Source organism: Gibbsiella greigii (assembly GCF_039540155.1).
Taxonomy (GTDB): Bacteria; Pseudomonadota; Gammaproteobacteria; order Enterobacterales; family Enterobacteriaceae; genus Gibbsiella; species Gibbsiella quercinecans.
In genome coordinates this window covers 57,150-172,492 of the sequence record NZ_BAABEM010000020.1, presented here as the reverse complement: position 1 = coordinate 172,492, position 115,343 = coordinate 57,150, and the positions used below count along the sequence as shown (strand labels likewise).

94 protein-coding genes, 6 tRNA genes and 2 pseudogenes are annotated in these 115,343 nt (G+C 58.5%); 73 read left to right on the top strand and 29 right to left on the bottom strand.

Annotated features, from left to right (window positions below; translation table 11 throughout):
* The first annotated feature begins 79 nt into the window (after positions 1 to 79).
* Positions 80 to 1,024, top strand: coding sequence for a DNA-binding transcriptional regulator DsdC (gene dsdC, locus AC559G_RS13780; RefSeq protein WP_498912896.1), 945 nt, complete (start codon positions 80 to 82; stop codon positions 1,022 to 1,024).
* Between the two features lie 6 nt (positions 1,025 to 1,030).
* Here dsdC and argE read toward each other — a convergent pair whose 3' ends face one another.
* The 3 genes from argE to AC559G_RS13765 are packed head-to-tail and all read right to left on the bottom strand — an operon-like array spanning position 1,031 to position 3,283.
* Positions 1,031 to 2,194: an acetylornithine deacetylase gene (gene argE, locus AC559G_RS13775; protein ID WP_498912895.1), complete on the bottom strand. Its 1,164-nt coding sequence runs from the start codon at positions 2,192 to 2,194 to the stop codon at positions 1,031 to 1,033.
* Positions 2,187 to 2,861 carry a DUF1028 domain-containing protein gene (locus AC559G_RS13770; RefSeq protein WP_498912894.1) on the bottom strand — a complete coding sequence of 225 codons (675 nt, stop codon included), beginning with the start codon at positions 2,859 to 2,861 and terminating at the stop codon, positions 2,187 to 2,189. Before AC559G_RS13770 ends, argE begins: the two co-directional genes overlap by 8 nt.
* Complete coding sequence (locus tag AC559G_RS13765; protein WP_095846419.1) at positions 2,858 to 3,283, bottom strand: RidA family protein; 426 nt, start codon at positions 3,281 to 3,283, stop codon at positions 2,858 to 2,860. The genes AC559G_RS13770 and AC559G_RS13765 overlap by 4 nt, the downstream gene beginning before the upstream one ends.
* Positions 3,284 to 3,768: 485 nt before the next feature.
* Between AC559G_RS13765 and AC559G_RS13760 the strand changes: the two genes are divergently transcribed.
* The 6 genes from AC559G_RS13760 to AC559G_RS13735 all read left to right on the top strand — a co-directional run bounded on the left by AC559G_RS13760 (position 3,769) and on the right by AC559G_RS13735 (position 9,924).
* Positions 3,769 to 5,289, top strand: a complete 1,521-nt coding sequence (locus AC559G_RS13760; protein WP_498912893.1) for an amino acid ABC transporter permease/ATP-binding protein — start codon at positions 3,769 to 3,771, stop codon at positions 5,287 to 5,289.
* A gap of 56 nt (positions 5,290 to 5,345) precedes the next feature.
* A complete protein-coding gene (locus tag AC559G_RS13755; RefSeq protein WP_498912892.1) occupies positions 5,346 to 6,212 on the top strand; it encodes a phytanoyl-CoA dioxygenase family protein in 867 nt (288 codons plus the stop codon).
* An 89-nt stretch (positions 6,213 to 6,301) separates the two neighbouring features.
* Positions 6,302 to 7,135 carry an ABC transporter substrate-binding protein gene (locus tag AC559G_RS13750; protein WP_498912969.1) on the top strand — a complete coding sequence of 278 codons (834 nt, stop codon included), beginning with the start codon at positions 6,302 to 6,304 and terminating at the stop codon, positions 7,133 to 7,135.
* Positions 7,136 to 7,239: 104 nt separating this feature from the next.
* Positions 7,240 to 7,971, top strand: coding sequence for a class II aldolase and adducin N-terminal domain-containing protein (locus AC559G_RS13745; RefSeq protein ID WP_498912891.1), 732 nt, complete (start codon positions 7,240 to 7,242; stop codon positions 7,969 to 7,971).
* Between the two features lie 147 nt (positions 7,972 to 8,118).
* Positions 8,119 to 8,355, top strand: coding sequence for a DUF4282 domain-containing protein (locus AC559G_RS13740; protein ID WP_095846415.1), 237 nt, complete (start codon positions 8,119 to 8,121; stop codon positions 8,353 to 8,355).
* A 120-nt stretch (positions 8,356 to 8,475) separates the two neighbouring features.
* A complete protein-coding gene (locus AC559G_RS13735) occupies positions 8,476 to 9,924 on the top strand; it encodes an alpha/beta hydrolase (RefSeq protein WP_498912890.1) in 1,449 nt (482 codons plus the stop codon).
* Positions 9,925 to 9,931: 7 nt separating this feature from the next.
* Here AC559G_RS13735 and AC559G_RS13730 read toward each other — a convergent pair whose 3' ends face one another.
* Positions 9,932 to 10,681, bottom strand: a complete 750-nt coding sequence (locus AC559G_RS13730; RefSeq protein WP_498912889.1) for an NAD-dependent epimerase/dehydratase family protein — start codon at positions 10,679 to 10,681, stop codon at positions 9,932 to 9,934.
* A 616-nt stretch (positions 10,682 to 11,297) separates the two neighbouring features.
* Here AC559G_RS13730 and bglF point away from each other — a divergent pair.
* The 3 genes from bglF to AC559G_RS13715 all read left to right on the top strand — a co-directional run bounded on the left by bglF (position 11,298) and on the right by AC559G_RS13715 (position 16,142).
* On the top strand, positions 11,298 to 13,178 hold the full coding sequence (gene bglF / locus AC559G_RS13725; protein ID WP_498912888.1) for a PTS sugar transporter subunit IIABC family protein: 1,881 nt from the start codon (positions 11,298 to 11,300) through the stop codon (positions 13,176 to 13,178).
* A 12-nt stretch (positions 13,179 to 13,190) separates the two neighbouring features.
* Positions 13,191 to 14,594 carry a glycoside hydrolase family 1 protein gene (locus AC559G_RS13720; RefSeq protein ID WP_498912887.1) on the top strand — a complete coding sequence of 468 codons (1,404 nt, stop codon included), beginning with the start codon at positions 13,191 to 13,193 and terminating at the stop codon, positions 14,592 to 14,594.
* A 162-nt stretch (positions 14,595 to 14,756) separates the two neighbouring features.
* Positions 14,757 to 16,142: a carbohydrate porin gene (locus AC559G_RS13715; protein WP_498912886.1), complete on the top strand. Its 1,386-nt coding sequence runs from the start codon at positions 14,757 to 14,759 to the stop codon at positions 16,140 to 16,142.
* Positions 16,143 to 16,145: 3 nt separating this feature from the next.
* Here the strand turns inward: AC559G_RS13715 and AC559G_RS13710 are convergent, their stop codons facing one another.
* A complete protein-coding gene (locus tag AC559G_RS13710; protein WP_498912885.1) occupies positions 16,146 to 16,745 on the bottom strand; it encodes an HD domain-containing protein in 600 nt (199 codons plus the stop codon).
* Between the two features lie 114 nt (positions 16,746 to 16,859).
* On the opposite strand from AC559G_RS13710, the gene AC559G_RS13705 reads away from it, so the two are divergent.
* From AC559G_RS13705 to dppF, 14 genes are all read left to right on the top strand, one after another.
* The gene (locus AC559G_RS13705) at positions 16,860 to 17,324 is read left to right on the top strand and encodes a MarR family winged helix-turn-helix transcriptional regulator (protein ID WP_498912968.1); all 465 of its coding nucleotides are present in this window, start codon (positions 16,860 to 16,862) and stop codon (positions 17,322 to 17,324) included.
* 141 nt (positions 17,325 to 17,465) lie between these two features.
* On the top strand, positions 17,466 to 17,891 hold the full coding sequence (locus AC559G_RS13700) for an organic hydroperoxide resistance protein (protein WP_095846407.1): 426 nt from the start codon (positions 17,466 to 17,468) through the stop codon (positions 17,889 to 17,891).
* Between the two features lie 346 nt (positions 17,892 to 18,237).
* Complete coding sequence (eptB, locus tag AC559G_RS13695; protein WP_498912884.1) at positions 18,238 to 19,929, top strand: lipid A phosphoethanolamine transferase; 1,692 nt, start codon at positions 18,238 to 18,240, stop codon at positions 19,927 to 19,929.
* Positions 19,930 to 20,047: 118 nt separating this feature from the next.
* The gene (gene uhpA, locus AC559G_RS13690; protein ID WP_498912883.1) at positions 20,048 to 20,638 is read left to right on the top strand and encodes a response regulator transcription factor UhpA; all 591 of its coding nucleotides are present in this window, start codon (positions 20,048 to 20,050) and stop codon (positions 20,636 to 20,638) included.
* Entirely contained in the window at positions 20,638 to 22,179 is a 1,542-nt protein-coding gene (gene uhpB, locus AC559G_RS13685; RefSeq protein ID WP_498912967.1) for a signal transduction histidine-protein kinase/phosphatase UhpB, read from the top strand. Before uhpA ends, uhpB begins: the two co-directional genes overlap by 1 nt.
* A 93-nt stretch (positions 22,180 to 22,272) precedes the next feature.
* Complete coding sequence (locus tag AC559G_RS13680) at positions 22,273 to 23,601, top strand: MFS transporter (protein WP_462614867.1); 1,329 nt, start codon at positions 22,273 to 22,275, stop codon at positions 23,599 to 23,601.
* A gap of 131 nt (positions 23,602 to 23,732) precedes the next feature.
* Positions 23,733 to 23,809 (top strand) — tRNA-Pro (locus tag AC559G_RS13675).
* Between the two features lie 51 nt (positions 23,810 to 23,860).
* Positions 23,861 to 23,937 (top strand) — tRNA-Pro (locus AC559G_RS13670).
* A gap of 462 nt (positions 23,938 to 24,399) precedes the next feature.
* The gene (locus AC559G_RS13665) at positions 24,400 to 24,975 is read left to right on the top strand and encodes a YagU family protein (protein WP_498912966.1); all 576 of its coding nucleotides are present in this window, start codon (positions 24,400 to 24,402) and stop codon (positions 24,973 to 24,975) included.
* A gap of 1,147 nt (positions 24,976 to 26,122) precedes the next feature.
* Positions 26,123 to 27,730, top strand: a complete 1,608-nt coding sequence (gene dppA / locus AC559G_RS13660; RefSeq protein ID WP_462614879.1) for a dipeptide ABC transporter periplasmic-binding protein DppA — start codon at positions 26,123 to 26,125, stop codon at positions 27,728 to 27,730.
* Between the two features lie 129 nt (positions 27,731 to 27,859).
* On the top strand, positions 27,860 to 28,879 hold the full coding sequence (dppB, locus tag AC559G_RS13655) for a dipeptide ABC transporter permease DppB (protein WP_462614880.1): 1,020 nt from the start codon (positions 27,860 to 27,862) through the stop codon (positions 28,877 to 28,879).
* 11 nt (positions 28,880 to 28,890) lie between these two features.
* Positions 28,891 to 29,793, top strand: coding sequence for a dipeptide ABC transporter permease DppC (gene dppC / locus AC559G_RS13650; RefSeq protein ID WP_095846401.1), 903 nt, complete (start codon positions 28,891 to 28,893; stop codon positions 29,791 to 29,793).
* Positions 29,794 to 29,807: 14 nt separating this feature from the next.
* Positions 29,808 to 30,788: a dipeptide ABC transporter ATP-binding protein gene (gene dppD, locus AC559G_RS13645; RefSeq protein ID WP_438598279.1), complete on the top strand. Its 981-nt coding sequence runs from the start codon at positions 29,808 to 29,810 to the stop codon at positions 30,786 to 30,788.
* Positions 30,785 to 31,780, top strand: a complete 996-nt coding sequence (gene dppF, locus AC559G_RS13640; protein ID WP_498912882.1) for a peptide ABC transporter ATP-binding protein — start codon at positions 30,785 to 30,787, stop codon at positions 31,778 to 31,780. The genes dppD and dppF overlap by 4 nt, the downstream gene beginning before the upstream one ends.
* A gap of 102 nt (positions 31,781 to 31,882) precedes the next feature.
* Here dppF and bcsG read toward each other — a convergent pair whose 3' ends face one another.
* The 3 genes and pseudogenes from bcsG to bcsE all read right to left on the bottom strand — a co-directional run.
* Positions 31,883 to 33,532, bottom strand: coding sequence for a cellulose biosynthesis protein BcsG (gene bcsG / locus AC559G_RS13635; protein ID WP_498912881.1), 1,650 nt, complete (start codon positions 33,530 to 33,532; stop codon positions 31,883 to 31,885).
* Between the two features lie 3 nt (positions 33,533 to 33,535).
* Positions 33,536 to 33,718 (bottom strand): cellulose biosynthesis protein BcsF, encoded by a 183-nt coding sequence (bcsF, locus tag AC559G_RS13630; RefSeq protein ID WP_498912965.1) that lies wholly within the window; start codon positions 33,716 to 33,718, stop codon positions 33,536 to 33,538.
* Between the two features lie 25 nt (positions 33,719 to 33,743).
* Positions 33,744 to 35,189, bottom strand: a pseudogene (gene bcsE / locus AC559G_RS13625) (cellulose biosynthesis protein BcsE); the annotation flags it as partial.
* Between the two features lie 268 nt (positions 35,190 to 35,457).
* Between bcsE and bcsR the strand changes: the two are divergent.
* From bcsR to AC559G_RS13585, 8 genes are all read left to right on the top strand, one after another.
* Positions 35,458 to 35,646: a cellulose biosynthesis protein BcsR gene (gene bcsR / locus AC559G_RS13620; protein ID WP_121525458.1), complete on the top strand. Its 189-nt coding sequence runs from the start codon at positions 35,458 to 35,460 to the stop codon at positions 35,644 to 35,646.
* A gap of 3 nt (positions 35,647 to 35,649) precedes the next feature.
* Positions 35,650 to 36,381 (top strand): cellulose synthase operon protein YhjQ/BcsQ, encoded by a 732-nt coding sequence (bcsQ, locus tag AC559G_RS13615; RefSeq protein ID WP_498912880.1) that lies wholly within the window; start codon positions 35,650 to 35,652, stop codon positions 36,379 to 36,381.
* Positions 36,378 to 38,975: a UDP-forming cellulose synthase catalytic subunit gene (bcsA, locus tag AC559G_RS13610; RefSeq protein WP_498912879.1), complete on the top strand. Its 2,598-nt coding sequence runs from the start codon at positions 36,378 to 36,380 to the stop codon at positions 38,973 to 38,975. The genes bcsQ and bcsA overlap by 4 nt, the downstream gene beginning before the upstream one ends.
* Before the next feature lie 118 nt (positions 38,976 to 39,093).
* Positions 39,094 to 41,391, top strand: coding sequence for a cellulose biosynthesis cyclic di-GMP-binding regulatory protein BcsB (gene bcsB / locus AC559G_RS13605; RefSeq protein ID WP_498912878.1), 2,298 nt, complete (start codon positions 39,094 to 39,096; stop codon positions 41,389 to 41,391).
* A 5-nt stretch (positions 41,392 to 41,396) separates the two neighbouring features.
* Positions 41,397 to 44,867 (top strand): cellulose biosynthesis protein BcsC, encoded by a 3,471-nt coding sequence (bcsC, locus tag AC559G_RS13600; protein WP_498912877.1) that lies wholly within the window; start codon positions 41,397 to 41,399, stop codon positions 44,865 to 44,867.
* Between the two features lie 361 nt (positions 44,868 to 45,228).
* Positions 45,229 to 47,238 carry a sensor domain-containing phosphodiesterase gene (hmsP, locus tag AC559G_RS13595; RefSeq protein ID WP_498912876.1) on the top strand — a complete coding sequence of 670 codons (2,010 nt, stop codon included), beginning with the start codon at positions 45,229 to 45,231 and terminating at the stop codon, positions 47,236 to 47,238.
* Positions 47,239 to 47,491: 253 nt separating this feature from the next.
* Entirely contained in the window at positions 47,492 to 48,796 is a 1,305-nt protein-coding gene (locus AC559G_RS13590; protein ID WP_438598270.1) for a dicarboxylate/amino acid:cation symporter, read from the top strand.
* Between the two features lie 670 nt (positions 48,797 to 49,466).
* On the top strand, positions 49,467 to 50,945 hold the full coding sequence (locus tag AC559G_RS13585) for a M16 family metallopeptidase (RefSeq protein ID WP_498912875.1): 1,479 nt from the start codon (positions 49,467 to 49,469) through the stop codon (positions 50,943 to 50,945).
* Between the two features lie 36 nt (positions 50,946 to 50,981).
* Here AC559G_RS13585 and ppiC read toward each other — a convergent pair whose 3' ends face one another.
* On the bottom strand, positions 50,982 to 51,263 hold the full coding sequence (gene ppiC, locus AC559G_RS13580; RefSeq protein ID WP_438598268.1) for a peptidylprolyl isomerase PpiC: 282 nt from the start codon (positions 51,261 to 51,263) through the stop codon (positions 50,982 to 50,984).
* Between the two features lie 141 nt (positions 51,264 to 51,404).
* On the opposite strand from ppiC, the gene rep reads away from it, so the two are divergent.
* Positions 51,405 to 53,429: a DNA helicase Rep gene (gene rep / locus AC559G_RS13575; protein ID WP_498912874.1), complete on the top strand. Its 2,025-nt coding sequence runs from the start codon at positions 51,405 to 51,407 to the stop codon at positions 53,427 to 53,429.
* 124 nt (positions 53,430 to 53,553) lie between these two features.
* Here rep and ppx read toward each other — a convergent pair whose 3' ends face one another.
* Both ppx and rhlB read right to left on the bottom strand, forming a co-directional pair.
* Positions 53,554 to 55,050, bottom strand: coding sequence for an exopolyphosphatase (gene ppx, locus AC559G_RS13570; RefSeq protein ID WP_438597877.1), 1,497 nt, complete (start codon positions 55,048 to 55,050; stop codon positions 53,554 to 53,556).
* A gap of 6 nt (positions 55,051 to 55,056) precedes the next feature.
* On the bottom strand, positions 55,057 to 56,343 hold the full coding sequence (rhlB, locus tag AC559G_RS13565) for an ATP-dependent RNA helicase RhlB (RefSeq protein WP_498912873.1): 1,287 nt from the start codon (positions 56,341 to 56,343) through the stop codon (positions 55,057 to 55,059).
* 117 nt (positions 56,344 to 56,460) lie between these two features.
* Here rhlB and trxA point away from each other — a divergent pair, with 117 nt between their 5' ends.
* The 17 genes from trxA to AC559G_RS13480 all read left to right on the top strand — a co-directional run bounded on the left by trxA (position 56,461) and on the right by AC559G_RS13480 (position 72,241).
* Entirely contained in the window at positions 56,461 to 56,787 is a 327-nt protein-coding gene (gene trxA, locus AC559G_RS13560) for a thioredoxin TrxA (protein ID WP_095846384.1), read from the top strand.
* Between the two features lie 393 nt (positions 56,788 to 57,180).
* Complete coding sequence (gene rho / locus AC559G_RS13555) at positions 57,181 to 58,440, top strand: transcription termination factor Rho (RefSeq protein WP_095846383.1); 1,260 nt, start codon at positions 57,181 to 57,183, stop codon at positions 58,438 to 58,440.
* A 417-nt stretch (positions 58,441 to 58,857) separates the two neighbouring features.
* Positions 58,858 to 59,937 (top strand): UDP-N-acetylglucosamine--undecaprenyl-phosphate N-acetylglucosaminephosphotransferase, encoded by a 1,080-nt coding sequence (gene wecA / locus AC559G_RS13550; RefSeq protein ID WP_095846381.1) that lies wholly within the window; start codon positions 58,858 to 58,860, stop codon positions 59,935 to 59,937.
* Positions 59,938 to 59,949: 12 nt separating this feature from the next.
* Positions 59,950 to 61,002 (top strand): ECA polysaccharide chain length modulation protein, encoded by a 1,053-nt coding sequence (wzzE, locus tag AC559G_RS13545; RefSeq protein ID WP_498912872.1) that lies wholly within the window; start codon positions 59,950 to 59,952, stop codon positions 61,000 to 61,002.
* Positions 61,003 to 61,086: 84 nt separating this feature from the next.
* Entirely contained in the window at positions 61,087 to 62,217 is a 1,131-nt protein-coding gene (gene wecB / locus AC559G_RS13540) for a non-hydrolyzing UDP-N-acetylglucosamine 2-epimerase (protein WP_498912871.1), read from the top strand.
* Positions 62,214 to 63,476, top strand: a complete 1,263-nt coding sequence (gene wecC, locus AC559G_RS13535; protein WP_498912870.1) for a nucleotide sugar dehydrogenase — start codon at positions 62,214 to 62,216, stop codon at positions 63,474 to 63,476. The genes wecB and wecC overlap by 4 nt, the downstream gene beginning before the upstream one ends.
* A 25-nt stretch (positions 63,477 to 63,501) precedes the next feature.
* Positions 63,502 to 64,224: a dTDP-4-amino-4,6-dideoxy-D-galactose acyltransferase gene (rffC, locus tag AC559G_RS13530; protein ID WP_498912869.1), complete on the top strand. Its 723-nt coding sequence runs from the start codon at positions 63,502 to 63,504 to the stop codon at positions 64,222 to 64,224.
* Positions 64,211 to 65,341 (top strand): dTDP-4-amino-4,6-dideoxygalactose transaminase, encoded by a 1,131-nt coding sequence (gene rffA / locus AC559G_RS13525; RefSeq protein ID WP_462614893.1) that lies wholly within the window; start codon positions 64,211 to 64,213, stop codon positions 65,339 to 65,341. Before rffC ends, rffA begins: the two co-directional genes overlap by 14 nt.
* Position 65,342: 1 nt before the next feature.
* Positions 65,343 to 66,593, top strand: a complete 1,251-nt coding sequence (wzxE, locus tag AC559G_RS13520) for an O-antigen translocase (RefSeq protein WP_498912868.1) — start codon at positions 65,343 to 65,345, stop codon at positions 66,591 to 66,593.
* Positions 66,590 to 67,675 carry a TDP-N-acetylfucosamine:lipid II N-acetylfucosaminyltransferase gene (locus AC559G_RS13515; protein WP_498912867.1) on the top strand — a complete coding sequence of 362 codons (1,086 nt, stop codon included), beginning with the start codon at positions 66,590 to 66,592 and terminating at the stop codon, positions 67,673 to 67,675. The genes wzxE and AC559G_RS13515 overlap by 4 nt, the downstream gene beginning before the upstream one ends.
* Positions 67,672 to 69,030, top strand: coding sequence for a common antigen polymerase (gene wzyE / locus AC559G_RS13510; protein WP_498912866.1), 1,359 nt, complete (start codon positions 67,672 to 67,674; stop codon positions 69,028 to 69,030). Before AC559G_RS13515 ends, wzyE begins: the two co-directional genes overlap by 4 nt.
* Before the next feature lie 15 nt (positions 69,031 to 69,045).
* A complete protein-coding gene (gene wecG / locus AC559G_RS13505) occupies positions 69,046 to 69,786 on the top strand; it encodes a glycosyltransferase (RefSeq protein WP_498912865.1) in 741 nt (246 codons plus the stop codon).
* A 423-nt stretch (positions 69,787 to 70,209) separates the two neighbouring features.
* Positions 70,210 to 71,613 carry an amino acid permease gene (thrP, locus tag AC559G_RS13500; RefSeq protein WP_498912864.1) on the top strand — a complete coding sequence of 468 codons (1,404 nt, stop codon included), beginning with the start codon at positions 70,210 to 70,212 and terminating at the stop codon, positions 71,611 to 71,613.
* A gap of 135 nt (positions 71,614 to 71,748) precedes the next feature.
* Positions 71,749 to 71,825 (top strand) — tRNA-Arg (locus AC559G_RS13495).
* A gap of 59 nt (positions 71,826 to 71,884) precedes the next feature.
* Positions 71,885 to 71,960: transfer RNA gene (locus AC559G_RS13490), tRNA-His, on the top strand.
* 43 nt (positions 71,961 to 72,003) lie between these two features.
* Positions 72,004 to 72,090: transfer RNA gene (locus AC559G_RS13485), tRNA-Leu, on the top strand.
* A 74-nt stretch (positions 72,091 to 72,164) separates the two neighbouring features.
* Positions 72,165 to 72,241 (top strand) — tRNA-Pro (locus AC559G_RS13480).
* Between the two features lie 703 nt (positions 72,242 to 72,944).
* Here the strand turns inward: AC559G_RS13480 and hemY are convergent.
* Genes hemY through hemC form a run of 4 tightly spaced genes read right to left on the bottom strand, consistent with a single transcriptional unit; the run spans position 72,945 to position 76,995 of the window.
* Positions 72,945 to 74,165 (bottom strand): protoheme IX biogenesis protein HemY, encoded by a 1,221-nt coding sequence (gene hemY / locus AC559G_RS13475; RefSeq protein ID WP_438597597.1) that lies wholly within the window; start codon positions 74,163 to 74,165, stop codon positions 72,945 to 72,947.
* A gap of 3 nt (positions 74,166 to 74,168) precedes the next feature.
* Positions 74,169 to 75,293, bottom strand: coding sequence for a uroporphyrinogen-III C-methyltransferase (gene hemX / locus AC559G_RS13470; RefSeq protein ID WP_498912863.1), 1,125 nt, complete (start codon positions 75,291 to 75,293; stop codon positions 74,169 to 74,171).
* Between the two features lie 23 nt (positions 75,294 to 75,316).
* Positions 75,317 to 76,057, bottom strand: a complete 741-nt coding sequence (gene hemD, locus AC559G_RS13465) for a uroporphyrinogen-III synthase (protein ID WP_498912862.1) — start codon at positions 76,055 to 76,057, stop codon at positions 75,317 to 75,319.
* On the bottom strand, positions 76,054 to 76,995 hold the full coding sequence (hemC, locus tag AC559G_RS13460; RefSeq protein ID WP_498912861.1) for a hydroxymethylbilane synthase: 942 nt from the start codon (positions 76,993 to 76,995) through the stop codon (positions 76,054 to 76,056). Before hemC ends, hemD begins: the two co-directional genes overlap by 4 nt.
* A gap of 304 nt (positions 76,996 to 77,299) precedes the next feature.
* On the opposite strand from hemC, the gene AC559G_RS13455 reads away from it, so the two are divergent.
* Positions 77,300 to 79,858: a class I adenylate cyclase gene (locus AC559G_RS13455; protein ID WP_279028136.1), complete on the top strand. Its 2,559-nt coding sequence runs from the start codon at positions 77,300 to 77,302 to the stop codon at positions 79,856 to 79,858.
* 10 nt (positions 79,859 to 79,868) lie between these two features.
* On the opposite strand, the gene cyaY is transcribed toward AC559G_RS13455, so the two are convergent.
* On the bottom strand, positions 79,869 to 80,189 hold the full coding sequence (cyaY, locus tag AC559G_RS13450) for an iron donor protein CyaY (RefSeq protein WP_498912860.1): 321 nt from the start codon (positions 80,187 to 80,189) through the stop codon (positions 79,869 to 79,871).
* A gap of 78 nt (positions 80,190 to 80,267) precedes the next feature.
* On the opposite strand from cyaY, the gene lptM reads away from it, so the two are divergent.
* The 6 genes from lptM (at position 80,268) to uvrD (ending at position 85,972) form a co-directional block, all read left to right on the top strand.
* On the top strand, positions 80,268 to 80,465 hold the full coding sequence (gene lptM / locus AC559G_RS13445; protein ID WP_423783684.1) for an LPS translocon maturation chaperone LptM: 198 nt from the start codon (positions 80,268 to 80,270) through the stop codon (positions 80,463 to 80,465).
* Positions 80,466 to 80,582: 117 nt separating this feature from the next.
* Positions 80,583 to 81,407, top strand: coding sequence for a diaminopimelate epimerase (gene dapF, locus AC559G_RS13440; protein WP_095846363.1), 825 nt, complete (start codon positions 80,583 to 80,585; stop codon positions 81,405 to 81,407).
* Positions 81,404 to 82,108 (top strand): DUF484 domain-containing protein, encoded by a 705-nt coding sequence (locus tag AC559G_RS13435; protein ID WP_498912859.1) that lies wholly within the window; start codon positions 81,404 to 81,406, stop codon positions 82,106 to 82,108. The genes dapF and AC559G_RS13435 overlap by 4 nt, the downstream gene beginning before the upstream one ends.
* The gene (gene xerC, locus AC559G_RS13430) at positions 82,105 to 83,016 is read left to right on the top strand and encodes a tyrosine recombinase XerC (RefSeq protein ID WP_438597591.1); all 912 of its coding nucleotides are present in this window, start codon (positions 82,105 to 82,107) and stop codon (positions 83,014 to 83,016) included. The genes AC559G_RS13435 and xerC overlap by 4 nt, the downstream gene beginning before the upstream one ends.
* The gene (gene yigB, locus AC559G_RS13425; protein WP_498912858.1) at positions 83,016 to 83,732 is read left to right on the top strand and encodes an HAD family hydrolase; all 717 of its coding nucleotides are present in this window, start codon (positions 83,016 to 83,018) and stop codon (positions 83,730 to 83,732) included. The genes xerC and yigB overlap by 1 nt, the downstream gene beginning before the upstream one ends.
* A gap of 77 nt (positions 83,733 to 83,809) precedes the next feature.
* The gene (gene uvrD, locus AC559G_RS13420; RefSeq protein ID WP_438597589.1) at positions 83,810 to 85,972 is read left to right on the top strand and encodes a DNA helicase II; all 2,163 of its coding nucleotides are present in this window, start codon (positions 83,810 to 83,812) and stop codon (positions 85,970 to 85,972) included.
* Positions 85,973 to 86,001: 29 nt separating this feature from the next.
* On the opposite strand, the gene AC559G_RS13415 is transcribed toward uvrD, so the two are convergent.
* Entirely contained in the window at positions 86,002 to 86,475 is a 474-nt protein-coding gene (locus AC559G_RS13415; protein ID WP_438597588.1) for a WbuC family cupin fold metalloprotein, read from the bottom strand.
* 594 nt (positions 86,476 to 87,069) lie between these two features.
* Between AC559G_RS13415 and corA the strand changes: the two genes are divergently transcribed.
* On the top strand, positions 87,070 to 88,020 hold the full coding sequence (gene corA, locus AC559G_RS13410) for a magnesium/cobalt transporter CorA (protein WP_121552792.1): 951 nt from the start codon (positions 87,070 to 87,072) through the stop codon (positions 88,018 to 88,020).
* Between the two features lie 95 nt (positions 88,021 to 88,115).
* On the top strand, positions 88,116 to 89,195 hold the full coding sequence (locus tag AC559G_RS13405; RefSeq protein WP_498912857.1) for an AbrB family transcriptional regulator: 1,080 nt from the start codon (positions 88,116 to 88,118) through the stop codon (positions 89,193 to 89,195).
* Positions 89,196 to 89,245: 50 nt separating this feature from the next.
* On the opposite strand, the gene rarD is transcribed toward AC559G_RS13405, so the two are convergent.
* Together rarD and AC559G_RS13395 are read right to left on the bottom strand one after the other, a co-directional pair.
* Positions 89,246 to 90,130: an EamA family transporter RarD gene (rarD, locus tag AC559G_RS13400; RefSeq protein WP_438598642.1), complete on the bottom strand. Its 885-nt coding sequence runs from the start codon at positions 90,128 to 90,130 to the stop codon at positions 89,246 to 89,248.
* 83 nt (positions 90,131 to 90,213) lie between these two features.
* Positions 90,214 to 90,693, bottom strand: a complete 480-nt coding sequence (locus AC559G_RS13395; RefSeq protein WP_498912856.1) for a thioesterase family protein — start codon at positions 90,691 to 90,693, stop codon at positions 90,214 to 90,216.
* A gap of 187 nt (positions 90,694 to 90,880) precedes the next feature.
* On the opposite strand from AC559G_RS13395, the gene pldA reads away from it, so the two are divergent.
* The 3 genes from pldA (at position 90,881) to rhtC (ending at position 94,313) form a co-directional block, all read left to right on the top strand.
* Positions 90,881 to 91,756, top strand: coding sequence for a phospholipase A (pldA, locus tag AC559G_RS13390; RefSeq protein ID WP_438598640.1), 876 nt, complete (start codon positions 90,881 to 90,883; stop codon positions 91,754 to 91,756).
* An 85-nt stretch (positions 91,757 to 91,841) separates the two neighbouring features.
* Complete coding sequence (gene recQ, locus AC559G_RS13385; protein ID WP_498912855.1) at positions 91,842 to 93,671, top strand: ATP-dependent DNA helicase RecQ; 1,830 nt, start codon at positions 91,842 to 91,844, stop codon at positions 93,669 to 93,671.
* A gap of 12 nt (positions 93,672 to 93,683) precedes the next feature.
* A complete protein-coding gene (rhtC, locus tag AC559G_RS13380; protein WP_498912854.1) occupies positions 93,684 to 94,313 on the top strand; it encodes a threonine export protein RhtC in 630 nt (209 codons plus the stop codon).
* Positions 94,314 to 94,355: 42 nt separating this feature from the next.
* On the opposite strand, the gene rhtB is transcribed toward rhtC, so the two are convergent.
* Positions 94,356 to 94,976: a homoserine/homoserine lactone efflux protein gene (rhtB, locus tag AC559G_RS13375; RefSeq protein ID WP_095846351.1), complete on the bottom strand. Its 621-nt coding sequence runs from the start codon at positions 94,974 to 94,976 to the stop codon at positions 94,356 to 94,358.
* A 331-nt stretch (positions 94,977 to 95,307) separates the two neighbouring features.
* Between rhtB and pldB the strand changes: the two genes are divergently transcribed.
* A complete protein-coding gene (pldB, locus tag AC559G_RS13370; protein WP_498912853.1) occupies positions 95,308 to 96,348 on the top strand; it encodes a lysophospholipase L2 in 1,041 nt (346 codons plus the stop codon).
* A gap of 11 nt (positions 96,349 to 96,359) precedes the next feature.
* Positions 96,360 to 97,160, top strand: coding sequence for a sugar/pyridoxal phosphate phosphatase YigL (yigL, locus tag AC559G_RS13365; protein WP_438598636.1), 801 nt, complete (start codon positions 96,360 to 96,362; stop codon positions 97,158 to 97,160).
* Positions 97,161 to 97,237: 77 nt separating this feature from the next.
* Here the strand turns inward: yigL and glpQ are convergent, their stop codons facing one another.
* Together glpQ and glpT are read right to left on the bottom strand one after the other, a co-directional pair.
* Positions 97,238 to 98,338: a glycerophosphoryl diester phosphodiesterase gene (glpQ, locus tag AC559G_RS13360; protein WP_498912852.1), complete on the bottom strand. Its 1,101-nt coding sequence runs from the start codon at positions 98,336 to 98,338 to the stop codon at positions 97,238 to 97,240.
* 75 nt (positions 98,339 to 98,413) lie between these two features.
* The gene (gene glpT / locus AC559G_RS13355; RefSeq protein WP_121525842.1) at positions 98,414 to 99,766 is read right to left on the bottom strand and encodes a glycerol-3-phosphate transporter; all 1,353 of its coding nucleotides are present in this window, start codon (positions 99,764 to 99,766) and stop codon (positions 98,414 to 98,416) included.
* Positions 99,767 to 100,115: 349 nt separating this feature from the next.
* Between glpT and glpA the strand changes: the two genes are divergently transcribed.
* Genes glpA through glpC form a run of 3 tightly spaced genes read left to right on the top strand, consistent with a single transcriptional unit; the run spans position 100,116 to position 104,216 of the window.
* On the top strand, positions 100,116 to 101,759 hold the full coding sequence (gene glpA, locus AC559G_RS13350; protein ID WP_498912851.1) for an anaerobic glycerol-3-phosphate dehydrogenase subunit A: 1,644 nt from the start codon (positions 100,116 to 100,118) through the stop codon (positions 101,757 to 101,759).
* A complete protein-coding gene (glpB, locus tag AC559G_RS13345; RefSeq protein ID WP_498912850.1) occupies positions 101,749 to 103,020 on the top strand; it encodes an anaerobic glycerol-3-phosphate dehydrogenase subunit B in 1,272 nt (423 codons plus the stop codon). The genes glpA and glpB overlap by 11 nt, the downstream gene beginning before the upstream one ends.
* Positions 103,017 to 104,216, top strand: coding sequence for an anaerobic glycerol-3-phosphate dehydrogenase subunit GlpC (glpC, locus tag AC559G_RS13340; protein ID WP_498912849.1), 1,200 nt, complete (start codon positions 103,017 to 103,019; stop codon positions 104,214 to 104,216). Before glpB ends, glpC begins: the two co-directional genes overlap by 4 nt.
* 43 nt (positions 104,217 to 104,259) lie before the next feature.
* On the opposite strand, the gene AC559G_RS13335 is transcribed toward glpC, so the two are convergent.
* From AC559G_RS13335 to AC559G_RS13325, 3 genes and pseudogenes are all read right to left on the bottom strand, one after another.
* On the bottom strand, positions 104,260 to 104,850 hold the full coding sequence (locus AC559G_RS13335) for a DcrB family protein (RefSeq protein WP_498912848.1): 591 nt from the start codon (positions 104,848 to 104,850) through the stop codon (positions 104,260 to 104,262).
* A 78-nt stretch (positions 104,851 to 104,928) separates the two neighbouring features.
* Positions 104,929 to 105,015: pseudogene (locus AC559G_RS13330) on the bottom strand (GNAT family N-acetyltransferase); the annotation flags it as partial.
* Positions 105,016 to 105,065: 50 nt separating this feature from the next.
* Positions 105,066 to 105,731: a 7-cyano-7-deazaguanine/7-aminomethyl-7-deazaguanine transporter gene (locus tag AC559G_RS13325; RefSeq protein ID WP_121552781.1), complete on the bottom strand. Its 666-nt coding sequence runs from the start codon at positions 105,729 to 105,731 to the stop codon at positions 105,066 to 105,068.
* Positions 105,732 to 105,947: 216 nt separating this feature from the next.
* On the opposite strand from AC559G_RS13325, the gene tusA reads away from it, so the two are divergent.
* Positions 105,948 to 106,193 (top strand): sulfurtransferase TusA, encoded by a 246-nt coding sequence (tusA, locus tag AC559G_RS13320; RefSeq protein ID WP_095846334.1) that lies wholly within the window; start codon positions 105,948 to 105,950, stop codon positions 106,191 to 106,193.
* Positions 106,194 to 106,234: 41 nt separating this feature from the next.
* On the opposite strand, the gene AC559G_RS13315 is transcribed toward tusA, so the two are convergent.
* Positions 106,235 to 108,532, bottom strand: a complete 2,298-nt coding sequence (locus tag AC559G_RS13315) for a heavy metal translocating P-type ATPase (protein WP_498912847.1) — start codon at positions 108,530 to 108,532, stop codon at positions 106,235 to 106,237.
* A gap of 176 nt (positions 108,533 to 108,708) precedes the next feature.
* Positions 108,709 to 109,335: a lysoplasmalogenase gene (locus AC559G_RS13310; protein WP_438599426.1), complete on the bottom strand. Its 627-nt coding sequence runs from the start codon at positions 109,333 to 109,335 to the stop codon at positions 108,709 to 108,711.
* A gap of 145 nt (positions 109,336 to 109,480) precedes the next feature.
* On the opposite strand from AC559G_RS13310, the gene AC559G_RS13305 reads away from it, so the two are divergent.
* Positions 109,481 to 109,840 carry a DUF2500 domain-containing protein gene (locus AC559G_RS13305; protein ID WP_498912846.1) on the top strand — a complete coding sequence of 120 codons (360 nt, stop codon included), beginning with the start codon at positions 109,481 to 109,483 and terminating at the stop codon, positions 109,838 to 109,840.
* A gap of 8 nt (positions 109,841 to 109,848) precedes the next feature.
* Here the strand turns inward: AC559G_RS13305 and AC559G_RS13300 are convergent, their stop codons facing one another.
* Complete coding sequence (locus AC559G_RS13300) at positions 109,849 to 110,121, bottom strand: DUF1145 family protein (RefSeq protein ID WP_438599425.1); 273 nt, start codon at positions 110,119 to 110,121, stop codon at positions 109,849 to 109,851.
* Positions 110,111 to 110,734 carry an RsmD family RNA methyltransferase gene (gene rsmD, locus AC559G_RS13295; RefSeq protein ID WP_498912845.1) on the bottom strand — a complete coding sequence of 208 codons (624 nt, stop codon included), beginning with the start codon at positions 110,732 to 110,734 and terminating at the stop codon, positions 110,111 to 110,113. Before rsmD ends, AC559G_RS13300 begins: the two co-directional genes overlap by 11 nt.
* 204 nt (positions 110,735 to 110,938) lie before the next feature.
* On the opposite strand from rsmD, the gene ftsY reads away from it, so the two are divergent.
* The 4 genes from ftsY (at position 110,939) to rpoH (ending at position 115,194) form a co-directional block, all read left to right on the top strand.
* Entirely contained in the window at positions 110,939 to 112,381 is a 1,443-nt protein-coding gene (gene ftsY, locus AC559G_RS13290) for a signal recognition particle-docking protein FtsY (RefSeq protein WP_498912844.1), read from the top strand.
* Positions 112,382 to 112,386: 5 nt separating this feature from the next.
* Positions 112,387 to 113,058, top strand: a complete 672-nt coding sequence (gene ftsE, locus AC559G_RS13285; RefSeq protein WP_095846328.1) for a cell division ATP-binding protein FtsE — start codon at positions 112,387 to 112,389, stop codon at positions 113,056 to 113,058.
* Positions 113,048 to 114,025, top strand: a complete 978-nt coding sequence (ftsX, locus tag AC559G_RS13280) for an ABC transporter permease (protein WP_498912843.1) — start codon at positions 113,048 to 113,050, stop codon at positions 114,023 to 114,025. The genes ftsE and ftsX overlap by 11 nt, the downstream gene beginning before the upstream one ends.
* 311 nt (positions 114,026 to 114,336) lie before the next feature.
* Positions 114,337 to 115,194: an RNA polymerase sigma factor RpoH gene (rpoH, locus tag AC559G_RS13275; protein ID WP_095846326.1), complete on the top strand. Its 858-nt coding sequence runs from the start codon at positions 114,337 to 114,339 to the stop codon at positions 115,192 to 115,194.
* The last annotated feature ends 149 nt before the right edge of the window (positions 115,195 to 115,343 follow it).

Genomic DNA, 115,343 nt, shown 5'->3' with positions numbered 1-115,343 from the left:
GATATAAAATTCCTTGCCCCGGGCGGTTGCTGGCCACCGGGGCGTGCCGCATTGTAGAGCCGCCTGGAGCAAGGGAATCATGACTAACGCACCGCACCGTTTATTGCCGCCGAAAACGCCGCTGACCAGCCACCAGCTTTCACGGCTGCACACCTTTGAGGCGGCCGCGCGCCTGGGCTCGTTTGCGCAGGCCGCTGATGAGCTGGCCATTACCCCCAGTGCGGTCAGCCACCGCATCAACCAGTTGGAGGCGGCGCTGGGCTTTCGGTTGTTCCAGCGCTTTCACCGCCGCATCGCTTTAACATTGGAAGGCGAACGGATGTTCTGGCGCCTGAGGGCCTCGCTCGACAATATCAACCAGGAAATTCTCGACATTAAAAGCCAAGCGCTTTCCGGTATGTTGACCGTTTATTCCCGCCCGTCGATTGCCCAGTGCTGGCTGGTGCCCAGGCTGGCCGATTTCGCCCGCCGTTATCCGGCCATCAGCCTGAATATTGTGACCGGCAACGAGCGGGTAAACTTTAGCGGCGCGGGGGTCGATCTGGCCATCTACTTTGACGACCAACCGCCGGAAAATCTGGCCTGTGTGCCGCTGATGACGGAGTCCGTCCTGCCGGTTTGCAGCCCCGACTATGCCCGGCGCTTTGGCCTGACTGGCCGGCCGGAAAAGCTGGCCGGTGCCGCTTTGCTGCACGATCGCCAAGCATGGAGCGATGATTCGGGCAGCGGCGAATGGCACGCCTGGGCGGCGCATTTCGGCCTGGTGCTGGATAGCGCCCAGCCGGGAATGGGGTTTGATCGTTCGGATCTGGCGGTGATCGCCGCGATCAATCACGGCGGCGTTGCCATGGGGCGGCAGCGGCTGGTCAGCGCATGGCTTGCCAGCGGCGAACTGGTGGCGCCGTTTCCGGGCATGGCGATGCCGTGCGCCCAGCGCTACTACATCGCCACCCCATCGGAGCGCCGGTGGCCGAAAATCGCGGCTTTCAGCGATTGGTTGAAGGCGGTCGCCGACAATGGCTGATGCAGTTTAGCCGCTGGGCGCGGCCTGCAGCCAGTGGCACAGGCGCAGCATAAAAGCATCGCAAGCCTGCAACTGCTCAAGGGTGATAAATTCGTCTGGCTTATGGCCTTGATCCATCGCGCCGGGGCCGCACACCAGCGTCGGCACGCCATGCTGTTGGAAAAGGCCGCCCTCGGTGCCGAATGCGACGGTTTGCAGCGCGGCGGGTGGGGGCAGCATGGCCAGGATAGCGTCGAGCGCGGCGGCAGGCTGGGTTTCCAGCGCCGGATAACGGCTGAGCGTGCTGAAGATGATGTCGCACTCTGGCGCCACCGCCCGCATCTCAGGCAGCAGGCTGCGCTGCGCCCAGCCGGCGATGTCGTCCACCAGCCGTTGGGCGTCCACGCCCGGCAGCGTGCGGATTTCAAAATCAAACTGGCAGTGCGCCGGGACGATGTTCAGCGCCTTGCCGCCGGCAATCACGCCGGTTTGCAGGGTAGAAAACGGCGGATCGAACGCCAGGTTTTGCTGCTGATGCAGCGTCTGCGCCAGAGCCATCAACTGCTGCATGATCCGCACCGCGTACTCAATGGCGTTAACCCCGGCGGGCGTATAGGCCGAATGGCAGGCAAACCCGGTCACTTCACAGCGCATGGCGATTTTGCCTTTATGGCCAAGCACAGGCCTCATCGACGTAGGTTCGCCAACGATGCAGGCGGCGGGCCGGCTCGGCAGGTGCTCAAGCCCCGCCAGCAGGCTATGCACCCCTTTGCAGCCCACCTCTTCGTCATAGCTGAACGCCAGCCATACCGGCAGGCGCAGCGGTGCGGCACACAGGCGCGGCACCAGCGCCAGCACTGCCGCCAGCCAGCTTTTCATATCGGCGGTGCCGCGCCCATACAGCTTGCCGTCGCGTTCCGTCAGGGCAAAAGGGTCGCTTTGCCAGCGTTGCCCATCCACCGGTACCACGTCCGTGTGGCCGGAGAGCATAATTCCCGGCCGATCCTGCGGCCCAATCACCGCCAGCAAATTGGCTTTCTCGCCGCCGGCATCGTGAAACAGCCGGCTGTTGATGCCATAGCCGGCCAGATAGCGGCGTACGTAGTCGATCAGCGCCAGGTTGCTGTTGCGGCTGACAGTGTCGAAGGCGATCAGATCGGCCAGAATGGCGCGGGTGCTGGGGTTACTCATCGCCCGGCACGCCGTAGCTGGGCGCCTCCAGCGGGTTAACCGCCCGCACCAGATAATCTTCGCTCTGTGGCTGCCAGCGCTGCCACAGGTCAGCCAGTTGATTGATGGCGTCTTCATGCCAGTCAACGCGTAGATCGGTCAACGGCCAGCTCTGATTGCTGACGATTTTCATGCCGGCGGAGTAGATCGGCCCGGCTTCACCGCCAGCGTGTAAACCGGCCTGCAATGCGGCGATCAGCCGATCGCCCAGCGCCAGGTGGGGCGCGCGGGTAAAGGCGGCGATCATGGCGTCAATCACGCCGGGGTTGGCCAGCATATTGCCCGCCGCCACGCAGTGTTCGCCGATGGCGGTGTGGTGCACGCCCAGCGTGTGCGCGCCTTCAAACACCGCGCGGTTGCCGCGGTTATCCAGCACGGTGACCTGGCGGTAATCGGCATAGGGCTCTTGCGCCATGGCGGTATCCAGCGCCTGTTGCGCCGTGTGCCCCTGGGCCAGCAGCGCCAGGATTTGCGGGCCGAGCGCGGGCAGGGTGACGTTCTGGCTGGATACCGCGCCCACGCCGCTCATCAGCCACGGGCAGCGCGCCGCCACCGCCATGCTGGACGAACTGAGCGCAATGCCGTACTGCCCGCTGCGCGGGCAAAATCCGCTTACCGAAAAGGTCATGCTTCCTCCTCGGGGATCACCGCGATCACATCGATTTCCACCAGCCACTGCGGCTGCGCCAGCCCGGAAACCACCAGCCCGGTCGAAATGGGGAATACGCCTTTCAGCCATTTTCCCACTTCCTGATAAACCGGTTCGCGGTAGCGCGGGTCGGTAATATAGGTGGTGGTCTTGACGATATGGCGCAGATCGCTGCCCGCCTCTTCCAGCAGCTGTTTGATGTTTTTCATCGCCTGCTCGGCCTGTTTGCCCGCATCGCCCAACCCGATCAGATTGCCCGCGAAATCGGTGCCGACCTGTCCGCGCACATAAACGGTGTTGCCGGCCCGCACGGCCTGGCAGAGATCGTTATTCAGCGTTTGGTTAGGGTAGGTGTCCTTGGTGTTGAACATGCGAATGCGGGTATGGGTAGGTTGACTCATGATTAACTCCTTAATAGGCCGGCCGGCTGGTGATCATCGTGGCGCCGTATTACCCGGGGCGCCCTCGTTGCATAACCGCCATTCTTCATGCAGGCGCGGCGGAAAATAAATAATGATTTTTCTTCGGGGACGCTAAAGAAAAACTGGCCTGGTTAAATTCGCGTTATTTCACCTTAACGCAGAGAAAAATACGCACATAGCCCGTTTGCGCGGCGGCGTTCTGCCGCCAAGGCCAGTTTTTGACTATAGCCTGCGTCGGAAAATATGAATTTAACTCCCGGCCGCGCCGTGAAAGAAATAGGGAAACCAATAAAAACCATCGTGGGCCTGCACCGGAGAAGCCAGACATGCATTCATACCTGCCAATTTGCATCCCTGCGGCACACGGCCTGGCGGCCGCGCCGCAGCATAACGACACCCGGACGGCTATTCCCGCCGCTGCTGTTTATCTGCTGGTAACGCCATAAACCTGCGGGAGTACCGTTATGACCTTTGACTGGAGCTACATGCTTGGCCTGCTGAGCGACGTAGACTTCTGGCTGGCCACCTGGACGGTGATCAAGCTAAGCCTGCTGACCTGGGCCATCAGTATCGTGCTGGGGTTTATTCTGGCGCTGGGTAAACAGGCGCGGCACCCCTTGCTGAATCTGTCGGCCAGGGGCTATATCTGGCTGTTTCGCAGCATGCCGCTGCTGGTGCTGCTGATCTTTGTCTATAACCTGCCGCAGGCGTTGCCGGCGTCTTCGGTGCTGCTGGGCGATCCTTTCTATGCCGGCCTGATTGCGCTGGTGTTGAGTGAAGCCGCCTACATCGCTGAAATCCACCGCGGCGGCCTGCTGTCGATCCCGAAAGGGCAGAGCGAGGCGGCGCGGGCATTGGGGCTGCGTTTCACCGGCATCCAGTGGCGGGTGATCATTCCGCAGGCGCTGCGGGTGGCGCTGCCGGCGCTGGCCAACGAATACATCTCCATCGTGAAGCTCAGCTCGCTGGTTTCGGTGATCTCGCTGACGGAGATCCTGATGGTAGGCCAGCGGCTCTATTCGCAAAACTTCCTGGTGATGGAAACCATGACTGCCGTCGCGTTCTATTACGTGCTGATCGTCACGGTGTTTGATTTCCTGCTCAAACGTCTGGAACTGTACCTGGATGTTACCCAGCGTAAAAGCGCGCGTAGCGTCGAGCCGGCGTTGTTTGACCTGGCCGCGCAGCCTGCCGCCGGCGTGTTGCGCCCGGCGCCGACCAACGGCAGCCCGGCCCTGCAGGCTACGCGGCTGCATAAAGCCTACAACAATGTTGAAGTGCTCGGTGCCGTCAGCCTGCAGATTCAACCCGGTGAAGTGGTGTCTGTCATCGGCCCTTCCGGCTCGGGGAAAACCACGCTGATTCGCCTGCTGAACGGCCTGGAGCAGATCGACAACGGCGAAATTATGATCAACGGCCAGCCGTTTATTCACCTGAATCAGCAAGGGCAGCAGAAGCCGCGTTTTGTCGAACACCCTGAACATCGTTTGAATATCGGCATGGTTTTTCAAAGCTTTAACCTGTTCCCGCATCTGACGGTAATGAACAACCTGCTGCTGGCGCCGCGCTACCACCGGCTGGCAGATGAAAGTGAACTGCAACGCCAGGCCTGCGCGCTGCTGCAAAAAGTGGGCATGCTCGAGCATGCCTATAAATACCCGCATCAGCTTTCCGGCGGCCAGCAACAGCGCGTGGCGATCGCCCGGGCGTTGATGATGCGCCCGCAAATCATGCTGTTCGACGAACCCACCTCGGCGCTTGATCCTGAAAAGGTCAATGAAGTGTTGCAGGTGATTGAAACATTGGCCAAAGAAGGGATCACCATGGTGATTGTCACCCATGAGATGAACTTCGCCTTCAAGGTTTCCGACCGGATTGTGTTTATGGAGAAAGGGCGGGTGGTATGTGACGAGGCGCCGCAGGCGCTGCGTGACGGCCGCCACCCGCGGGTTGAAGCATTTCTGAAGGACGTTTCGTTGGCTTAGGCATGCATGCCGGCCTCGCCTGGGGCTTTGTTTAACGTTATTTCATCGGGGGAATCATGATTACGCAAGCACAGATCGACAGGTTTCACCAGGATGGCTATTTGGTGGTCGAGGACGTTTTAACGCCACAACAGATTAGCGCCCTACAGGGCGATTTTGACCGCTGGGTGGCGCAAAGCCGCGAGCACAGTGCTGCCTATGGCCGTACCCAGGACGGCCGCGCGCGCTTTGATCTGGAAGGCGACCACCGGCCGGATCATCCTTCGCTGCGCCGGGTCAGTTCGCCCACCGAGATCTCGCCGGCCTATTACCAGGCGGCGTTTCAGTCACGCATGGCGGAGATTGCTGCGCAACTGATCGATGGCAGCGGCACGCGTTTTCACCACAGCAAGGTCAATTCCAAACTGCCGCACACCGCCACGCAGGTGAAGTGGCACCAGGACTTTCTTTTCACCCCGCACAGCAACGACGACATCATCACCGCCCTGCTGATGGTGAGCGACGTTACGCCGGAAAACGGCCCGCTGAACGTGGTGCCTGGCAGCCATAAAGGGCCGCTGTACTCGCATTGGCAGCACGAACGGTTCAGCGGCGCGGTGAGCGATGAGGTTGTTGAACAGCACTGCCAACGGCCGGTGGCCTGTTTCGGCCCGGCCGGTTCCGTGTGCTTTATGCATACTCGCCTGCTGCATGCTTCCAGCCCGAATGAAACCGAGCTGCCGCGCACGTTGTTTATCTGCGTCTATGCGGCAGAAGACGCACTGCCGTTCGGCGATAACCCGTTGCCCAGCGAACACGGCGGCCAGATGGTACAAGGCACGGAAAGCGGCTTGGTGCGTTGCACGCCGAACCAGGTGCGCCTGCCGCAAAAACCGCGCGGCGCGTCGTTCTTTGTACAGCAGGCTGGCCAGGAAGCCAATTGAGGCGAGCCGCCTTGTCGTTATAACCCTGGGGATACGCAAGTGGCTTATCCCTGACAATCCTTGATCGCTGTGGAGGTTGTATGAAACTGATGACGTGTTTTCGGGCGGCTCAACGGGCCGCCGGCGTGTTAACCGCAGGGGCCTTACTGCTCGCTTCCCACGGGGCCGGTGCGGCGTTCCTGCAGCCGGGGAAAATCATTGCCGGCTCGGATTTGACCTTTTTCCCTTATGAATACATGGAGAAGAACAAACCGGCGGGCTTCGACATCGAGTTTCTCGATGGGTTGGCCGAGGTGATGGGCCGCCAGGCCGAGAATATCGACACCCGCTTCCCTAACCTGATCACCGGCCTGCAAGGCGGGCGGTTCGATATCATTAACTCGTCGATGTACATCACGGCGGAGCGCATGAAGGTGATCGATATGATCCCCTACCTGAAAAGCGGCGAGGCGATCCTGTCGCTGAAAGGCAGCGACTACCAGCCCAAACGCCCGGAAGATTTTTGCGGCCACAAAATCGGTTCAATGGGTGCCACTTCCTGGCTACAGCAATTGCATAAACTCTCGGCGGAGTACTGTGTGAAAAACGGCCTGCAGCCGATCGCCATCAGCGAATATACCACCGATCCGCAGACCACCCAGGCGCTGCTGTCGCGCGCAGTTGAAGCGCAGATCACTGATGCGGCGGTGGCGCGCGGCGCGGTGGAGAAGCTGAGCAACCGTATTGTGATTTCCTCCGACACGCTGATCTACCCGGTGCTGAATGGCTTTGGCGTGAAAAAGGGCAATGACGAAGTGAAACAGGCGCTGATTGAGGGTCTGGAGAAATTCAGCAAGACGGAAAAATACGCCGCCCTGCTGCAAAAATACCGCTTCCAGGCACCGACGGCGGAAGACATCAAAACGTTGATGCCAACGCCGTAGAATCATCCGCGGCTCGCCGCCGGCCACTACGGCCGCGGCTTGAACAGGGTGTGGGCAACATTGGCCACACGCCGGCAGGTTAACGATGCACAGCAGGCACAAATATGGCACTCACTTTTGAAGAGCAAACGCGTATCGATCTGGCGGCGGCGTTTCGCATCATCGCTAAGCTGCGGATGCATGAAGCGGTGGCTAACCACTTCAGCGCCGCAATTTCCGCCGATGGCAAACAGTTTTTACTCAACCCGAAATGGATGCACTTTTCACGCATCCGCGCCAGCGATCTGCTGCTATTGCACGCCGACGATGAAAGCGCCGGGCAGCGTAGCGACGTCGACGCTACCGCCTGGGCGATCCACGGGCAAATCCACCAGTTGCTGCCGCAAGTGCGAGTGGTGATGCACTTGCATCCGGTTTACGCCACCACCATCGCCTGCCTGGAAAACGCGACCATTCCGCCAATCGATCAAAATACCGCGCGCTATTTCAACCGGGTGGCGCTCGACAGCCTGTATGGCGGCATGGCTGATACGCGAGAGGAGGGGGCGCGGCTGGCCGCGTTGCTGCAGGGGCATAGCCGCCTGCTGATGGGCAACCACGGTGTGATGGTGACGGCCCCTACGGTGGGCGAAGCCTTCGATGATATCTGGACGCTGGAGCGCGCCTGCCAAATTCTGGTGAACGCCTACGCCACCGGGCAACCTTTGCGCATTCTGGATGCGGCGGTGGCGGAGAAGACCGCACGTGACTGGGAGAAGATCCGTGATTTTTCCCAGCGGCATTTTGCCGAGATGAAGCTGTTGCTGCAGCGCGAAGATCCGTCGTTTGCTGACTGATACCTCACTGGCCACCAGGCCGGATGGTTGAAATAACCTGAGGTTTATTCTTGATATTCCGGGGTAAAACTTCCTACTATTCAGTGCTGCCTGGCAGCAGATGGGCGCTCGCGCCTCTGGGATGGTTAATGATATGGAAGGATTACAATGAGGAATATTTTCTTTTTCGACGCAATGCTCACCCCGAAAATCATCACCGCCGTGTATTGGTTGTGCCTGCTGAGCATTGTTTTCGGCGGCGTCGGCGCGATGTTTTACGGTGAGTTTTTTCGCGGCTTGTTTGCGATCATCATCGGCGGTATTTTTACCCGCGTCTGTTTTGAAATGATCATTATTGCGTTTAAAAATAATGAATACCTGCGGAAAATCGCCGAAAAACCGTGATTTCCCCAGTTAGCGCCGGGCTTGTCCCGGTGTTGCCGGCCCTAACTATCTTCAACACCCCTTTCCCGCGTATTCCGCGCGCTATAATCACGGTGAATTTTGCGTTAATCAGGAGCAGGCATGCTTTCCAGGGTAATGATCAGGTGGACCAAACGGCTGGTGGTGGTGATAGCCACCGTATTGCTGACGTTGTTTGCGGTGCGCGTTTACGATAGCCAGCGTGGGCCTGCGCTGGAGCCGTGGCACACTTTTGTGCCACATGAAATGAGCAGCGCTGAGCTGGACAAAGCCTCCTGGGCCGATTACCTGGCCGCCGAGCAGCGGGTGTTTGATGAGGTAAAAAACCAGGTTACTGACAAGCTTGATCCCAGTGAACGCATTCCGATTAACCGCTATTTTGCCGGTAGCCCGATTTATCCGGGGCATTTCGCCCAGGACTGGAACCGTTCCTATGAGCTGATGCCGCAGGGGGAGCCGCGCGGCGCGGTGGTGCTGTTGCACGGCCTGACGGATTCACCCTATAGCCTGCGCCATATTGCCGAGAATTACCGCCAGCACGGCTATGTTGCCGTGGGCATTCGTCTGCCGGCGCATGGCTCCGTGCCCGGTGCGCTGACCGATATTGAATGGCGTGATTGGCTGGCCGCCACCCGGCTGGCGGTGCGCGAGGCGCATAGCCGGATAGGCGCCGACAAGCCGCTGCACATCGTCGGCTTTTCCAACGGCGGCGCGCTGGCGATGAAATACGCGCTGGACGCGCTGAACGATCCGCACCTGGTTGCCCCGCAGCGGCTGATTTTGATTTCACCGATGATCGGCGTCACCAGCTTTGCCCGCTTTGCCGGGATCGCCGGCTGGCCGGCCGTGTTCCCGGCGTTCGCCAAAGCCGCCTGGCTTGGCGTGCTGCCGGAGTTTAACCCGTTTAAATACAATTCATTCCCGGTCAACGGCGCGCGCCAGTCCTACCTGCTTAGCCGTTCGCTGCAGCAGGAGATCGCCCGGGCGGCGCGTGAAGGGCGCCTGGATAAGCTGCCGCCGGTGTTGACGTTCCAGTCGGTGATGGATTCCACCGTCAGCACCCGCGCGGTGATCCGCGCGCTGTATAACGAACTGCCGGCCAACGGCAGCGAACTGGTGCTGTTTGACGTAAACCGCACGGTGAACTTCGGCCCGCTGCTGCGGCCCAATGCCGCCGCGGCGGTCAATCAACTGCTGCCCGCGCCGCCACGCCGCTACCAGACCACGGTGATCGCCAACGCATCGCCGGAGAGCAGCGAAGCGATAGCCCGTATTACGCCGGCGGGCGAGGCGGCGGAGAGCGCGCAGCCGCTGGGGCTGAACTATCCACCGGATATTTATTCGCTTTCTCACGTTGCCCTGCCGTTCCCGGTCAGCGACTCGCTGTATGGCCGCTACCCGCAGCAGCGCGATGAGTTTGGCATCAGCCTGGGGACCATTGCCGCACGGGGCGAGCGCTCGGTGCTGGTGGTGGATCTCGATACGCTGATGCGTATCGCGTCCAACCCGTTCTACCCGTATCTGCTGCAGCGCATCGACAATAAGCTGTAGCGGCCGCCTAGAGGAAACCGAGGATGCTGAAGGCGTCGTCCTGCGGAACGTAGCCGAGCAGGCGGGTGGTTTCCTCCAGCGACAGGCGTTTGTAGCGGTTGTTGGAGATGCCGTGCACCACGGCATGCTGCACGTTTTTCACCCGCAGGCAGCGATCGAGCAGATCGGCGGCGTCGCGGTGGCTGAGGTAAGCGCTCATATCGCGGGCGCTCGGGCGTTTATCGGCAGCCAGGGTGGTGAAATTGGCAAAACGCACGGCGACGGCGGACAGTTGTTGTTGATGCGCATAATAGGCGGCGATGCTTTCGCCCAGCGCTTTGCTGAGCCCGTAGAAGTTTTTCGGTCTGGGGGTATCTTCCGGCCGCACCTGGTAATCCAGCGGGTAGCCTTCAACCGCCTGGGCGCTGCTGGCGAACACCACGCGCCGGCAGCCCGCTTCTTTGGCTGCGCGGAAAATATTGGCCGTGCCCAGAATGTTGTTGTTCATCAGCGAGGGATAAAAACCGGCGCTGGGCGAAGTATCGGCCGCCAGATGCAAGACGGTGTCGATATTGGCGCAGGCCCGGCGGCAAGCGGCGATATCGGTAATATCGCAGGCGATGGCCTGATTGTTAGCACCGACGTCCGTCAGCATTGCGGTATCCCGTTCCGCTAACCGCAGCGGGTAGCGATCGCCGATGGCCTTGCGGAATACCGTTGCCACACGCCCTGCGGCGCCCGTGATCAGCACCCGCCCCATCTCGTTGCGCAATGTCATGGCTGCATTTTTCCTTAAAAGCAAATCCCGTTCCTTCCCGCACAGTAATAATCCCGGCCGCGTATTTTGTCTATACATCAATAAAATAAGTTAATGTATTTGGTGTGATATACATCAATGAAATAGCGAATTTGGCGACGGGATATGCCGTTTAATCCAGGCGCAGGCGCTGCGGGTTTGATTGGAGAGATTTGTTTGTATCGCTAATTATTGATGAGGTTATGGGTTTTTTACGTATTTTTCGCGCAATGAATCCAGCTGGGTTGCTGCCGGCAATGATGGGGTGATTTGAAATTCATTAATTCAATAACATAAGAATTAATTATATTCGCACGCCACCAGGGCGGCGGCAGCAATCTGTACGCCAGATCACACTTTGCAAATTTCGTCGCACAAGCACTTGCCCAGAGAAAAACGGCAGTGTTACCGTCATGGCTCAGCCATTTTAGGGTTGTCACTGTTCTCACAGGCAAAACCTAAACCTCGTGCTTCTGTACCTCTCATTGGGGCCAGAGGCGGTGAGGTTTAGGTTTTTTTTTGCGCCGAATTTGGCCCACGGCGGGTTGGCCACCGCGGTTGGCGCCAGACGGCAAGGGACGTAGCTAAGGATGACAAAATGAAATATGAACAATTAGCCAGTGAGATTTTGGCCGGCGTCGGTGGCCGCGACAATATAAAAAGCCTGGTGCACTGTGCCACCCGGCTGCGTTTCAAACTGCGTGACAACCAGCAGGCAGACGCCGAAGCGCTGAAGAAAAACGCCGGCGTGATCATGGTGGTAGAGAGCGGCGGGCAGTTCCAGGTGGTGATTGGCAACCACGTCGGCGATGTTTATGCCGCGATTAATCAGGCGGCCGGGTTGGCGGAAGCCGCATCGGGCGCGCAGGATGACGGCGGCAAGAAAGACAACCTGTTCAGCCGTTTTATCGATATCGTCTCCGGGATTTTTACCCCGCTGCTGGGCGTGATGGCGGCTTCGGGGATCCTGAAAGGGGCGCTGTCGCTGGCGTTGGCCTGCGGTTGGCTGCAGGCCGAGAGCGGAACCTACCGTATCTGGTTTGCTGCCAGCGACGCGCTGTTCTACTTCCTGCCGATCATGCTGGGTTACACCGCCGGGAAAAAGTTTGGCGGCAACCCATTTGTCACCATGACTATCGGCGCCGCGCTGACCCATCCGCTGATGATCGCGGCATTCGACGCCGCGCAGCAGCCGGGCGCGGCGACGGAATACTTCCTTGGCATGCCGGTCACGTTCATCAACTATGCCTCGTCGGTTATCCCGATTATTTTTGCCGCCTGGCTCTCCTGCAAGCTGGAACCGCTGTTTAACCGCATGCTACACAGCGCACTGCGCAATTTCTTCAGCCCGCTGCTGTGTCTGGCGATTGTCGTACCGCTGACGTTCCTGCTGATCGGCCCGGCAGCCACCTGGCTCAGCCACCTGCTGGCCAACGGCTACCAGGCGATCCACGCGTTTAACCCGATCGTCGCCGGGGCGCTGATCGGCGCGTTGTGGCAGGTGTGCGTGATCTTCGGCCTGCATTGGGGGCTGGTGCCGCTGATGATTAACAACCTGAGCGTGCTGGGCCGTGACACCATGGTGCCGTTGCTGCTGCCGGCGGTGATGGGGCAGGTGGGGGCCACGCTTGGGGTGATGTTGCGCACCCGCGACGCCAAACTGCGCGTGATGGCCGGTTCCGCCGTGACCGCCGGGATTTTCGGCATCACTGAACCAGCGGTCTATGGTGTTACCCTGCCGAACAAACGGCCGTTTATCTTCGGCTGCATCGGCGGCGCGCTGGGCGGGGCGGTGATCGGCTATTTCCACAGTGCGGTTTACTCATTCGGCCTGGCCAGCGTGTTTTCCTTCGCGCAAATTATTCCGCCTACCGGCTTTGACGCCACCGTGCTGGGCGCGATTGCCGGTACGCTGCTGTCGTTCTTCTTCGCCGCCATCACCAGCTATCTTTTCGGCCTGGCGCCGCAGCCGGCGGCAGAAGCAGAGGCCCCGGTGGCCGCACCTTCCGCCGCTCCGCTGAACCGCAAGACGTTGATTGCCAGCCCGATCGCCGGCGACGTGCTGCCACTGGATCAGATGGCAGACCCGACCTTCGCCAGCGGCTTGCTGGGCAAAGGCGCCGCCATCGTGCCACAGCAGGGGCGGGCGGTTTCGCCGGTGAACGGTACGGTGGCTTCACTGTTCAAAACCCGCCATGCCATCGGCATTGAGTCTGATGACGGCGCACAGGTGCTGATCCATATCGGCATCGACACCGTCAAGCTGGACGGCCAGCACTTTATCGCCCACGTTGCCGAAGGCGATCGGGTTCAGCAAGGCGATCTACTGATTGAATTTGACCTGGCGGCCATCCGCGCCGCGGGTTTCGACACCACAACGCCAATCATCATCAGCAACACTGAAGACTACATTGACGTTTTGGCCACCGATCTCGGCCCGGTGCAGGAACAGGCACCGCTGCTGACTTTATTACGTTAAGAGGAGATAACGATGACCAGCAAGTTTCCAGACAATTTCCTGTGGGGCGGCGCCGTGGCGGCAAACCAGGTGGAAGGGGCTTACCAGCAGGATGGCAAAGGGCTGTCGACCTCCGATTTGCAGCCTGCCGGGGTGTTCGGCCCGGTAACGCCGCGCGCCCCTGGCGACAGCGGCATCAAGGATGTGGCGATCGATTTCTATCATCGTTACCCGGAAGACATCGCGTTGTTTGCGGAAATGGGCTTTAAATGCCTGCGTACCTCCATCGCCTGGACGCGTATTTTCCCGCAGGGCGATGAAGAAACCCCGAACGAAGCCGGGTTGGCGTTTTACGATCGGCTGTTTGATGAAATGGCCAAATACGGCATCACGCCGCTGATTACGCTGTCGCATTATGAAATGCCCTACGGGCTGGTGAAACAATACGGCGGCTGGAGCAGCCGACAGGTGATCGGCTTCTTTGAACGTTATGCGCGCACCGTGTTTGAGCGTTACAAACACAAGGTGAAGCATTGGCTGACGTTCAATGAGATCAACATGTCGCTGCACGCGCCGTTCACCGGCGTCGGCCTGCCGGAAGGCAGCAGCAAGAGTGACGTCTACCAGGCCATTCATCATCAATTGGTGGCCAGCGCCAGGGCGGTGAAAGCCTGCCATGAGTTGGTGCCGGGCGGGAAAATCGGCAATATGCTGCTTGGCGGCATTTTGTACCCGCTGAGCTGCCGGCCGGAAGACGTGCTGGAAACCCAACGCCAGAACCGCGGCTGGCAGTTCTTTGGCGATGTGCAGGCGCGCGGCTACTACCCGGCCTATATGCAGCGCTTCTTCCGCGAAAACGGTATTGACGTTGATATCAGCGAAGAAGACAAACAGGCGCTGCGTGAAACCGTCGATTTTATTTCTTTCAGCTACTACATGAGCGGCTGTGTCACCGCCGACGAAGCGCTGAACCACACGGCGCGCGCCAATATTCTCAACATGGTGCCGAACCCGCATTTGCAAAGCTCCGAATGGGGCTGGCAGATTGATCCTATCGGCCTGCGCTTCCTGCTCAACGAACTGTATGACCGTTACCAGAAGCCGTTGTTTATCGTGGAGAACGGGCTGGGCGCTAAGGATCGCGTTGAGGCGGATGGCAGCATCAATGATGACTATCGTATTGATTATATTAACGATCACCTGGTACAGGTGCGCGAGGCGATTGACGATGGCGTTGAAGTGATGGGCTATACCAGCTGGGGGCCGATCGATCTGGTCAGCGCGTCCAAAGCGGAAATGTCCAAGCGTTACGGCTTTATTTACGTCGATCGCGACGATGCCGGCAACGGCAGCTTGGCGCGTAGCCGTAAGAAAAGCTTCTATTGGTATCGCGATGTGATCCAAAGCAACGGCGGCAGCCTGAAAGTTAAGGGCTAAACGCCACGCTATTTGCCCAGGCGCAACGCCTGGGCATTGTCTGGGCCGATCAACGGCCGCCGCTTGAAAAATAACTTTTACCAACAATGGGTATTACCGCCCAGGGATTGCTGTGGCCTACAGAAAGTGATGCGCATATTTGCGTCGATAAGGAGAATAAAAATGAAATATCGGTTATCCGGCGCGGCGGCCTTTACCGCCGCCCTGCTGGTTTGCACAAGCGCAGAGGCGCAAGCAGCGCAAGCCGAACGCGCTGAAACACCCGAATGGCAAGGGGTTGCATTGGGTTTTGAGCCGCCGAAAGCGGGGCTGTTGGGGGATATGTTGGGGATCAGGCCGATCCTGGAAGATCACGGCTTCCACTATACGTTGGGCTACCTGAGCCAGATCTCCTATAACGCCGGCGGCGGGTACAACCATGATAAACAGGCGTCTTATATTGATCAGTTCGCACTTACCTTCAGCCAGGACCTGGAAGCATTAACGGGCATCCCGGATGCGGCGATCGAGGGGAATATCGTTAACCGTAACCATGACAACAGCCTGACGCGCGATCGGTTGCAGGATCAACGGGTCAATATCACCGATTTGTCGCAGGAAAGCTACGGCGGCCAGTCGATTACCCGATTGGGTTGGCTGACATTCAGCCGCAGCTTTGACGATCGCCGCCTGCATTGGCGCATTGGCCTGATGAATAAAGTGCAGGATTTCGATCAGATTATCCCGTGTGATTTCCAAACCCTGAACCTGTGCGGCGGCAAATCAGCCAGTTCGCTCACCTGGTACAACTGGAATGTGCACTACTGGGGCACTACCCTGCAGTACAAGCTCACCGATGGCCTGACCCTGAAGACCGGGGTGCTGGAACAAAACCCGCAGGCGACCAGCCGCAGCCATGCCTGGAGTTGGTCCACTAAGGGCAGCAAGGGCATTCTGCTGCCGGTGGAGCTGGAGCTGAAAACCAATTACTTTAATCAGTTGCCCGGGATTTATAACCTGGGCGTGCTGTTTACCAACGCGGAGCAGCAGGATCTGTATCGTGGCGTCTCCGGCGGGCCGGGCGCGACCGATCCAGACGGTTACCGCACCCATGACCGCACCTGGTTCCTGTATACCGGCTTTAATCAGCAGGTGACGCGCCATGCGGACGATGCCAACCGCGGCCTGAGCGTGTCTTATAGCCTGGGCGTGGGCGATAAGCGCTCCAACTATATCCACTACACCACCTCTGCCAGCGTTCGCTATCGCGGTATGTTTGACGCGCGGCCAAACGACTGGCTGGGGTTGGGTGTTTCCGTGGTGAAAGTGAGCGACAGCTATAAAGATAACCTGCGTTACCTGAACCAAATTAATAACGCCAGCAGCGCTAGCGATCCAAACTACTACCCGATACCGGGCCATTCGGTCACGGCGGAACTGTATTATCGCGTTGAAGTTACGCCGTGGCTGCAGTTGCAGCCGGGCCTGCAGTACTGGCATCACCCTGGTGGGGTGAGTGACACGCAGGATGCCTGGGTAACGGCACTGAAAACGGTGGTGACGTTCTAACGGTTAGGCGGCGTCGTTTTTCTGGTAGCGCTGGCGGGCGGCGTCGAACCAACTGGCGGGCACGTTGTGGGGCGGCAGCATTAGCTGCGCCAACCCCTGTTCCACGATCTGGCTGGCCTGGCGCCATAGCGCCGGATCGCCTTCGGTCAGCACTTCTAGCAACAGTTGTTTTTCCAGCAGGTAGGTTTTGGCAAACTGGCTGTCGTGCTCCAGCAGCGAGCGGGTGTTGTCGATCACATCCGCCAGCTTGATGGTTTTGGCCTGCGGAGAGGCGCCGGCGCTGTGCCGGCGATCGCGGCTTTTGCGGATAAAGCGGCTGCCGCTTCCATGGATGCTGACGTTGGTCAACATATCCACCAGTTGCGCCACCTGCGGGCCGAAACGGCTGGTAATGTCGGCAAGCGTGGTCGGGGTATCTTCTACGGTGTCGTGCAGCCAGGCCGCGGCCAGCATCTCTTCGGTATGCGGCACGGTGCGCACCAGTTCCACCACCGCCTGCGGGTGGACGATATAAGGCGCGTTGGTATATTTTCGGCGCTGATCGATGGCCGCATGCGCCTGTGTGGCGTAGCGCCGGGCGCGTTCTTCCAATGTTGCAGTCATATCCTTTCCTTCCTTTCGCCAGCGGATGGGCCTGTTGCCTATAGAGAAAAATAACACATTCACTTCAAAAAGAAATAGCTTGCGATTACATAGTGCACTATATATATTCGAATGATGAAAAATAAAAACCCTGAACAACTCAACGCGGAAAACACGCTGCTGCTCGATCAGCAACTGTGTTTTGCCCTGTATTCCGCCAACCTGGCGTTGCACAAGGTGTATCGCAAACTGCTCAATCAGCTCGATCTGACCTATCCGCAGTATCTGGTGATGCTGGTGCTGTGGGAACGGGACGCGTTGACGGTATCGGCCATCGGTGAACGCCTGTTTCTTGACTCCGCCACGCTGACGCCGCTGCTCAAGCGCATGGAGGCCGCGGGCCTGCTGCTGCGCCGCCGGGCCGCCGAGGATGAGCGGCAGGTGATCGTTGCGCTGACCGATGCCGGGCGTGCGCTGCGTGAAAAAGCCCGCACGGTGCCGGAGGCGGTGATGTGCGCGACCGACTGCAGCGTTAATGAAATGCTGGAGATCAAGCAGCGGCTTGAATCGCTGCGCGGCAGTCTGATCAACCAATTGTGAATCATTGGCACGTGTTTTTACTATAAGATTTAATTAATAAATAGCTAGCGATTAAATCGCAAATAAAGTTATTTTGCCGTGTGCGTTTACCTGATAAATCACGCGTCAAATCCACTAACCTGCAAGCAACAAGAGGTAGTTATGTCTATTGAAAAAGTCGTTTATCAGGCGCATGCCAAAGCCACCGGCGGCCGTGATGGCCGCGCCACGTCCTCTGACGGCGTACTGGATGTAAAACTGGGAGTGCCGAAAGAAATGGGTGGCGCCGGCGGGGCCGTGACTAACCCGGAACAGCTGTTTGCCGCGGGTTATTCCGCTTGTTTCCTCGGCGCTTTGAAATTTGTCGCCGCCAAAGAAAAAGTGAAAATCCCGGCCGACGCCGCGATCGAAGCAACCGTGGGCATTGGTGAAATCCCGAACGGATTCGGCATTGAAGTGCAACTGGATATCACGCTGCCCGGCGTTGAACGTAGCGTGGCGGAAGCGCTGGTGAAAAAGGCACATGAGGTTTGCCCTTACTCCAACGCCACCCGCGGCAATATTGATGTAACGCTGAACGTTAAGTAACCGTTCGCAGGCGCTTATTCGGTAAGGTGGGGGGAGGGCGCCCCGCCTTTTCCGCTGTACTGCCCTGCATACTTCAAATTGCGGATGCGTCGGCTTGGCTCCCAGGGCCGCATCCTGCGCCAGCGCTGTTCAACACGCTTTTGCATTTTATCCTAGGGCTCGAATTATTTTTTTGGATATAGTTTTATCGCCATCACAAAAAACGGTAAAAAAGGCCCCATCTGCTAAGAGTTTTCTTGATTATTACCGGTAAAACAGTGCTTATTGCCGATTGGCTGAACCTGCCAACATAGTGACTGTCTGAATACATCAGTATCTTTTATGTCCTCTGGAGCCACCGCGTTACATGAACAAAGTAAAATCGCTATCACAGCAGAATTTATCGTTATTGTTAGCGATTTATATCGGCATCTTTTTAAACCTTTCTGTTTTTTATCGCCGCTTTGACTCGTTGGCGCATGGCCTGCAAGGAATCAAACTGGTGGCGGCGATCACTGAAGTGATTGCCATCGTCCTGTTTACCTTTTTTATCATGCGGTTGGTTTCACTGGGCGGGCGATTATTCTATCGTATCGTCGCCTCGTTTCTGGTGCTCATCTCGGTGGCAGCAAGCTATTACATGACGTTTTTCAACGTGGTGATCGGCTACGGGATTATTGTCTCTGTGATGACCACCGATATCGATCTCTCCAAAGAGGTGATTGGCCTGCACTTTGTGGTGTGGATGGTGCTGGTTAGCGCCTTGCCGCTGCTGTTGATCTGGAAAAATAACCTGCGCGACACGCTGATCGAACAGTTGAAGCAGCCGGGGCACCGCATCCGCCCGCTGTTGGTGTTGCTGGCGGTGGTGGCGTTGGTATGGCTGCCGCTGCGGATGTTGGATAAGGCGCAAAGCGCGCAGGAAAAAATCACCAATATCGATTTGCCAAGCTACGGCGGGGTGGTGGCCCACTCCTATCTGCCGTCCAACTGGCTCTCTGCGCTGGGGCTGTTTGCTTACACCCGCTATGACGAGAGCCAGGACGCGGCCAATTTGTTCGATCCGTCCAAACATTTCACCTACGTGGCGCCGCCGGGTATTGATGACACTTATGTGGTGTTTATCATCGGTGAAACCACGCGCTGGGATCATATGGGGATACTGGGTTATGGGCGCGATACCACGCCGAAGCTGTCGAAAGAGAAAAACCTGGCGGCATTCCGCGGTGAATCCTGCGATACCTCAACCAAGCTTTCCCTGCGCTGTATGTTCGTGCGCGAAGGCGGCACCGAAGATAACCCGCAGCGCACGCTGAAAGAGCAGAATATTTTCGCGGTGTTGAAAGAACTGGGCTTCACCTCCGAATTGTTCGCCATGCAGAGCGAAGTGTGGTTTTACAATAATACCGACCCAAACAGCTATTCATTCCGCGAGATGATCGCCTCTGAAAAGCGCAACGACGGTAAATCCGTGGATGATATGCTGCTGGTGAATGAAATGAAGGCTTCGCTGGAGCGCTATCCTAAAGGGAAGCATCTGGTGATCCTGCATACCAAAGGCTCGCACTATTTGTATTCGCAGCGTTACCCGCGCAGCTACGCCCGTTACCAGCCGGAATGCATGGGGGTGGATGATTTTTGCTCCAAGGAGCGGTTGATTAACGCCTATGATAACTCGGTGCTGTATACCGACAGCTTTATCGACAACGTGATTGATCAAGTGCGCGATAAAAAGGCCATCGTGTTTTACGCTTCCGATCATGGCGAGTCGATCGGCGAGAACTCGCACCTGCACGGCACCCCGCGCGAAATGGCACCGCCGGAGCAGTTCCGGGTGCCGATGCTGGTGTGGGCATCGGATAAATACCTGGCCGACTCACATAACCGGAAAGCCTTTGAACAACTGCAGGCGCAGCAGCGCATCGGCAAAACGCACCGCCATGTGGAACTGTTCGATACCATCCTCGGCTGCCTTGGCTACAGCTCGCCGGACGGCGGCATCGTGGCGAAAAACAACTGGTGCAGCGCGCCGCCGTTGAAAGCCGCCGCCTCGCGCTAATGTCTATCCCCCTGCCGCCCGGCAGGGGGACGCTTTTCGCTTAGCCTAATACTTACCTTCGATCCCGCGCCAGCATGGGGGTATAATTTGCGCCCTTTACCTGACATCGGAGATATCCATGGCCTTACGCGTGGCGTTTATTGACGATCATGACATTGTCCGTTCTGGATTCGTACAGTTGCTTTCGCTGGAGACGGATATTCAGGTTGTGGGGGAGTTCAGCAGTGGTGCCCAGGCGCGCGCTGGCTTGCCGGGGATCGCGGTGGATGTCTGCATCTGCGATATCTCAATGCCCGACGGCAGCGGGCTGGATTTGTTGGCGGATATTCCTTCCGCCATCCATGTAGTGATGCTGTCGATGCACGATAATCCGGCGCTGGTGGAAATGGCGCTGGCGCGCGGCGCCAGCGGCTTTCTTTCCAAGCGCTGCAAGCCGGAAGATCTGATCACCGCCGTGCGCACCGTGGCCGGCGGTGGGGTTTATCTGATGCCGGAAATCGCACAGCAACTGGCGCGGGTGAAGGTCGATCCGCTCACCCGGCGTGAGCGTGAAGTCGCCCTGCTGCTGGCGCAAGGGCAAGAGGTGCGCCAGATAGCCGCCGTGCTCGGGCTATCGCCCAAAACCGTGCATGCGCATCGCGCCAACCTGTTCGCCAAGCTGGGCATCAACAATAACGTCGAGCTGGCGCAGCGGATGCTCAACCTATGATGCAACGCGCTATCACGCAATTGGCGCTGCTTTTTTTCTATGCCGCCAGCGCATTTTGCCTGTGGGGCATTGGCACGGCGATGATTGATCCGCCCTGGCAGGCCCTGTTGTTGTTCCCGTTTGGCCTGCGCATGGGCATCTTGTTGCAATGCCCATACCGTTTCTGGCCGGGCATTCTGCTGGCGGACGTGATGCTGATGTGGCTGTTGGCCGATCAGTTTGGTTACGGGCCGGCGCTGTGGGCGTCGCTGGCGGTATTGGTGCTGACGACGTTGCTCAGTATGCTGATGTCACCGTGGTTGCTGCGCCGTCAGCAAAGCGGCAGCGAGTGGCGCTGGCCGTTGCAGCAAGGGGCGGTGGTCGCCGCCGCCGCGTTGTTGCAGGCCGCCGTATGGCAGATAGTCAGCGGCGAAGGGGGGCGGGTGCTACTGTTTGGCTTGGCAGGGGGGTTTACCGTGGCGCCGACCTGCCTGCTGCTGTGGCATTACCTGATGCGCCAGATCTGGGTGCCGCTGGAACCCGGGCTTATCCATCAGCCGGTGCGGCTGCGCCTGCTGCCGCTGGGGGGCTATCTGCTGCTGTTTGCCCTGAGCATCTGGCTGCAACAGCAGGTGAATGCGGTGGAGTTGCGCCGTTTCGCGCCGTTTTGCCTGGCGATACCGATCGTCTTTATGGCTTACCGCTACGGCTGGAAGGGGGCATTATTGGCCACCTTGCTCAACGGTGTGGCGCTGGTAGCTAATGAGCCGCCGCGCCAGGACGCTCACCGCGATTTGCTGCTTTCTCTTTTAGCGCAAAGCCTGACCGGGCTGCTGCTTGGCGCGGGTATCCAGCGCCAGCGCGAACTCAACCTGCAACTGCGGCTGCGCCTGAATGAGAACCGCCAACTGGCGCGCGCATTGGTGACGGCCGAAGAGCGCACCCGGCGCGAAGTGGCGCGGGAACTGCATGATGAAGTCGGCCAGACCATCACCGTTATCCGTACTCAGGCCAGCATTGTGAAACGTCTTGCCGCGCAGCCGCCGCTGATCGTCTGTGCCGAGACCATTGAAGCGCAGGCGCTGCGCGTGTACGACGGCGTGCATGACGTGCTGGCTCAGCTATGGCCCGCGGCGCTGAACAACCTGCCGCTGTCGGCAGCGGTGGCGGCAATGCTGCGCGATTTGTTGCCGCAGGACGATTCGCTGGTGAGTGTGGTGCAGTGGCAGGTGCCGGACGCGTTGCTGGATGACACATTGAAAATCACCCTGTATCGGGTATGCCAGGAAGGCATCACCAATGCCTGCCGCCACGCCAACGCCAGCCAGATCGCGCTGGATGCACGCCTGGAGGACGATCGCCTGCGTGGGCGCGTCATCCGGCTGACTATTCGCGATAACGGCCAGGGCATCGATCCGAGCAGCCACCAGCCGGGTTACGGCCTGCGCGGCATGCAAGAGCGCATCAGCGCGCTGGGCGGCAGTTTGCAATTAATGCAGGACCACGGTACTTGCCTGAGTGTGACATTACCCGCAGTTTCGCCGCAAGAACAGGAAAACTAGGAAATAGTCCCGGCCCGATTGGGAAATCGGCGTAAGGCATTTGCGCGCGCGCGCGGCAAGATAGCGCGACTTTTTTATTCTCTGAGGTTTCACATGTGGTTCTTTCTTAAAAGTAGCCCGGATGCGCCGAAAATAACCGATCAAAAACAGATCGATTCGACCTACAAATACTGGCGTATTCAGCTGATGTGGACGATGTACATTGGCTATGCGGCGTTTTACTTCACGCGCAAAAGTTTCAACTTCATCATGCCGGCGATGCTGAGCGATCTTGGCCTGACGATGTCTGACGTCGGCATCCTCGGCACGCTGTTTTATATCACTTACGGCTGCTCGAAATTTATCTCCGGAATGATCAGCGACCGTTCCAACCCGCGTTATTTCATGGGGCTGGGCCTGATCATGACCGGTGTGTTGAACATTTTCTTTGGCTTGAGCTCGTCACTGTTGATGTTGAGCACGCTGTGGATCCTCAACGCGTTCTTCCAGGGCTGGGGCTGGCCACCGTGTTCGAAAATTCTCACTAACTGGTACTCCCGCTCCGAACGCGGCGGTTGGTGGGCGATGTGGAATACCTCGCATAACTTTGGCGGGGCGCTGATTCCGCTGTTGGTCGGCGTTATTTCACTGCATTTCAACTGGCGCTACGGCATGATTATCCCCGGAATTATCGGCGTAATGCTGGGGCTGCTGATGTGCTGGCGCCTGCGCGACAAGCCGGGCAGCATGGGGCTGCCGACCGTAGGGAAATGGCGTAACGATGCCATGGAGCTGGTGCAGGAATCCGAAGGGCAAGGGTTGAGCAGCCGTGAAATCATCAAGCGTTACGTACTGACCAACAAATACATCTGGCTGTTGGCGGTGTCTTATGTGCTGGTGTACATCGTGCGTACGGCGATCAATGACTGGGGCAACCTGTACCTGACGCAGGAGAAAGGCTACTCGCTGATGACCGCCAACTCGGCGATCTCGCTGTTTGAAGTGGGCGGCTTCATCGGCTCGCTAGTCGCCGGCTGGGGTTCTGATAAGCTGTTTCGCGGCAACCGCGGCCCGATGAACCTGATCTTCGCTATAGGTATTTTCCTGTCGGTCGCCGCACTGTGGTTGATGCCGGGTGTAACCTACCTGCTGCAGGCGGCCTGCTTCTTCGCCATTGGCTTCTTTATCTTTGGCCCGCAGATGCTGATTGGCATGGCGGCCGCTGAATGCTCGCATAAAGATGCGGCGGGCGCCGCCACCGGTTTTGTCGGTCTGTTTGCCTACCTGGGCGCGGCGCTGTCCGGCTACCCGATCGCCCGGGTGATGGAAGTGTGGCACTGGAATGGCTTCTTTGTGGTGATTTCCATCGCTGCCTGCCTGTCTGCGCTGTTCCTGCTGCCGTTCTTGCGCGCGCAGTCACCAAAATTGGCGCCGCAGGCATAACGAGAAATGCGCTGCGCCGCGGCCGCGTAGCGCGTTTTTTGGCTAATGCGCTGATTTTGTCGCCAGCTAAAGGGCCGGCGGAAAAAAGTGATTGACGCCTATTATCGCCAGCAGTAAGATGCGCCCCGCATCGGCGAGTAGCGCAGCCTGGTAGCGCAACACGTTCGGGACGTGTGGGTCGGAGGTTCAAATCCTCTCTCGCCGACCAATCCCTTATGTTGGCTACTGCCGATCAAGATTACAACGATTTACCCCGCATCGGCGAGTAGCGCAGCTTGGTAGCGCAACTGGTTTGGGACCAGTGGGTCGGAGGTTCGAATCCTCTCTCGCCGACCACATTCGAGAAACCTGCTTTCATAAGCAGGTTTTTTTTCGTCTGCAGTTTGGGAAAACCGTGCCGCCGAAGGCGGTTTTCATCGGGCGTTGCGGTGGCGTTGTTACATAATAAAATCCGGCACTGTCACTGCTGAAAGGTGAAAGGAAATGTCCGCCGGATGTGAGACACAGGCGAATCAAATACCATAATGACACTATCAAATGTCATCACGGCAAGCCATTTCCCTGTGGCCATCCTCTGGGTGTGAGGCGTTTGGTGAGCTGTTTATGGAAATACAGGACTTCGTCATAGGCGGAAGGCTCGTTTACTCGCATGTTGACAATCGTGCCCATATCCAAAACAAAGCAATATATTGATTTTAAGTAAAATAGTTACTTAAAATGACCGCGTAAAGGCGTTTGTTGTTCCATTGTTCACCAAACTCCTGCATAACTCTTATTAAGGAAGATATCGCTGTGAAAATCTGGAATAAAATCAATATTGGCATACTTGTTTGGGCTACACTCATTGGTGGAGCCATCAGTTCATTGGTGAAATCGGGTACTGAGGTTAATATGCCGCCAAGAGTTACAGGAGAGATATCTCCCCCGGCTCTTAATATAGATGCCTGGCTTGGCGGATTAGGAATTAACTCTCATTCGCTGGACTATATTTATCAGGGCGTAACCATCCCAGGCGCGGTGATGCTTTATCACTGGCTTTTCAGTTTTGGGTTTGCTTTCTTGTATGTCCTCTTTGCAGCAGTTACCCCTAAAATAAGACTCTGGTATGGCGCTGCCTACGGCATTGTTATCACGCTTGTCATGCATGGTCTGCTCATTCCAGCCCTCGGCTTCCGGAATCCTGTATATCTTCACGGTAAAACCGGATGGCTTTGGGACCTCAATGGTTATGAGTTCTGGAGCGAGCTTATCGGTCATATTTGCTGGTCAGTGTCGATTGAAATCTGTCTCATCGCTGTGCTGGCTATTTTTTCGAAACCTCTCAGGGGAGCATGGGCGAATAAACGGCCAGACATGGAGAGCACTGTGCAGTGACAATCGGGCCGTCCTACGCCAGCGTAGTGGGGCGTTGTCTGCGTGAATTGACCTATTCCGGCTGACGTATGCCCTGACGGCCATGCAGAGAGTATAAGCGGCGGATTTTCGCCGGATCATTTTCAGTCCTACCTGTCATTTTCACGACAGTGCTGCAGTGGTTATGCAGCACTGTTGCAAATCCCAGGCTCGTGATAGTCCTTTCTGACATTGGTGCGCCGCATGAATGTATTCAACGGCTGGCACTCCATTCGCGCATCCTTTATGTGGGCGGTACATCGATATTGTTAATACGGCATCAGTTGCCGTGAATTCAATAAGATAAAGTGCTGGCAAATTCCGCGGCTGATGAATAACGATAACGCCCACATACCTACATACAGGTGCACGCAGTGTGTTTTGCAACAACAGTGGTTGCTGTCTATCTCGGGCTTAGAGGGGTTACTTTTCAGCAGGATAGACGCACAATCATCAGGGGAATATGCCTTCGTGGGATCCTCTTTTGTAGCACGTTATAACAGTATAACATGCCGATAACGATCTTTTTACAGTGAAAAGTTTTTTCACGCCGCACAGATTGTTGCGTTTTGTTGTTCAAATAACCATCAATCGTCAAGGCTCTTAACCGGCGATACAGTATTTCATCCTGTTTTTAGCAACTATTGTGAAATTTATCGAGTAAATATTCATCACTTAATCGGTGTATTTTTTTGTTTTTTATCGGTTTCAAATGTGGCGTTTGAATAATTTACCGGATAATAATTCTGATTTATGGCTTATATGCCTTATTTAAGTTCCGATTATGTTAATAATTGGTGTTTTTTATGTTTGTTTGTTGTTTCTCTCAAACCGCGTAAAACCCTACAGGTTATATTGACGCCACCCCAAACAGTTGGCAATTTGGTAGCCTCAGGGGTGAGTTGGGCGCATGCGGTTATGAGTTCCCGATGCGTAAATTTCCTATTGCGATGCGTGCCTGCCGGTGCGCATGTGCGATATCTCCCTTTCTTTGCTTTCAGGCGACCATCGTACTGGCCGTGTAATAAAAAATATAAGGCTGGGCGGTAATTAGCCGTGAGTTTTCACCGCTGCTGCAGTGGATCAGAACTCTCGGCTACACACACATCACACGAATGGGGCACTAACGATGACACGTTCCTTGGGTAAATTGGGAATTTTGAAATTCGGTATCGGGTTGGTTGCGCTGGCCGTTGCCGCCGGCGTGCAGGCAAAAACGTTGGTCTTCTGTTCAGAAGGCTCGCCGGAAGGGTTTAACCCGCAGTTGTTTACCACCAGTACCACCTACGATGCCAGCTCGGTGCCGATCTATAACCGCCTGCTGGAATTCAAGCTGGGCACCACGGAAGTGGAGCCTGGGCTGGCGGAAAGTTGGGAGGTGAGTGAAGACGGGAAAACCTATACTTTCCACCTGCGTAAAGGGGTGAAGTGGCAATCCAACAAAGACTTCAAACCGACCCGCGACTTCAATGCCGACGACGTATTGTATACCTTCGAGCGCCAGCTGGATCCGCAGCACCCTTACCATAAGGTGTCCGGCGGCAACTACGAATACTTCCTCGGCATGGGCATGCAGGATCTGATCGCCAAGATTGAGAAAGTGGATGATTACACCGTGCGCTTTAGCCTGAACCGGACGGAATCACCGTTCCTGGCCGATCTGGGGATGGACTTCGCCTCCGTCCTGTCGGCGGAATATGCCGACAACATGCTGAAAGCCGGCACGCCGGAAAAGGTCGATCTCAACCCAATCGGCACCGGCCCGTTCCAACTGCTGCAGTACCAGAAAGACTCGCGCATCCTCTACAAGGCGTTTGACGGCTACTGGGGCAGCAAACCGAAAATCGATCGCCTGGTGTTCTCTATCACGCCGGATGCCTCCGTGCGCTACGCCAAACTGCAGAAAAACGAATGCCAAGTGATGCCGTTCCCGAACCCGGCCGATCTGGCGCGCATGAAGCAGGATAAATCGATCACCGTGCTGGAAAAACCCGGCCTGAACGTGGGCTACGTGGCGTTCAACGTCGAGAAAAAACCGCTGGATAATGTGAAGGTGCGCCAGGCGCTGACCCTGGCGGTCAACAAGCAGGCGATTATCGAAGCGGTATACCAGGGGGCAGGCCAGCCGGCCAAGAACCTGATCCCGCCGACCATGTGGAGCTATAACAACGCGGTTCAGGATTACACCTACGATCCGGCCAAGGCGAAAGAACTGCTGAAGGAAGCCGGCTTGCCGGATGGCTTCTCCATCGATTTGTGGGCGATGCCGGTGCAGCGGCCGTATAACCCGAACGCCCGCCGCATGGCGGAAATGATCCAGTCCGACTGGGCGAAAATCGGCGTACAAGCCAAAATCGTCTCCTACGAGTGGGGTGAATACCTCAAGCGAGCTAAAGACGGCGAACATCAGACCGTGATGATGGGTTGGACCGGCGACAATGGGGATCCGGATAACTTCTTCGCCACCCTGTTTAGCTGCGCGGCGGCAAAAGACGGCTCCAACTATTCCCGCTGGTGCTACAAACCGTTTGAAGATCTGATTCAACCGGCCCGCGCCGAAGCCAACCATGACAAACGCGTCGCACTGTACCAACAGGCGCAGGTGGTGATGCACGATCAGGCACCGGCGCTGCTTGTCGCCCACTCCACCGTTTACGAGCCTGTGCGTAAAGAAGTGAAGGGCTACGTGGTGGATCCGCTTGGTAAGCATCACTTTGAGAGCGTTTCGTTGGATTAACCGCCAGGTTTGCCACGGCATCCAGCATGCCGGCGGCCTGTTCCCGTGAGAAGCGTTTCAAAGCGTGTGAGCATTAATAAGCCCGGCGGACGATGAGCCGCCGGGCATTTTATACAGAGAACCCGGAATATGCTGCAGTTCATACTCCGACGTTTGGGGTTAGTCATCCCAACGTTTATCGGCATTACGTTGCTGACCTTTGCCTTTGTCCACATGATCCCCGGCGATCCGGTCACCATTATGGCCGGCGAGCGCGGGATATCCGCCGAACGCCACGCCCAGGTGATGGCGGAAATGGGACTGGACAAGCCGCTTTATCAACAATATTTCACCTACGTCTCCCATGTGCTGCAAGGCGATCTGGGCACCTCGCTCAGAAGCCGCATCGCCGTGTGGGAAGAGTTCGTGCCGCGCTTTAAGGCCACGCTGGAGCTGGGCATCTGTGCGATGCTTTTCGCCATCCTGGTTGGCATCCCGGTTGGGGTGTTGGCGGCGGTAAAACGCGGTTCGATCTTCGATCATACCGCGGTCGGTATTTCACTGACCGGCTATTCAATGCCGATCTTCTGGTGGGGTATTATGCTGGTCATGCTGGTGTCGGTGCACCTTAACCTGACGCCGGTGTCGGGGCGCATCAGCGATACCGTGTTCCTGGACGACAGCTACCCGCTCACCGGCTTTATGCTCATCGACACGCTGTTCTGGGGCGAGCCGGGGGATTTTCAGGATGCGGTGATGCACATGATCCTGCCGGCGATAGTGCTGGGTACCATTCCGCTGGCGGTGATCGTGCGGATGACCCGTTCATCCATGCTGGAAGTGCTGGGGGAAGACTATATCCGCACCGCCCGCGCCAAGGGCGTGAGCCGCATGCGGGTGATCGTGGTGCATGCGCTGCGTAATGCTCTGCTGCCGGTGGTCACGGTGATCGGCCTGCAGGTGGGCACGCTGTTAGCGGGCGCCATTCTGACCGAAACCATTTTCTCCTGGCCGGGGTTAGGGCGCTGGCTGATTGATGCGTTGCAGCGCCGCGACTATCCGGTGGTGCAGGGGGGTGTGCTGTTGGTCGCCTGTATGATTATCCTGGTTAACCTGCTGGTAGACGTGCTCTACGGCGTGATTAACCCGCGCATTCGGCACAGAAAATAAGGGGCGCCACGATGACTCAAATCACTGAGCCGGCGGTTAACGCTGCGCCAACGCCGATGACCCCGCTGCAGGAGTTCTGGCACTATTTCAAACGCAATAAAGGGGCCGTGGTCGGCCTGGTCTATATCGTCCTGATGCTGGTGATTGCCATCGGCGCCGGGGTGCTGGCGCCGCATGCGCCGGCGGAGCAGTTCCGCGATGCATTGCTCAAACCGCCGGCCTGGCAGGAAGGCGGTAGCTGGAGCTACATTCTGGGAACGGACGACGTGGGCCGCGACGTGCTTTCGCGGCTGATGTTCGGCGCGCGCCTGTCGCTGTTGGTGGGCTGCCTGGTGGTGGTGCTCTCGCTGATTCTGGGCGTGATCTTCGGCCTGTTGGCGGGTTATTACGGCGGCGTGGTGGATGCCGCGATCATGCGCGTGGTCGATATCATGCTGGCGTTGCCCAGCCTGCTACTGGCGTTGGTGCTGGTGGCGATCTTCGGCCCGTCGATAGTCAATGCGTCGCTGGCGCTGACCTTTGTCGCCCTGCCGCACTATGTGCGTTTGACGCGTTCGGCGGTGCTGGTTGAGGTGAACCGCGACTATGTTACCGCTTCGCGGGTAGCCGGCGCCGGCGCGCTGCGCCAGATGTTTGTCAATATCCTGCCGAACTGCCTGGCGCCGCTGATCGTTCAGGCGTCTCTGGGGTTCTCTAACGCGATTCTGGATATGGCCGCGCTGGGCTTCCTGGGTATGGGCGCCCAGCCGCCGACGCCGGAGTGGGGCACCATGCTTTCCGATGTGCTGCAGTTTGCGCAAAGCGCCTGGTGGGTGGTGACCTTCCCCGGCGTGGCTATTTTGCTGACGGTACTGGCATTTAACCTGATGGGGGACGGCCTGCGCGATGCTCTCGACCCCAAACTCAAGCAGTAACCGAGGAACGGAACATGGCGTTATTGAATATAGACAAGCTATCGGTGCACTTCGGTGATGAAGGCACGCCGTTTCGAGCGGTAGACCGCATCAGCTACAGCGTGGATCGCGGGCAGGTGGTCGGCATCGTCGGTGAATCCGGCTCCGGTAAATCCGTCAGTTCGCTGGCGATCATGGGGCTGATTGATTACCCCGGTAAAGTCATGGCTGACAAGCTGGAGTTTGACGGCCAGGATTTGCGCAAGATCTCTGAAAAAGAGCGGCGCCAGTTGGTGGGCTCAGAAGTGGCGATGATTTTTCAGGACCCGATGACCAGCCTGAATCCGTGCTACACCGTGGGCTACCAGATCATGGAGGCGCTCAAGGTACACCAGGGCGGCAATCGCCGCACCCGGCGTAGCCGCGCGATCGATCTGCTGACCCAGGTCGGCATTCCCGATCCCGCCTCGCGGCTGGATGTGTATCCGCATCAACTTTCCGGCGGTATGAGCCAGCGCGTAATGATCGCCATGGCGATTGCCTGCCGGCCGAAGCTGTTGATCGCGGATGAGCCGACCACGGCGCTCGATGTGACCATCCAGGCGCAAATTATTGAACTGCTGCTGGAGCTGCAACAGCGTGAGAATATGGCGCTGCTGCTGATTACCCACGATTTGGCGCTGGTTTCCGAAGCGGCGCACCACATCATCGTGATGTACGCCGGGCAGGTGGTGGAATCCGGCAGCGCCGCGGATATTTTCAGCGCGCCGCGCCACCCCTACACGCAGGCGCTGTTGCGCGCGTTGCCCGAGTTCGCCGCCGATAAGGCACGCCTGGCCTCGCTGCCGGGCGTGGTGCCGGGCAAATACGACCGGCCAGGCGGGTGTTTGCTCAACCCGCGTTGCCCGTATGCCAACGCGCGCTGCCGCGCTGAAGAACCGGAACTGCGCAGCATTACCGGCCGTCTGGTTAAATGTCACACACCGCTTGATGATGCGGGGAGGCCAACGTTATGAGCCAACATCACCCTTTATTGCAGGCGATAGACCTGAAAAAGCACTATCCGGTGAAGACGGGGCTGTTTGCCCCCGAGCGGCTGGTAAAAGCGCTGGATGGGGTTTCCTTTACCCTGGAACGCGGTAAAACGCTGGCGGTAGTAGGGGAATCCGGCTGCGGCAAATCCACGCTCGGCCGTTTGCTGACCATGATTGAAACCCCAACCGGTGGGGAGCTGTACTATCAGGGGCAGGATTTATTGAAGCCGGACATCACGGCGGAGAAGCTGCGGCGGCAGAAGATCCAGATCGTGTTCCAGAATCCTTATGGATCGCTCAACCCACGCAAGAAAATCGGCCAGATCCTTGAAGAGCCGCTGTTGATCAACACCTCGCAGAGTGCGGCGGCGCGGCGCGAAAAGGCGCTGGCGATGATGGCGAAAGTGGGCCTGAAAACGGAACACTACGACCGCTATCCGCATATGTTTTCCGGCGGCCAGCGCCAGCGTATCGCGATTGCGCGTGGGCTGATGCTGAACCCGGACGTGGTGATCGCCGATGAGCCGGTTTCCGCGCTCGACGTTTCGGTGCGGGCGCAGGTGCTGAACCTGATGATGGATTTGCAGCAGGAGCTGGGGCTGTCTTATGTGTTCATTTCACACGATCTGTCGGTGGTGGAGCACATTGCGGACGAGGTGATGGTGATGTACCTGGGCCGTTGCGTCGAGAAAGGCAGCAAAGAGGCGATTTTCAGCAACCCGCGCCACCCGTATACGCAGGCGTTGCTGTCTGCTACGCCCCGCCTGAACCCGGCGTTACGCCGTGAGCGCATCAAACTGACCGGTGAGCTGCCCAGCCCGCTGAACCCGCCGCCGGGCTGTGCGTTCAATGCCCGCTGCCGCCGGGCTTTTGGCGCCTGTACGCAGCAGCCGCCGCAACTGCGGGCGTATGGCGATCAGCAGGTGGCCTGTTTTGCCGTCGATCAGGATGAAGCGGCTGTACAAGAGGCATAAATCAACGCTTCGCTGAAGGGGCGGCGAAGAAGGCAAGCCGCCCTGTTGGTCTCGCCGCTATCGGCCACCCGTGGCCGATAGCGTTCTGCCGCGACGTGGGGATTACAACGGATACGGCACCCAGTCGCCGCCCTTCAGGCGAATATAATTTTTATCTTGATACTGCATCATGATCGCGTTTTCGTTTTCAGACACCACCGCGGTTTGCGGCAGCCCCTGCGTCAGGGTTTGCCAGTCAACGCTCGGTGCGGAAAAGATCTTGCCGTCCACCAATCGTGAAACCAGCTCCGACAGCGCCAGGAAACTGCTCTGCGTCTTCACATGCCACGGGCTGCCGGTATGCGCGGCCTGCGAGCCGATAACCTTGATGCCCACCGGAATGTGGGTAATGCTCGGGCTTGGAATATCGCGCAGGCCCGACATCTGAATCTTGTCGCCGGCCAACGCCGCGCCGTGTTCCGGTATGATCACCACCACCACTTTGCGGCCGGATTTTTCCAACTCGTCAAGGAAGGTGTTCAACTGATCCAGCAGTTGCTGGGCGCGCGGCTGATAGTCGGCGCTTTTATTACTGCCAACCAGCCGGTTGCCGTCATGCAACGGAATAATGTTAAAGAAGGTGGCGCTGCGTGGCGCATTGTTCTTGTTCTGCTGGGCCAGCCAGTTTCTCAACAGCGCCAAATCGTTGAGGATCGGCTCGCCGTCAAACGAGGTCATCTCGTGGCCGATACCGGCCTGCGACATCAGCGGCGCCTGCATATCCCCCTGTTCGCGGATCTCTTTCAGGTAGTGGCCGAACTCGCCGGAGTGATCCAGCATCAGCTGTTCCTTGAAGCCCAGTTTGGCAAGGTTGCTGAACAGATAACACTGCGGATCGGCCGGCCGGTACAGATCGGTATGCGAAGGTTGCCCGCAGCTGGCGCGCAGCAGCCGGATGGAAGCCGGGTTGCTGTAGGAGGTCGCCGAGTTGAAGTTGTCGAAGATGACGTCCATTTTGGCCCACAGCGGATGGTGCTCCAGCTTCACTTCGTCCAGATCGGCCCAGGCCAGGGAACAGATGTTGATCATCAGCAGGTCGAAGGGTTGGGCATCCGCCGGCAGCGCGGCCGGGAAGGCCGTCATACGCTTTTTCTCCTGGCTGTAGAACTGTTCCAGATAGGCGCTCAGGTTGGCGTTGGTCGGCGGCCCATTGGCGGCCGTGGGGCTGGTGTCGGCCGCGGCGGTCGGCGCGGGGGCATTGGCGATAGGGGCTGCCACGGTGCTGGCCGGCGTCAGGGAAAACGCCGGGCCGCCGATCGCCAGCAGGTTGAGCCAGGCCAACGCCGCGACGGTAAATACCGTTACGCGTATCCATTGCGATAAAAACAGATAGGCCACCAGCAACACGAAGGCGGCGCCCACCATCTGCCAGTTGATAAAGCGGTTAATCAGCTCCAGCAGATATGCCGCGCTGAAGCTGGTCACCTGTGAGCCCTGGCTGAGGATACTGCTGAGGCCGGGCAGCCAGGTATCGTGATAGAACAGCGCGATGCCGATAGGGATCGCAATCATGTGGCGCCAGCGGTGCAGCCGCAATGCTGGGATCGGCATCAGCAGGAATGCCATAAACACCAGGTTCGGCAGCGGATGAAAATTGAGGTAGCCAAACCACAGCAGGGCGAACTTGGCCAGAAAGTAGTAGTTCCAGCCGCCGAGGCCGCGCCAGTAGCGCCATGGCGCATTGGCGCTCGGCGTTATTTTTTTCTCACTCATGGTCTATTTTTTATGTTTTATGTGGTGTGAAGAACCTTCGCATACCCATAACCCAGCGGATTTCAAATAACGCGGTGATAAAAACAGGTTCAGCCAGTATTGCCGCCAATGGGGAAAACGCCGGTGGAACGCGTATCCGAGCGGGATAAAAATCAGTGCGAACAGGATGGCCAGTTGCACNGGCAGGGAAAACGGGCAGCGCCGTTTTCCCTGCCTGAGTGGCGGGCTGAGCATGACTCAACGCTTTGATTTCAGAGATAATATCCGTATCCTGATACCATACTTTGCGGTTGCTGAATGCTTCATCCACCGGCAGGCGGAAGATATGCTGCAAGGCCGTTTCCAGATCGTTAATGCGGCAGGTGGAGAGATACAGCACCAGTTGGCCCTGGATGATGGTCATCACATCCCCAAACCGGCGCAGGTGGCATAGGGTCATCGCCTGTTCGGCATGTAGCCCGGGCGCCGGGCGCAATGCCACCATCACCCCTTTGCCGTTTTCAGGCAACAGTGTGTTTTCCATCAGCTTCAGCACCGTGTCGGTGAAGTCGCCCGGCCGCATGTAGCCCTTCACCTGCAGCGGCCGTAGGCCGGCCAGCAGGATATCAATGTCCTCCGGCACGTGGCGCGGGAAGCGTTGGCCCTGCACGCCTTCCAGCATGGTCAGGAAACGCGAGAGCGGGGCCAGGTGCGGCACAATCAAATTGGCGCCGCAGGCCAGCAGCAGCCGCTCGTCGCTGTAGCGCAGGCTGGGCTTCATTTCACGCACCACGATCTTCATGTTGTCGCCGCGCAGCCGGCGCAGGTTGTGGATATGATAGGCCAGCGTTTCTATTTGCTCGGTGTGGGCCAGCGAAAAAATCAGCGTGGCGGCAAGCTGCAGCATCCCGTGTTGGGCCAGTTGCGTATTGTTGTCAAACAGGCGCCAACTGCGGGAGAGCGGCGGGGCGCCCTCCAGAATACCGATTTCCGCCAGGTACTCTTCTTCATCGTTGCGGCCCGAGGCGGCTGCAAGTGGCCTGCCATGCTCTTCAAACGGCTGCCAACCCAGTTCACCGGGGACAAGCGTCAGTAATTGGTTGGCGTTGATGCTTTTTGGCGTGCTCCACCAGTTCACCAGATATTGCGCGCTGTCCTGCTGCCATTGCAGGTGGGCCAGGCCGCTTAGGATCTGGTGGGCGGTGCCAAGCTGGTCGCGCAGCCGGCTTACCCCATTGCCATGGCTGAGGATCAGCAGCGTGCAGTGCCGGCGGCGCAGCCAGTGGCGCAGGTCATCGGCCCAGGTGTGCAACTCTTGGGTAGTAAAGGTTTGCCATTGGCTGGCGTGGACAAACAGAATCAGCAGGCGGCGGCTGGGGTTTAGGGCGCGCATCAGATCGTCAGGCAGGGAGAGCAGCGCCGCTTTTTTCTCCGGCAGCGTATAGAGCGGCAGTTTTTTCAACGCGGGCGCTTTGATCCCGGCCATTAACTTTTCTGGTTTGCTGCCGCAGCAAATTAATGCTGCCCGGCTGTCTTCCTGCTGGGCGGCGATAACTTGTTGGCAGAACAGCTGTGCGTCGGATTGGCGGTTGCTGTTGACCCAGTAAAAGCCGGGGGACTGCATCACTGAAAGATCTTCCCAAACTTGTCGAAGACCTAACGAAAAGGATTGTGCCATAAGATTTTTATCTACTTTCTTTAAAATTCGCCGCCCAGATATCAATAACCGGTTCAATGGCGCCAAACGGTGCGTACAGCGCCAAATTAGCCCTGAACTCCCCGCTAATCGGGGGCTGGATAATGATGGCGTTTGGCCTTCAATGACGTTTGTCGATTTTGATAATAGCAAAAATCCTAGTGAATAAAGTAATATGAGTTAAGAATTATCTTATCTATTATTTATTGTTTATAGTGAACCGTATTAGCCCTTTTTTTAAGGCTGTGAAATGACGCATCCATTATCCCACTCCGCCAATACGCTGGCGGAGGCACGGGACGACTTACAGGCATTAAGCCAGACATTTGCATTGCCGCCGTTGAATTACATCGATATATCGAGCCAGGAACGCTTAACGCAAATGATGAATAACTGGCCGTTACTGGCCGAGTTGGCGCAGGACGCCGGGAGCCATTAGCGTATGCCGGTTATTGCGTTACAGGGAATTCGAGGTGGTATTGGTACCACATCGGTAACGGCTGCGCTGGCGTGGGCGCTACGGCAACTGGGGGAATCCGTGCTGGTGATTGATTTTTCACCGGATAACCTATTGCGCCTGCATTTTAATACGCCGCTGGCGCTGGCGCGCGGCTGGGCTCGCGCACAGCTTGACGGCGAAGACTGGCGGCAAGCCGCGCTGCGTTATTGCGAAGGGTTGGATTTTCTGCCGTTCGGCCAGCTTACCGAACAGGAAACCAGCGAGGTATGCCGGCAGAACCCGGAGCAATCACCGGCGTGGCCCTTGCGCCTGGCCGAGCTGAAGGCTGCCGGCCGGTACCGCTGGATTTTGCTGGATATTCCCGCCGGCAACGATGTGCAGGCGCTGCTGCCACTCGCCGACAGCGTGTTTGTGCTGCTCAACCCGGATGCCAACAGCCATGTGCGCCTGCACCGGCATACCCCGTTACCGCATAGCCATTTTCTGATTAACCGTTATTCCTCCGCCAGCCAGATACAGCAGGATCTACACCAGCTTTGGTTGAATACGTTGCCCGCCCTGTTGCCGGTGGTGATCCATCGCGATGAAGCGCTGGCCGAAGCGTTACTGATGAAACAACCGCTGGGAGAATACCGCCCGGAGAGCCTGGCCGCCGATGAGGTGCTGACGCTGGCCAACTGGTGCCTGCTGCATCTGAACAAGGCTGCCTTATGAGCCGGGTACTGTCGCTGATTCTGGTGCCGCCGGTGCAACGCGTGATCCAGGCGCGTTACCGCGCCTATCGCCAACAGGGCGCCGCGGCGTTGGTGGCCTTCTTCGCCACGTTGCTGGCGGCGCTCGGCTGGTGTTTCCTGCGCCTCGAATCCCCCAGTTGGCAACGTATCCGCGCGAGCCGGCGCTACTGGTTCCCGCATATTACGCCGGGCCGGCCGCGGTTTGGCGACAGCTTGCGCTATTTGTTGCAGGGGCTGTGGCTGCTGGTGTTGCGCAACGAACGCATCGCCGCCCCGCGTGCGCCTTTCGCCGGCTGGCAACGGTTGCAACGTGATTATGCCCGCCTGCTGGCGGCGATTCCCCAACGGCTGCACGCCAGCGGCATCGGGCCGGGCTCCAACGCCCGATTGAACCGGCTGCCCCCGGCGGTACGTAAGGCCTTGTATATCGTCGTCGGCATCGTTATGGGGCTGTTGGCGCTGTTGTGTATCTCGCAACCGTTTGATTTAGTGGCGCAGTTTGTCTTTGTGCTGCTGCTGTGGGCGGTGGCCATGGTAGTGCGCCGCGTGCCGGGGCGCCTGCCGGTGCTGATGCTGATTGTGCTGTCGCTGACGGTTTCTTGCCGCTACCTGTGGTGGCGCTATACCGCCACGCTGAACTGGGACGATCCGCTTAGCCTGGTTTGCGGCCTGCTATTGCTGGTGGCGGAAACCTACGCCTGGGTGGTGCTGATCCTGGGCTACTTCCAGACGGTATGGCCGCTTAATCGCCAGCCAGTGTCGCTGCTGGCCGATCGCGGCAACTGGCCGAGCGTCGATCTGATGGTGCCCACCTACAATGAAGATCTGGGGGTGGTTAAACCCACCATTTATGCGGCGTTGGGCATCGACTGGCCGAAAGACAAACTGACCATTTACATCCTGGACGACGGTAACCGCCCGGAATTCCGAGCGTTTGCCGAAGAAGTCGGGGTGCGGTACATTGCGCGCCCAACCCATGAGCATGCCAAGGCCGGCAATATCAACAATGCGCTGAAACAGGCCAGCGGCGAGTTTGTCACCATCTTCGACTGTGACCACGTGCCAACGCGCTCCTTCCTGCAACTGACCATGGGCTGGTTCTTCAAGGATAAAAAACTGGCGATGTTGCAGACGCCGCACCACTTTTTCTCGCCGGACCCGTTTGAGCGCAACTTGGGGCGCTTTCGCCGCGCGCCCAACGAGGGCACGCTGTTTTACGGCCTGGTACAGGACGGCAACGATATGTGGGACGCCACGTTCTTCTGCGGCTCCTGCGCCATCCTGCGGCGCAGCGCGCTGGATGAAATCGGCGGTATTGCGGTGGAAACCGTTACTGAAGACGCCCATACCTCGCTCCGGTTGCACCGGCTTGGCTACCGTTCGGCGTATATTCGCATTCCCCAGGCGGCCGGCCTGGCGACTGAAAGCCTGTCGGCGCACATTGGCCAACGTATCCGCTGGGCGCGGGGCATGGTGCAGATCTTCCGGCTGGATAATCCGTTGTTTGGCAAGGGGCTCGCCTTTGCCCAGCGCGTTTGTTACGCCAACGCCATGCTGCACTTCTTGTCGGGTATCCCGCGTTTGATTTTCCTGATTGCGCCTTTGGCGTTTCTGCTGCTGCATGCCTATATCATCTGGGCGCCGGCGCTGGCGATCGCGCTGTACGTGTTGCCGCACATGGTGCATTCCAGCCTGACCAACTCGCGCATTCAGGGCAAATACCGCCACTCGTTCTGGAGTGAGATCTACGAAACCGTCCTGGCATGGTATATCGCGCGGCCGACCACCGTGGCGCTGCTCAACCCGCACAAGGGGAAATTCAACGTTACCGCCAAAGGGGGCCTGGTTGAAAACGAGCACGTCGATTGGGTGATCACGCGCCCCTATCTATTCCTGGTGCTATTGAACCTGGCCGGCCTGGGGTTTGGCATCTGGCGCCTGTTTAACGGGCCGGCGGATGAGGTGATGACGGTGCTCATCAGCCTGGTTTGGGTGCTGTACAACATGATTATCCTTGGCGGGGCGATGGCCGTGGCGGTGGAGAGCAAGCAGATGCGCCAGTCGCACCGTGTCGAGATAGCCATGCCGGCGGCCGTGGCCCGCGCCGACGGGCACCTGTTCCCGTGTACCCTGCGTGATTACTCCGACGGCGGCGTGGGGGTGGAGATGCGGGTGGCGGATCGGCTGCAACCGGGCGACCAGGTGCAACTGCTGCTTAAACGCGGCCAACAGGAATTCAGTTTCCCACTGGTAGTGACGCGCGCCTTCGGGTACAAGGTCGGGATGCGTATGCTCGCGCTTTCTACCCGGCAACATATTGATTTTATCCAATGTACCTTTGCCCGCGCGGACACCTGGGCGCTGTGGCAGGACGGTTTCCCCGAAGACAAGCCGATTGAGAGCCTGCGCGATGTGCTGATGCTGGGGTTCCGCGGCTATCAACGGATGACTGACTACGCGCCGCCGTTGGTGCGTAACGTGTTGGGCAGTTGCCTGCACTTTCTGATGTGGGTGCTATCGCTGTTCCCCCATGGTGTGGGGCAGCAACGCACGGCCAGCGCCAGAATACCGTAGTAACCGGCTATCCCTCTCGGCCAGAGTGGGATGGCGCCAAACATCGCAGCGCTGGGGCTGTGACCATACCTGTTTGCTCGTAGTCAGTGAGTGAGCTTTAACATTGATGATGATACCGATGGTGAAAAAAACAACCTGGTTTAACGCCTTGCTCATAAGCTTGTGCTCGTTGCCTTTGGCTGCGCAAAGCGCGCCAGCCGCCAGTCTGCCGCAGGCCGGCGCCCTTAGCGTTTTACCTGTCGAATCTAACGTGCCGCCGGCCCCGGCCCCGGCCGCGCCGGTGCGCGATGTGCGGCTGCCCTTTAGCCAAATTAGCACGCTGCCGGGCGCATTTGTGCTGCGCGGCACCCACCCGGATGGGCATCTGGAGTTTGGCGTGCGCAGCGATGAGGTGGTCTCCCTGGCGACGCTGGATATCGAATATACGCCGTCGCCGGCGCTGATCCCGGTGGAGTCGCACGTTAAGGTCTATTTGAACGACGAGCTGATGGGGGTCACCACCCTGACCCGCGAGATGCTCGGCAAGCCGAACCGGATCCAGATGGCGATCGATCCGCGCTACATCACGGACTTCAACCGCGTCAGGCTGGAGTTTATCGGCCACTATCAGAGCCTGTGTGAAAACCCGGCCAATGCTTCGCTGTGGCTGGACGTCAGCAAATCCAGCGCCCTTGATCTGCGTTTCCAGGCGCTGCCGCTGAAGGACGATCTGTCCTATTTCCCGGAGCCGTTCTTTGATCAACGCGACAACCGGCCGCTTTCATTGCCGGTGGTGTTCGCCGGCCAGCCGGACCTTGCCCAGCAGCGCGCCGCCGGTATCTTGGCTTCGTGGTTCGGCAGCCAGGCGCAGTGGCGCGGGCAGTCGTTCCCGGTGCTGTTTAACCGCCTGCCGGCGCAGCATGCGGTGGTGTTCGCCACCAACGCCCAGCGCCCGGATTTCCTGCGTGATTACCCGCCGGTTAATCAGCCGACGGTCGCGATGATCAATCACCCGGATAACCCGTATGTGAAACTGCTGTTGGTGCTGGGGCGCGACGATAACGATCTGATCACCGCGGTGAAGGGCATTGCGCAGGGCGATATTTTGTTGCGCGGCCAGGCGGTGACGGTGGATAACGTGGCGCAACTGGCGCCGCGCCAGCCATATGATGCGCCGAACTGGGTACGTACCGATCGGCCAATGACATTCGATGAGCTGCAGCAGTATGCCGGGCAGTTGCAGACCAGCGGCGTGCAGCCGAACCCGATCGGCCTGTCGCTTAATCTGCCGCCCGATCTGTTTCTGCTGCGCAGCAATGGCATTGATATGCGGTTGAAATACCGCTATACCGCGCCGCGGTTGCAGGATGGATCGCGCCTGAATATCAGCCTGAACAACCAGTTCCTGCAGGCGTTTGCGCTGGTGCCGGAGCGTGAACAGGGCACGCAGCTGCTGCGGTTGCCACTGAACCAGGAACCGTTTGACGCTGACCGCTCGCTGAGCATCCCGGCATTGAACCTGGGCCTGACCAACCAGCTGCGTTTTGACTTCGATTACACCACGCTGCTGGCCAGCGGGGCCGAAGGGCGCTGTGAAACTTACTCGTTTACGAAAAATAATGCGGTGATCGACGGCAGTTCCACCATCGATTTTTCCGGGTATCGCCACTTTATCGCCATGCCGGATCTGCATGCTTTTGCCGGGGCCAGTTTCCCGTTCAGCCGCCTGGCGGATCTGTCGCAAACGCTGGTGCTGGTGAGCCCGCACGCCCAGCCGGCGCAAATCAGCGCCTTGCTCAACGTGTTAGGCAACATCGGCGCACAGACCGGCTACCCGGCGCTGGCGGTGACGCTGAGCGATGATTGGGCGCAGGCGAAACAGCACGATGCCGATATTTTAATGATCGGCGCGCTGCCGGCCGAGCTGCGGGATGAGAAAAAGGCCAACCTGCTGTTGGAGGCGACCCGCAGCTGGATTACCCAGCCGCAGCGCCAGGTGCCGTTGCCGATCGGCCCCGTGCGGGCTGAGGACGCCAGGGCGGACAGCAGAACCGCCATCGGTTCTGACGGCGCGATGGCCGCTATCGTCGGCATGCAGTCGCCGTTTGATAAACAGCGCAGCATTGTCGCCCTGTTGGCGGACAGCCCGCGCGGCTACGCGCTGCTCAACGGCGCGATGCTGGACAGCGGCAAACGCAACGCGGTGTTTGGCTCGGTGGCGGTGATCCGTGAATCCGGCGTGAAAAGCCTGCGCGTCGGCGATGTTTACTATGTCGGGCACCTGCCCTGGTGGGAGTGGATATGGCATGCGTTGGCCACCCACCCGGTGTGGCTGGCGTTGATCGCGGTGGTAGTGGTAGTGGGCTTTGGGCTGTTGTTATGGCGCGGCCTGAAGGCCTTTAGCCGCCGCCGCTTATCCCCAGAAGACCGGGATTAAGCGCCATGGCGCATTTCAGCATCAGGGAATGGCTGTTGCCGTTGGGGTTGTTGGCGTTGTTGCCCGCTGCGCAGGCGGCGCCCACGGTCGCGCCCGAACAATGGCTGCTTGAGCAGGTGCGCATCGGCGAAGCCGGCTACAAGCATGAGCTGGTGCAGCAGTCGTTGCACCGGCTGGAGCTTATCGATCCTGACAACCCGGAGGTGATTGCCGCCCGGGTGCGCCTGGCGCTGAGCCAGGGGGATGCGGCCTTGGCGCAGCAGCAGTTGGCAAGGCTTAAAGCGGTGGCGCCGCAGTCTGCTGCTTATCGGCAGGCGGTGCTGAACCTGCGGTTGGTTCAGCCGGCTATGCGGCAGAAGCTACAACAGGCGCGCCTGCTGGCTACGGCAGGGCGCTTGCCCGAGGCCAAGGCCGCCTATGACGAACTGTTTGGCGGCGAACCGCCAACGCTCGATCTGGCGGTGGAGTATTGGCGTTTCGTCGCCCGCTTGCCGGGGCAAACGCCATTGGCGATCGGCAAGCTGCAGGCGCTGGATCGGCAGTATCCCGGCAATGTGCAGGCGCGTATCGTGTTGGCACGCCTGTTCTTTAGCCAGCAGCAGGATGAGCTGGGTTTTGCCGTTTTGCGCCAGATCGCCGTCGATCCGCTGGGGCGTAATGAGGCGGCCGATCTGTGGCTGGAGCGGATCCGGCGTATGCCGGTCAGCCCCGCCAGCACCGCGGCCTATACGCGCTTCCTCGCCGTGTTTGAACAAGGCATTCAGGCCGCCAGCGCGCGGCAAGAGCTGGCGCGCCAGCAGGCGATGCTGGCCGATCCGGCCTTCCAGGCGCGGCTCCGTGGGCTGGCGCTGATTGACCAGGGCAGCAGCCACAGCGCTATGCCTGATCTGCAAAAGGCCCTGGCCGCCATGCCGGACGATTCGGCGCTGTTGGGCGCGCTCGGGCAGGCCTATGCGCGCATCGGCAACCGCCAGCGGGCGCTGGAGCTGTTCAGGCAGGCGTTGGCCGCCGACCAAAGCGGTGATTTCAAGCATAAATGGCAGAGCCTGATCAAGAGCACAGGTTACTGGCTGGCGATCAATGAGGGCAACCAGGCATTGGCCGCCAACGATCTGGCGCGTGCGCAGCGGCAGTTCCAGCAGGCGCGCCAGATCGACGGTACGGACGCTTTTGCCCTGGTGGGCTTGGGCGATGTGGCCGTGAAGCGCCACGATGATGCGGCGGCCGAGCGCTATTACCAGCAGGCGCTGCGGCTTACGCCCGGCAACGATAGCGCGGTGCGCGCGCTGGTGGCGCTCTATCAGCGCCGTTCGCCACAGCAGGCGATCGCCTATATCGACAGCCTGCCGCGTGCCGAGCAACAGCGTTTGCGCAGTACGCTCGACGGCCTGCGGCTGGGCATATTGCGCCAAGAGGCCGATGCGCTGGCGGCGCAGCAACAGTGGCGCCAGGCGGCGGAAAAGTATCGCCTGGCGTTACAGCTTGACCATAACGATGCCTGGCTGACCTATCGCTATGCACAAACGCTGCGCCAGCTTGGCCAGCCGGCGCGGGCTGACGCCGTGTTCCTGCAATTGGTCCGGCAACGGCCGGTCGTTCCTGCGCGGGTGTATGCCTATGCGCTCTATCTTTCCAGCAGCGAACGCGAGCAGCAGGCGCTGGCGCAGTTGTACACGCTACCGCAGGCGCAGTGGGATGACGGGATGCGCGCCCTGGCGCAGCGGCTGAACCTGCAACTGCGCATCGCGCATGCCGAGCGGCTGCGCGCCGCCGGTGATGAGGCTGGCGCTATCGCCTACCTGCGGCAACAGCCGGCGGACCGCCGTATCGACCTGCTGCTGGCGGACTGGGCTTTGGCGCGTGGCGAATACGCAGCGGCGCTGGCCAGTTATCAGCGCGTGCTGACGCATGAGCCGGACAACGCGGATGCCCGGCTGGGCGAAGTCGAGGCCTATGTCGCCGCCGGCCGGCAGGAGATGGCGCGCCAACGGCTGCAGGCGCTGCCGGCGCAGAAAACGGCCACGTTGAATAGCCAGCGCCGCGTCGCCAACGCCTGGCGAGCCGTGGGCGATCTCGATCGGGCCGCCGGGCTGTTCACCCCGCTGAAAGCGGCCGCGCAACAACAGCCGCCGGGGCAAGACACGGCGCTGGTTTACCGCGACACCGCCCTGTTGGAACGTGAACGTGGGCAACCGGCGCAGGCGCAGCAGGATTTCCAACAGGCGATGGTCGCCAGCGGCATTACGCCGGCCGTGCCGCAGGATAACGCGCATTACACGGCGCTGACGCGCAATGCCCCGACCGATGACTGGCTAAAACGCGGCATCCGTGCCGACGCGGCGGACCTTTACCGCCAGCAGGATATTAACGTTACGCTCGGCCACGATTACTGGGGCTCCAGCGGCACCGGGGGCATTTCTGATTACCAGGCCCATGACACCATGCTGCAGGTGGACATGCCGCTGGATGACGGCCGCGCCTTTTTCCGCACTGATACCGTCAGCCTGGACGCCGGCCGTTTTACCACCATAAACGGGCAGTACTCGGAGACGTTCGGCACCTGTGCCACGGTGAACTGTAGCCGTGGGGTGCACCAGAAAACCACCGGCACCAGCGTGGCAGCCGGCTGGAAAAACGCGGCCTGGGCGGCGGATCTCGGCACCACGCCGATGGGATTTGAGGTGGTTGATTGGGTCGGCGGGCTGTCGTACAGCGGCGACTGGCGCCAGATGGGCTGGACGCTGCTGGCTTCGCGCCGGCCGATCTCCAGTTCGCTGCTGGCCTTTGGCGGCGCGCGCGATCCGAACACCGGCACCACCTGGGGCGGGGTGCGCGCCACCGGCGTCAGCCTGAGCGCCAGCTACGATCGCGGCGGTGCGCACGGCGTTTGGGCCGATCTCGGCGCCCATCAACTGACCGGCAAAAACGTGGAGGATAACCTGCGTGAGCGCCTGATGGCCGGCTATTACTACAAGCTGATTAACGAAGACAATCGGCGGGCCACCGTCGGCCTCAATACCATGATGTGGCACTACCAGCGGGATTTGAGCGGTTATTCGCTCGGCCAGGGCGGTTATTACAGCCCGCAGCGCTATATTTCGCTGGGGCTGCCGGTTAATTACCGCCAACGCACTGAAAATTGGTCATTCGAACTGGGCGGCTCGCTCTCGGTTTCCTATTCGAAAACCCAGAACCAGCGGCGTTATCCGCTGCAAGGGCTGGTGCCGGCATCGCTGACAGACCGGCTGACGGTGGAGGAAGGCAGCGCGTCTTCCGGCATCGGTTATACGCTGCGCGCGGTCGTCGAGCGGCGCCTGACCAGCCACTGGGCGCTGGGCGCCGGGGTGGATATCCAGCAGGCCAAAGACTATGCCCCAAGCCATGCGTTGCTGTATTTACGCTATTCATGGGCGGGCTGGCAGGGCGATCTTGATTTGCCGCCGCAGCCGCTGACCCCTTACGCGGACTTTAAATAGCATTCGCTTCCTGCGCCGGCGAAGAACGCCGCCGGCGCATACCGGGCTACGCAAAGCGCGAGATTCAGCGTGTCGCCTCTCAGGTATTTTGTTAATCTGCTTAGGAAAAGACTGAAACCCGCTTTTTATTACTTTGGCTACGGGCCTGGCACGGTAAAAAGCACGGGCAATCGCGTATACTTAGGCGGTGTCCCGCCATCGATCGCGGCGCCGTTGTAGCCCCAAGGCTTGCTATCAAAACAAAGAGCGCAAAGCATGGGCCTAGGTTGAAGCCCGATAACGCAGGGGCAGGCTTTAGGGGGGAAGAAGCGTATTGTTTCACCCCCCTTTTATATTTCAGCCCGGATGATGGAGAGCAGTTTTGCGGGTTAGGCGTTCATTGACGATTAAGCAGATGTCTACGGTGTCCTGTGTGGCGCTGGTGACGATCTGTATTTTTATCGTGATTCAGTTGTTCCATTTTGTGCAGCAGCGCAGGGATGACTACGCCCAGCAACTGGAAAACATCGCTCATTCGGTGCGCCAACCCTTGGCCGACGCGGTGCTGCGGATGGATCTGCCGAAGGTGAAACAGGTGCTTAATTCGTTGCTGCCGGTCGGTATTCTGACCCGGGCTGATATTGTTTTACCGAACGAGTTCCAGGCGCTGCATGCCAATTTCCCGCCTGAACGGCCGGTGCCGCCGTTGATTGCCCGGATTTTCGATCTGCCAGTGCAGATCTCCGTCCCACTGTATTCGCTGGAACGGGTGCCGGCCAACCCCCAGCCGCTGGCCTATCTCGTCCTGCAAGCCGACTCATTCCGTATGTACCAGTTTATCCTCAGCGCGATTTCGACCATGCTTTCCACCTACCTGTTGCTGGCGCTGATTTTGTCGGTCGCGATCACCTGGTGCATGAATCGGCTGATGGTCTATCCGCTGCGCGCCATCGCGCGCGAGCTGGAAAACGTGCCGGTGGATGATGCGCCGTACCATCAACTGATGCTGCCTGTGCTGCACAAGGATGACGAGCTGGGGCTATTGGTGCGTTACTATAATCGCAATCAGCAGAGGCTGGCCAAGGCCCATGTGGACATGAGCCGCCTCAGTACGCGCCACCCGATTACCGATTTACCTAATCAGGTGCTGTTTTCCGCTTTGCTGGAGCAACATATTGCTTCCAGCCTGCGCCCGGAGCGCTTCAACCTGCTGGTGATCGGCATTGAGACGTTGCACGAGGCTTCCGTGGTGCTCAGCACGGCACAGCGTGAAGCATTGTTACGGCAACTGACGGCCAAGCTGCGCGCATGCATTGATGAAAATGCGGTGTTGGCGCAATTGACCAACAGTGAGTTTGCCGTGCTGGCCAAAGGCGTTGAGCGGCCGCTCCATGCGCTGCAACTGGCGCGGCGTATTCTGGCGCAGATTAACGCACCGTTGAAAATCCAGCAGATGTCGCTACGGCCGACGGCCAGTATCGGCATTGCCCATTACCTGAATCATGAGGGCAGCGCGGAACAACTGCTGCGCAGCGCCACCTCGGCGATGATGTCCGCACACCGCATGGGCAAAAATAAAATCCTGTTCTTTGAACCCAGCCTGACGGAAAAAACGCAAAAACGCCTGACGCAGGAAAGCGAAATCCTGCAGGCGATCGAACAGCGCCGTTTCACGCTGTTCCTGCAGCCGCAAATCGACATGCGCAGTAACCAGGTGTTTGGTGTTGAAGCGTTGTTGCGCTGGCAGCAACGGGATGGCAGCTATTCGCTGCCGGCCGAAGTGATCACGCTGGCTGAAGAACTGGGCGTGATCGTGCCCTTGGGCAACTGGGTGCTGGAAGAGGCGTGCCGCATCCTGGCGGACTGGCAGGCGCAGGGGATTACTCTGCCATTGGCCGTGAATATTTCCGCCATTCAGATGCAGCATGAAGACTTTGTGCCGCATCTGAAAACGGTTCTGGCGCAGTACCGGATCGATCCGCGTAAACTGCTGCTGGAGATTACTGAGACGGTGCGCATTGACGATCTGGACCATGCGCTGGCGCTGCTGCGCGAACTGCATGATTTGGGGCTGTCGATCGCGCTGGACGATTTCGGTATGGGCTACTCCAGCCTGAACTACCTCAACCGCCTGAAATGCCTGCCGATCGACCAAATCAAAATCGACAAGAGCTTTATTCACAGCCTGCCCGGGGATGATTCCATGGCGCGTATCGTCAGCGTGATTTCCGAGGTGTTGAACCTGCCGGTGATGGCGGAAGGGGTGGAAACGGCGGAACAACGCGATTGGTTGATTCAGCACGGTATCTACTTCGGCCAGGGGTTCCTGTTTGCCCGCCCGTTGCCGCGCGAAGTCTTTGAAGCCAGGTTCTGCCTGCACCCCCATTCCTGAATTGAACGGCGCCAGCGTTAAGCGCGAGCCGGCCAAAGTCCCCTGTTTCGTTTCACTAAACAAAACCATAAGTAATGCGTGGTTTTCCCATTCAAGCTGAAGCGTTTCAGCTCTTAAAATCGTATTAATACCTGTATGTAGGCGCAACAATTTATTTCCATGTTGTTATGGGGGTGTTATTTTCGCGCTGGCGATAAACAGGACGGACAAGTTATAAACCACCTGATGCTGATCTCCCCCAAAGGACGTTCATATGAAAACCTCAATCTTTAAGAGCCTCTATTTTCAGGTGCTGACGGCGATTACGCTGGGTATCTTGCTTGGCCATTTCTACCCTGACCTTGGTGCCCAGATGAAACCGCTGGGTGATGGATTTGTTAAACTGATTAAAATGATCATCGCACCGGTGATCTTCTGTACCGTGGTCACCGGCATCGCGGGTATGGAAAGCATGAAAGCGGTGGGGCGCACGGGCGCCATCGCGCTGCTTTACTTTGAAATTGTCAGTACCATTGCGTTAATCATTGGGCTATTGATCGTCAATCTGGCGCAACCGGGCGCCGGTATGAATGTCGATCCCGGCTCACTGGATGCCAAAGCGGTGGCGGTCTATGCCGAGCAGGCTTCGCAACAGGGCCTGATCCCGTTCCTGCTGGACATTATTCCCGGTAGCGTCATCGGCGCCTTTGCCAGCGGCAATATTCTGCAGGTGCTGCTGTTCGCCGTGATGTTTGGCTTTGCGTTGCATCACCTGGGTGAAAAAGGGCAGTTGATCTTTAACGTGATCGACAGCTTCTCACGGGTGATTTTCGGCATCATCAACATGATCATGCGCCTGGCGCCGCTGGGGGCCTTTGGCGCCATGGCGTTTACCATCGGTAAATACGGTGTGGGCACACTGGTGCAGCTTGGCCAGTTGATCCTCTGTTTCTACCTCACCTGTTTCCTGTTTGTGATCGTGGTGCTTGGCAGCATTGCCCGCGCCAACGGCTTCAATATCTTCAAGTTCATCGCCTACATTAAGGAAGAACTGCTGGTGGTGCTGGGCACGTCATCATCCGAATCGGTGCTGCCGCGCATGCTGGAGAAAATGGAGAGGCTGGGGTGCAAAAAATCGGTCGTTGGGCTGGTTATCCCAACCGGCTATTCGTTCAACCTTGACGGCACCTCGATTTACTTGACGATGGCGGCGGTGTTTATCGCCCAGGCCACCAATACCCATATGGATATCTGGCACCAGGTGACGCTGTTGGTGGTGCTGTTGCTTTCCTCGAAAGGGGCGGCCGGCGTTACTGGCAGTGGTTTTATCGTGCTGGCGGCGACGATCTCTGCCGTGGGCCACCTGCCGCTGGCCGGGCTGGCGCTGATTCTGGGTATCGACCGCTTTATGTCTGAAGCACGCGCGCTGACCAATCTGGTGGGCAACGGCGTGGCGACCGTGGTTGTGGCCAGATGGTGTAAGCAGTTGGATGAGAAACAGTTGAAAGATACGCTCTCGGGCAAAACAAAGGAGGCCGTCGCGGCTGAGAAGGCTGATAAGACGCTGCCTTCAGCGTAAATTCAATTCTCGCCGCCTACGCCGCCTGCCGGGCAACGCCGACGTTGCCCGGCCGCTGACCCCCTTTAGCCCCAGGCGAAGGGGGTTATCTTTTGGTTTTCTCTCGTTATTTTCTGCTATCACCGCCGCAAATTGCTGTTTTTCTCAGCGGCCGGCCGGCCGTTTTCGCGTTTTTTTGCATTAAAAATCCCTTTATCCATTATTTTTAACCCTGTGAGTGACATCCGCAAAGGCATGCGGTCTAACACAATGGTACACTTTCTGCTTTCTGCCCCACCGTGAAACTCAGGGCGTAGTTGTTAGCTGTGTCCACTCTGCGGGATACAGTGGGATATTCCGTTGAGGCGAATATCCGTGTTTGTTTACCCTTCATACTTCAAGTTGCAGGTGTGTTGGCTTTATTACTCGGCCCATCCCTGGGCCTCGCCCCGATGGGGCCGCTGCCGGCAGCGTTCAAATCTGCTCCCGGCAGATTTGTTGCTCACCCCAGTCACTTGACTTCGGTAAGCTCCTGGGGATTGATGAGAGACATCCTTGTCTCTCACCGGAGGCTGGCCAGAGGCCAGGCAAATTCGTTCCTGACGAATTTGTCGCAGCAAAGCCGCCTTCCTGCAACTCGAATTATTTTGGGTATATATAGAAATTGGATAGTCATTAAGTAGGGGTTCACATGCAGGGCACCAGAATTCATCTCATGGTTGGTGGGCTATTGTTGGCCGTGGCCAGCAGCAGCGTGCAGGCTGAAACACTACAACCCGATCCGGCCTGGCAGCAGGGGAAACTGGATAACGGGTTCTCATGGCAAATTCTTAGCACGCCGCAGCGGCCGAACGATCGCATTGAGCTGCGGCTGATGGTTAATACCGGCTCGTTGGTGGAGACCACCCAACAGACGGGGTTTGCCCATTTTCTGCCGCGCCTGGCGCTGGCGCGCAGCGAAAGTTTTACTCAGCCGGAGCTGCGTTCGCTTTGGCAACAGGGCATCGACAACGGCCGGCCGTTGCCGCCGGCGATCAGCTCTTATGATTTCACCCTATACAATCTCAGCCTGCCGAATAACCGCCCGGATTTGCTGAAAGAAGCATTGGCGTGGCTGGCGGATACCACCGGCCGGCTGGCGATCGATGAAAATACGGTTCACGCCGTTATCAACAGCCATGTTGACCCGATCGGCACTTTCCCGGTCGATCCGCAGGACGCCTGGTGGCGTTACCGGCTGAAAGGCTCGACGTTGCTGCCGCATGATCCGAACCAACCGGTGAAGCGCCCGGTGGATATCGAGCAGCTCAAGGCATTTTACCAGCAGTGGTATACCCCGGACGCCATGACCCTGTACGTGGTGGGCAAAGTGGATAGCCGCAGCTTGAGCGAACAGATCAACAAGGCGTTTTCGCCGCTGGACGGTAAGCGTGAAGTGCCGGCCACCGTGCCGACCCTGGGGCCGTTGCCCCCACAGCCGGTGAGCCTGATGAGCCCGAATGTGAAGCAGGATCGGCTGTCAATCATGTGGGATACGCCGTGGCACCCGATCCGCGATTCCCAAAGCCTGAGCCGCTATTGGCGCGCCGATATCGCCCGTGAAGGGCTGTTCTGGCACATGCAGCAGGCGTTGGAAAAGAGCGATCAGAAGCAGGTTAGCCTGGGCTTTGACTGCCGGGTGCAGTATCAGCGCGCGCAGTGCGCTATCCATATCAGCACGCCGAATGATAACCTGAACGACGGCCTGGCGTTTGTGGCGCGGGAACTGGCCAACGTGCGCAATAACGGCCTGTCGCAGGCGGAGTTTGATTCGCTGATTGCGCAGAAGAACGATCAGTTGAGCAAGCTTTTCGCCACTTATGCGCGCACCGATACGGATGTGCTGATGAGCCAGCGTTTGCGCTCCCAGCAGAGCGGCGTGGTGGATATTGCGCCAGAGCAGTATCAGAAGCTGCGCCAGGCGTTGCTTGCCGATCTGACGCTGGACGCGCTGAACCAGGAACTGAAAGCGCAGCTGTCGCAAGATGCGACGCTGATACTGGTGCAGCCGAAAGGCGAGCCGGAAATGAGCATGAAGCAGCTGCAGCAAACCTATGAACGCAGCATGACCCCTGCGTCGGCAGCGGTGAGCGAAGAGGCGCCGCCGGCCGACGCGCCGGCCGCGCAGTAAACTCAGCGCCAGGCGGTTTACGCCGCCTGGCAGCGGTTAATTGCGGTATAGCACCTTGATGATGTGGTAGCCGAACTGGGTTTTGACCGGCCCGAAGGGCTTGAGCAGCGGAATGCTGAATACCGCCTTATCGAACGCCGGCACCATGGCGCCTTTGTTGAACTCGCCCAGCGAGCCGCCGTTGCGTTTTGACGGGCAGCGTGAATATTTACGCGCCAGCGTGTCAAAGCTGACGCCGCGTTTGAGTTTGGCCAGCAGCTCGTTGGCCAGCTTTTCGTTATCCACCAGGATGTGCAGAGCGCACGCGGTCTTTGCCATGGGGTTACCTTCGTTGATGCGTAATGGCGTTGATTATACCCGCGATTGCGCGCCTTTTCCGTTGCATGCGGTTCTCAATCCCGGCGCGGCTTTCTGCTACAATCCCTCTCCCACGTTATGCAAGCCGAGCAGAAAAGAGCCATGCGATTAAACTCCAGCCAACAACACGCCGTCGAATTTGTCACCGGGCCATGTCTGGTGCTGGCCGGCGCCGGCTCCGGCAAGACCCGCGTTATCACCAATAAAATCGCCCATCTGGTGCACCACTGCGGCTACCAGGCGCGCCATATTGCTGCGGTGACCTTCACCAACAAGGCCGCGCGCGAGATGAAAGAGCGTGTGGCGCAGACTATGGGGCGTAAAGAAACGCGTGGCCTGATGATTTCCACCTTTCATACGCTGGGGCTGGAGGTGATCAAGCGCGAATATGCCGCGTTGGGCATGAAATCCAACTTTTCGCTGTTTGACGATCAGGATCAGCTGGCGCTGCTGAAAGAGCTGACCGAAAAATGGCTGGAGAATGACAAAACGCTGGTGGCGCAGTTAATTTCGACCATATCCAACTGGAAAAACGATCTGGTTAACCCGGAGCAGGCGATGGGGTTGGCCCGCTCGGAGCGCGATAAGCTGTTTGCCCATTGCTATGGCCTGTACGATACACACATGCGGGCATGCAACGTGCTGGATTTCGACGATTTAATTCTGTTGCCCACGCTGTTGCTGCAACGCAATGCCGAGGTGCGGGAACGTTGGCAAAACCGCATCCGCTATCTGTTGGTTGATGAATATCAGGACACCAACACCAGCCAGTATGAACTGGTGAAGCTGTTGGTGGGCAACCGCGCACGCTTTACCGTGGTGGGCGATGACGATCAGTCAATCTATTCCTGGCGCGGCGCCCGCCCGCAGAATCTGGCGTTGTTAAAAGAAGATTTCCCGCAGCTGCAGGTGATCAAACTGGAGCAGAACTACCGCTCCAGCGAGCGCATTCTGAAAGCGGCCAATATCCTGATCGCCAATAACCCCCATGTGTTTGAAAAACGGCTATTTTCGGAGCTGGGCTACGGGGAAGTGCTCAAGGTGGTGACGGCGAACAATGAAGATCATGAGGCCGAACGGGTGGTGGGGGAGCTTATTGCCCACCACTTTGTGAAGAAAACCCACTATGGCGACTATGCGATCCTCTACCGCGGCAACCACCAGTCGCGGGTGTTTGAAAAGATGCTGATGCAAAACCGCATTCCGTACAAGATTTCCGGCGGCACCTCCTTTTTCTCGCGCCCGGAAATCAAAGATTTGCTGGCCTATCTGCGGGTGTTGACCAACCCGGACGACGACAGCGCTTTTCTGCGCATTGTGAACACCCCCAAGCGCGAAATTGGGCCGGCGACGCTGCAAAAGCTTGGTGAATGGGCCAATCAGCGCAATAAGAGCCTGTTCCGTGCCAGCTTTGATCTTGGCCTGAGCCAATCGTTGAGCGGCCGTGGGCTGGAATCGCTGCAGCGTTTCACCCACTGGATGGCCGAGGTGGCGCAACTGGCGGAGCGTGAACCGGTGGCGGCTGTGCGCGATCTGATCCGCGGCGTGGATTATGAAAGCTGGCTGTTTGAAACCTCCACCGGCCCGAAAGCGGCCGAAATGCGGATGAAAAACGTCAATACGCTGTTTGGCTGGATGACCGAAATGCTGACCGGCAGCGATCTGGAAGAGCCGATGACGCTGACCCAGGTGGTCACGCGCTTTACCCTGCGCGATATGATGGAGCGCGGCGAAAATGAAGACGAGCTGGATCAAGTGCAATTGATGACGCTGCACGCCTCCAAAGGGCTGGAGTTCCCGTATGTGTTCCTGGTGGGGATGGAGGAAGGGTTGCTCCCACATCAGAGCAGTATTGATGAGGATAACGTCGATGAAGAGCGGCGCCTGGCCTATGTAGGGATAACCCGCGCCCAAAAAGAGCTGATTTTCACCCTGTGCCGTGAACGGCGCCAATATGGCGAGCTGGTGCGGCCGGAGCCCAGCCGCTTCCTGTTGGAGCTGCCACAGGATGATTTGCAGTGGGAAAGCGAGCGTAAAGTGGTGAGCCCGCAAGAGCGGATGCAAAAGGGGCAGAGCCATTTGGCGAACGTCAGGGCGATGTTGGCCAAGGCGAAGGGTGGGAATTAGGGCGCCTGCAAGAGGTTTGCGCGGTTACCCCAGCCGCCAAGGGCGGCCGTGATCGGGGCCGGCGTGCGGCCTTGGCTCGAACGCCGGTGCTAACGCGATAAAACACCCGCTGGCGCAGCGGGCTTCAGTTCTGCTCTTCCAGCACCAACGGCCAATGGACGTAGCTTTGCCAATGGCTCTCCTGCTCCAGCGCCTCGCCCCGCAGCGGATGTTGTTCAAGCCAACCATGCGGCAGGATCACCGTCAGTTCCTCATCGCTACCGGCCCGCAGCCGCACTGCCGGCAACGTGTCATCGCGGCGGCGGCTGGCGAAAATAATCGCCAAACGCAGAAGACGGCACAGGCGCTGCGCCATGATCGGCGGCACCGCATTTTGCTGGCTGAGCAGCGCCAGATCGATGGTGTTGCTTTGGTTTTGCAGCAGGGTGGCCAACAGTTTTTTCTGGGCGGGCGTAAAACCAGGCAGGTCGAGATGACTCACCAGATAGGCGGCATGCTGTGGCGCCCGTTTGAAATCAACGCTAAGACCGATTTCGTGGATTAAGCAGGCGGCATGCAGCAATTCCCGACATCGTTCGTCCAGTTGCCAGGTATTGGCCACCTGTTGGGCGAAGTTGGTCGCCAGCAGGTTAACGCGTTCCGCTTGTTCGGTATCCAGCAGATAACGGCGCTGCAGGTTGCGCAGCGTGCGGTTGCGCACGTCTTGATCCACCGGCAGGTGCAGCATGCCGTACACCAGGCCTTCACGCAGCGCGCCGCCGGCCAGCATCATGCTTTCGATGCCCAGCTCCTGAAAAATCGCCAACAGAATAGACAGGCCGCTGGGGAAAACCAGCGCTCTCTCAAGCGTCAGGCCTTCAATTTCCAGCTCTTCCAGCTTGCCGCATTGAATGGCGCGTTGCTTCAGCTGGCGCAGTTTCTGCAGGGTGATGCGCTCATCCATGCCTTGCGCCACCATGATTTCCTGCAGCGCCTGCACGGTGCCGGAAGCTCCGACGCAGATTTGCCAGCCCTGTTTGCGCAGTTGGTCGACCACCGGGCGCACCATATCGCGCGCGGCCTGTTCGGCGCGCTCGAAGTTTTCCCGCCCCAGGTTGCGATCGCTAAAGAAGCGTTCCAGCCAGGTGACGCAGCCCATCGGCAGACTGAACAGCTGCGAGGCCTGCGCGCCGGTGCCGGTGACCAGTTCGGTGCTGCCGCCGCCAATATCCACCACCAAACGGCGATCCGGCCCCCCGGTAGTGTGGGCGACGCCGTGATAAATCAGGCGGGCTTCTTCTTCGCCGCTGATCACTTGGATCGGGCAACCGAGGATCTGTTCGGCGGTCTGCAAAAATGCGTCGGCGTTATTCGCCAGGCGCAGCGTTGCCGTTGCCACCACGCGGATCTGCTGGGGGGGAATATCCTGCAGGCGTTCAGAGAACAGCTTCAGGCACTGCCAGCCCCGCTGCATGGCTTCGTGCGACAAGAGATTGTTCTGATCCAGCCCGGCGGCGAGGCGCACTTTGCGCTTGATGCGCGCCAGGGTCTGGATACTGCCAGCCACCTCACGCACCACCAACATGTGAAAACTGTTGGAGCCAAGGTCAATGGCGGCATAAAGCGTGCTGGAACTGAGCATGATTTATCAGCCTGAACGTTTACGGTTGTTACGTGGCGCACTGCTGCGGCGTTGTGACGTATTGCGGCGCGGGCCGTTGTTGTTGCGCGGGCGCTGCAGGCGTTTTGGCGCCGGCAGATCGGTCAGCAGCGCGTCGCTGTTGTATTTGCTCACCGGAATGCTGTGGCCGGTATAGGCTTCGATCGCCGGCAGGTTGAGCGCGTACTCTTCACAGGCCAGGCTGATGGAGTGCCCACTGGCACCGGCGCGGCCGGTACGGCCAATGCGGTGCACGTAGTCTTCGCAGTCGTCGGGCAGATCGTAGTTGAATACGTGAGTCACGGCCGGAATATGCAGCCCACGCGCAGCGACGTCGGTGGCGACCAGGATGTCCAGGTTCCCCTTGGTGAAGTCGTCCAGGATACGCAGGCGTTTCTTTTGCGCGACGTCGCCGGTCAGCAGGCCAACGCGGTGGCCGTCGGCGGCCAGATGGCCCCAGATGTCTTCACAACGGTGCTTGGTGTTGGCGAAGATGATGGCGCGATCCGGCCACTCTTCTTCGATCAGCGTCTGCAGCAGGCGCATTTTTTCTTCGTTGGACGGGTAGAACAGCTCTTCTTTTATGCGGTGGCCGGTTTTCTGTTCCGGTTCCACTTCAACATATTCAGCGTTGTTCATTTGTTCAAAGGCCAGTTCACGCACGCGGTAGGACAACGTGGCGGAGAACAGCATGTTCAGGCGTTGATCCACCGGCGGCATGCGGCGGAACAGCCAGCGGATGTCTTTGATAAAGCCCAGATCGTACATCCGATCGGCCTCATCCAGCACTACCACCTGAATGGCGCCCAAATCGATGTAGTTCTGCTTGGCATAATCGATTAAGCGGCCAGTGGTGCCGATCAGGATATCAACGCCGCTTTCCAGCACCTTGAGCTGTTTATCGTAGCCGTCGCCGCCGTAGGCCAGGCCCAGTTTCAGGCCGGTGGACTGGGACAGGGCTTGTGCATCGGAGTGGATCTGCACCGCCAACTCACGCGTTGGCGCCATGATCAACGCGCGCGGCTGGTTGATCTGACGATCCTGTTTCGCCGGGTGGGAAAGCAGATAATGGAAAGTAGACGCCAAAAATGCCAACGTCTTGCCGGTACCGGTTTGCGCCTGGCCTGCTACGTCACGCCCGGAGAGCGTGAGCGGCAATGCTAACGCCTGGATAGGCGTGCAGTTATGAAACCCTTTCTTTTCAAGGGCTTCAATCACCAATGGGTGCAGGGCGAAGTCGGAAAACTTCTGTTCTGTTAAGTGTGTTTTGCTCATAGTGTGGTAGAATATCAGCTAACTATTGCTTTACGAAAGCGTATCCGGTGAAATAAAGTCACCTTAGGTTGGTTAATGCTACACCAACAAGGTAGACATAATCCTGTGGAGTAAAACATGAGCGATAAAATTATTCACCTGGCTGACGACAGCTTCGACACTGACGTACTGAAAGCTGAAGGTCCTGTCCTGGTCGATTTCTGGGCTGAATGGTGTGGGCCGTGCAAGATGATTGCTCCGATTCTGGATGAAATCGCCGAAGAATTCGAAGGCAAACTGACCATCGCCAAGCTGAATATCGATCAGAACCCGGCGACGGCGCCGAAGTACGGCATCCGCGGTATCCCAACGCTGCTGCTGTTCAAAAATGGTGAAGTGGCGGCGACCAAAGTTGGCGCGCTGTCCAAAGGCCAACTCAAAGACTTCCTGAACGCGAATCTGTAAGCGGGCGGGGTGTCTTTGGAGGGCGTCTGGCGAGATTGTGATTCAACGCTAGACGCCCGCCAGGAAGCGTGCTAAATTTAGCCACAACTGCATATAGTACTTGCCATAAGTTTTAAATCTAAAGAGTTAGAATCTAAGCTTTACTCTGTGTTGAAGCGTCGGCGCTGAAAGAAAAGTGAACCCAGCCGGTGTTTTAACAATCAAACGGTTTTGCAAAAAATCAGTTTTAAGGCACCTTCGATCTTACACCGTCAGCGCATGCGTCCACAGTAAGGCTGTACCTTACCGGGCCGAGCTGGTGATCGAACGCCCAGTAAACAGGCACGTATCACGCTGCCATACCATTCACGATACTAAGTTCGAGACATACCCCGAGTTTAAGAACCCACCACTATGAATCTTACCGAATTAAAGAATACGCCGGTTTCTGAGCTAATTACTCTAGGCGAAAATATGGGGCTGGAAAACCTTGCCCGCATGCGCAAACAGGACATTATCTTCTCTATCCTCAAGCAACATGCCAAGAGTGGGGAAGATATCTTCGGCGATGGCGTCTTGGAGATACTGCAGGATGGATTTGGTTTCCTCCGCTCCGCAGACAGCTCCTACCTCGCCGGCCCCGACGACATTTACGTTTCTCCAAGCCAAATCCGCCGTTTCAACCTTCGCACTGGTGACACCATTTCCGGTAAGATTCGTCCGCCAAAAGAAGGCGAGCGCTATTTTGCCCTGTTGAAGGTTAACGAAGTTAACTACGACAAGCCGGAAAATGCCCGCAGCAAGATCCTGTTTGAGAACTTGACGCCGCTGCATGCCAACTCCCGTCTGCGCATGGAGCGCGGCAACGGTTCGACCGAAGACTTGACCGCCCGCGTGCTGGATCTGGCATCGCCGATCGGCCGTGGACAGCGTGGCCTGATTGTCGCGCCGCCGAAAGCCGGTAAAACCATGCTGCTGCAAAACATCGCGCAGAGCATCGCCTACAACCACCCAGACTGCGTGCTGATGGTGCTGCTGATCGATGAACGTCCGGAAGAAGTGACCGAAATGCAGCGTCTGGTGAAAGGCGAAGTGATCGCTTCGACCTTCGACGAACCGGCTTCCCGCCATGTGCAGGTCGCCGAGATGGTGATCGAGAAAGCCAAACGCCTGGTTGAGCACAAAAAAGACGTGATCATCCTGCTGGATTCCATCACCCGTCTGGCCCGTGCCTACAACACCGTGGTGCCGGCGTCGGGTAAAGTGCTGACCGGTGGTGTGGACGCCAACGCCTTGCACCGTCCGAAGCGTTTCTTCGGCGCAGCGCGTAACGTGGAAGAGGGCGGCAGCCTGACCATCATCGCCACCGCGCTGGTGGATACCGGTTCGAAAATGGACGAGGTTATCTACGAAGAATTTAAAGGTACCGGCAACATGGAATTACACCTGGCGCGTAAAATCGCCGAGAAGCGTGTGTTCCCGGCGATCGATTACAACCGCTCCGGTACCCGTAAAGAAGAATTGCTTACCACGTCTGAAGAACTGCAGAAAATGTGGATCCTGCGTAAGATTATTCACCCGATGGGCGAGATCGACGCAATGGAGTTCCTCATTAACAAATTGGCGATGACCAAAACCAATGATGAATTCTTCGATATGATGAAGCGCTCATAATTGAGTAAAAAATTCGGAGAACGCCACGCCTAAGCGTGGCGTTTTTCGCATTTGACGGATACGATAAGTAGCAGTAATAAAAGCGTAAGTTATTTTGTAACTTATCATTTTGGATTTCTGTAGCCAAAATAATTCGCGTAGCAGGAAGGCGGCGGCCCCGTAGGGGCGAGGGCGAAGGATCAGCCGGGTCACAAAGCCAATATGCCTGCAACATGAAGTATGACGGATATACATTATTAGCGGGCAATCCATATGCCACATTATGGTTTCAATGTGGGGGACGGCTATTACGTAATGGGAATCAATTACTGTTGTCATAGGAAATGACTGAAAGGGAGTACAACATCTGGTGCCTGCTGTAGCCCGTGTTAAGCTGCCTTACTTTCTCAGAGATCTGTTAACTGTGAACTTACTCACATGAGTACTGAACTTCTATTTGTTTTTCTGTTTTCTTTGGCTTTTCTCTTTGTTGCCCGCAAGGTTGCAAAACGTATTGGCTTGGTTGATAGACCCAACTACCGTAAACGCCACCAGGGGATGATCCCGTTGGTCGGCGGCATTTCTGTCTATATCGGCCTGTGCTTCGCCTTTCTGATCTCTGACCAAACGATTGCTCACGGAAAATTATATCTGGCCTGTGCCGGCGTGCTGGTATTGGTTGGCGCGCTGGACGATCGCTATGATATCAGCGTAAAAATCCGTGCTCTGGTTCAGGCGCTGGTGGGTATCGCCATGATGGTTTTCGCCGGCCTGTATCTGCGCAGCTTCGGGCACGTGCTCGGCAACTGGGAAATGCAGCTCGGCCCTTTTGGCTACCTGGTGACGCTGTTCGCCGTCTGGGCCGCGATCAACGCGTTTAACATGGTCGACGGCATTGACGGCCTGCTCGGCGGGCTGTCCTGCGTATCGTTCGGCGCGCTCGGGCTGCTGCTCTATCTGAGCGGGCATACCGACCGCGCATTCTGGTGTTTCGCCATGATCGCCGCCATTGTACCCTATGTGTTGCTTAACCTTGGCATTCTCGGCCGGCGCTATAAGGTGTTTATGGGCGATGCAGGCAGCACGCTGATCGGCTTTACCGCCATTTGGCTCTTGCTGCAAAGCTCCCAGGGCGTGAGCCACGCCATCAACCCGGTTACCGCACTGTGGATCATCGCCATCCCGCTGATGGATATGATCGCCATCATGTACCGCCGCCTGCGTAAAGGCATGAGCCCGTTCTCGCCAGATCGCCAGCACATTCACCACCTGATCATGCGCGCGGGGTTTACCCCGAACCAGGCGTTTGTCTTGATCACCCTAGCGGCTGCGCTGCTGGCGGCGATTGGCGTGCTTGGCGAGCGGCTTACTTTTATCCCTGAATGGTTTATGTTGGCATTATTTCTGCTGGCATTCCTGTTTTATGGTTATTGCATCAAGCGCGCCTGGCGCGTTGCGCGTTACATCAAGCGTTTAAAACGCCGCATGCGGCGTTCCGGCAATAAGCAACAACCTTAACCAGAGGCTGTGATGACTCAAGAGACAACATCTGTCAAAAGGACCCCGGTGGTGGATAACGAGCTAGATATCCGCGGCCTGTTTTGTACCCTGTGGCGCGGTAAAGCCTGGATTATCGGGATGGCGCTGCTGTTTGCCGTGGTGGCATTGGGCGTCTCTTACCTGGTGAAGCAGGAATGGAGCGCGACGGCGATTACCGACCGGCCGACGGTGAATGCCCTGGGCGGGTACTATTCGCAGCAGCAGTTTCTGCGTAACCTGGACGCCCGCGCCACGCCGGTGGCCCCCGCCGATCAACCCAGCATCGCGGATGAAGCCTATAATGAATTTGTGATGCAGTTGGCCGCGTATGATACCCGCCGCGATTTCTGGCTGCACACCGACTATTACCGGCAGCGCCAGGAAGGCGATGCGCGTGCTGATGCTGTGCTGCTTGATGAACTGATCGCCAATATTGTCTTTACCGCGCGCGATGACAAAAAAGTCCCGAACGATAGCGTAAAATTAACAGCCGAAACCGCCAGCGACGCCAACCGCCTGCTGCGCCAGTATGTGGCTTTCGCCAGCCACCGGGCGGCGCAGCACCTGAACGAAGAAATCCAAGGCGCTTGGGCGGCGCGCACCACCTCCATGAAGGCGCAGGTCAAGCGCCAGGAAACGGTGGCCAAGGCGTTGTATCAACGTGAACTGAACACCGTGCAGCAGGCGCTGAAAATCGCCGATCTGCAGGGCATTAGCCGCACCCAGACGACGACGCCGGCGGAGCAACTGCCGGATTCCGATCTGTTCCTGCTGGGCAAGCCGATGCTGCAGGCGCGCCTGGAAGGGTTACAGGCATCCGGGCCATCTTATGATCTTGATTATGAACAAAACCGCGCGATGCTGGCAACATTGAACGTCGGCCCGATGCTGGATGACAAGTTTCAGACTTACCGCTATCTGCGCACCCCGGAAGAGCCGGTGAAACGCGATAGCCCACGGCGCGTATTCTGGCTGGTGCTGTGGGGGGCCGTAGGTGCCCTTGTTGGCGCGGGTATTGCCTTGGCTCGCCGGCCAACTCATTAAAATATAATAATAATTCTTTGAATGGGTGCGAAAGCACCCCATTTGCAGGTTCGCCTGCAGTTAACCGACAAGAAGAGACCCACAGTGAAAGTGTTGACTGTTTTCGGCACCAGGCCTGAAGCTATCAAAATGGCTCCTCTGGTACATGCTTTGGCGCAGGATGCTGCCTTTGAATCAAAAGTCTGCGTCACAGCGCAGCATCGTGAGATGTTGGATCAGGTGCTGCGATTATTTGCGATCACGCCGGATTACGATCTTAACATCATGAAGCCTGGGCAAGGGTTGACGGAAATCACTTGCCGGATCCTTGAAGGCCTGAAAGGCGTGCTCGACGATTTCAAGCCGGATGTCGTCTTGGTGCACGGTGATACCACAACGACGCTGGCCACCAGCCTGGCGGCGTTTTACCAGCGCATTCCGGTCGGCCATGTGGAAGCGGGCCTGCGTACCGGTAACCTGTATTCCCCCTGGCCGGAAGAGGCCAACCGCCGGCTGACCAGCCATCTGGCGGCTTACCATTTCGCGCCGACGGAAAACTCACGGCAGAATTTGCTGCATGAGCAGCAGCCGGACAGCCATATTTTCGTGACGGGCAATACCGTGATTGATGCGCTGTTCTGGGTGCGCGATCAGGTGCTGAGCGACACCGCCCAGCGTGCCCGCATGGCGCAGCGCTATGCTTTCCTGGATGCTGATAAAAAACTGATCCTGGTGACCGGCCATCGTCGTGAGAGCTTTGGCGGCGGGTTCGAGCGCATTTGCAGCGCATTGGCGGATATTGCCCGCAGCCACCCAGAGGTGCAGGTGGTGTACCCGGTGCATCTCAACCCGAATGTCAGCGAGCCGGTTAACCGTATTTTGCAAGGCATCGACAATATTTTCCTGATCGAGCCGCAAGACTACCTGCCGTTCGTCTATCTAATGACGCATGCCTATCTGATCCTGACCGACTCCGGCGGCATTCAGGAAGAGGCGCCGTCGCTGGGCAAGCCGGTGTTGGTCATGCGCGACACCACCGAACGGCCAGAGGCGATCGATGCCGGCACGGTACAACTGGTAGGGACGGACGTAGCCCGGATCGTCAGTGCGGTGACCCGCCTGCTGACGGACGAAGAGACCTATCACATGATGAGCCGGGCCCATAATCCTTACGGTGACGGGCATGCCTGCCAGCGTATCCTCAAAGCTTTGAAGAATCATCAGGTGACACTATGAATTTTGACACGATTTCGGTTATTGGTCTGGGCTACATCGGGCTGCCAACGGCGGCGGCTTTTGCCTCCCGCAGGAAAAAAGTGGTGGGCGTCGATGTGAACCACCATGCAGTCGATACCATTAACCGTGGCGCCATTCATATTGTCGAACCCGATCTGGCCCACGTGGTGAAAGAGGCGGTGGAAGGGGGTTATTTGCAGGCGGTGACCAAACCGCAGGCGGCCGATGCGTTTCTGATTGCCGTTCCCACCCCGTTTAAAGGCGACCATGAGCCGGATTTGGCCTTTGTCGAAGCCGCGGCCAAATCGCTGGCGCCGGTGCTGAAAAAGGGCGATTTGGTCATTCTGGAATCCACCTCCCCGGTGGGGGCGACGGAACAGATGGCGCAATGGTTGGCCGAAGCCCGCGGCGATCTGCGTTTCCCGCAGGATGCGGGTGAAGCCGCCGACGTGAATATCGCCTATTGCCCGGAGCGCGTGCTGCCGGGGCAGGTGATGGTGGAGCTGATTCAAAACGATCGCGTGATTGGCGGCATGACGCCGCGATGCTCCGCGCGTGCCAGCGCCCTGTACAAGATTTTCCTCGAAGGCGAGTGCGTGATTACCAACTCCCGCACGGCGGAGATGTGCAAACTGACGGAAAACAGCTTCCGCGACGTGAATATTGCCTTTGCTAACGAACTGTCGCTGATCTGCGCCGAGCAAGGGATTAACGTGTGGGAGCTGATTCGCCTGGCGAACCGCCACCCGCGCGTCAACATTTTGCAGCCCGGCCCCGGCGTCGGTGGCCACTGCATTGCGGTGGATCCGTGGTTTATCGTGGCGCAGAACCCGCAGTTGGCGCGCCTGATCCACACCGCTCGCCTGGTTAACGACGGCAAACCGTTGTGGGTGGTCGATCGCGTTAAAGCGGCCGTTGCCGACTGCCTGGCGGCGACCGGTAAACGGGCGGCGGAGGTTAAAATCGCCTGCTTCGGCCTGGCGTTCAAGCCCAATATCGACGATCTGCGCGAAAGCCCGGCGGTGGAAGTGGCGCAATTGATCGCCAACTGGCACGTGGGGGAAACCCAGGTGATCGAACCGAACGTGGAGCAACTGCCGAAAGCGTTGGCCGGCCAGGTGGTGTTGAAAGATCTCAATGCCGCGCTGCAGCAGGCCGATGTGCTGGTGCTGCTGGTGGATCACAATAAATTCCGCGCCATTGCGCCCGAGGCCATCAAACAACGCTGGATTGTGGATACCAAAGGCGTCTGGCGTTAACGCCGGCGCTTTAAGGAGTGGGGATATGTGCCTGTACGCCGCCGTTGAGCCGTTAAGCTGGGAAAGTGAGTTTTTCGGCATAGCCAGCGCGAAGCTGAACTTCAGCTCGCCGGCGCCGGCCGTTACGGCCGAGGCGCTGGATGCGTTTACGCTGGTGCAGGCCAGGATCCCGGCGCAGCGTCTGGATCTGGCCGATGCGCTGGCGGGCTTCGGCTTTCGCCTGGTGGAAGGGGCGGTCGATCTTTCCCTGACCGTCGGCAATGAACGCCCGGCAGCCCAGGATTTGCCGGTGCGCCCCGCCACGCCGGCGGATATTCCCGCGCTGCGCGCGGCGGCCAGCGAAGTGTTCGCCATCAGCCGCTTTCGCGCGCCGTGGTATGCGCCGCAAGACAGCGGCCGCTTTTACGCCGCCTGGGTTGAAAAAGCGGTGCTCGGCACCTTTGATCACCAGTGCCTGTTGGCACTGGGCAGCGGTGGCCAGCCCGTTGGGTTTGTCAGCCTGCGCGATATCGGCCGGCAGCAGGCGCGTATCGGCCTGCTGGCAGCGTTCCCTGGGGCGGCAGGCCAGGGCGTCGGCGCCTGCCTGATGGCGGCGGCGCAGGGCTGGTGCCAACAGCGGCAACTGACGCGCCTGTGGGTGGCGACCCAACTGGGCAATATTCCCGCATTGCGGCTCTATCAACGGCACGGTGCGATGGTGACGGACACCGCGTACTGGTTATACCGAGGTTTACATGATTCCATTTAACGCACCACCGGTAGTGGGTACCGAGCTTGAATACATGCAGGCGGCCATGGGCAGCGGCAAACTGTGCGGCGATGGCGGCTTTACCCGCCGCTGCCAGCAGTGGATGGAGCAACACTTCGCCTGCCCGAAAGTGCTGCTGACGCCGTCGTGCACGGCATCGCTGGAGATGGCGGCCATCCTGCTGGATATCCAGCCGGGTGATGAAGTCATCATGCCGAGCTATACCTTTGTTTCCACCGCCAACGCCTTTGTGCTGCGCGGGGCGACGATCGTCTATGTGGATATCCGCCCGGATACCCTGAACATCGATGAAAGTAAAATCGAAGCGGCGATCACCGAGAAAACCCGCGCCATTGTGCCGGTGCACTACGCCGGCGTGGCCTGCGAGATGGACACCATCATGGCGCTGGCGGAGAAGTACAACCTGCTGGTGGTGGAAGACGCCGCTCAGGGCGTGATGTCCACCTATAAAGGTAAGGCGCTGGGCACCATCGGCCACGTGGGCGCGTTCAGTTTCCACGAAACCAAAAACTACACCGCCGGCGGTGAAGGCGGCGCCACGCTGATTAACGATCGCGCCTTGATCGAGCGGGCGGAGATCATTCGCGAAAAGGGCACCAACCGCAGCCAATTCTTCCGCGGCCAGGTCGATAAATACACCTGGCGCGATATCGGCTCCAGCTATCTGATGGCCGATTTACAGGCGGCCTACCTGTGGGCGCAGTTGGAAGCGGCTCAGCCAATCAACGCGCGCCGCCTGCAGCTCTGGCAAAACTACTACAACGCCTTCAAACCGTTGGCCGCCGCCGGGCGGATCGCCTTGCCGGTGATCCCGGCCGACTGCGTGCACAATGCCCATATGTTTTACCTCAAACTGCGGGATATTCAGGATCGCTCGGCGTTCATCGCCTACCTGAAAGAAGCGGAGATTTTGTCGGTATTCCATTATATCCCGCTGCACAGCAGCCCAGCGGGCGAGCGTTTCGGCCGCTTTGACGGCGAAGACCGCTTCACCACCCAGGAAAGCGAGCGCCTGGTGCGGCTGCCGTTGTTCTACAATATGTCGGACGTTAATCAGCGCACGGTGATCAGCACCATCCTGAGCTACCTCGCCTGATATGTCGTTGGCAAAAGCATCGCTTTGGACCGCCGGCTCCACGCTGATCAAAATCGGCGTGGGGCTGTTGGTCGTCAAGCTGTTGGCCGTGGCCTATGGCCCCGCCGGTGTGGGGCAGGCGGGCAACTTCCGCCAGTTGGTCACTGTGCTGGGCGTGCTGTCCGGCGCTGGGATATTCAACGGCATCACCAAATACGTCGCCCAGTATCATCAGGATCCGCAGCGCCTGCGCCTGGCGGTGGGCACCGCGTCAAGCATTGTGCTGGGGTTCTCAACCCTGCTGGCGCTGGTGTTTCTGTTTGCCGCCGAACCGATCAGCATCGGGCTGTTTGGCCATGCGCGTTATGTTAACGTGGTGCAGGCCGTGGCGTTTATTCAGATGGGCATCGCCTATGCCAACCTGTTCCAGGCGGTGTTGAAAGGCTATCGCGACGCGATGAGCAACGCGCTCTCCGTGATCGGCGGCAGCCTGATTGGCGTGGCGGCCTATGCCTTGTGTTTCACGCTCGGCGGTTATGAAGGCGCGCTGGTCGGCCTGGCGCTGGTGCCGGCGCTGGTGGCGCTGCCCGCCGGCGTATTGCTGTGGCGGCGCAGCCCGATGCCGCTGCGCCACCTGCTGCCCGCGTGGGATGGGGCGTTGGCCTGCCACCTGGGCAAGTTCACCATTATGGCGCTGATAACCTCGGTGACGCTGCCGGTGGCTTACGTGATGATGCGTAACCTGTTGGCCCGGCATTACGGCTGGGATGCGGTGGGGATTTGGCAAGGGGTGAGCAGTATTTCCGATGCCTATCTGCAGTTTATTACCGCCTCGTTCAGCGTCTATCTGCTACCGACGCTCTCGCGTCTGGTGGACAAACAGGCCATTTCGCAGGAAATTGTGCGTTCGCTGAAGTTTGTGCTGCCGGCGGTGGTGGCGGCCAGCTTTGCCGTCTGGCTGTTGCGCGATGTGGCGATTTGGCTGTTATTCTCGGACAAGTTCACCGCCATGCGCGATCTGTTCGCCTGGCAACTGGTGGGCGATGTGCTGAAAGTGGGCGCCTATGTATACGGCTATCTGGTGATCGCCAAGGCGGCGCTGCGGTTTTATATTCTGACGGAAGTCAGCCAGTTTTTGCTGCTGACGCTGTTTTCTCATTGGCTGATACCGTTGCACGGTGCACTGGGCGCGGCGCAAGCCTATATGGCAACCTACATCGTGTATTTTGCGCTGTGTAGCTGCGTATTTATTCTTTATCGTAGACAAGTATGACCACACTGATTCACGTACTGGGATCTGACATCCCGCATCACAATCAGACAGTGCTGCGTTTCTTCGACCAGGTGCTGGCAACGCGCTTGCCGCAGGAACAGGTGCGCCACTTTATGGTGGCCGCCAAAGACGTGGCTGCGCTGGGGCAATTTCCGGCGCTGCAGATTGAAAGCTACGCCGGCAAGAAAAGCCTGGCGCAGGCAGTGATCGCCCGTGCGCAGGCCGATCGCAGTTGCCGTTTCTTCCTGCATGGGCAGTTCAACCCCACGCTGTGGCTGGCGTTGCTCAGCGGCAAAATCAAGCCCGAGCAGGTGAGTTGGCATATATGGGGGGCCGATCTGTATGAAAACGCCACCAGTTGGAAATATCGCCTGTTTTATCTGCTGCGCCGTATGGCGCAGGGACGGGTGGGGCACGTTTTTGCCACCCGGGGCGATCTGATCCATTACCATCAGCGGCACCCGCGGGTGCCGGCTTCGCTGTTGTACTTTCCAACGCGGATGGATCCTCAACTGACCGGTGTGGAGGTTGAGAAAAACCTCGCCGGGCCGATGACGATCCTGGTGGGCAACTCCGGCGACAATACCAACCGCCATATTGAAGCGCTGCAGGCGATCCACCAACAGTTCGGCGCCAATGTGCGGGTGATAGTACCCATGGGCTACCCGCCCAATAATGGCGCCTATATCGAGCAGGTGCGCAAGGCCGGTCTGGCGCTGTTTGGCGCCAAAAACCTGCAGTTGCTGACGCAGCAGGTGGCATTTGACGATTACCTGAACATCCTGCGCGAGTGCGATCTCGGCTACTTTATTTTCGATCGCCAGCAGGGCATCGGTACGCTGTGCCTGTTGATTCAGTTCGGCGTGCCGTTTGTGCTTAGCCGCCAGAACCCGTTCTGGCAGGATTTGGCGGAGCAGCGCCTGCCGGTGCTGTTCTATGGCGATACACTGGATGAAGCAGTGGTGCGTGAAGCCCAGCGGCAACTGGCGCAGGTGGATAAACAGGCGATCGCTTTCTTCAACCCGAACTACATTGATGGCTGGCAACAGGCGCTGGAGCTGGCGGCGGGAGAACAGCCATGACGCTGGCGCAATTTGGCGGCCTGTTGGTGGTTTATCTGATTGGGCTGTTGTTTGTGCTGGCGCTGACCTACCGCGAGTTTCGGCGCGTCCGCTTTAACTTCAACGTATTCTTTTCGTTGCTGTATTTGCTGACGTTCTACTTCGGTTTCCCGCTGACCTGTCTGCTGGCGATGCGCTTTGGCGTCGACGTGGTGCCGCCGGCGTTCCTGATGTACGCCATGCTGTCGGCCACCTGCTTTTACGCCATCTATTACGTCAGCTATAAAACCCGCTGGCGTTTGGCGGCCAGCCAGCCGCGCGCGCCGCTGTTCACCATGAACCGGGTGGAAACCAACCTGACCTGGGTGCTGCTGATGTTGGTGGCGATCAGCACCGTCGGCATTTTCTTTATGCACAACGGCTTCCTGCTGTTCAAGCTCAACTCCTACAGCCAGATTTTTTCCAGCGATGTCTCCGGCGTTGCGCTCAAACGCTTCTTCTACTTCTTTATTCCGGCGATGCTGGTGGTGTATTTCCTCCGGCAGAGCATGGGTGCCTGGTTCTTTTTCCTGCTGGCGACGGTGGCGTTCGGCTTCCTGACCTATCTGATCGTCGGCGGCACGCGCGCCAATATCATCATCGCATTCGCCCTGTTCCTGTTTATCGGCATCGTTCGCGGCTGGATCACACTGTGGATGCTGGCGGCGGCGGGCATCTTTGGCATCGTCGGCATGTTCTGGCTGGCGCTAAAGCGCTATGGGCTGGATGTGAGTGGTGACGAAGCGTTCTACACTTTCCTGTATCTGACGCGCGATACCTTCTCGCCGTGGGAAAATCTGGCGTTGCTGCTGCAAAACTACGATAAGATCGATTTTCAGGGGCTGGCGCCGATCGTGCGTGATTTTTACGTCTTTATTCCCTCCTGGCTGTGGCCGGGGCGGCCGGACGTGGTGCTCAACAGTGCCAACTACTTTACCTGGGAAGTGCTGGATAACCATTCCGGGCTGGCGATCTCGCCCACGCTGATTGGCTCGCTGGTGGTGATGGGCGGTGTGCTGTTTATTCCCCTGGGGGCGGTGGTGGTTGGGCTTATCATCAAATGGTTCGACTGGCTGTATGCCCTGGGCCGGGCGGAGCCGAACCGTTATAAATCGGCGATCCTGCAGGGTTTCTGTTTTGGCGCCGTGTTCAACATCATTGTGCTGGCGCGCGAAGGGCTGGACGCATTCGTTTCGCGCGTGGTGTTCTTCTGTCTTATTTTCGGCGCCTGCCTGGTGGTGGCGAAGCTGCTGTTCTGGCTATTCGATAGCACTGGGCTTATCCGGGCGCGTTCGCAGCATCGGCCTGCGCCACCGCAGGCTGACGGTTTTCTGTAGAGGGTCATAATCATCATGGAAGCAAAGGTGTCTGTTGCCCAATACGTGCTGCGCGGTTTTAGCCTTTGGGGCTTTCGCGATATGGTGCAGTGTCTGGATTTTCTGTTTGATGGCGGCAAGATCAGGCAGGGGACGCTGGTGGCAATGAATGCCGAAAAAGTGCTGAATGCGGAGCGCGATCCGGCGCTGCGCGCATTGCTGGACGAGGCGGAATACAAGTACGCCGACGGGATCAGCATGGTGCGCGCCATCCGGCGAAAATACCCCGGCGCAGAGGTGGCGCGCGTGGCGGGTGCGGATCTGTGGGAAGCGCTGATGCAGCGTGCGGGCCGGGAAGGCACGCCGGTGTTTCTGATCGGCGGTAAACCGGCCGTGCTGGCGGAAACCGAGCAGAAGCTGTGCCGGCAGTGGAATGTGAACATTGTCGGCAGCCAGGACGGTTATTTTGCGCCCGAGGCACGCGGCGCGCTGTTTGAACGCATTCGCGCCAGCGGGGCGGCGATCGTGACGGTAGCGATGGGCTCGCCGAAGCAGGAAATCCTGATGCGGGACTGCCGCAAGGTACACCCTGCTGCGCTGTATATGGGCGTAGGCGGTACCTATGACGTGTTTACCGGCCATGTGAAGCGTGCGCCCAAGGTGTGGCAGCGCCTGGGCCTGGAGTGGCTTTACCGGCTGCTATGCCAGCCCAGCCGGTTGCGCCGCCAACTGAGGCTGCTGAAGTTTGTGGGTTACTATTATGGTGGCAAGCTATGATGGCGCCGGTTTTTGTGCTGTATGCCGGCGGCTATCGCCTCACTGCGTTATCACCGGCGCAGCGCGTACCGCGCCTTTTGCCGGGAAAAACCGCGTTTCTATAACCTCCCGCCCTAATACGCCGCTTGTTTATTTCATAAAGTTTTAACGTGCGGTTTGCTTATAGCCGCAAAATGCGAAACGATACCGACCGGAAATTATTCCTTACGGCCTTTACGCTGGGTTTACCGGGTGAAACTGCATTTTTTTACTGCATTTTTGCCGGCTAACCCGTGGATAGTGCTGCCGATTAGGGTAATTAACCACCTAAAACAATAATGACCGGCGCCAGCCGGCAGGCAAACATAACAGGGGTTGTGTTCCATTCGGGCAACGCCGAACGGCGGTGGATGGAAACAGCCGATAAATAACAACTGAGGATTTATGGCGAGTAACGAAAAACCGCAGGGATTACAACGGGGGCTGGAAGCCCGGCATATTGAATTGATTGCGTTGGGCGGCACCATTGGCGTCGGCCTGTTTATGGGATCGGCCAGTACGCTGAAGTGGGCTGGGCCGTCAGTATTGCTGGCCTATATCATTGCCGGGCTGTTTGTTTTCTTCATTATGCGCTCAATGGGGGAAATGCTGTTCCTGGAGCCGGTGGCCGGCTCTTTTGCCGTTTATGCGCATAAGTATATGAACCCCTATTTTGGCTACCTGACGGCCTGGGGATATTGGTTTATGTGGATTGCCGTCGGGGTGTCCGAAATCACCGCGATCGGCGTGTACGTCCAGTTCTGGTTCCCGGAAATACCGCAGTGGCTGCCGGCGTTGATTGCCGTCGGCATGGTGGCGTTGGCTAACCTGGTGGCGGTTCGGCTGTATGGCGAACTGGAATTCTGGTTCGCGATGATCAAGGTCACCACGATTATTGTGATGATCCTGGTTGGCCTGGGGGTGATTTTCTTTGGCTTCGGCAACGGCGGTGAACCGATCGGCTTTGCCAACCTGACGGCGCACGGCGGCTTCTTCGCCGGCGGCTGGAAAGGCTTCCTGTTCGCACTCTGTATTGTCGTGGCGTCCTACCAGGGGGTTGAACTGGTTGGTATTACCGCCGGCGAGGCTAAAAACCCGAAGGTCACCCTTAAAAGGGCGATCAACAATATCCTGTGGCGTATCCTGATCTTCTACGTGGGTGCCATCTTCGTGATTGTGACTATTTTCCCGTGGAACGGCATCGGCACGGCCGGTAGCCCGTTTGTGCTGACCTTCGCCAAGATCGGCATTGTGGCTGCGGCCGGGATCATTAACTTTGTGGTATTGAGTGCGGCGCTCTCCGGCTGCAATAGCGGTATGTATAGCGGCGGGCGTATGTTGTATGCGCTGGCGAAAAACCGCCAGTTGCCGGCGGCGCTGACCAAGCTCTCCGGCAACGGCGTGCCGGTCAACTGTATCGTGATTACCATCCTCTGCCTGTTGGCCGGCGCGATGCTGAACTACATTATTCCAAACCCGCAGCAGGTGTTTGTGTATGTGTACAGCGCCAGCGTGCTACCGGGGATGGTGCCGTGGTTTGTGGTGCTGATTAGCCAGCTCCATTTCCGCCGCGTGCATAAAGAAGCGATCAAAACCCATGGCTTCAAGTCGGTTATGTTCCCGTACGTGAACTACCTGACCATCGCTTTCCTGCTGTGCGTATTGGTTGGTATGGGGATCAACCCGGACACGCGTATTTCTCTGCTGGTTGGGGCGGTGTTCCTGGCTGCCGTCAGCGCCTGCTATTTCGCATTAGGCATGAATAAAAAACAGCATCAGGCTGAAAATCGGGTAGAAACTCAGCAATAAGCCGCTAAAAAGGGCTATGGATGGCCCTTTCTTGCGCAGTGCTGCGCAAAGCATAAGCAAACGCAACATTTCTGCGAAAAAGCACTAGACAGGATTGGTTTAAATCCGTAGTATCCCCACCCGCAACGGCGCTACGCGCCCGTAGCTCAGCTGGATAGAGCGCTGCCCTCCGGAGGCAGAGGTCTCAGGTTCGAATCCTGTCGGGCGCGCCATTAAGTTTGTGCGCAAGAGCTGCGGTGGTATGATTACCGCGTGATTTTAAGAAGTAATGGTGGCTATAGCTCAGTTGGTAGAGCCCTGGATTGTGATTCCAGTTGTCGTGGGTTCGAGTCCCATTAGCCACCCCATCTTCCTACGGGAAGTGAAGAGTAAAAGCTGTTTTGTGGCCGTGCGAAGGTGGCGGAATTGGTAGACGCGCTAGCTTCAGGTGTTAGTGTCTTAACGGACGTGAGGGTTCAAGTCCCTCTCTTCGCACCACGCAAAATGTCTTAAATAGTTAATATTTTCATAGACATAAAGCTTATTACCCGGTAGTATGCCAAACAATATATCGGCGAGTAGCGCAGCTTGGTAGCGCAACTGGTTTGGGACCAGTGGGTCGGAGGTTCGAATCCTCTCTCGCCGACCACATTCGAGAAACCTGCTTTCATAAGCAGGTTTTTTTCGCCCGTCATCTTTGCTCTTTCTTCGGCCGTAGGCGGTTTTCCGCTCTCGCGATCACCTTTTCCTTATTTTGTTCAGCGTATTGCGCAAAACTGTTGGTTTTCGGCGACATTGACCCTGTGGCCTGTCGCCAGCAGGAGACATCTAATTTACTGAATCTATTAGATAAAAGGCATGGGTGGTCAGGCTGTCGTTTGCTGGCGACAAATAACCGATGCACCGCTTGCAGAGGGGGCGCCGTATAGTGGCAGACATAAAAAATAGCGGATTTAATTTCTTAAAAATCATGGTGATAGATTGATTATGTGTCTGAATGGCAAAGTTGGCACGACAAGTGCAATATCTATCCCGTAGATGCTCATTCCATCCCTTATGTTCGCCTTAGGCTTCATAAACCCTGGGAATGATGCAGAGCCGATTTAGGGTGCCTATTGCCTACCAGAACGATGAAAGGTTGCTTGCAGCTGTTTCATCATACTTAGGGCATTACGTTGAGTGAGGCACCGCCCCTGTTGTCCTAGACCTGATTGCTTCTCTTATACACTTGCCGGTTCGGCAAGTGTTTTTTTTGCCTGTTATTTGGTTGGCCGCGCAGCATGACGGCAGGGCAATAAGAGCAGAGGGATGGGGGCGTAAATCCCCCCTGGCGGGCGGCCAGGGGGGGACGGTTAGGCGGCGGGAGGCGCCGGTGGTTGGCTATCGCCATTTTGCTTCAGCGTCAGCATCAGCCCTTCACGGCGCATTTGCGCCGCCTCGCTGGAGCGGTGCAGTTTTTCCAGCGTGTCCGCCAGCCAGGCGTAGTCGAAGGCATCCGGGCGCTGCTGCAATGCGGCGCGGAAGGCTTCGCTGGCCGGCTGCCATTCGCCCTGTTTCATCAATAGCTGGCCCAACGTGCTGTTCAACAGCGGCGTGGCGCCGTGTTGTTTGATCTGCAGGCGCAACGCCTTCTCCAACTGTTCCGGGTTGCCGGAACGGATGCGTGGGATCAGCAATACCAGGCGTTCGTCATACTGGCGCTTCAGGCCGTCGAGTAGGATTTCCTGCGCCATTTGATGGTCGTCGCATTGGATCAGGTGTTCTATCATCGCTATCTGCAGCGGCACTTCATGGCGGATTTTGCGGCTCTGGTTGTTCCACCAGCGTTTCAGCCCGTCGCTGCCTTCATCCGCCATCGCCTGGTTCATCAAGCCAATATAGGCCTGCTGTTGCAGCGCTTGCAGTTCGCTTTCGCTGTGGAGCTTCACTTTGCTCATTGAAGGCAGAATTTCCAGCAGCGAGGCATAGGCGCCGGTGCGCAGGTAGGCCTGTTCCGCCAGGCGCAGCACTTCAGGGTGACGTGGCGCCTGGTTCAACAGGCGATCGACCCCGTGGCGCGCAGCATGCACTTCGCCCTGCGCCAGTTGAATACGCACCCGGGTGATATCGACCGGCAGCTGATCGGTATCCGCCGCTTCGGCGGCGCGCTCCAGGTATTGGTTGGTGCGGAACTCATCTCCACGCTGTTGCGCCGCTTCGGCGGCCAGCAGGTAGTTCACCACTGGTTGCTCCGCATGGTCGGCGTTGCGCGTCAGCAGTTTTTCCACCTGTTTGTAATCGCCTTCCGCCAGCTTGATCAGCGCCGCTTTGGTTTGCTTGCGCGCCCGGCTGCGCTTGCGGCCAAGGAACCAGCCGCGGGTGCGGGCGCCGGTACGGAATACCCGGCGCAGGAGCCATTCGATGGCAAACAGCACTACGAACAGCAGAATGCCCATGATAACCAGCCCGGTCACGCTGGTTTCAACGTTGTAGTTATCGGTTTGAATCAGCACATAGCCCTGATGGCCAGCCAGCATCGGCCCAAGCACCACGCTGGCGATCAACACCAGGAACAGGAATAACACGCGTAACATGGCTTATCCCTCCTGATGGGCTGCAGGGCCCTGGGCAAGCAGGTTGCGCACCCGGGTCTGCATCTGTTTTTCCAGCAGCGGCTGGCTTTTTAGCTGGCTCGGCACATCCATGGAGATCGACTGTTGGCTCAGGCCGTCCAGCTCTTCCAGGAACGCTTTGGTGGTGGGATCGCTGGTGTCAAAATAGGCGCGTACCCAGGTTGAAACGGTTTCCAGCGACTGTTTATACACCTCATCCTGATGACGCGGGATCGCCTGGGCGGCAATCAGCAGGCGTGAACGGATATTCTCGCGCAGGTAGATATCCTGATTCGGCGCCAGCAACGGTTCTGCGCTGGTATCACGGCGGCGGATGGTAATGAAGTCCGCCATAAAGTTATGCCAGCTTTTGCTCAGGTTCTGGCGCCATTCGCTGATCGAACTGGACAGCTCGCTGCTGTCTTCATCCATCGGCGACTCGTCGCTGTCGTTGTCCGCCAGGCGCAGGTTATCCACCTGATTGGCCAGTTGGTTGACCTTCAGGATGGTGCCGTCAAAATCGACCTGAGCCACGGTAGACAGCGTGCTGACGTCTTCGGTAATCGCCCGGCGCACGTCGATCAGGCTCGGATCGTTCATGTCCGCCAGGCTGGCGTCGGCGCTTTTCAGCAGCGCCGCGGCGGTGTTGACGTCCTGATCGCCCCACAGCTTGCGGCCGGCCATTTTCACCAGGAAATCGGCCTGGGCCAGCAACCAGGTTTTGGCGTCGCTGCCAGAGATCACGGCGACCTTTTCCTGCAGCTCATTCAGTTGACGCGCAAGAGCAGCCTGTTCATGATCGGCGGTGGCCAGCGATGTGCCCTGTTGCTGCAACATGTTTTCCAGCGCACGCTTTTCCTGCTGCTGGCTTTGCTGCAGCGTAGCCAACTGGCTCTGCAGATCCTGATTGGCGGCGATCAACATTTGTGCCTGCTTGTGCGTGTGGTAATAACCGCCAGCGCCTAGCGCAATCACCAGCACGATGGCAATTGCGCCCAGGGCAGCGCCGGTGTTTTTACCTTTACGGCTGTTCGCTTCTGGCTGCTGCGGGCTTTCAGCCTTACGAGCCGGCTCTTCAACCGGTGCTGATGGGGGGGTTTGTTCCGTCATAATGGCACGTTCCATAGTCAGGTTTATTGTAGCGCGCGTATTAGCGCGTCATTATCGGCGTTATCAGCTACCCGAACTGCGCTCCATCCCAATGCCTGGGCGAGGGTAGCCAAGCGTTCGCTGACGACCACCAGGCGGCACTGCAAAAGCCATGTCGAACGGTAGTAGTCAGGAACTAAAGTGTGAAGCTGTTTTAACATTTCGCCGCTAGTCACTACCAGCGTATTGACACCGGCCCGCTGCCAGTGAGCGCTTTGCTCTGCGCCGTCGTAATGCACCGGGCTGCGTTGATAACATTCATAATAGCTTACGGCGGCGCCGCGTTCACTCAGCGTGTTGCCGAGCAGCGCCCGCCCGCCGTTGCCGCGCAGGATAACCGCCCGGCGGTTTGACAGCGCCTGCAGCGCCGGCATTAGCAGCAGCGTTTCGCTGGTTTCCCGCTCGCGCGGGTAATCTACCGGCTGGCTGCTGACGCGGTGCAGCGCCAATGCGGTGGTGCGGCCTATAGCATAATAGGCCAGGTGCGCCGGCCATTGAAGCCCGGCGCGGCGAATAACGGCGTTGGCATAGCTGACCGCGTGCTGCGACAGCGTGAATACCAGATCGCCAGGGTTCAATTGCTGCAGCGCCTGCGGCAGCCTGGGCAGATCGCCCCCGGGGGCGAAATCAATCAACGGCGCATGATAGGCAACCCGGCCAAGCGCGCGCAGGCGGCTCACCAATTGCTCCCCTGCCGGGGATGGGCGGGTCACCAGGATGGTCATGCGGGGGGCTGCCCTTGATAAACGTCGCGCAGGATTTCACGCGCGCCCTTGGCCAACAGCTCTTCCGCCAGCGCAATGCCCATCTGTTCCGCCAGCGCCACCGGGCCGCGGCGTTCGCCACGTATTATCTGCTTGCCATCCGGCGAACCGACCAGCGCGCGCAGCCATAGCGTGCCGTTGGCCAGCTCGGCGTAGCTGGCGATAGGCACTTGGCAACCGCCTTCAAGCCGGGTGTTCATGGCTCTCTCTGCCTGTACGCGGGCCTGCGTTTCACTGTGGTTAAGCGGGGCCAGCAGCGCACGGGTGATATCATCGTCGAGCCGGCATTCAATGCCGACCGCGCCCTGGCCGACGGCCGGCAGGGAGATTTCGGCGCTTAGCGGGCAGCGGATACGCTGTTCCTGGCCCAGGCGTTTCAACCCGGCCGCCGCCAGAATAATGGCGTCGTAATCGCCGTTGTCCAGTTTCGCCAGACGGGTGCCGACGTTACCGCGCAGATCGCGCACCACCAGATCCGGCCGGTAATGGCGCAGCTGGCACTGGCGGCGCAGGCTCGAGGTGCCCACGCAACTGCCCTGGGGCAGGGCGTCCAGGGTGGCGAAATGGTTGGAGACAAACGCATCGCGCGGATCGTCGCGTTCACAAATCGTCACCAGCCCCAGCCCCGCCGGGAACGCGACGGGCACGTCTTTCATGGAATGCACGGCGATGTCCGCGCGGTTTTCCAGCAACGCCAGCTCAAGCTCTTTGACAAACAGGCCCTTACCGCCCACTTTTGCCAGCGGCGTATCCAGGATAATGTCGCCGCGCGTGACCATTGGCACCAGCTCAACCTGCAGGCCAGGGTGGTTGGCCATCAGGCGCTGTTGCACATATTGTGCTTGCCAGAGCGCAAGAGGGCTTTGTCGGGTGGCAATTCTAATAATTCTGTCTAACATTGCTGGTTACCGCTCCTTTTATTCTTTGCCCATCCTACCACCGAGAGGGAAAGCTGTCAGTGTAAGAAGCCATAGGCACAGAAAGGGTAATGGAATCAATGGGCGGCATGAAAAGGTGGGGCGCTGGCAGGCGTGGGCGCGGGTTAGACTCACGATTGTGTCGCGTTACCTCCTTTACGGTCAATCAGCAAGGTGTTAGATTGATCACGTTTCCAGCAATAAGTCGTCAATTATTCTTCTAAACTTACGACGCTGGCAAAAAATACGGTTTTTTCCAAACACCGGGATAATCAGGCGAGACGTCTTGTACCTCTACATCGAGACACTGAAACAAAGGCAAGATGCGATCAACCAACTGCGTATCGATCGCGCTCTGGCGGCCATGAAACCCGCTTTTCAACGGGTCTATAGTCTGCTGCCGGCCTTATTGCATTTCCACCATCCACTGATGCCGGGCTACCTGAATGGTAACGTTCCCCATGGCATCTGTCTTTACACGCCTGATGAAAACCAACAACAATACCTGGATGATTTAGAAGAGAAATGGGGCAGCGCCTTAGCCGCGCAGGCCAGCGGTGAACTGCCGATTACCGGCATTTACTCGATGGGCAGCACCTCATCGATCGGCCAAAGCAGCCGGTCGGATCTCGACATCTGGGTGTGCCACCAGTCCTGGCTTGATGGCGAAGAGCGCAACCGTTTGCAGCAGAAATGCGGTCTGCTGGAAAAATGGGCGGCGTCGATGGGGGTGGAAGTCAGCTTCTTCCTGATCGACGAGAACCGCTTCCGCCATAACGAAAGCGGCAGCCTGGGCGGCGAAGACTGCGGCTCCACCCAACATATTCTGTTGCTGGATGAATTTTACCGCACCGCGGTGCGCCTGGCCGGTAAACGTATTCTGTGGAACATGGTGCCCGGCGAAGAAGAAGCCCACTACGACGAATATGTGCTGTCGCTGTACGCGCAAGGCGCGCTGACGCCCAATGAGTGGCTGGATCTCGGCGGCCTGAGCACCCTGTCGGCGGAAGAATACTTCGGCGCCAGCCTGTGGCAGCTGTATAAAAGCATCGACTCGCCGTACAAGGCGGTGTTGAAGACCCTGTTGCTGGAAGCCTACTCCTGGGAATACCCCAATACGCAACTGCTGGCGATGGACATCAAGCAGCGCCTGCATGCAGGCGATATCGTCTGTTTTGGGCTGGATGCCTACTGTATGATGTTGGAACGGGTGACCCACTACCTGACCGAAATCAACGATACGACCCGCCTTGATCTTGCCCGCCGCTGTTTTTATCTGAAAGTCTGTGAAAAGCTCTCCCAATCCAACAGCAAAGCGTGCGTCGGCTGGCGGCGTGAAATCCTGAGCCAACTGGTCAGCGCCTGGGGCTGGGATGAAGAGCGCCTGGCGATTCTGGATAACCGCGCTAACTGGAAGATCGAACGGGTGCGCGAAGCGCATAACGAATTGCTTGATGCGATGATGCAAAGCTACCGCAACTTGATTCGCTTTGCCCGCCGTAACAACCTTAGCATCAGCGCCAGCCCGCAGGATATCGGGGTGCTGACCCGTAAACTGTACGCCGCTTTTGAGGCGCTGCCCGGCAAAGTGACGCTGGTGAACCCGCAGATATCGCCGGATCTTTCCGAACGCGATCTGACCTTCATCCACGTGCCGATCGGCCGTGCCAACCGCACCGGCTGGTATCTGTACAACCAGGCGCCGGCCATGAGCACCATCGTCAGCCATCAGCCGCTGGAATATAACCGCTACCTAAACAAGCTGGTGGCCTGGGCCTACTTCAACGGCCTGCTGACGCCGAGCACCCGTCTGCATATCAAGAGCGGCAACCTGTGCGATATCGCCAAGCTGCAAGAACTGGTATCCGATGTGTCGCACCACTTCCCGCTGCGCCTGCCGGCCCCGTCGCCGAAGGCGTTGTACAGCCCGTGTGAAATTCGCCATCTGGCGATTATCGTCAACCTGGAACACGATCCGACCGCGGCGTTCCGCAATCAGGTGGTGCATTTTGATTTCCGCAAGCTGGATGTGTTCAGCTTCGGCCAGCAGCAACAGTGCCTGGTGGGCAGTATCGATCTGCTGTACCGCAACTCGTGGAATGAGGTGCGTACCCTGCATTTCAGCGGCGAGCAATCGGTGCTGGAAGCGCTGAAAACCATTTTGGGCAAGATGCACCAGGACGCCGCGCCGCCGGAGTCGGTGGAAGTATTCTGCTACAGCCAGCATTTGCGCGGGCTGATCCGCACCCGTATCCAGCAGCTGGTTTCCGAATGCATTGAGCTGCGTTTGTCCAGTACCCGCCTGGAGCCGGGCCGTTTCAAAGCGGTGCGCGTGGCGGGGCAAACCTGGGGGCTGTTCTTTGAGCGGCTAAGCGTGTCGGTGCAGAAGCTGGAAAACGCCATTGAGTTTTACGGCGCCATTTCCAACAACAAGCTGCACGGGTTGTCGATCAAGGTGGAAACCGATCAGGTGCACCTGCCGCCGGTGGTGGACGGTTTTGCCAGCGAAGGGATCATCCAGTTCTTTTTTGAAGACACCACGGACGACAAGGGCTTCAATATTTATATTCTGGATGAGTCTAACCGGGTTGAGGTTTACCACCACTGCGAAGGCAGCAAAGAAGAGCTGGTGCGCGACGTGAGCCGTTTCTATTCCTCATCCCACGATCGCTTTACCTACGGCTCCAGCTTCATCAATTTCAATCTGCCGCAGTTTTACCAGATTGTGCAGCTCGACGGCGGCACGCAGGTGATCCCGTTCCGCAGCAATACCCTGTCGAACCTGTGTCTCACCGTGCCCGAAGGGGCGCCGCTGTCAATGAAACAGCATTTCCAGCTCTACTGAGCGCCGGCGGTTAGCCGAAGCGGATGTTTTCCCCCGCCTGGGCGCTGGCCGCTTCGCTGAGCAACGTATAAAACGGTTGCTCGCTGCGATCGCATAACCAATCGCCGCCTCGGTAGTTGAAGTGGTAGCCGTCCGTTTTGGTCGCCAGCCAGATCTGGTGCAGCGGCTCCTGGCGGTTAATGATAATTTTGCTGCCGTTCTCAAAGCTTAGCGTCATGACGCCGCCGTTGGTTTCGTAATCGATGTCGGCTTCCCCAACAAAATCGTCCAGAGCTTGCTCAATATTCAGCATCAGTTGGTCGGCCAACTGGTGAAACTCGCTGTCGTTCATATTCGATTCCTATTGCTTTTCATGATCCACCTGCGATTATAGAGAGCTTAGACGCATGAATTACAGGCATTAATGCAAATGAAAAAACAACTACGCTATGCGCTGATGGCAGTTCTGCTTGCCGGGCTCTCTGGCTGTGGCCTGAAAGGCCCGCTCTACTTCCCACCTGCCGAACAGAAAGCGGCTTCCAAGCCGGTGCAAACGGGTGAGCAAACGCAGAAAAACCAGCAAGATGCATCTGGTACACAGCAAAATTCGTCAATGAGCAACCCGTAATGTGTGAACGCGGTGGCAGTTTGACCGCGTTCAATCCCCTGGCAACCCCGCGGCAGACGATGTGCTTGCCGGGGGAAGGGGATAGACGGATAGCTCGTCCAGATAGCGGAGTATGATATGCAGTTCTCCAAAATGCACGGCCTGGGCAACGACTTTATGGTGGTCGATGCTGTTACACAGAATGTCTATTTTTCCCCTGAGCTGATCCGGCGCCTGTCCGATCGGCATTTGGGCGTGGGTTTTGATCAACTGTTGATCGTTGAACCGCCTTACGATCCAGAACTTGATTTCCACTACCGCATCTTCAATGCCGATGGCAGCGAAGTGGCGCAGTGCGGCAATGGCGCCCGCTGTTTCGCCCGTTTTGTGCGGCTGAAAGGGCTGACCAACAAACGCGACATTCGCGTCAGTACCCAGACCGGGCGCATGGTGCTGAGCGTGACCGATGACGAATTGGTCTGCGTCAACATGGGCGAACCGAATTTTGATCCCCAGGCGGTGCCGTTCCGCGCGGTAAAAGCAGAGAAAACCTACATTATGCGCGCGGCGGAACACACGGTGCTGTGCGGCGTGGTTTCCATGGGCAACCCGCATTGTGTTTTGCAGGTGGATGATGTACAAACCGCCAAGGTAGAGTTGCTTGGGCCGGTGTTGGAAAACCATGAGCGTTTCCCGGAGCGGGCAAACATTGGCTTTATGCAGGTGGTCAGCCGTGAGCACATCAAGCTGCGCGTTTTCGAGCGCGGCGCCGGCGAGACGCAGGCCTGCGGCAGCGGCGCCTGTGCGGCCGTGGCCATTGGCATTCAGCAGGAATTGCTGTCAGAAGAAGTACATGTCGAATTGCCGGGCGGCAGCCTGCATATTCGCTGGAAGGGGCCGGGCAGCCCGCTGTTTATGACGGGCCCGGCAACCCATGTCTATGACGGATTTATTCACTTATGAAGAGCGTTGAAGACCAGGCCGTCACAGGCGTTGAGCTTGATGATGACGCCATCATGCAGTATCTGTTGCAGAACCCGGATTTTTTTATCCGTAATGCGCGCCAGGTTGAACAAATGCGCGTTCCTCACCCGGTGCGCGGCACCGTGTCGCTGGTGGAATGGCACCTGGCGCGGCAGCGCAACCATATCACCCAGTTGGAAGAGGAAATCACGCTGCTGATGGAGCAGGCCAGCGCTAACGAAGCGCTGTTCGCACAACTGCTGCATCTGCAGGCCGAACTGGCCACGGCCGAATGCCTGCAGGATATGCTGAACCGCCTGCAGCGTTGGGCGCGCAGTCTGGGCCTGGCCGGCGCCAATATTCGCCTGTTTAACGATCGCTGGAACATTGGCGCCCCTTCCGATTTTACCCACCTTGGCCTGTCGCGTTCGGCATTTGAGCCCCTGCGCATTCAGCGCCTGGGGGACGATCACCACTTTCTTGGCAGCCTGAATGGGCCGGAGCTGTTGCTGTTGTTGCCGCAGGCGCGCCAGGTCGGCTCGGTCGCCCTGTCGTTGATGGGGGCAGACGGCGATTTGGGCATGGTGATCTTCAGCAGCCGCGATGTGCACCACTACCAACCCGGCATGGGCACTGTGATGCTCGACCAATTGGCGCGTATGCTGCCAGAGCTGCTGGAACGCTGGATCGAGCGGTTATGATCCCTTCAAGCGGCGGCCTGCAGCAACCGGTGGACGCGTTTTTGCGTTACCTGAAGGTTGAACGCCAGCTTAGCCCGTTGACCTGTCTTAGTTATTCCCGCCAGCTACAAGCGCTGATCGCGCTGGCCGAGGCGCTCGGCATCACCCAGTGGCCGCAGCTAGACGCCGCCGGCGTGCGCCAACTGGCCGCCCGCAGCAAACGTGCCGGCCTGCACGCTTCCAGTTTGGCGTTGCGCCTGTCGGCGCTGCGCAGCTTTCTGGATTGGCAGGTGGGCCAGGGCGCGTTGCAGGCCAACCCGGCCAAGGGTATCCGCACGCCGCGCAGCGGCCGCCATCTGCCGAAAAATATCGACGTGGACGAAATGCACCAACTGCTGGAGATCGATCTTAACGATCCGCTGGCCGTGCGCGATCGCGCGATGTTGGAAGTGATGTACGGCGCCGGGCTGCGTCTTTCGGAGCTGGTGGGGCTGAACTGCCGCCATGTCGATCTGGCGGCCGGCGAAGTGTGGGTGTTGGGCAAGGGCAGTAAGGAGCGCAAGCTGCCGATCGGCCGCACGGCGGTTACCTGGCTGGAGCACTGGCTGGCGCTGCGCGATCTGTTCGCGCCGGAAGATGACGCGATGTTCCTGTCCAATCAGGGGAAACGCATCTCGGCGCGCAATGTGCAAAAGCGCTTTGCCGAGTGGGGGGTAAAACAGGGGGTGAACAGCCATATCCACCCGCACAAGCTGCGCCACTCGTTTGCCACGCATATGCTGGAATCCAGCGGCGATCTGCGCGCGGTGCAGGAGCTGCTGGGCCACGCCAACCTGAGCACCACGCAAATTTATACCCATCTTGACTTTCAACACCTGGCAAATGTGTATGACGCCGCCCACCCACGCGCCAAACGGGGGAAATCCTGATGCGTTTCTACCGGCCCTTGCGCCCGCTTTCAGCGTTGACGTTCGATCTGGACGACACGCTGTATGATAACCGCCCGGTGATCAAGCTGACCGAGCAGCAGTCGGTCGCCTTTTTGCAGCGCTACCATCCGGGGCTGCGTGATTTTCAGGCGGCGGACTTTCACCGCCTGCGCCAAGAGCTGCGCCAGCAGGAGCCGGAGATCTACCACGACGTCACCGAATGGCGTTGGCGAGCCGTCCACCTGGCGCTGCGCCGGCAAGGGGTGAGCGAGGCCGCCGCGGCAAGCGGCGCCGATGCCGCGATGCACGATTTCGCGCACTGGCGCAGCCAGATTGATGTGCCGCAGGCGACCCATGACACTCTGCTGGCGCTGGGCGAACGCTACCCGCTGGTGGCGATCACCAACGGCAATGCCGATCCGGCCGCGTGCGGGCTGGCGGGCTATTTCCAATTCGTTTTGCGTTCCGGCCCCGATGGCCGTTCAAAACCCTATCACGACATGTACCACCAGGCCGCCCATCGGCTCGGCGTGGCGCCCCGGCACATTTTGCACGTGGGCGACGATCTGACCACGGACGTGGCCGGCGCGCTGCGTTCCGGCCTGCAGGCCTGCTGGATCAACGATCGTCAGCGCAGCCTGATGCAGGAGGATGACAGCCGGCTGCTGCCACATATTGAGATTTCGCAGTTGGCATCGCTGACAGCGTTGTTATAATCCTAGCCATAACTCTGTATAAATTCCCAGTGAAAACGTGCGGGCCGCGCGTTTTCCTTTACCAATTAATGGTGCCTATGGACGTTTCCGATCTGCTCGACAGCATGAATGATAAACAACGCGAAGCCGTGGCGGCGCCACGCAGCAACCTGTTGGTGCTGGCTGGTGCGGGCAGCGGGAAAACCCGGGTGCTGGTGCACCGCATCGCTTGGCTGCTGGCGGTGGAGAACTGTTCTCCGTATTCCATCATGGCGGTGACGTTCACCAACAAGGCGGCGGCGGAAATGCGCCACCGCATTGAGCACCTGATCGGCACCAGCCAGGGCGGGATGTGGATTGGCACCTTCCACGGCTTGGCCCACCGCCTGCTGCGCGCCCACCATATGGACGCCAACCTGCCGCAGGATTTCCAAATCCTCGACAGCGAAGATCAACTGCGGCTGCTCAAGCGCATTATCCGCGCGCTGAACATCGACGAGAAACAGTGGCCGCCGCGCCAGGCCATGTGGTACATCAACGGTAAAAAAGACGATGGCCTGCGCCCGCAGCATATTGAAAGCTACGGCAACCCGGTCGAGGCCACCTGGCTGCGCATTTACCAGGCCTATCAGGAGGCCTGCGATCGCGCCGGGCTGGTGGATTTCGCCGAGCTGCTGCTGCGTGCCCACGAGCTGTGGCTAAACAAGCCGCAGATCCTCAACCACTACCGTGAACGCTTCACTAACATTCTGGTGGATGAGTTTCAGGATACCAACCGCATCCAGTATGCCTGGATCCGCCTGTTGGCAGGCGATCGCGCCAATGTGATGATCGTCGGCGATGACGATCAGTCAATCTATGGCTGGCGCGGGGCGCAGGTGGAAAACATCCAGCGCTTCCTGAAGGACTTCCCGGCGGCGGAGACCATCCGTCTGGAGCAGAACTACCGTTCGACCAGCAATATCCTGAAGGCCGCCAACACACTGATCGCCAACAACGACGGTCGCATGGGGAAAAACCTGTGGACCGAAGGGGCCGAGGGCGAACCGATCTCTATCTATTGCGCCTTCAACGAGCTGGATGAGGCGCGCTTTGTGGTCAACCGGATTAAAACCTGGCAGGACAACGGCGGGGCGCTGAATGACTGCGCCATTTTGTACCGCAGCAACGCCCAGTCACGCGTGCTGGAAGAGGCGCTGTTGCAAAGTGCGATGCCGTACCGTATTTACGGCGGCATGCGCTTCTTCGAACGCCAGGAAATCAAAGACGCGCTGGCCTACCTGCGCCTGATTGCCAACCGCAACGACGATGCGGCGTTTGAGCGCGTGGTCAACACGCCGACGCGCGGCATCGGCGATCGCACGCTGGATGTGGTGCGCCAGGCGGCGCGCGATCGGCAACTGACGCTGTGGCAGGCTACCCGTGCGCTGCTGCAGGATAAGGCGTTGGCGGGGCGCGCGGCGTCCTCGTTGCAGCGCTTTGTCGAACTGGTGGATGCGCTGGCATATGAAACCGCCGAAATGCCGCTGCACGTGCAGACCGACCGGGTAATCCGCGATTCCGGCCTGTTTGTGATGTATGAACAGGAAAAGGGCGAAAAAGGCCAGGCGCGTATCGAAAACCTGGAAGAGCTGGTCACGGCGACGCGCCAGTACAGCTACCAGGATGAAGATCAGGATCTGTTGCCGCTGCAGGCCTTTTTGTCCCATGCCGCGCTGGAAGCGGGGGAAGGGCAGGCCGACGCTTATCAGGACGCGGTGCAACTGATGACGCTGCACTCGGCAAAAGGGCTGGAATTCCCTCAGGTGTTCATCGTCGGCATGGAAGAGGGCATGTTCCCCAGCCAGATGTCGCTGGATGAGGGCGGGCGGCTGGAGGAAGAGCGCCGGCTGGCCTACGTTGGCCTGACGCGGGCGATGCAGAAATTAACGCTGACCTATGCGGAAACCCGCCGGCTGTACGGTAAGGAAGCCTACCATCGCCCTTCGCGCTTTATCGGCGAACTGCCGGAAGAGTGCGTCGAGGAAGTTCGTCTGCGCGCCAGCGTCTCACGCCCGGTGAGCCACCGCCGCATGGGGACGCCGATCAGCGAAAACGACAGCGGCTATAAGCTCGGCCAGCGTGTGCGCCACCCGAAATTCGGCGAAGGCACCATCGTTAATCTGGAAGGCAGCGGCGAACACTGTCGGCTGCAGATCGCCTTCCAGGGGGAAGGGATCAAATGGCTGGTGGCGGCCTACGCCAAGCTGGAAACCCAGTAACCGTGCGCCCCGGCGCTGACCGGGGCGTTTCAATGGGGGTAGCGATCGCCCGGTTGTGCGGTGGCGTACCAGCGCAGCACCGCTTCGATGCCCGCGCTCCCTTCCGCCGGGGCCCAGGCCATGCAGTCTTCCGCCGCTAACGGTTGGTAAGGCCCCTGTTTCACTTCAAAAAGCGCACCGCCGTGATCGACCGCCAGCACGGTGTGCCACGCCAAAGCCGGCAACTCCAGCACTTTGATCTCATCCCCCAGCAGGGTGCGGCTGGTAACGGTGCCGCCGTCGTCAAATTGCAGCACCACAAAGCGCCCGCACAGCGGTGCCAGCAGCTCCCAGGTTTGCGGGTGGCGGTGCGGCCGGACGTAGGTGCCGGGCTCCATGGCGATGATCATCCGTTGTACCGGTTCACTCTGCGTATCGTGCAACAGGCGGTGCGTGCGCAGCCGCGGCTGCAGGGCGGCCTGTTCGCTCAGGGCAGCCAGATCGTGGTTGCTGATTTGTTTCATGAAAATCATCCGCAAACGTGGGTCACCGTCTAAGCTTAGCAACATTTCATTCTGCGCCCGCGGTAATTTTTTCCGCGCTGTGTGTTTGTGCAACGCTCTGCTTTTTTAGCGCCCATCCCATTAGGGCTATTTTACTTGCCATTTTGATCCGGGGCAGTGCTCAAAATCCTCACGTACTTCGTGTACGCTCCGGTTTTTGCGCGCTGTCCGTGTCCAAACTGGCTGCGACAATAATGCCTACTGGGATAGGCACTTATTATGCTGCCATCCTGATGAAATGTTGCGCAATTATCCGGCATGATGTGTTGACAGGCTTTTTCATCTCGGCGTAACATGCGCGCACCATTATTATCAATGAGGACATTCGCCTTGGACGCACCCAGTAGATACTGGCTCACTGACCTGGACAACAACAGGTACAACTTCTAAGGCTATCCTCTGCTGCTGATAGCCTTCGTGGTTGTCAGCGACCTCATAATGCGTCGCTATGAGCCGGATCTCTTCATGGTCTGGAACACGCGGTGATGCAGAATCCCCCCCTGTTTCCGTGCTTCAATGCGTTGTTAACCTCTCACCATTAGGGAGTTTTGGCACATGCTGAGCGCTTTTACACTGAACAACAGCCGCTTGTCCCGCCTGGAACTGGATGATGCCGACGATCTCACCACTTCGGTATGGGTTGATCTGGTTGAACCGGAAGATGGCGAGCGCGAGCGCGTGCAAAGTGAGCTGGGCCAGAGCCTGGCGACTCGCCCGGAGCTGGACGACATCGAAGCATCCGCGCGCTTTTTCGAAGATGAAGACGGCCTGCATATTCACTCATTCTTCTACTTTGAGGATGCGGACGACCACGCCGGCAACGCCACCGTGGCGTTCACGATTCGCGACGGCCGTTTGTACACCCTGCGTGAGCGCGAATTGCCGGCTTTTCGCCTGTACCGCATGCGCGCCCGCAATCAGATGATGGTTGACGGCAATGCCTATGAGCTGCTGCTGGATCTGTTTGAAACCAAGATCGAACAGTTGGCGGATGAGATTGAAAACATCTACAGCGATCTGGAGAAGCTTAGCCGCGTGATCATGGAAGGCCACCAGGGCGACGAATACGATGAAGCACTGTCCACGCTGGCGGAACTGGAAGATATCGGCTGGAAGGTGCGCCTGTGCCTGATGGATACCCAGCGCGCGCTCAACTTCCTGGTGCGCAAGGCGCGCCTGCCAACTGGCCAACTGGAGCAGGCGCGTGAGGTGCTGCGCGATATCGAATCGCTGTTGCCGCACAATGAATCGTTGTTCCAGAAAGTGAACTTCCTGATGCAGGCGGCGATGGGGTTTATCAACATCGAACAGAACCGCATTATCAAGATCTTCTCGGTGGTGTCGGTGGTGTTCCTGCCGCCTACGCTGGTGGCTTCCAGCTATGGCATGAACTTCGAATTCATGCCGGAGTTGAAATGGTCGTTTGGCTACCCCGGCGCCATTGGGCTGATGATCCTGGCCGGCCTTGCTCCTTACCTGTATTTCAAGCGTAAAAACTGGCTGTGAGTGCAATCGGGGTGAGCTGGCTTCGTTAGCCTGCTAGCTAAATAAAGAGTAGAATGCAATCCCCGATATAATTTGCCGGTAAGGCGCACGTTTTGATGGCAAGTCTACCCCGCACGTTACAATGGCTGATCCTGCTGCTGGCTTCGCTGGTGCTGGGGTTCGGCCTGCAGTTTTATCATATCCCGGCGGCCCTGTTGCTGGGGCCGATGATTGTCGGCGTGGCGATGGGGCTGCTCGGCGCGTCGGTGCGGATCCATAAATCGTTGTTTGTCGCCGCGCAGGCGATTCTGGGCTGCATGATCGCGCAAACGCTGTCCCCCTCCATTCTGACGCCGTTGCTGGACGATTGGGCGCTGGTGTTGCTGGTACTGGCCGCCACGTTGCTGGCCAGCGCCGTTTCCGGTTGGTGCCTGGTGCGTTTTAGCGATCTGCCCGGCCCTACCGGCGCCTGGGGCTCGTCGCCGGGCGGGGCCTCGGCGATGGTCGCTATGGCCGGCGATTTCGGCGCTGATGTGCGCCTGGTGGCGTTTATGCAATATCTGCGCGTGCTGTTTGTCGCCACTGCGGCAGCGGCGGTGGCGCGTATCGGTCTGGGTGATGAAGCCGGCCATGGCGCCGCCACGTTGGAGTGGTTCCCTGCGCTGGACTGGCGCTTTATCGCCACGCTGGCTATTGCTGCTGCCGGCGCCTGGCTGGGGCCGCGGTTGCGCATCCCTTCCGGGGCCTTGCTGCTGCCGATGATCATTGGTGCGGGGCTGCATGCCAGCGGCACGCTGACCTTACAAGTGCCTGAATGGCTGCTGGCGTTGGCCTATACCCTGATTGGCTGGAGCGTGGGGCTGCGTTTTACCCGGCCGGTCTTCCTGTTGGCGCTGCGCACGTTGCCGCAGATGGTGGTATCCATTGTTGCGCTGATGGCGCTTTGCGGCGCGCTGGCCTGGATGCTGACCTTCTTTCTGCCGGTGGATATCATGACGGCGTATCTGGCCACCAGCCCCGGTGGGCTGGATACCGTGGCGATCATCGCGGCGGGGAGCCGGGTGGATATGTCGTTTGTGATGGCGCTGCAGACCTTACGGCTGTTTACTATCCTGCTCACCGGCCCGGCGCTGGCGCGTTTTATTACCCGGCATTCGCCAACGCTGGCGCAGAGCACGTCAGGTAAAAACGTGTGATCCCGCCTGGCGGCGGACCTCATTGATCCGCTTTCGCCAGGCCGGGCCACTCACCGCTTGCGCTGGGTATAAACCGCATCCAGCGTAAATAAAATCAACGCCGCCCAAATGCAGCCGAAGGTCAGCAACTTATCTTGGCCAACCTGCTCGCCGTAGAACGTCACCGCCAACAGAAACATCAGCGTTGGGCCCAGATACTGGAAAAAGCCAAGCGTCGATAAGCGCAAGCGGGTCGCCGCCGCGGTGAAAAACAGCAGCGGCACGGTAGTCACGATCCCGGCGGCCACCAGCAGCAAATTCAGCGACCAGGGGTTGGCGCTCAGATGGCTGGTCGGGCTGTCGGCGATCAGGAACAGATAAATCGCGGCCACGGGCAGCAGCCACAGCGTTTCGATCAGCATCCCGGTTTGCGCATCCACGCCAACTTTTTTGCGCAACAGGCCATAGAAGGCAAAGCTGAACGCCAGCCCCAGGCCGATAATCGGCAGGGAGCCGAACTGCCACAGTTGGATCAGCACCCCGGCGAACGCCAGCGCTACCGCCAGCCACTGCATACGGCGAAAGCGCTCACCAAGAAACAGCATGCCCAGCAGCACGTTGACCAGCGGGTTGATAAAGTAGCCCAGGCTGGCTTCCAGCATGTGGTGGTTATTGACCGCCCAAATGAACAGCAGCCAGTTGCCGCCCACCAGCAGCGCGGTCACCGCCAGCAACAGCAGGCGCCAGGGGTGTTGGCAGGTGGCGCGCACCTGCGGCCAGTGGCGGCCGACGGAAATCAACACCAGCAAAAAGAAGAATGACCAGATCACCCGGTGGGTAAGAATTTCCCCGGCGGGCACCTGTTGGATCAGTTTGAAGTAGACCGGGGCAATACCCCAAATAAAATAGGCGGCCAGGGCGAAGATGATGCCTTGCCGCGTTTGTTGTGCATCCATTGCGTAGCTCTGATGGGAAACGTCGTAACCGCCAAGTGTACTGAAGTTGGCAGGCGGTGTCGCACATTCAATCGCGCAGGGGCTCAGCCGACCAGATAAGTGGCGGTGGCGCTGGCGATATGCAGGTTATCGTGGTTATGCAGCTCCACGCGGGCAACCGACACCTTATTCCCGCTGCGCAGCACCTGCGCGCGGGCGATAAAATGCTGGCCGCGGCCGGGGCGCAAATAATCGACGCGCAGATCGATGGTGCCCATGCGTGCCAGCCGGAATGTCAGCTCTTCTTCCGTCAGCGGCAGCAAGCGTAGCAACGCGCTGCTTACGCAGGCCAGGCCAGCGGCCACGTCCAGCACCGCGGCGATGGCGCCCCCGTGCAGGATGCCCTGCGCCGCATTCCCCACCAGCTTGGGCTGGTTGGCAAAGTGCAGCTCCACGCCGTCGTCGCTGAAATGGTGCAGTTCCAGGCCGAGCTCCTGGTTGAACGGCATGTGGTAGACAAAAATTTCGCCGATCTTTTGGCGGGCGGCTTCCAGGGTGATCGAAGGTTTTGGCGTCATGTCCATTTCTCTGGCGCTGGGCGTAGCGCAGGCCGTCGGTGAATTGTTAAATATTGGTTTATTTTATGGTTGTTTTTCGTTGCTTTCCAGACTAATCCAATAAACGCGTATTGAACTGCGGTAAACTGCTCCGGGCGTGTAAAATGGCGGCTTGAATTTCAGGGCTGTGTTTATTTTTTGAGTGAGGAAAGCTATGCGCATTTTGTCAGGGCTTATGATGGTGCTGGCGCTGATGCCGGCACTGGCACAGGCGGAAGAAACCAAGCAGGCCGTGCAGGATAAACCGGCAGTGCGCGGCAGTATTATCGCCAATCTGCTGCAAACATATGATACGCCGTTTGTTCTTTACCCCTATGAAACCAACTATATTCTTTACACCGACAGCAGCGATATCAATAAAGAAGCGATCAGCACCTATAACTGGTCGAAAAATGCGCGTAAAGACGAAGTAAAATACCAGCTCAGCTTGGCGTTCCCGCTGTGGCGCGGCATTGCGGGCGATAATTCCTTGCTCAGCGCGTCTTATACCCAGCGCTCCTGGTGGCAGCTTTCCAACACCGGCGAGTCTTCACCATTTCGCGAAACCGATTATGAGCCGCAGATTTTCCTCGGTTGGGCGACCGACTATACCGTCGGCGGCTGGACGTTGCGCGATGTGGAAGTCGGCCTTAATCACCAGTCGAACGGCCGCTCGGAGCCGACCTCCCGCAGTTGGAACCGTGCCTATGCGCGCTTTATGGCGCAGAACGGCAACTGGCAGGTGGATATCAAGCCCTGGCTGCGCATCCCGGAAAGCGCAAGCAGCGATGACAACCCGGATATCACCAAATACATGGGCTATTACCGCCTGAAAGTGGGCTACGCCTGGGGCGATAGCGTATTCAGCGCCGAAGGGCACTATAACTGGAACAGCGGTTATGGCGGCGCGGAGCTGGGTTGGAGCTATCCGATCACTCGCCACGTGCGTTTTTACACCCAAGTGTTCAGCGGCTATGGCGAATCGTTGATTGATTATAACTTCCGGCAGACACGGGTTGGCGTTGGTGTCATGCTTAACGATATTATGTAACCTTGCCGCCGCCTTCGGGCGGCGTGATACATCCCTGCGTTTCCAACCTGGAGCCGCGCGGGTACAGCAAATAATGGGGAAGTGAGTGTCTACCGCAGCAGTGATAAACAGAGAGTTGCTGGCAGAGCAGGTATTGCGCGATACTTTTGGTTACCAGCAGTTCCGGCCGGGCCAGCAAGAGATTATCAATACGGCGATCGCCGGGCGTGACTGCCTGGTGGTGATGCCGACCGGCGGCGGTAAATCGTTGTGCTACCAGATCCCGGCGCTGGTGATGGATGGCCTGACGCTGGTGGTCTCTCCCCTGATCTCCCTGATGAAAGACCAGGTGGATCAACTGCTGGCCTATGGCGTATCGGCGGCCTGCTACAACTCGACGCAGACCCGCGAGCAGCAACTGGCAGTGATGGCCGGCTGCCGCAGCGGCGAGGTGAAAATGCTGTACATCGCGCCAGAACGCTTGATGATGGACAGCTTCCTGGAATTGTTGGATCGCTGCCAGCCGGCGCTGCTGGCGGTGGATGAAGCGCACTGTATCTCGCAGTGGGGGCACGATTTCCGCCCGGAATATCGTGCGCTCGGCCAACTGAAACAGCGCTATCCTTCGATGCCGGTGATCGCCCTGACTGCTACGGCCGATGAGGCCACGCGCGGCGATATTGTGCGCCTGCTGGCGTTGCAGGATCCGTTGATTCAGGTCAGCAGCTTCGACCGGCCGAATATCCGTTACACGCTGGTTGAGAAGTTCAAACCGCTCGATCAGCTCTGGCGCTTTGTGCAGGATCAGCGCGGCAAAAGCGGCATCATTTACTGCAACAGCCGCGCCAAGGTGGAAGATACCGCCGCGCGCCTGCAAAGCCGCGGCCTGAGCGTGGCGGCCTACCATGCCGGGCTGGACAACGAACGCCGTGCGCAGGTGCAGGAAGCGTTCCAGCGTGACGATCTGCAGGTGGTGGTCGCGACCGTGGCCTTCGGCATGGGCATCAATAAACCCAACGTGCGTTTTGTGGTGCATTTCGACATCCCGCGCAACATCGAATCCTACTATCAGGAAACCGGCCGTGCCGGGCGCGACGGCCTGCCGGCGGAAGCCATCCTGTTGTACGATCCGGCCGATATGGCCTGGCTGCGCCGCTGCCTGGAAGAAAAGCCGGCTGGGCAGCAGTTGGATATCGAGCGCCACAAGCTCAATGCGATGGGCGCCTTTGCGGAAGCGCAAACCTGCCGGCGCCTGGTGTTGCTTAACTACTTCGGCGAAGGCCGGCAGCAAGCCTGCGGCAACTGCGATATTTGCCTGGATCCGCCCAAACGTTACGACGGGCTGGAAGACGCGCGCAAAGCGCTATCGGCCATCGGCCGGGTGGGGCAACGCTTTGGTATCGGCTATGTGGTTGAGGTGTTGCGCGGCGCCAATAACCAGCGCATCCGCGAATTCGGCCATGACAAGCTGCCGATCTACGGCCTGGGCCGCGATAAAACCACCGAACACTGGACCAGCGTGCTGCGCCAACTGATTCATCTGGGCTTTATCACGCAGAACATCGCCATGCACTCGGCGCTGCAACTGACCGAAGCCGCCCGCCCGGTATTGCGCGGCGAGGTGGCGTTGCAGCTGGCGGTGCCGCGTATCCAAAGCTTGAAGCCGCGCAGCAGCGCCAATCAGAAATCCTACGGCGGCAACTACGATCGCAAGCTGTTCGCCAAGTTGCGTAAGCTGCGCAAGTCGATCGCCGACGAAGAGAATATCCCGCCTTACGTGGTGTTCAACGACGCCACGCTGCTGGAAATGGCGGAGCAGATGCCGACCCGCGCTAGCGAGCTGCTGAGCGTGAACGGCGTCGGCCAGCGCAAGCTGGAGCGGTTTGGTACCCCGTTTATGGCCATGATCCGCGATCATCTTGCGGATGACGAATAAGGATAACTCACGATGCTAATGCTGTTTTTTACCGTCGCCCTGGTGCATTTTATTGCGCTGATGAGTCCCGGGCCGGACTTCTTTTTTGTTTCGCAAACCGCGGCCAGCCGCTCACGCCGGGAAGCGATGATGGGCGTGGCCGGTATCTCGCTTGGCATCGTGGTGTGGGCGGGCGTGGCGCTGATGGGCCTGAACCTGATCCTGCAAAAAATGGCCTGGCTGCACCAGATCATTATGGTGGGCGGGGGCACTTACCTGTGCTGGATGGGGTGGCAACTGTTGCGTTCAGCCCGTGCGCAGCACCGCCAACCGTTAGCCGCGCCGGCGGAAGTGAAAGTGGCGTTGCCAAAAGCCGGGCGCAGTTTTCTGCGTGGCCTGCTGACCAACCTGTCCAACCCAAAGGCGGTGATTTATTTCGGCAGCGTGTTTTCGCTGTTCGTCGGCGATAACGTGGGCGCCGGCGCACGGTGGGGGTTATTTCTGCTGATTGTGGCGGAAACGTTTATCTGGTTCAGCCTGGTGGCGGTGGTGTTTGCGCTGCCGGCCATGCGCCGCGGTTACCAGCGCCTGGCTAAGTGGATTGACGGGCTGGCGGGGGTGCTGTTCACCGGCTTTGGCCTGCACCTGATCTTTACCCGTTAAGCTTCCGGCCCGGGTTGCGCCCGGGCGTTCACCCACGCGTTATCACGCCTTTCTGGCCGTCGCCAGCAGCCCTGCCACCAGAATAAACAGCGAACCGAAAATCCGGTTGAGCAGCCGCATTTGGCGCGGCGTTTTCAGCCAGCCGGCAATACGTTTGGCCAGCGTGGCGTAACCGATCATCACAATAATATCCACCACGACCGTGGTGACGCCCAGCACGACATACTGCTCGGTTTGGGGTTGATGCGGCACGATGAACTGCGGGAACAGCGCGGCCAGGAACACGATGCTTTTCGGGTTGGTGAGGTTGACCAGCACCGCTCGGCGGAACAGACGGCGGCGTGGCATATGGCCGGCCAGCGTGTGCAGATCCAATGCGCCGGCGGCGCGCCACTGCTGAATCCCCAGCCATACCAGGTAGGCGGCGCCCAACCATTTCAGGATCTCAAACGCCAGCAGCGATTGCGATACCAACGCGCCCAGGCCGATGCCGACCAGCACGATATGAATCGCCAGGCCGACCTGTAAACCGGCGATCGATGCCGCTGCGCCGCGGTAACCGTGGCTGATACCCGTGCTCATGGTATTGATGGCGCCGGAGCCTGGTGAAAGGCTAAGGATAAGGGTTGTCAGCAGATAGGTTAACCACCAGTCAAAGGTCATTGTGTGCTCCCTGTGCGCACCGATTTGTGCCAAAATACTACGCTATACCCGTCATACTTCAAGTTGCAGGTGTGTTGGCTGCGCTCAGTCACCCGAATCACTTACCTGAGTAAGCTCATCGGGATGCCTTCCCTTGCCGCCTTCCTGCAACTCGAATTATTTAGGGTATATACCCGCCATACTTCAAGTTGCAGATGCGTCGGCTGCGGGGGTTATGGCAACGGCGCTCTGGCGGCATTCATTTGCCACCTTTCGGTAACATTATCGCCTATCGGGTATAGTATGATTTCTTGTGCCAGCGGTCACATTTGTTACACAGGGAAAGGCACCGATGACCTCGTTTACATTCAACACCGATGACTGGTTAACGCGCGAAACACAGTTTGCCGCGTTCGCCACCGGGCCGTTGTTGGACTTTTGGCACCAGCGTGAAGAAGGTGAGTTTACCGGCGTTGACGGCGTGCCTATTCGCTACGTGCGCTTTTGCTCTATGCGCCATCATCGGGTGGTGGTGGTCAGCCCCGGCCGTATCGAAAGCTACGTGAAATACCCTGAGGTGGCTTACGATCTGTTCCATCGTGGCTTTGACGTGATGATTATCGATCACCGTGGCCAGGGGCGCTCTGGGCGGTTGCTGGCCGATTCGCACCGTGGCCATGTGGTAAACTTCACCGACTACGTCGATGATTTTGAAAATTTTTACTTGAAGCAGGTGGCGCCGCGCGGTTATCGGCAGTGTTATGCGCTGGCCCATTCGATGGGCGGGGCGATACTAGCACTGTTTCTGGCACGCCGGCCCAGTGCCTTTGACGCCGCCGCACTGTGCGCGCCAATGTTTGGCATCCACTTGCCGATGCCGGGCTGGGTGGCAGGCCAGATCCTCAACTGGGCGGAAAGGCACCCGCCGATGCGCGATTACTACGCGGTGGGCACCGGCCAGTGGCGGCCGCTGCCGTACGTGGTCAACATGCTGACCCACAGCCGCGAGCGTTATCGCCGCAATCTGCGTTATTACGCCGATTACCCGGAACTGCGGGTCGGTGGGCCAACCTATCACTGGGTGCGGGAGAGTATCTGGGCCGGGCATCAGGTGATAGCCATGGCGGCGAAAATAACCACGCCGCTTTTATTATTACAGGCCAGTGAGGATCGGGTTGTCGATAACCACGCTCATTTGGCTTTTTGTCAGGCAATGTCAGACGCGGGGCACCCTTGTAAAGGAGGCAAACCGCGGGTTATCAAAGGTGCACGCCATGAGATCCTGTTTGAGCGGGACGAGATGCGCGCCGAAGCATTGAACGTAATCCTGCGCTTCTTTGCTCAACACCCATTCAGCGGCGCCCGCGCCGCCGATAATTCCATCAGAGGTTAGAACGTATCGCTATGTATCATGTCGTTGCATCCGATTTAGATGGCACGCTGCTATCGCCCGACCACACGCTGACGCCGTTTGCCAAAGAAACGTTGAGGTTGCTGACGCAGCGCGGCGTACATTTTGTTTTCGCCACTGGGCGCCATCACGTTGACGTTTCGCAGATCCGCGATAACCTCGAAATCAGCGCTTTTATGATCACCTCCAACGGCGCACGGGTGCATAACACGGCGGGCGATCTGATCTTCAGCCACGATCTGGACGCGGACATTGCGCGCGATCTCTACGGCATTGTGCATAACAATCCGCATATCACCACCAACGTTTACCGTAACGACGATTGGTACATTGACCGCGAAAGCCCGGAGCAGAAGGAATTCTTCCAGGAGTCGATCTTCAAATATCACCTGTTTGAACCGGCTCTGCTGGACACCGACGGCGTGTGCAAGGTGTATTTCACCTGTGACGATCACGAAAAGCTATTGCCGTTGGAAGACGCTATCAACGCCCGCTGGGGCGATCGGGTTAATGTCAGCTTCTCATTCCCCACTTGCCTGGAAGTGATGGCCGGCGGCGTCTCGAAAGGGCGGGCATTGGATGAAGTGGCGAAAATCATGGGCTATACGCTCAAAGATTGCATCGCCTTCGGCGACGGAATGAACGATCTGGAAATGCTGTCGATGGCCGGCAAAGGCTGCATCATGCGCGATGCCCACCAGCGCCTAAAGAACAAGCTGCCCCAGCTCGACGTGATTGGCTCTAACGTGGATGACGCCGTGCCGCACTATCTGCGCAAGATGTTCCTGTCTTAAGCGGTTATCACCGGGGCGTGATGTTTGCGCCCCTGGCTTTTCCAGCCCGCTTCATGCTTGCACTTTAATGAAACGGTTTACTGATCCATCACCGCCGCGGATTTACGCTGCCCCTGTTTTTGCAGGAACTGCACGGCTTTGTCCGGGAAATCGGTGAACACGCCATCAGCGCCGGCCCGGTTATAGATTACGTCAAACAGTTGGGTGACGTTGGTGACGTATTTCGGCAGCGCGTCGGCGCGGATGGTGAACGGGTGCACCTGCAGCCGGCTGGCATGCGCCTCTTTCGTCATCGTCGTCAGCACCACCTTGCCCGGCTGTGATTGGTCAGCGGCGACCAGCATATGGTAATCCGGCCCGATGCCGTCGGCGTATTGGGCAATTTGTTTCATCGCCCCTGGTTTGAACATCCAGTCGTAGTCATAGTTGACCCACTTGCCGTCCGGCTGCTGTTGGTAAGTTTCATGCCAGTCGGTATAGGCGATCAGCTGTATCAGCTTCAAGTCCATCCCCATGGCGGGTTCCAGCGTGTTCTTGATGCGTTTCAATTCGTTGGCGTCAAAGCATTGCAGGTAGACGTTGTCGTTTTTGCCGGTATAGCCATACTGCTTCAGCACCGCTAACACCTTGCTGGAAATATCTTTGCCTTCCTGCCGGTGGAACCACGGCGCTTTGATTTCCGGGTAGATACCGATATTTTTGCCGGTGGAGTGGTTCAGGCCCTGAACAAACTCGATTTCTTCCTGGAAAGTATGCACACGGAAGCTCGACTTGCCCATCGGGAAGCGGCCGGGGTAGCTTTGTACCGCTTTGCCGTCCTTGATGGTGAACCCTTCGGTGAACGCCAGCGATTTGATCTCCGCCAGGGTGAAATCGATGGCGTAATAGCGGCCGTCTTTACGCATGCGATCCGGGAAGCGTTGCGCCACGTCGGTTACGCGATCCAGATAGTGATCGTGCAGCACCACCAGCTCGTCATCCTTGGTCATCACCAGATCTTGTTCAAGGAAATCGGCGCCTTGCGCATAGGCCATTGCCTTGGCCGACAGGGTATGTTCCGGCAGATAACCGCTGGCGCCGCGATGGGCAATCACCAGCTTATCGGCGGCGTAGGCCGTGCTGTTCATTGCGGCGGCGAATAAAATGCCTGCCAATAAGGTATTGATCTGAGTCCGCATGTTCTTCTCCATAAGTGCACAGGGAATAAAAAGGCCGCAATGCGGCCTGTAAAGGTTACTGCGGCTATATGACAGTTAGCCGCGTTTGTTGGCCAGCGCGGCGTGGTGCTTCTTCTCGCTTAGCATGGTCAGCAGCAGCAGGATAACCGCCAGCATGCTGCCGCCGATCATCACCATAAAGCCGCCGTCCCAGCCGAAGAAATCCACTGTGTAGCCGACGATGGCGCTGGCGGCCACCGAACCGCCCAGGTAGCCGAACAGGCCGGTGAAGCCCGCCGCCGTGCCGGCGGCTTTCTTCGGCGCCAGCTCCAGAGCGTGCAGGCCGATCAGCATGACCGGGCCGTAAATCAGGAAGCCGATAACCAACATACACATCATATCCACCGTCGGGTTGCCGGGTGGGTTCAGCCAGAACACGATGGTGGCGATGGTCACCAGCGTCATGAAGAACACGCCGGTGGCGCCGCGGTTGCCTTTGAACACTTTGTCCGACATCCAGCCGCACAGCAACGTGCCGGGAATACCGGCATATTCGTACAGGAAGTAAGCCCAGGATGATTTATCCAGCGCGAAGTGCTTCACCTCTTTCAGATAGGTCGGCGACCAGTCCAGCACGCCGTAGCGCAGCAGATAGACAAACACGTTGGCGACGGCGATGTACCACAGCAGTTTGTTTGGCAGTACGTACTGCATGAAGATCTGTTTTGCGGTCAGCTCCTGTTCCGCTTCTTCGCTGTAATCGCTCGGGTAGTCGTTTTTGTATTCTTCAATCGGCGGCAGGCCGCAGGATTGCGGGGTATCGCGCATCAGGCCAAAGGCGATCAGCGCGACCAGAACTGCGCCGAAGGCCGGCATATACAGCGCCGCATGCCAGTCGTTGAACCAGGCCATCCCCAGCAGGAACAGCAGCGGCGGCAGGCCGCCGCCCACGTTATGAGCGCAGTTCCACACCGAAACGATGCTGCCGCGTTCTTTTTGCGACCACCAGTGCACCATGGTACGGCCGCACGGAGGCCACCCCATGCCCTGGAACCAGCCGCACAGGAACAGCAGCACAAACATGACGGCGATACTGGAAGTCGCCCAGGGCACAAAACCCATAAACAGCATCACCGCCGCCGCCAGGATCAGCCCGGCGGGCAGGAACACGCGCGGGTTGGAACGATCGGATACCGAACCCATGATAAATTTGGAAAACCCATAGGCGATGGAAATGCCGGACAGCGCAAAGCCCAGATCGCCACGGCTAAAGCCTTGATCGATCAGGTATGGCATCGCCAGGGTAAAGTTTTTACGCACCAGATAGTAAGCGGCATAGCCGAAGAAAATTCCCATAAAAATCTGCCAGCGCAGTTTGCGGTAGAGCGGGTCCACCTGTTCTGCCGGCACACGGGCGGTGTGGGCTGCGGGCTTGAAAATACTCAACATTCTTGCCTCCGATGGCTTGTATTGTTTATGTCATCAACCGTTCGTTGTGAGGGATAGAGGTCGCGTTATCAGGATCATGTTTCATCACCGGCGCCATCCTAGTGAAAGCCCAGAGTGCCAACTGTGATGAATCGCGCATTTGTTACAGTTTTATGAAGGCATGGCGGATTTTGAGTGATTCGTTAACGTTATGAAATAGATAAGCGGCTGCAAGGCGTGATGATGTTCACAAATATGGTTTTTTATGGACATTGTATTTTCGTTTCTTGCTCGTTTTTGTTTCTTATCAAACAAAAACCTCACGGATTGTGGATAAATAAACCCATAACCACAGCGTTTGGGGGCTTAAATGGGCCACAATGCACCTGGCAGCGAAACGGATGTGATCATTATCGGCGGCGGAGCGACCGGGGCGGGGATCGCCCGTGACTGCGCGCGCCGTGGCCTGCGCTGCATCCTGTTGGAACGGTATGACATCGCCACTGGGGCCACCGGGCGCAATCATGGCCTGTTGCACAGCGGCGCGCGCTATGCGGTAACGGATAGCGAATCCGCGCGCGAATGTATTGAAGAAAATCGCATCCTCAAGCGTATCGCCCACCACTGTATCGAACGCACCGACGGCCTGTTTATTACGTTGCCGCAGGATTCGCTGGACTATCAGCAGCAGTTTATCGCTGCCTGCCGGCAGGCGGACATTAACGCGCAGGCTATCGATCCGCAACTGGCGCTGCGCCTGGAACCGGCGGCCAATCCGGCGTTAATCGGTGCGGTGAGGGTGCCTGACGGCACTGTCGATCCATTCCGCCTGACCGCCGCCAATATGCTTGATGCCCGTGAACACGGCGCGCAAATCTTCACCTATCACCAGGTGACCAGCCTACTGCGCAGCGGCGATCGGGTGACCGGCGTGCGCGTTTTTGACCATCAGTCGGCGCGGCAGTACGCCCTTCATGCCCCGGTGGTGGTTAACGCGACCGGTATCTGGGGCCAACAAATCGCGGAATATGCCGATCTGCGCGTGCGTATGTTCCCGGCTAAAGGGGCATTGCTGATCCTTGGGCACCGTATCAATAACATGGTAATCAACCGCTGCCGCAAGCCGGCGGACGCCGACATCCTGGTGCCGGGCGATACCATCTCGCTGATTGGCACGACCTCAACCCACATTGATTACGACCAGATCGACAATATGGTGGTGACGCCGCAGGAAGTGGAGATCCTGATCCGCGAAGGCGCGCTGTTGGCGCCGGCGCTGGCGCAGACCCGTATCCTGCGGGCCTATGCCGGGGTGCGGCCGCTGGTGGCCAGCGATGACGATCCTTCCGGACGTAACGTCAGCCGTGGCATCGTACTGCTGGATCACGCCGCCCGCGACGGGCTGGAAGGCTTTATCACCATCACCGGCGGCAAACTGATGACCTACCGTCTGATGGCCGAATGGGCCACCGATAAGGTTTGTGAAAAACTCGGGGTTAACGTGCCGTGCAGCACTGCGGCGGCTGTGTTGCCCGGCTCCGAGCGCACGGCGGAGGAAACGGCGCGCGGCGCGGCCGGCCTGCCCGCCAGCATTCGCGGCTCGGCGGTATACCGCCACGGCGATCGCGCCGGTCTGGTGCCGGCTGGCAGCCGTCTGGACAACAGCCTGGTGTGCGAGTGCGAAGCCGTCACCGCCGGGGAAGTGCGCTACGCGGTGAATGCGTTGGCGGTGAATAACCTGATCGATCTCCGCCGCCGCACCCGCGTCGGCATGGGCACCTGCCAGGGCGAGCTGTGCGCCTGCCGCGCCGCCGGGTTGTTGGCGCGCTTTAAGGCGGCCACGCCGCTGCAGTCGATCGCCCAGCTATCCCATTTCCTTAACGAACGTTGGAAGGGCGTGCGGCCCATCGCCTGGGGGGATGCGTTACGCGAAAGCGAATTCACCAGTTGGGTTTATCAGGGGCTGTGCGGGCTTGATGAAGGCGCTGGGCAGGAGGCCGAAGATGCAATTTGACGTGGTGGTGATTGGCGGCGGGTTAGCCGGCCTGAGCTGCGCGATCCGCCTGGCGGAACGCGGCAAGCGCTGCGCGGTGATCGGCGCTGGGCAAAGCGCGCTCTACTTTTCTTCCGGTTCGCTTGATTTACTGGCGCGCCTGCCCGACGGCTCGCCGGTGGCCAGGCCGCTGGATGCGTTGCTCGCGCTGGCGCAGCAGGCGCCACAGCACCCCTACAGCCTGATCGGCGCCGCGCAGGTGGCGGTGCTGGCCGGGGAAGCGGAACAGCTGTTGCAGCGCTGCGGCGTGCCTTTGCAGGGCAGTTGTGTTCTCAATCATCTGCGCATTACGCCGCTTGGCACGCAGCGCGCCACCTGGCTTAGCCCGCAGGCGGTGCCCACCGCGCCATGGCAAGGGCAACTGCCCTGGCAAAAGGTTGCCGTGGTGGGCATCGAGGGTTTTCTTGATTTCCAACCACAGCTGACCGCCAGCGCGCTGGCGCGCGAGCAGGGCATCACGGCTTGGGTGGAACAGCTGCATTTGCCGGCGCTGGATCGCCTGCGTAATAACCCCAGTGAGTTCCGTGCGGTGAATATCGCCCGGGTGCTGGATCGGGCGGAAAATATCGCCGCGCTGGGGCAGGCCTTGCACCCGTTGGTGGCCGATGCACAAGCGCTGTTCCTGCCGGCCTGCTTGGGGCTGGAAAGCGAACAACCACTGGCGATGCTGCGTACGGCGCTCGGCAAGCCGGTGTGCCTGTTGCCAACGTTGCCGCCTTCGGTACTGGGGATGCGGCTGCACCAGGCGCTGCGCCAACGCCTGCAGCGGTTGGGCGGCGTGTTTATGCCCGGCGACGCCGTGCAGCGGGCAGAACTGACGCAGGGGCGGGTGACCTGCCTGTATACCCGCAACCATGGCGACATTCCGCTGCGCCCGCAGCAGGTGGTGTTGGCCAGCGGCAGTTTCTTCAGCAACGGGCTGGTGGCCGAATTTGATCGGATACGGGAGCCGGTGTTCGGGCTGGACGTGTTCAGCAAAGCCGAGCGGGCTGACTGGAGCCGGGCTGATTTCTTCGCGCCGCAGCCTTATTTGCAGTTCGGCGTGCGCACCGATAATCAACTGCGAGCGCAGAAGCAGGGCAAAGCCATACCGAATCTGTATGCCATCGGGGCGGTGACGGGCGGTTTTGATCCGCTGTACCAAGGGTGCGGCGGCGGCGTTTCGCTCATCGGGGCGTTACATGTCGCGCAACAGATCCTTGCGCAAGGGGAAGCCGCATGAGCCTCTCGAAAGACCAGAGTTTTGAAAGCTGCATCAAATGCACGGTCTGCACCACTTATTGCCCGGTGGCGCAGGTTAATCCGCTGTACCCCGGGCCGAAGCAGGCGGGGCCCGATGGCGAACGCCTGCGGCGCAAGGATCCGGCGCTGTATGACGAAGCGCTGAAATACTGCACCAATTGCAAACGCTGTGAGGTGGCTTGCCCATCGGACGTCAAGATTGGCGACATCATCCAGCGCGCCCGCGCGGAATACGGCCACGGCAAACTGACGTTGCGCGATGCGATCCTTAGCCACACCGATTTGATGGGCACACTGTCGACGCCGTTCGCGCCTATCGTCAATACCGCCACCGGCCTGCCGCCGGTGCGCATATTATTGGATAAGGCGCTGAAGATTGACCACCGGCGCACGTTGCCGAAATATTCGTTCGGCACCTTTCGCCGTTGGTATCGCCAGCAAGCGTCGGCGCAGCAGCGTTATGCCGAACAAGTGGCGTTTTTTCACGGCTGCTTTGTGAACTACAACCATCCGCAACTGGGCAAGGATCTGATCGCTGTATTCAATGCGCTGGATATTGGCGTGCAGTTGCTCAAACAGGAGAAATGCTGCGGCGTGCCGCTGATCGCCAACGGTTTTATCAAACAGGCGAAAAAGCAGGCCAACGCCAACCTGCAATCGCTGCGTGACATGGTGCTGACGCGCGGGATACCGGTGGTGGCGACCTCATCAAGCTGCACTTTTACCCTGCGGGATGAATACCCGCACCTGTTGGACGTCGATACGGCAGCGGTGCGCGATCGGGTTGAGCTGGCCACACGCTATCTTTACCGCCTGCTAAGCCAGGGGCGCCGCCTGCCTTTGCGCCATACGCCGCTGCGCGTGGCGTATCATACGCCCTGCCATATGGAGAAAATGGGCTGGACGGCCTACACGCTGGAACTGTTGCGGCAGATCCCGGGGCTGGAGTTGATCGTATTGGACTCACAGTGCTGCGGCATCGCTGGCACCTATGGCTTTAAATCGGAGAACTATGCCACGGCACAGGGGATTGGCGCCGGGTTGTTCCGCCAGATTGCGGAAAGCGGGGTTGATTTGGTGGTGACCGATTGTGAAACCTGCAAATGGCAGATTGAAATGTCGACCGGCAAACGCTGTGAGCACCCGATCACCCTGCTGGCGCAGGCACTGGCGTAATCGGCCGGATGCGCCCTCCAGGTTGGGAGGGCGCAGGCTGGCGTTATTGCTGCAGCTTCAGGGTATTGATCACCCCTTCCGCCTGGCTTTGCGCCTGCTGCTGGTTATCCGCCGGCAGCGTGATCTGGATGGTCAGCAATTGGTTGTCCAGTGTGCCGATCAGGATCGAAGAGTAGGCTTTCTCGCCGCCACTGGTGATGATGCTGTCCAACTGGCGCAGCGGAACACCATCGATTTCAATGGCTTTGTTGGTGATCACCTGCAGGTTGGCATCGCGGGAGCGTTGCTTCTCTTCCAGCCGTTGGCCCAGCGTTTCCAGGCTGTCGGCAGTTTTATCGCCCAGGATCACGATCACCGCGCGTTGGCCGGAGCTGTCGGCATAAACGTGCATGTTGTTCGCCTGATTGCCCAGCTTGCCGCTCTGATCGGTCATGCCGTTTGGCAGGGTAAAGACCAGTTTCCCGCCCAGCAGGCTAACCTGTGAGCCTGTCTGGGCGTTGGCGGCGGCGGTGTTGCTACTGCTGTTATTGCTGCTGTTGCCCGCCGGCGCCTGGGTTTCCTGGGTTTGTCCGTCGCAGGCGGCAAGGCCCAGCGCAATCAGGCCAATACCCACTACTTTTACTATTTTTCGCATGGGGCTTCCTTTTTCCTTACAGGTCGTTTTCTCCATGTATCGCAACGTATTCCACGCTGAAATGCAAGGCAGATGTTGTTATAAGCGTTTTTCTAGCATCAGCCGATAGTCAGCCACTTCGCCTTTCTTTTCCAGTGCAATAATCTGATAACCGCGGGCGATCACCGCTAATGTTCATGCAGGTAAAGTATGGTGCGTATCAGCAAAAATGCCGGTCAGTTGAGCTGCAGCTCGCCGTCCTGGCGGCGCACAGCCAGCCGTTTCAGCAGCATATTGAGCAACACGCCATACATCGGCAGGAAGAACAGCATGCAGATCATCACCTTGAAGCTGTAATCCACCAGGGCGATCTCCACCCAGTTGGCGGCCATAAAGGCATCGCTGCTCTTGTAGAAGGCGATAAAGAAAAAGGCCAGCGTATCGCTGATGTTGCCAAGGAACATGGAGGCTGCCGGCGCCACCCACCAGGCGCTGCGTTGGCGCAGCCGGTTGAAGACGTGCACGTCCAGGATCTGGCCAAGCACATAGGCCATGAAGCTGGCCGCCGCGATGCGCGCGACAAACAGGTTGAAGCTGCCCAGGGCGCTAAAGCCCTGCCATTCACCCTGATAGGTGACGGTCGAAATCACATAGGAAATGAACAGCGCGGGTACCATCACCGCCAGGATAATCCGCCGGGCCAACGGGGCGCCAAAGATGCGAACGGTTAAATCGGTCGCCAGGAAGATAAACGGGAACGTGAAGGCCCCCCAGGTGGTATGGAAGCCAAAAAGGGTAATCGGCAGCTGCACCAGGTAGTTACTGGAGGTGATGATGGCAATATGGAATAGCGATAGCCAAACTAACGCGATTAAGCGTTGTTGGGGAGTAAATGCATACATGATGTCGCCTTTTTAGTGATGGGGTGAGGGAACCCAGGGATAAACTTTGCGTATTTTACGTGCGCGGCGGCATGATACGCGTTTGCGCAACCAATGCAACGGTTAAATTTGAAGCAAACGTTAACGTATCTTGCGCATAAAAACCACTGGCGTAAACTAAGCGCCAATCAGATTTGGCGGTTGCCCGCTGCACTACGTTGTGGATTAAGAAAGAGTATGAGTGACATTTTTTCCCAGGCGGACCAGACGCTTGATGCGCTGGGGCTGCGCTGCCCGGAACCGGTGATGATGGTGCGCAAAACCGTGCGTCATATGAATGAAGGCGAAACGCTGCTAATCCTCGCCGACGATCCGGCCACCACCCGTGATATTCCGGGTTTTTGCCGTTTTATGGAACATACCCTGCTGGCGCAGGAAACCGATAAAACCCCCTACCGGTATTTGCTGCGCAAAGGGCAATAACATCGATCAAACCCTCTGGCCGCCGGGCCAGAGGGCTGATTTCACTTCTGTTTCTTCAATAGCCGCAGCGCGTTGGCGGTAACCAGCGCGGTGGCGCCCGAGTCCGCCAGCACCGCCAGCCACAGCCCGGTCAGCCCAAACAGGCTGGTGACCAGGAAGATCGCTTTCAGGCCAAGCGCGATGGTGATGTTTTGGCGGATGTTGGCGTGGGTCGCGCGCGAAATGCGGATCATGTCCGCCACGCCCTGCAGGCGGTTGTGGGTCAGCGCCGCATCGGCGGTTTCCAACGCCACGTCGGTACCGTTGCCCATGGCAACGCCAATACTGGCTGCCTTCATTGCCGGCGCGTCGTTGATACCGTCGCCGATCATGGCGGTTTTACGCGTGGCGCTCAGCGCCACCATGGCCTGCACTTTATCTTCCGGCAACAGCCCGGCGCGGTAATCCAACCCCAACTGGCCGGCAATGGCCGCTGCGGCGCGCGGGTTATCGCCGGTCAACATCACGCTGCGTATGCCCAACTGCTCCAGCGCGGCGATTGCCTGGCGCGCATCGCTGCGCACCGTGTCGCGCAGCGCCAGCAGCCCCAGCGGGCGACCGTCTTCCAACACTACCACCACGGTTTTGCCAGCGTTTTCCAACTGGGCTATGCGCGCTTGCCAGTCGGCGGTCAGCGGGTTTTCCGTCAGCTTGCTGGGGGCGGCGATCAGAATCGTTTTTCCATCGATAACGCCCGAGACGCCGATCCCCGCCAGCGCCCGGCGGTTTTGCGCCGACGGCAATGCCGTTTGCCCGGCGTGCCGGATAATGGCCTGCGCCAGCGGGTGATGCGAGCCCGCTTCCACCGCCGCGGCCAGCGCCAGCAGCCGTTGCTCATCCACCTCGGCGCCCGGCTGTACGTCGGTGACTGCGGGCTTGCCTTCGGTCAGCGTGCCGGTTTTATCAAAGGCGATGGTTTCCACCTGCCCAAGTTGCTCCAGCGCTGCGCCGCCTTTAATCAGCACGCCGCGGCGGGTGGCCGCCGCCAGCCCGGACGTGATGGCCGCCGGGGTCGAGATCACCAGCGCGCACGGGCAGCCGATCAGCAACAGCGTCAAGCCGCGGTATACCCAGGTTTCCCACGGCAGGGAGAACAGCAGCGGCGGAATCAGGATCACCAGCACTGCCAGCAGCATGATGGCCGGGGTGTAATAGCGGCTGAAGCGATCGAGAAAACGCTCAATCGGCGCCCGGCGCTCTTCGGCTTCTTCAATCAACTGCAGGATGCGGTCGATGGCGCTTTTACCCGGCTCAGAGACCACTTTCATCAGCGAGACACGATCGGCCACCAGGCTGCCGGCGGCGACCTTTTCACCCTGCTGGCGTTCCACCGGCACTGATTCGCCGGTCAGCGCGCTTTCATCAAAGCTGGCGAACGGGCTGAGCAGTTCGGCATCCACCGGCAGGCGCGAACCGGGCGCCACTTCGATCATATCGCCCGGCCGCAGGCTGGCGACCGGCACCGTTTCCCGCACATCGTTGTTGATACGCAGCGCCTGTTCCGGCACCAGCGCCATGAGCGCGCTAACGCCGCGGCGGGCGCGATTGGCGGCGAAAGACTCCAGATGTTCGCCAATCATGAATAGCAGCAATACCATCGCCGCCTCGGCGGTTGCGCCGATAAACAGCGCCCCGATGGCGGCAACGCTCATCAGTGTTTCAATGGCGAACGGCGTGCCGGAGCGGATCAGCCGCAGTGCCTGGGTGGCAACGGGGTACAGGCCCACCAGGGTGGTGAGGGTGAAGGCGATGCGCCCGAATGCCGGGTTGACGGCCTCTATCACCGCGCTGGCGGCCATTAATGCTATCAGCACTATCAATGGGCCAAACTCGCGCAGGCGAGCGGTTGCGGCTTTGGCGGCGGCTGGAGCTTGGGCATCAAGCAGGCTGAAACCGGCGTTTTGCACCGCGTTTTGCACATGAACGCTGATGTCGCTTTGGGCATCGACCACCAGCTTTTCGGTGGCGAACAGTACGCGCGCGCTATCAACGCCGGGCAGGGCGATAACGGCATTTTCAATTTTGCGTGCGCAGGAAGGGCAATCCATTCCGTTGATTTTCCAACTGAAACGCTGGCCGCCGGCGGGGGGCCTGTCGCTTTCCTCGTCCGGCGCCTCGCTCGCCAGGCTGCAGCAATCCGCGTTGGCCGCTGGCTCCTGTTCATGCGTTTGCGCAGCTTCAGCGCAGCAATGGCTGGCGGTGCTGCTGCAACCGTGCTGGGTTTTCGCATGGCTGTGCTGGCAGCCGCAGTGGCTTGATGGGTGTTGGTGCTCCTGATGCTGTGCTTTATGGGTCTGCATAACGCCCCCTGATTGGTAGTTAACGGTGTTCATGCATGAACTCTACACCCTGGAGTTGGCTCCAGAGTCAAGTGCCAAATGAGAACCGTTGCTAACGGCGTCTTAGGGGGAACGTGCGCCCGGTAATGCCAGAGCCTGCGCCGGCGTGCCGCCAGCGCAGATCACCGACCGGTGCGCTACAGGTACAGCGAACGGACGATCAGGAAGTGGCCGACAAAATAGCAAAACGCCACAATGGCGTCCGAAGCGCGGAAGGTAAAACGGTAGCGGTTCAGCAGCCACACGATGTTCGCCAGCAACAGCAGCGAGGTGCCCACCAGCAGCGAGAAGCCAAAATCGGTGCTGCGCAGGAAGTACTGTTCGCCCGCCAGCCATACCATCAGCAGCGTCATCGCCACCAACGCGACGATCGGCCAGCGCAGGTTTTCCAGCTTGCTCCAAATGGTGGCCAGCAGCAGGGCGCCGATGATCAACAGCGTCAGCGGCAGTGGCCAAAACAGGCTGAACGTCATCTGGCTGGCGAAGCTGAGCGTATACAGCAGATGCGAAAGAAAGAACGCGCCGATGGCGTACAGCACCCGCTCGCGCGGCAACAGTAATAGCGCATCGCCGATCAGCGTGGCCAACAGGCCAAGAACCAGCAGATAACCGGCGGCGTTGAGCACCGGTGCTTGCCAGGCCAGCAACAACAGCAGCAACAGGGTGACCGGCTTGAATACCCAGCGCTGCCAGCGTGGGCCGCGGTAGGTTGCGTCAACGAATAGCCAACCGGAAAAGAAGACGGCGAGGAAGGGCCAACTCATAGATTTTCCTTATTCATTAGGGACGGTCACCCGCTCCAAAGTTTCCAATGTGATGCTGCCAGTGTAGGTGCCCCGCCCAGGATCGACAATGCTTTCTTCCTGGTGTTATGGTGGCGACGGTTCTGATGGGCAAAGGAAAGAGAAAATGAGTAAGCCGCCGTTGATTGTGGTTGCCGTGTTGGTGCTGATCGCCGTGATGGCAACGCACCGTTATTTCAGCCAGCGCCGCGTGGAGGCGGAAAACGATCGCGCGCCGGTGCTCACCCAGCAGGTGAGGGTGACGGAAAAACGGGAAATCCCCGACACCCGCAACCGCTCGCGCCAGCGTGAACATATCGTCAATGAGCCGATGCGTTATGAGGTGGTGTTCCAGCCGCTGCGCGGCGGCGAGGCGATCACGCTGCGGCTCAAGCAGCCGCAGTACAACCAGATTGAACAAGGCGCCCAGGGCACGTTAAGCCTGCAGGGAACACGCTTTGTCGGGTTTAGCGCCCAGCAGCCATAGGCAGGCGATTATTTTTTGCTGATCGGCGGCTGCTTCTTTTGCCAGGCCAACAGCTCGAACACGCCGAAGATGAAGATTTTGGTTTCCTGCCATTTACCGATCGGCTGATCCTTGGGCTGGGTGGATTTCAGCAGCACCAATTGCAAGCCGTGCATCACCACCATGAAGAACAGCGCCACGTCGATAAAATATTTCAGCGGTTTGGGGAACGGATGGACCAAATTGGCCAGTAAAAAGCCCCATACGCACAGCATCAAAAGGCGGCCCAGATTAATCAGCATGTTCGGTTGCCCCTTTGGCAGAACGGATATAAAGACGGTAGGCCACCTGGCCGGCGACCTTTTCGCGGTGTAGCGCCCAGTTGGCCGGCACGTCTGCGGCGGCGCTTTCGGCTTCGGCCTCTACATACACCCAGGCTTCATCCGCCAGCCAGCCTTGTTGCTCCAGCAATTGCACCGTGTCTGCCAGCAGCCCTTTGCGGAACGGGGGATCGAGGAACACCACGTCAAACGGCTCACCGGCGCCCGCCAGCCAGTTCAGCGTATTGGTGTTGACCACCTGCCCATGCCCCTGCAGCAGTGCCAGGTTCTTTTCCAACTGCTGCGCCACCGGGCGCTCAAACTCCAGCAGCGTGGCGCTGCCGGCATAACGTGACAGCGCTTCCAGCCCCAGCGCGCCGCTGCCGGCGAAACAGTCCAGGCAACGTGCGCCCTGGATCACCGGCGTCAGCCAGTTAAACAGTGTTTCGCGCACGCGATCGGTGGTGGGGCGCAGCCCGGGGCTGTTGGGCACGGGTAATTTTCGCCCACGCCACTGGCCCCCAATGATACGAATCTGCCCGGCCGCGGCCGGCTGCGGTTTCCTGGCCGCGCTGCGCGGTGAAAATTTTGCCATAGGTCTGCTTACTGTGTTGCGACGTTAATAAAAAGTTGCTCCTATTCTAGCGGGGACGCGCGCCGGGGGGAACGGTTAAACTTTGTTGCCTGATTTTACAACGGAAAGCCGCGCGCATGCGTGTTGCTGCGAGAGGGAAAGTGGTAGACTCTGCGGTTTAATTAGTCGCATTTGCACGCCATCGGTACGGAGTAAGGTCAGAACATGGCAAAAGATAAGAAACGCGGGTTTTTCTCCTGGCTGGGGTTTGGCCAGAAGGAAGAAGAGCAACAGCAACCTGAGCCGCCGGTAGAACCGGGGGAAAGTCAGGCCGCGGAGACGCCGGCGGAACCGGCCGTCCCTGAGCAGGTGGAGCCGAAGCCGGCGCCGGCCCAGGAATCTGAGCCAGCAGAGACCGCTGCCGCCCCGATCGAACCGGAAGCACACCAGGAAGGCACGCTGGAAGAGGATCATGCCCAGGCGCTGGCCGAAGAGATCGTTAATGTGACCGAGCAGGTCGCCGCGCAGGCGGAGGCGCCGAAGCAGGAAGACACAGAACCAGAATCGGAATTGCCGGCGCCGGAACGGCCAGCGCCTGAAGCACCGGCCGTTGCGCCTGAAGTGGTGCCGCCAGAGAACATCGCGGTTGTCGCCAGCGTGGCCGCCGAGCCGGAAGCCGTTCAGGAAGCGGAAGACGACGAGGATGCTTTGGCGCCGGCGGTAACGCAGGAGCAGGAGCGCCCAACCAAAGAAGGCTTCTTCGCCCGTTTGAAACGCAGCCTGGTGAAAACCAAACAAAACCTCGGCTCTGGTTTTGTCGGCCTGTTTCGCGGCAAGAAAATTGATGACGATCTGTTCGATGAGTTGGAAGAACAACTGTTGATTGCCGACGTGGGCGTCGACACCACGCGTAAAATCATTGATTCCCTGACTCAGCATGCCAGCCGCAAACAGCTTAAAGATGCGGAAGCACTGTACGGCAAGCTGAAGGAAGAAATGTCTGAAATTCTGGCCAAGGTCGATCAACCGTTGGATATCAGTGGTAAAACCCCGTATGTCATCCTGATGGTCGGCGTTAACGGCGTGGGTAAAACCACCACGATCGGCAAACTGGCGCGCCAGTTCCAGGCGCAGGGCAAATCGGTGATGCTGGCGGCGGGCGATACCTTCCGCGCGGCGGCGGTGGAGCAACTGCAGGTGTGGGGCGATCGCAACCGCATTCCCGTGGTGGCGCAGCACACCGGCGCGGATTCCGCTTCGGTGATCTTCGACGCCTTGCAGGCCGCCAAGGCGCGCGGCGTGGATGTGTTGATCGCCGATACCGCCGGGCGCCTGCAGAACAAGGCGCACCTGATGGAAGAGCTGAAGAAAATCGTGCGCGTGATGAAAAAACTGGACGAGCACGCCCCTCACGAGGTTATGCTGACGCTCGACGCCAGCACTGGCCAGAATGCGGTCAGCCAGGCCAAATTATTTAATGAGGCCGTAGGGTTAACCGGCATTACGCTGACTAAACTGGATGGTACCGCCAAGGGCGGGGTGATCTTCGCCATTGCCGATCAGTTCGGCATCCCGATCCGCTATATCGGCGTAGGCGAGGGCATCGAAGATTTGCGGCCATTCAAGGCTGATGATTTTATTGAGGCACTTTTTGCCCGAGAGGATTAATACGGATGATTCGCTTTGAACAGGTCAGTAAAGCCTATCTGGGCGGCCGACAGGCGCTGCAGGGGGTGGATTTTCATCTGCGCCAGGCGGAGATGGCGTTTCTGACCGGCCATTCCGGCGCAGGTAAAAGTACCCTGCTGAAACTGATTTGTGGTATCGAACGGCCGAGCGCCGGCCATATCTGGTTTAGCGGGCACGACATCAGCCGGCTGAAAAACCGCGAGGTGCCGTTCCTGCGCCGCCAAATTGGCATGATTTTTCAGGATCATCACCTGCTGCTCGATCGCACGGTGTATGACAACGTCGCAATGCCGTTGATCATCGCCGGCGCCAGCGGTGAAGACATCCGCCGCCGCGTATCTGCGGCGCTGGACAAAGTTGGCCTGTTGGATAAAGCGAAGAACTTTCCGATTCAGCTTTCCGGCGGTGAGCAGCAGCGCGTCGGCATCGCCCGCGCGGTGGTGAACAAACCGGCGGTGCTGCTGGCGGATGAGCCAACCGGCAACCTGGATGACGCATTATCGGAAGGCATTCTGCGTCTGTTTGAAGAATTCAACCGCGTTGGGGTGACGGTACTGATGGCAACCCATGATACCGGGCTGATTGCCCGCCGCAATTATCGCATCCTGACGCTAAGCCAGGGGCGTATGGTGGGGGGAGCACATCATGGCGAATAACGTGAAAGCGGCAAAAGGCGCGAACGCGGCCAAGAGCAAGGCGAAGGCGCTGCGCGGCGGCTGGCGCGAACAGTGGCGCTATGCCTGGGTGAACGCCCTGGCCGATATGCTGCGCCAACCCTTGGCAACCTTGCTGACGGTGATGGTGATCGCCATATCCCTGACGCTGCCGAGCGTGTGCTACATCGTCTGGAAGAACGTCAGCCAGGCGGCCAGCCAGTGGTACCCCACGCCGCAGTTGACGGTATACCTGGATAAGTCTCTGGATGACGACGCGGCGGTGAAAGTGCTGGACGCCATCCGCGCGGAAGCCGGGGTGGATAAGGTGAACTACCTGTCGCGTGAAGAAGCGCTGGGCGAGTTCCGTAACTGGTCTGGTTTTGGCGGCGCGCTGGATATGCTGGAAGAGAACCCGCTGCCGGCGGTGGCCATCATCACGCCGAAGATGGATTTCCAAAGTGCGGATACGCTTAACACCCTGCGCGATCGGGTGGCGGCGGTGCAGGGCGTGGAAGAAGTGCGCATGGATGACAGCTGGTTTGCCCGCCTGGCGGCATTGACCGGGCTGGTGGGCCAGGTGGCGGCGATGATCGGTATCCTGATGATCGTGGCGGTATTCCTGGTGATCGGCAACAGCGTGCGCCTGAGCATTTTCAGCCGCCGCGATACCATCAACGTGATGAAATTGATCGGCGCCACCGATGGCTTTATTTTGCGGCCGTTCCTCAACGGTGGCGCGATGCTCGGTTTCTTCGGCGCGCTGCTGTCGTTGATACTTTCGGCGGCGCTGGTGTGGAAGCTGGAGTCGGTGGTCACCGGGGTGGCGCAGGTCTTTGGCACCACCTTTATCCTGCGCGGTTTGGGCTGGGATGAAGCCTTGCTGCTGTTGATTGTTTCCGCGATGATCGGTTGGATTGCCGCCTGGCTGGCGACGGTGCAACATTTACGCCGATTTACACCACAATAACGTTTTTTTGTTATACTCTTCTCCTGCTGCGTTACCCTGGTTGCAGGAGAAGAGCGTTGGCGGATCCCGCGGATCCTTCCTTCAATTAAGCGCACAATTTCCCGTGAATCTGCTATTTTTTATCTGCTGCCTGGTTTTCCAGGTGTAAAAAAATAGTGAACTAGCGGGCTGCAACAGGGTCAAAAATTGCAGCAAATGTTAAGGTGTCCGGCGAGCGGAACCTGTTTTGCACAGCAACTGCCGTAAAATCAGTCTCTCCCCGCCGTAATATTCACCTGCATGCATGATAGTTTTCTCAAGAGAGGGTTTGAATGACCAAAGAAATGCAAACTTTAGCCTTAGTACCCCAAGGTAGCTTGGAAGCCTATATCCGGGCAGCCAACGCCTATCCGATGCTGACGGCAGAGGAAGAGCGGGAACTGGCTGAACGGCTGCATTATCAGGGCGATCTGGAAGCAGCTAAGCAGCTAATCCTGTCTCACCTGCGCTTTGTCGCTCATATTGCCCGCAACTATGCTGGCTATGGCCTGCCGCAGGCAGACCTGATCCAGGAAGGCAACATCGGCCTGATGAAAGCAGTCCGTCGCTTTAACCCGGAAGTGGGCGTGCGTCTGGTATCGTTCGCAGTACACTGGATCAAAGCAGAAATTCATGAGTATGTGTTGCGCAACTGGCGTATCGTCAAAGTGGCGACCACCAAGGCGCAACGCAAACTGTTCTTCAACCTGCGCAAAACCAAGCAGCGCCTGGGGTGGTTCAACCAGGACGAGGTGGAACTGGTTGCTCGCGAACTGGGCGTGACCAGCAAAGATGTGCGCGAGATGGAATCCCGCATGGCCGCACAGGACATGACGTTTGATCCTACGCCAGACGACGAAACCCGCGACGGGCAGGCCATGGCGCCCATGCTGTACCTGCAGGACAAAAGCTCCGACTTCGCCGAAGGCATTGAGGAAGATAACTGGGAAAGCAACGCGGCCGACAAACTGGCCTATGCGCTGGAAGGGTTGGACGAGCGTAGCCAGCATATCATCCGCGCCCGCTGGTTGGACGACGATAATAAGTCCACGCTGCAGGAACTGGCCGATCAGTACGGCGTTTCCGCCGAGCGCGTGCGCCAACTGGAGAAAAACGCCATGAAGAAATTGAAAATGGCGATTGAAGCGTAAGCCCTTTCAACAACTGTAGAAGCGGCGCCCGATGAGGGCGCCGTTTTTTTGTTTCTAATCCACCTCAAACAGTCCAATCCTTTGGAAATGCACTGGTTTTTTAGCTTAAAAATCAGTGGATTGTTCCAGTATGCTGGAATCTAAAAAAT

What these genes read in the sequence shown, in the direction of transcription:
- dsdC (WP_498912896.1), top strand. Translation starts at nt 80, where the DNA reads ATGACTAACGCACCGCACCGTTTATTGCCGCCGAAAACGCCGCTGACC.
- argE (WP_498912895.1), bottom strand. Translation starts at nt 2,194, where the DNA reads ATGAGTAACCCCAGCACCCGCGCCATTCTGGCCGATCTGATCGCCTTC.
- AC559G_RS13770 (WP_498912894.1), bottom strand. Translation starts at nt 2,861, where the DNA reads ATGACCTTTTCGGTAAGCGGATTTTGCCCGCGCAGCGGGCAGTACGGC.
- AC559G_RS13765 (WP_095846419.1), bottom strand. Translation starts at nt 3,283, where the DNA reads ATGAGTCAACCTACCCATACCCGCATTCGCATGTTCAACACCAAGGAC.
- AC559G_RS13760 (WP_498912893.1), top strand. Translation starts at nt 3,769, where the DNA reads ATGACCTTTGACTGGAGCTACATGCTTGGCCTGCTGAGCGACGTAGAC.
- AC559G_RS13755 (WP_498912892.1), top strand. Translation starts at nt 5,346, where the DNA reads ATGATTACGCAAGCACAGATCGACAGGTTTCACCAGGATGGCTATTTG.
- AC559G_RS13750 (WP_498912969.1), top strand. Translation starts at nt 6,302, where the DNA reads ATGACGTGTTTTCGGGCGGCTCAACGGGCCGCCGGCGTGTTAACCGCA.
- AC559G_RS13745 (WP_498912891.1), top strand. Translation starts at nt 7,240, where the DNA reads ATGGCACTCACTTTTGAAGAGCAAACGCGTATCGATCTGGCGGCGGCG.
- AC559G_RS13740 (WP_095846415.1), top strand. Translation starts at nt 8,119, where the DNA reads ATGAGGAATATTTTCTTTTTCGACGCAATGCTCACCCCGAAAATCATC.
- AC559G_RS13735 (WP_498912890.1), top strand. Translation starts at nt 8,476, where the DNA reads ATGCTTTCCAGGGTAATGATCAGGTGGACCAAACGGCTGGTGGTGGTG.
- AC559G_RS13730 (WP_498912889.1), bottom strand. Translation starts at nt 10,681, where the DNA reads ATGACATTGCGCAACGAGATGGGGCGGGTGCTGATCACGGGCGCCGCA.
- bglF (WP_498912888.1), top strand. Translation starts at nt 11,298, where the DNA reads ATGAAATATGAACAATTAGCCAGTGAGATTTTGGCCGGCGTCGGTGGC.
- AC559G_RS13720 (WP_498912887.1), top strand. Translation starts at nt 13,191, where the DNA reads ATGACCAGCAAGTTTCCAGACAATTTCCTGTGGGGCGGCGCCGTGGCG.
- AC559G_RS13715 (WP_498912886.1), top strand. Translation starts at nt 14,757, where the DNA reads ATGAAATATCGGTTATCCGGCGCGGCGGCCTTTACCGCCGCCCTGCTG.
- AC559G_RS13710 (WP_498912885.1), bottom strand. Translation starts at nt 16,745, where the DNA reads ATGACTGCAACATTGGAAGAACGCGCCCGGCGCTACGCCACACAGGCG.
- AC559G_RS13705 (WP_498912968.1), top strand. Translation starts at nt 16,860, where the DNA reads ATGAAAAATAAAAACCCTGAACAACTCAACGCGGAAAACACGCTGCTG.
- AC559G_RS13700 (WP_095846407.1), top strand. Translation starts at nt 17,466, where the DNA reads ATGTCTATTGAAAAAGTCGTTTATCAGGCGCATGCCAAAGCCACCGGC.
- eptB (WP_498912884.1), top strand. Translation starts at nt 18,238, where the DNA reads ATGAACAAAGTAAAATCGCTATCACAGCAGAATTTATCGTTATTGTTA.
- uhpA (WP_498912883.1), top strand. Translation starts at nt 20,048, where the DNA reads ATGGCCTTACGCGTGGCGTTTATTGACGATCATGACATTGTCCGTTCT.
- uhpB (WP_498912967.1), top strand. Translation starts at nt 20,638, where the DNA reads ATGCAACGCGCTATCACGCAATTGGCGCTGCTTTTTTTCTATGCCGCC.
- AC559G_RS13680 (WP_462614867.1), top strand. Translation starts at nt 22,273, where the DNA reads ATGTGGTTCTTTCTTAAAAGTAGCCCGGATGCGCCGAAAATAACCGAT.
- dppA (WP_462614879.1), top strand. Translation starts at nt 26,123, where the DNA reads ATGACACGTTCCTTGGGTAAATTGGGAATTTTGAAATTCGGTATCGGG.
- dppB (WP_462614880.1), top strand. Translation starts at nt 27,860, where the DNA reads ATGCTGCAGTTCATACTCCGACGTTTGGGGTTAGTCATCCCAACGTTT.
- dppC (WP_095846401.1), top strand. Translation starts at nt 28,891, where the DNA reads ATGACTCAAATCACTGAGCCGGCGGTTAACGCTGCGCCAACGCCGATG.
- dppD (WP_438598279.1), top strand. Translation starts at nt 29,808, where the DNA reads ATGGCGTTATTGAATATAGACAAGCTATCGGTGCACTTCGGTGATGAA.
- dppF (WP_498912882.1), top strand. Translation starts at nt 30,785, where the DNA reads ATGAGCCAACATCACCCTTTATTGCAGGCGATAGACCTGAAAAAGCAC.
- bcsG (WP_498912881.1), bottom strand. Translation starts at nt 33,532, where the DNA reads ATGAGTGAGAAAAAAATAACGCCGAGCGCCAATGCGCCATGGCGCTAC.
- bcsR (WP_121525458.1), top strand. Translation starts at nt 35,458, where the DNA reads ATGACGCATCCATTATCCCACTCCGCCAATACGCTGGCGGAGGCACGG.
- bcsQ (WP_498912880.1), top strand. Translation starts at nt 35,650, where the DNA reads ATGCCGGTTATTGCGTTACAGGGAATTCGAGGTGGTATTGGTACCACA.
- bcsA (WP_498912879.1), top strand. Translation starts at nt 36,378, where the DNA reads ATGAGCCGGGTACTGTCGCTGATTCTGGTGCCGCCGGTGCAACGCGTG.
- bcsB (WP_498912878.1), top strand. Translation starts at nt 39,094, where the DNA reads ATGGTGAAAAAAACAACCTGGTTTAACGCCTTGCTCATAAGCTTGTGC.
- bcsC (WP_498912877.1), top strand. Translation starts at nt 41,397, where the DNA reads ATGGCGCATTTCAGCATCAGGGAATGGCTGTTGCCGTTGGGGTTGTTG.
- AC559G_RS13590 (WP_438598270.1), top strand. Translation starts at nt 47,492, where the DNA reads ATGAAAACCTCAATCTTTAAGAGCCTCTATTTTCAGGTGCTGACGGCG.
- AC559G_RS13585 (WP_498912875.1), top strand. Translation starts at nt 49,467, where the DNA reads ATGCAGGGCACCAGAATTCATCTCATGGTTGGTGGGCTATTGTTGGCC.
- ppiC (WP_438598268.1), bottom strand. Translation starts at nt 51,263, where the DNA reads ATGGCAAAGACCGCGTGCGCTCTGCACATCCTGGTGGATAACGAAAAG.
- rep (WP_498912874.1), top strand. Translation starts at nt 51,405, where the DNA reads ATGCGATTAAACTCCAGCCAACAACACGCCGTCGAATTTGTCACCGGG.
- ppx (WP_438597877.1), bottom strand. Translation starts at nt 55,050, where the DNA reads ATGCTCAGTTCCAGCACGCTTTATGCCGCCATTGACCTTGGCTCCAAC.
- rhlB (WP_498912873.1), bottom strand. Translation starts at nt 56,343, where the DNA reads ATGAGCAAAACACACTTAACAGAACAGAAGTTTTCCGACTTCGCCCTG.
- trxA (WP_095846384.1), top strand. Translation starts at nt 56,461, where the DNA reads ATGAGCGATAAAATTATTCACCTGGCTGACGACAGCTTCGACACTGAC.
- rho (WP_095846383.1), top strand. Translation starts at nt 57,181, where the DNA reads ATGAATCTTACCGAATTAAAGAATACGCCGGTTTCTGAGCTAATTACT.
- wecA (WP_095846381.1), top strand. Translation starts at nt 58,858, where the DNA reads ATGAGTACTGAACTTCTATTTGTTTTTCTGTTTTCTTTGGCTTTTCTC.
- wzzE (WP_498912872.1), top strand. Translation starts at nt 59,950, where the DNA reads ATGACTCAAGAGACAACATCTGTCAAAAGGACCCCGGTGGTGGATAAC.
- wecC (WP_498912870.1), top strand. Translation starts at nt 62,214, where the DNA reads ATGAATTTTGACACGATTTCGGTTATTGGTCTGGGCTACATCGGGCTG.
- rffC (WP_498912869.1), top strand. Translation starts at nt 63,502, where the DNA reads ATGTGCCTGTACGCCGCCGTTGAGCCGTTAAGCTGGGAAAGTGAGTTT.
- rffA (WP_462614893.1), top strand. Translation starts at nt 64,211, where the DNA reads ATGATTCCATTTAACGCACCACCGGTAGTGGGTACCGAGCTTGAATAC.
- wzxE (WP_498912868.1), top strand. Translation starts at nt 65,343, where the DNA reads ATGTCGTTGGCAAAAGCATCGCTTTGGACCGCCGGCTCCACGCTGATC.
- AC559G_RS13515 (WP_498912867.1), top strand. Translation starts at nt 66,590, where the DNA reads ATGACCACACTGATTCACGTACTGGGATCTGACATCCCGCATCACAAT.
- wzyE (WP_498912866.1), top strand. Translation starts at nt 67,672, where the DNA reads ATGACGCTGGCGCAATTTGGCGGCCTGTTGGTGGTTTATCTGATTGGG.
- wecG (WP_498912865.1), top strand. Translation starts at nt 69,046, where the DNA reads ATGGAAGCAAAGGTGTCTGTTGCCCAATACGTGCTGCGCGGTTTTAGC.
- thrP (WP_498912864.1), top strand. Translation starts at nt 70,210, where the DNA reads ATGGCGAGTAACGAAAAACCGCAGGGATTACAACGGGGGCTGGAAGCC.
- hemY (WP_438597597.1), bottom strand. Translation starts at nt 74,165, where the DNA reads ATGTTACGCGTGTTATTCCTGTTCCTGGTGTTGATCGCCAGCGTGGTG.
- hemX (WP_498912863.1), bottom strand. Translation starts at nt 75,293, where the DNA reads ATGACGGAACAAACCCCCCCATCAGCACCGGTTGAAGAGCCGGCTCGT.
- hemD (WP_498912862.1), bottom strand. Translation starts at nt 76,057, where the DNA reads ATGACCATCCTGGTGACCCGCCCATCCCCGGCAGGGGAGCAATTGGTG.
- hemC (WP_498912861.1), bottom strand. Translation starts at nt 76,995, where the DNA reads ATGTTAGACAGAATTATTAGAATTGCCACCCGACAAAGCCCTCTTGCG.
- cyaY (WP_498912860.1), bottom strand. Translation starts at nt 80,189, where the DNA reads ATGAACGACAGCGAGTTTCACCAGTTGGCCGACCAACTGATGCTGAAT.
- lptM (WP_423783684.1), top strand. Translation starts at nt 80,268, where the DNA reads ATGAAAAAACAACTACGCTATGCGCTGATGGCAGTTCTGCTTGCCGGG.
- dapF (WP_095846363.1), top strand. Translation starts at nt 80,583, where the DNA reads ATGCAGTTCTCCAAAATGCACGGCCTGGGCAACGACTTTATGGTGGTC.
- AC559G_RS13435 (WP_498912859.1), top strand. Translation starts at nt 81,404, where the DNA reads ATGAAGAGCGTTGAAGACCAGGCCGTCACAGGCGTTGAGCTTGATGAT.
- xerC (WP_438597591.1), top strand. Translation starts at nt 82,105, where the DNA reads ATGATCCCTTCAAGCGGCGGCCTGCAGCAACCGGTGGACGCGTTTTTG.
- yigB (WP_498912858.1), top strand. Translation starts at nt 83,016, where the DNA reads ATGCGTTTCTACCGGCCCTTGCGCCCGCTTTCAGCGTTGACGTTCGAT.
- uvrD (WP_438597589.1), top strand. Translation starts at nt 83,810, where the DNA reads ATGGACGTTTCCGATCTGCTCGACAGCATGAATGATAAACAACGCGAA.
- AC559G_RS13415 (WP_438597588.1), bottom strand. Translation starts at nt 86,475, where the DNA reads ATGAAACAAATCAGCAACCACGATCTGGCTGCCCTGAGCGAACAGGCC.
- corA (WP_121552792.1), top strand. Translation starts at nt 87,070, where the DNA reads ATGCTGAGCGCTTTTACACTGAACAACAGCCGCTTGTCCCGCCTGGAA.
- AC559G_RS13405 (WP_498912857.1), top strand. Translation starts at nt 88,116, where the DNA reads ATGGCAAGTCTACCCCGCACGTTACAATGGCTGATCCTGCTGCTGGCT.
- rarD (WP_438598642.1), bottom strand. Translation starts at nt 90,130, where the DNA reads ATGGATGCACAACAAACGCGGCAAGGCATCATCTTCGCCCTGGCCGCC.
- AC559G_RS13395 (WP_498912856.1), bottom strand. Translation starts at nt 90,693, where the DNA reads ATGGACATGACGCCAAAACCTTCGATCACCCTGGAAGCCGCCCGCCAA.
- pldA (WP_438598640.1), top strand. Translation starts at nt 90,881, where the DNA reads ATGCGCATTTTGTCAGGGCTTATGATGGTGCTGGCGCTGATGCCGGCA.
- rhtC (WP_498912854.1), top strand. Translation starts at nt 93,684, where the DNA reads ATGCTAATGCTGTTTTTTACCGTCGCCCTGGTGCATTTTATTGCGCTG.
- rhtB (WP_095846351.1), bottom strand. Translation starts at nt 94,976, where the DNA reads ATGACCTTTGACTGGTGGTTAACCTATCTGCTGACAACCCTTATCCTT.
- pldB (WP_498912853.1), top strand. Translation starts at nt 95,308, where the DNA reads ATGACCTCGTTTACATTCAACACCGATGACTGGTTAACGCGCGAAACA.
- yigL (WP_438598636.1), top strand. Translation starts at nt 96,360, where the DNA reads ATGTATCATGTCGTTGCATCCGATTTAGATGGCACGCTGCTATCGCCC.
- glpQ (WP_498912852.1), bottom strand. Translation starts at nt 98,338, where the DNA reads ATGCGGACTCAGATCAATACCTTATTGGCAGGCATTTTATTCGCCGCC.
- glpT (WP_121525842.1), bottom strand. Translation starts at nt 99,766, where the DNA reads ATGTTGAGTATTTTCAAGCCCGCAGCCCACACCGCCCGTGTGCCGGCA.
- glpA (WP_498912851.1), top strand. Translation starts at nt 100,116, where the DNA reads ATGGGCCACAATGCACCTGGCAGCGAAACGGATGTGATCATTATCGGC.
- glpB (WP_498912850.1), top strand. Translation starts at nt 101,749, where the DNA reads ATGCAATTTGACGTGGTGGTGATTGGCGGCGGGTTAGCCGGCCTGAGC.
- glpC (WP_498912849.1), top strand. Translation starts at nt 103,017, where the DNA reads ATGAGCCTCTCGAAAGACCAGAGTTTTGAAAGCTGCATCAAATGCACG.
- AC559G_RS13335 (WP_498912848.1), bottom strand. Translation starts at nt 104,850, where the DNA reads ATGCGAAAAATAGTAAAAGTAGTGGGTATTGGCCTGATTGCGCTGGGC.
- AC559G_RS13325 (WP_121552781.1), bottom strand. Translation starts at nt 105,731, where the DNA reads ATGTATGCATTTACTCCCCAACAACGCTTAATCGCGTTAGTTTGGCTA.
- tusA (WP_095846334.1), top strand. Translation starts at nt 105,948, where the DNA reads ATGAGTGACATTTTTTCCCAGGCGGACCAGACGCTTGATGCGCTGGGG.
- AC559G_RS13315 (WP_498912847.1), bottom strand. Translation starts at nt 108,532, where the DNA reads ATGCAGACCCATAAAGCACAGCATCAGGAGCACCAACACCCATCAAGC.
- AC559G_RS13310 (WP_438599426.1), bottom strand. Translation starts at nt 109,335, where the DNA reads ATGAGTTGGCCCTTCCTCGCCGTCTTCTTTTCCGGTTGGCTATTCGTT.
- AC559G_RS13305 (WP_498912846.1), top strand. Translation starts at nt 109,481, where the DNA reads ATGAGTAAGCCGCCGTTGATTGTGGTTGCCGTGTTGGTGCTGATCGCC.
- AC559G_RS13300 (WP_438599425.1), bottom strand. Translation starts at nt 110,121, where the DNA reads ATGCTGATTAATCTGGGCCGCCTTTTGATGCTGTGCGTATGGGGCTTT.
- rsmD (WP_498912845.1), bottom strand. Translation starts at nt 110,734, where the DNA reads ATGGCAAAATTTTCACCGCGCAGCGCGGCCAGGAAACCGCAGCCGGCC.
- ftsY (WP_498912844.1), top strand. Translation starts at nt 110,939, where the DNA reads ATGGCAAAAGATAAGAAACGCGGGTTTTTCTCCTGGCTGGGGTTTGGC.
- ftsE (WP_095846328.1), top strand. Translation starts at nt 112,387, where the DNA reads ATGATTCGCTTTGAACAGGTCAGTAAAGCCTATCTGGGCGGCCGACAG.
- ftsX (WP_498912843.1), top strand. Translation starts at nt 113,048, where the DNA reads ATGGCGAATAACGTGAAAGCGGCAAAAGGCGCGAACGCGGCCAAGAGC.
- rpoH (WP_095846326.1), top strand. Translation starts at nt 114,337, where the DNA reads ATGACCAAAGAAATGCAAACTTTAGCCTTAGTACCCCAAGGTAGCTTG.